Consider the following 114,383-nt stretch of genomic DNA (forward strand, 5'->3'; position numbering starts at 1 on the left):
GGGCGTGTTCGGCATCGACGAATGCGCAGGTCGCGCCGGCTTTTTGAGCCTGGGCGATCACCGACAGTGTCAGCGTGGTTTTACCGGAGGATTCAGGACCGTAGATTTCAACGATACGGCCTTTTGGCAGACCGCCAATGCCGAGCGCAATGTCCAGACCCAGAGAGCCAGTGGAGATAGCCGGGATCGCCTGACGGTCCTGATCGCCCATACGCATTACGGCACCCTTGCCGAATTGACGTTCGATCTGACCCAGGGCCGCAGCCAAGGCTTTCTTCTTGTTGTCGTCCATTAAAGTCCTCACGTAATCAATAAGGCCTGACGGCCAACACCTGTATAAGTAGCCAGTATTATTCCACAGCGTTTCAGGATCGCCTACCCCTGATTTGAGATTTCTTCAGCGGTATGGCGCAGCAGCCCCTCTAGCGCGGCCTTCACCGTTTGTCGGCGGACCTCGTCACGGTTACCGGGAAAGTGCTGCACCTCGCTGAACACCTGCTCACCAACGCCCCAGGCCAGCCACACGGTGCCCACCGGCTTGCTCGGCGAACCGCCATCCGGCCCCGCCACACCGCTGACCGCCACGGCAAAACGCGCCTGGCATTTTTCCTGCGCGCCTCGGACCATGGCCTCGACCACCTCGCGACTGACCGCCCCCACCGTCGCAAACAACTCGACCGGGACATTCAATTGCTCGGTTTTCTGGGGGTTGGAGTAAGTGACATAACCGGCCTCAAACCATGCCGAACTCCCCGGAATCCGGGTGATCGCCTCGCTGATCCCGCCGCCGGTACAGGACTCGGCGGCGGTGACATGGGCATTGAGAACCTGCAAACGCCTGCCAAGTTCAGCGGCCAGTTGGGTGATTTCTTTCACGGTCATCTCCTGAGCAAGCGGAATGAGAACTACCGTACACGAGCGGATAACGCTTGCAAGGCGCAGGATCGATCAAAATGTTAGCGAGCGAGGGCTCTGATATAAGCCTGACAGGCCTGCAGGGCAATCAGAGCGCTGTCACCGGCGTCGGTGATGGTGATAATTCGTTGAGCATGCGTCGGGTCAAGTCGGGCACGCGCGGCTCCATGATCCACGCCGCCGGTGCTGAAGGCGGTTGGCACTCCACAGGCCGAGGCGGCGTCATTGGCATCGAGGAGGACTGACAGGCGCAGATCAGCAGTGGCAAGACGATCGCGCAGGCGACCTTGATCACGTTGGGCATCGCTAAGCGCTCGGTAATGGGTTTGTTCGCTGGTCGAAAGACGCTGCTCCAGTGCTAGACGCTTGCCCTGCTCGGTCTGTTGCTGCGTCGCGGCTGCCTGGGTCAGCAGATTCAGCGCCTCGGCATGCAACCTGGCCTGTTCCGCCAGTTGCCGGCCATACCGCCAATCCTGAAACTGCCAGGCCAGCGCCGCCGAGCCACCGGCCAACACAGCCAGAAACACAACAACGCCAATGACGCGGTAAGACATCGGCATCAAACCGAAGGCGGGCATAACACCGCCCTCGCCCGTGCCCAGAGTTGCAAACGGTCTTGCAGCCCGTTCAGGCCGCCGTTGATGCGGCGGGTGATGCTGTTGAACTGGTCGCGGTCGGCCAGTTCGTTGAAGCCATTTTGCTCCCAGAACCACGCGGCCGACTCGGCGGCCCATTGCGGTTGCTCCAGTAGTTCTGGCAAAAACAGTAAACGATCATCACCGAAGAGTCCGAGACTGCACTGAAGGTAATTGTCGCGACCAGTGATCTGAATCAGGCCTCGGCCACGGTACTTTTGACCGTCGCCGTCCGGCTCTAGCGTATTGCCAAGGCGCACAGCCAGTGCGCCAGTGTCGTACTTGCTCATGTATTGAGCGCTGCCCAACTCACGCACGTACTGCAACTGCCCCGACTCGTGACCGACTTGCGCAAGGAACGCTGCGATGCGTTTCGGGGTGTTGATGTTGCGGTGGGACATGGCTGTGTTTAGGACGGAAATGAAAACGCCCGCTTGGGAGCGGGCGCTGGGCATAATTTCTTTAAGTTGAATATCCGAGATATACATCCTTGGGTCTCTAATGAAACATCATGGGCCTTTAGTGAATACATCGTAAAACTGCAAAAAATTTAGCGGCCTGACGACACAAGCCATGCAGGAATTACCGGACGATGCTGCAAAACCGGGAACAACTCAGACTGCGGCCAGTCCCGTAGAGACTGTATATAAGAAAGCAGCTCAATAAAGCCATTCGAGTCCAACGTGTGCATCCTCCCCATTCCACTCTCATCACGATGACGTTCAAGTAACCACTGAACACGTCCAATTTCAGTGTTACGCCATGCCCTCTCAGCCTTGCAACGCTCAGCCAACTTGAAAGCATCGTTTTTAACCCACGCCTTACCACCCCAGGTATGGAACTCTGTCGGTCGAGGCTCAAGGGTAAACTCGGAAGGCAGGTCGCCCAGCAGATCAAGTTCGACAGCTTCTCCATCTTCAGTTCGATAGGCGATGCAGTGATATTCAGGAACAATTTTCCATTGACCATTTTCTCGAATAACGCCTTCGCCTGCTCTGACAACAGGTGGAGGGTCAAGATAGGCATCTGCCGGAATCAACCAGATGCCCTCTTCCATAGGAGACGGGTCAGCCTGACTTGAGAATAAAAACTTCCCCGAGATCGGATCGCAGTTATAAATAGTTCTCATAAATACTCCTTAATACTTAATACATGCGAGCAGCGCTATGTTACGGGGACGGGTTTCCGTGCCTCCCACACTGGATGTCGAAAAGTTATAGGGCCCACTATAAAAATCATCCGTAGAGGTAATCCCACCTCCCGCATTGAAATCGTTTGCCTGGTAGGCCGCGACAGTGTGCGCATGGCTTTGAATGGCATGACTCTGAGAACTCCCGAATAGCCGGCCACTGTCCACAGCACGACCATCGTCCCAGCAGCGTAGAAATTCACCGCGCAAATCTGGAAGTTTGAAGGTACTTGTTCCGTCCCCTGCGCCATGAGTTGTACCAATAGCAGCGAATAAAGAGGCATAGGCGACTCGACTGACCAGGGCACCATTTGCTTTCAACCAACCGCCAGGAGGCCCAGGCATTGCGAAATAGGCAACCATACCGGGAGGAGCCAATATGGCTGCCTGACCGGCCTCAAGCGCGTCAGTGATTCCATAACCATTCAATGTGGTCGGCTTGTTTTTCATTTTTTTGAAATCAACAAGTACGCCAACAGCCGAAATTAACTGATTTTCTTTCGTCTCGTCAGGTGTTAATCCTGCCGCTTTAACGACGTTCAAGATTTCCTGCGTAACCCCATTCCCCCAACTGGCTGGGACCAATGATCCCGGCGTACCGCTTTCCGGGTTTTCATCCACAAACCGTCCATTAACCAAGCCAACACTGGGCACACTGTTCGGATAATCCATTACTCACCCTATGATATTAATTACCCACCACGCGATTCCGCCCTTGTCATTTAGAAATAAAAACGGATAAATATTTAGCTTGGAGGGTGTTGATAATTTGAACTGATCAATCAGATATAAATGACTGATAATAATGCGATGACATTCCGCTAAGAGAAAACACTGCGCAAAAAGCTCTTGCTCTTTACCTCCGCCACCAAAACTTCAGAAGGGGAAAACTTCCACTCGACTCCGTCATAGTTTGCGACACATCCGCATGCAACTATCGAACTATCGCCCTCAACTTCCACCCATATCATTTCAGGATGAAAAATCCCATCAATATCGCGATCGGCAAAAACAAGTTCCACCACAACTGCGTCGTACACCAGTGCATATGTTTTCATATCATGCGTACTCATAAACAATAACGATACCTAGACAGCCATTAACAGCCGCCCCCGCAGCATTACCAGGTGGGGTGTTCGATCCACTCGAACCTGCGCCATAGCCGGAACCGGCACGCCCCCCTCCAGCAACAGGGGAATGACCACCGCTGCCAAAAGGCCCCGATCCTCCGGCACCGGCACAGCCGCCAGCCAGAGCAACACCGTACCCGCCCGGTTCACCAGCAAACCCGATGATGTTTGCACCGAACGGCGGGACGCCGGGTCCCACGTTGGAGGATGCTCCTAACCAAGGAGTTGTGACGGGGGTTGCGCCGATACCTCCCACACCACCTGGCGCACTCATTAAAGAACCGAAACTAGAAGTCCCGCCGGTACCGCCCGACACTGCCCCCGCACTCGCCGCCGCTCCACCCGCACCGACGGTGACTGCAACGCTATTGAAGCCACTGGTGAACCGCCCTTTCGCATAGGAACCTGCGAACCCACCTGAAGCACTCGCCACTTGGGTTGACGAGGTTGCGGCACTTGAACCACCGGCGCCTCCCCCCCCTACCATTTCCACAACGACAGACCGGGTACCTTTTGTTGCGCTATAAGTGCCGTTAGCGGTGAATACCCGGACACCAATCAAGCGCCCCGGGGTAATCCCGTCCGAAGCAGCAACGGTCTTGATGGCCGCTAGTAGCTGAGTGTTGTCTTCCTCATTTGGAGTCAACTCCCCCGCCTTGATGACGTTCAAGATTTCCTCCGTCACCCCATTCCCCCAGTCCGCCGGAATCAACGACCCCGGCGTCCCCATCAACGGGTTCTCATCCACAAACTTCCCATTCACCAACCCGGCGCTGGGCACACTTTTCGGATAGTCCATCCACCTCTACTCCTTAGTCATAATTGATGTGCACCTTGGTATGCGCCGGTGCGCTGCGATGGATCTGGCATTCCAGTGCAGAACCCGGGTTCATACCGAAGCGTTCGCCCCAGTAACTGGCGCCGAAACGTCGGCCCAGCAGCAGGCGACCACCGGTGTTCAGCGTCCACATGAAATGCGCCTGCCATGTTCCGAAATGCGCCTGGCCAAACCGGGCCCGTCCCATTCGCGGGACTTCAAGCTCGGTGATGGTGGCGTTCGGGTACCCCTGACTCTTGGCGATCTCGACGTAGTAGCTGATGGCCTGGCTGCCAACAGCGAGCAGTCGACGGCGTACGGCGAGGCGGCGGTCGTCGAACAGTGGCGTCGCGCCCAGGCACGGGTCGGGCAGGTTCATCACCCGCTCCCAGTCCGGCACCAGTTCGCTGACGCCGGCGGGGTCCATTTCGTTGAGCAGGTCGGCGGCGCGAGCGTCGAGGCGGGCCAGTTCCTGGGCGACGCCTTCAAGGACTTCTTCAAGTTCCGGGACCCGCTCGGGGTCCCACGCGGGACCGCTGGGTAGCAGGCTGCGCAGTTGGGCCTGGTATTGTGCGGCGGTTCTGATCACTGCCATACGCAACCTCCGAAGGTCAGCAACTGGTTGCTCTCGGCTTCGACGTCGGCGGTAGGTGACTTGAGATCGTGATCACTTTCGCCGGTTGCGCTGCTGATGGCTTCACGGATGTGACTTACCAGCAAAGTGTCGCCCAGGCCTCCTTCGCGGTTATGCAGATCGCGCAGTTGCGCTTCAACAGCGGCGCGTACGGCCGTGGTGTCGGGCTTCAGGTTCAGTCGGTAGGTCACCGGCACTTGTACCGGTGGCAGCACACGCAACTCGGCGGTGACCGGGCGCAGAGGTTCGATGTAGGCCTTGACTTCAGCCAGTTGCTCGGGATTGGGGACGGGTTTCGCATCGTCGTCCCGCATGATGTACAGACTGACAATGCCGGGGCCGGGATAGCTGCCGCGACACCAGGCACGGGTCACCCCCGGACATTCAAGCGCCCAGGTTTCGTAGTCTTGCGCCGAACCGCCGTGAGGAATGATCCGGTAAGAACGAATCACCCGGGACCGCAGGGATTCCAGACTTTCCCGAGCGATTCCGCCGGTCAACCCCGGCGCCAGCACCGTGAAGCTGTTGCCGATAATGCCCAGAATCGGCTGCACCGGAATCAGCGTCATGCCGGCGTCGGCATTCCCGAGACTGCCGGCGTCGAGGGCGGCGATGGTGGTGCTGTTCAAGCCATTGCTGGTGGTGCGGGCGGAAGTGACTTTGTAAATGCGACCGTCGTTCGATTGCAGCAGAGTATCGACGTCCAGCACAGCGCCAGCGCTGGCGGTAAAGCTGACGCTGCCACTGGCCGATTGTGCGGCTTTGCGCGGCTGGTTAAGACGCAGTGCGGCGATCCGTTCCAGGGTCGACTCATCGGCCTTGTCCGGAAGGATCTGCTCGGCGATCCAGTTCAGATAGCCATACAGACCATAGGCGGCGCCACCGAGGGTGCGGGCCAGCACTTGCGCATCGGACTGGCGCAGCGAATCGCTGGCCAGGTCGCTTTGGGTGCGCTTGATCAGCACCGGCAGCGAAGGGGTTTCAAACGGCATAGATCACCTGCCAACTGTTATCAGGGTTGATGTCCAGGCGCTCGCCGTCGGCCAGGGTCAGGACCGTGCGCAGGTTCAGGCGCTGAGCGTCGAGGCGTTCGCTGATGATGTCGATGGCGCTGCAGTGGCCGTCGTCGATCAGCCATTGCAAGGCTTCGCGGGCATAGAACTCGGCGTCCATCTGGGTCTGTCGGGTCAGCTTGACCCGCCGCAGCAGCCACAGGCGTGAGCCGATACGGTCGTCCGCGACCGTAGGAAAGGTGTCGCCCCACCAGCCGAAACGTTCTTCGTCATCGAGGGCATCGTCATCGGCGGCGCGGCGCCAGGTGAACAGGCTGATCAGCACTGAACGGGTCAGTGCGGCGTGGAGGTTTTGGCTGATAAACATCACTGGCCTCCCGCCGGCACGCCGGTCTGGCCGTTGCCCGCCTGCACGCCGACGTGCACGTGCTTGATCTGGCTGATGCCACCGGCAATCTGATCGCCCTGAGAGACGATCTTGCCGGTCTGGTTCAGGGTCGGTGTGTCGATATTTACGGCAGTGCTGGCGCGGATGTTCAGGGTGGTGGTTTCGATGTCGATGATCCGTCCACGCTTGAAGTGGATCTTGTCGCCTTCGTCGGTGTAGATCGCTACTTCGCCCTGGGCCAGTGCCTTGAGGCGATAGCGGCGGTCGGCGACCACCAGCACGATGGCGTGAGAACGATCGCCACCCAAAAACGTGGCGATACCTTCAGCACCGGCCAGCGGATTGCTGGTGAAACCGTAGGGTTCGAAGTGTTCCATGTCGTCGTTCACTTCACCGGCGGTGAGGCGCATTTGCAGGGATTGAAGCTTGGTAGCCGAGTTGGCGAGCACGACAGTGCCGCGCGCCAGGAGGCGTGTCAGTAGGCTCATGTGGATTACCTTGTAGGAGCGAGGCATAGCGGGGTGTCAGGTTTTTGGAGGCACCGGGTTCGCATCGAAGGTGTAAGGCGGCGCCACTAGAAGTGTGGTGACCGAGCCCTGTTCGGACAGCGAGTAAGTCACCTTGGAGATCAGCATGTCGTGGTCAAAACCCAATACCTTGTCGATCACCCGCACCAAGGTATTGTGCTTCCACAAATCACCGTTGGATTGCCGCCAACCTTGTACCCGATAGGTCGTGGTGCCAGCCTTGCCGACGCGAACACCGCTTTCCCAATCGGCACGTTGCTGCGCCAGTTCCGGGGTCAATTGCGCGCTTTCGTTGATCACGGTGATCCGCTTGCGCCCGATAATCGGGTCGGTGGAAACCCCGGACACTTCGCTCACGGCCGCACCGCTCTTCTCGTCGCCGCCCTTGTGCTGACCGATCACCCGGTACTCGGAGAACACCTGGCTGAAGTCCATCGGCGCGTTGGCCGACAGAATATTCTTGCCCAGCTCAAGCACATCACTGGCTCGCCCACCGCTACCCGGCCGGGCCAGTACCACCCGACCTTCGGCGTCATCGGTGGAAAACACCCGAAACAGCGTGAGCAAACGGTCGATCGACTGAAAGACCGTTTCCCCCGGCACGATGGTGTGGCTGCCGAGCCGCGTGGTTTCCGGGATTTCGCTGACCACTTTCCCGGCATAGGGCGCGGCCAGCGCTTCGACGATGCTGAGTAACGATTGCTGATGCCATTGGTTGGGCGTGTTGATCGCCGCACAGTCCACCAGGTCCTGAGTCTTTGAACTGCCTTCGATACTCAGGCTGATCTGCCGCCCGTCATAGCTGATCGGCGCCTTGAACACATACCCGCTGAGCACCAGATCGCAACCGATTCGCACTTGGCAGGGCGCACCCGGACGAATGGGTCGGTCGACCGTCTGCCCCGGCCATTGCCAGGTGATATCGAGCTTGAAAGTGCGGAACTGGCGCTCTAGGTCCGCGGTGATTTCAACGCTTTTCCAGCCGCCATACTCCAGACCGTCAACGGTCAGCAACACGCTGTTGTCGAGTTCATTCATGGTCTATTTCCCCAGGACTTTTACGTCGTCCAGCGGGAGAAAACCCGGATGAATAATGCCGTTGCGCTGTAGTACTTCAGCGATTCGCGTGGCGTCTCCACTTTGCTGATAGATCACGACCAGCCCCGGAAGGCTTTGCTTGAAAGACTTGCTGACCAGTCGAACGCCGGACGACGCGACCGCTTTCAAATGCGCCCGGAGCGCCTGGCGCAGATTGCTCATCGCCAGATAGTGCGCAGGATCCGCCTTGGCCTCGGGCAGCTTGAACACTTCCTCAAGTGCCACACGCAAGGCCTCTAAATCGTCGACCACCGGAACGTCCTGGTGCGTGGTCGGTTGCACAGCCTGATGCCCGACCGGCAGGTTGGTGACCCGCTTGACTGCCTGCGAAGCCACCGGCATCGACGCGACCCACTGGGCCACTTGCACAATCAAAGTGTCCTGCACCAGATTGGTCAGCGCCTGGGCCGCAGCGGTGGTGTCCTTGCCGGTGGTGAGCTTCGGCGCATCGGCCTTCTTGATGGCTTCGACCTGTTGGGAGACGTTGGCAATCACGCCACGATAACCTTCACGGGCGAAGTCCTTCAGTTCGTTGATGTCGCCGATCAATCCCTTGAATTCCGCCGCCACGTCCTTGGGCAGTTCCTTGACGGCTTTGACCAGATCGCTGATCTGCTGGTACTCATCGATCAACGGCTGAAGGTGCTGCTGAATCACCTCGTAAGCCTCCTTGATGCTGTTGCGCAGGTTGGCAATGCCGATCCGCGCAGCCTTGATCAAAGTCATCGCGTCTTCGAAACGCTTCACTGCGGAGCCCAGCAAGCTGTCGGCCGACACCAGCAATAGCTTCTGCGTACTGACCGCCGCCGTCGGAAACGGCACCGGTTGATCGGGGTAAAACTTCAGGGTAAAGGTCACCAGCCCGCCGTCCTGGCGGGTGTGAGTCATGTCGCATTCGCCGACCTTGACCTGCAGACGTCCCAGCCACGGGTGAACCAGCTCACCACTGCCCTGCTCCAGCGCCTTGAGCAGTTTGTCGCGCTGCTCCAGGCAATCGGGGCCGACGATAAATGCGGTCAGATCGTGAATCTTCGCCTGCAGGCCAAGGCCCTCGAAATACGGCAGATCGCGCTGCGGGTACTCGTGCAACTGGCCCTTTTGGCCGACCGAGTTTTTCGCCTGATCGACCCAGAACTGGACGCCGCGAAACGACGCCGGCATCAAACGATCACGCCAGCTCATTGGAACCTCCAAGGGACAGTGTGCGGTAGCCGATGCGCGAATTGAGCGCCAGCGCCGGTTGATTGGTTTGCGGCTGATCGGTGCGCATGCCGGCCGGCGCATTTTCGAAGCGCACGGTCAGGCCGCCTTCGAGTTGTGTGCGGCTGTTGGCGGCGCTTTGCTGAATCAGGGCGTTGGAGTTTTGTGTCAGGGATCCAGGCTGCATCGAGGGTTTGTGCGGCAGATTACCGGGCAGCACCGACAGGCTTTGTGGTTGCTCGGTATCGGTGCCAAAAAACGCCGGCGCAAACTTACCGTTGCCTTCGGCATTGGTTTTTTCTTGAGCCTCGGTCAGGCCTTCGACCTTGCCGGTCACACTGGCGACAAGACTGCCGAAACCACCGGCAAAGAATTCCTTGATCGGCGCGACGACGCCTTGCAGCTTGTCCCACCATTGGCTGAACCATTCGGTGATCGGCTCCCAACGCTTTTTGATCTCCTCCAACGGAAACCAGTCAAACAGGCTGCGCAGCGTGCCGTACATCACCAGCGCCGGGACCTTGATGCTGTCCCAGATACCGGAAAACAATTCGGTGACCGCGCCCCAGCCAGCGATGATCAACTCCCGCGGCGACCAGTCGAACAGGCCGTGCAGAAAGTCCATGACCGGCACCGACAGCGCTCTGAGCAAGTCCCAGATGGCCGAGAACAGGCCCGTCAACGGAGTCCAGTTGCTGATGATCAAACCCAGTGGTGACCAGGAAAAAAGCGTCTGAAAAAATCCGATTACCGGCGTGGCCGCCGCTTTGATGACGTCCCAGATCGCCGCGAACACGGCGGTGATCGGTCCCCAATGGCTGATGATTTGTCCCAGCGGCGTGAACGCAAACATCGTCCTGAAGAACTCGACCATGGGCATCACGACCGGAGAAATCTTTTGCCAAAGCCCGGCGAAGAACGCCGAAATGGGTTTCCAGTTGGCCACAATCAAACCGGCTGCCAAGGCGATGCCCGTGGCAATCAACACGATGGGATGGGTCTTGAGCACCCTGTTCATCAGATCGAACACTTGGGTCGCGCCGGTCACGGCGGTTTGCATCGCCGAAAACGCAATGGCACCGGCCGCAAGTCCCTCGACCAGCTTCGGGTTGTCATTGAGCAGACTGCCAAAGCCAATGAGCAGCGGCTGAAGCCCTGCCGTGACGGTCGCGACGGCAGGTTGTAACGCGGTATTAGCGGCAGCCGACACCTGCTCCATCGACCGACTGAACACATTCATGGTTTGCGCGGCGCTGGTCGGTACGCTCGGCACATCGACACCTTTGGCGGCCTCATTGACCTCGGTCAATTGGCCCTTGAACGCAGCGGAGGCCTTGATCCCGTCCACGAAGGGCGTGATCACGCTGCCACCCTTGAACAGACCGCTGATATCCAGCTTGCCCAGCCCGGTTTGTTCAAGATGTGTTCTGAAGCCCTCGACCTTCGCTCGAAGGCCGGCGAGCCTGGGGGTCAGTTCATCGATCCCGGTCAGCCGGACCGACTTTTCATCTTCCTTTTCTATGTCTGCCATCACTGCACCTGCTGCATCGCATTGATCCGTTGCGCGTGCTCCAGCGATTCGCGGAGCACATCCAGTGGCCTGGCCATCATCTGTTCGGGGTCAACCTTCCAGAACCAGGCCAGGTCATAGGCGACTGAAATCAGGTCGGTGATGGCTCCGACGCCGCACTCATGAAAAAACTCGCGACAGCCCAGCTCAGCGCGTTGAGGTCAGCCAGGTCCAACTGATTGACCGACGACGGCGGGATGCCGGCGCAGACCGCGATGTATTTGGCCGCGACGTCCATGTCGAGGCTGACTTCTTCGCTCTTGTCGATCTTGTACGGCAGCGCCTTGATCGCTCGAACTTCCTGCACCGTTGGACGGCGCAGGTTGAGTTCGGTCAAGGGCTCGCCGTGAGCTTCGATCGCAACCTGAAGCTTCACGGCGCCAGTCATTGCCAGGTCCCCTTGATGCCTTCGAATTTCAGTTCGATGGTGGCGTCGTCGCCTTTGGAGACAGGCTCTTCCACCAGGTAGGCGCCAGCCAGTACGTAGACTTTGCCGTTGCTGAATTCGCAAGTGACGGTCATGTCAGTGCCTGCGATCAGTTGCTTGAGCGGGAAGTCCGCGGTGTGCAGCGCCGTCACTTTGAACGACGGGGAAATGTCGGTTTCCTTGTAGAAACCCGGTACGACGGTTTCCCGTTTCACAGCCATCAACGGCGCTTCGCAGCCGCCATTGATAGTCAGTTGAGCGCCGTCCACTTTGACGTAGCAGGTGCCCGCAATCAGTTGACCCATGGTGTTTCTCCCTTCAAATAAAAAGCCCACGCGAGGTGGGCTGAAATCACACAGTCAAAGGCAGCGATCAGGCTGCGTCGTCGTACTGCAGACGGAATTGGTTAAGCAGCGCGAACACGCGCAGGCCATTGATGTAATCCGGCGGGAACAGCACGTTGACCCGGCTCGGGTCCTGCACGTCGCGCTCGACGATCAGGTGCTCGGCGAACAGCTCGGCGTTTTCTACGTGGCCTTCCAGTTCGAGCTTGGCGTACTGGGCGATCAGCTCGCCGCGAATCGTGCTCGGGGTAACGATCGGCTGGCCGGCGCCGAAACGGGTGCCGTCAGAGGCCAGTTTGTGGCGACCGTATTTGCTGGTGATCACGCTTTGCAGACGACGCACGATGAAGGCCGACTGGTGCATGGTTTCGCTGTCCAGGTAGGAATTGTCTGCCTGGCCGTAGGCGTTCTTCTGATAGGTGGTAATCGAACGCTGAATGCGCACGTAGCCGCCTTCGTAGTAAGCGGTGGCGATACCGTAATTGAGCAGCGACTGACGCTCGGTCAGGGTGAAACGCTCACTGGCCGGTGCCGGGTCGAGACCTGGCAGGCTGCCGCTTTGGGTCGGGCGGCTGGCGTCGGCAGAGATGAACACTGAGGTGCGCGCAGCCAATGCCGCAGCCTGCACCCAGAACGGTTGCGGGACGCCCGGTTCCAGCGCCTGAAGGGTCATGTGCTGGTCATTACGCGCTTGGCCGGCAGCGACCAAAGTACCAATGGTGCCGCGCTTGGCGCTGTAGACATGACCGAACAATTGCTTGGCCCACGACCAACGACCGGTGCTGTCATCCATGACGGCTTGCCAGGTGTTGAGGGTCGACAGGTCCGAGAATGGCATGCAGATGAACTCGAACGGTTCATCGCCCAGCGCCGCTACCGCAGCGACCTGATCCGGCACACCGGCGCCGCCGGTCATGGCGGCGATGGCCGTGGTGAGGCCGGCCGGGGTTTCTTCGCCGTTGCTCTTGCCTAGGCGATTGAATTGCAGGCTGATGTCGTTACCGCTGTCGCCAGTCCATTTGGCGCTCAGGGTCACGATGCCTTCAACGGCAGCAGCGCTGACCGGCAGATCTGCCGAGGCGTTGATTTTCAGCGCCAGCGTGGTAGCGGCCTGAGCTGCCGTAGCGCCGTTGACGATGGCCGCTTGAACGCGAACGCCGCCGACGTACAGGTTGAGCACACCGCTTTGAGTGGCCGCGCCGGTCAGGGTCAACACGCCTTTGGCGATGCTGCCTTCAGTGTTGTGCAGCGGCAGGCACCAGATCTCGCCGATCGGGTCGGTCTTGCGCCAGGTTTCATACATCGAGGCGAGCATCGAGCCTTGGCCGCCAATGCTTTTGGCTAGCGCCACGCTGGACACCAACACCAGTTTGCCAACCTCGGCCGGCGCAATGTTGTCGTTGACCTGAGCGACGATCAAACGGCGCATGGCCGACGACGCGCTATTGGCGGCCGAATTGTCCATCTCGGCGTAAAACAGCGGAACACGAATGTCCGCGGGGATGTTGCTGAATCCGATCGCCATTATTTGGCTCCCTGTGGTTTTGCCGCTTTCACGGCTTTGGTAGTGATATCGCCATCGGCCAGACGTCGACGCCACCAGGCGTTGTCCGGCACTTCACGGCCCTCGAGGGGCAACAGATCGCCCGCGTCCGGGTCGGGCACGGCACGGCCTGGGGCCGGCAGCACGGTGATGCGTTTGCTCATGGGGTTACGTCTCCAGAGAAAGTCAGTTCCAGGCGTCCGTCGGGGCCTGGGCGTTTCAGATTGGGGTCCGCTGGATCAATCGCATCGACCCGCACGGTAACCCCGGTAAAGGACGACAAACCGTCCAGTTCACGTTCGTGCCAGCTCTCCGCAGGCTGACCAGGTAGATTGCGGCCGAGCTGGAACTCGGCAAAAAAGCGCAGGCGATACAGCACGCGGTTGCTGTTGATGGAAACCTGTTCGCCGCCGTCATAGGCGATGGCGTCGTAATCACTGCCGGGCTTGAAACCCACCAGCGCCCGCCACAGTTCGGCCCGCAGGTCGTGCAACAGATCCAGCGCTTTTGTAGCGTCGGTGGTGTCAAGCACCAGGGTCACTTCGAAGCGGTCGCGAATGGTCTGCCACGTAGCGTTTTGCGCCGCGTTTGCGCCCGCCAGATCGGTAATCGGCACCACGTAGGCGCAAGGAGTTGAAAGCGGGGTACTGGCTTTCAGCGTTTCGAGGTCGATGCCGGCAGCCACGCGATTGGCGAGGGTTGGGCAGTGATCACGCAGTTGGGTGATCAGTGGGGTGATCTTCATGGTGTTTTCACCGGGCAATAAAAAACCCGCTTGTTGGCGGGTTTGAGTGAAAGGTACTGGCCTTGAGAAACCCGCGTCCTTGCGGGTCGGATGCCGGTCGGCACCGCTGCTCGCCATTCCATTGGGCTTTGTGTTCATTGGTCCTGGCGGGTATCTCGCGGCGGCACTTCGCAAACGCCAATCCGCTTGGCCGCCCAGCGCTCATAAAGACCAATGGCAACGTCTGCTCCGGCCATCGCCGTAAGGCAACCGAACGCGCAAGCCGTCCAGATCGACACGCCGGCGGCATACAACAACATGATTGCCGAGACCCCGCAGACCATGCAGGCCCCGGATCGCAAGGCCAGACGCCGCAGTAATGACCAGCCGCGGGCGCCCTCCTTGTCGGCACGCCACATTTCGCCGGACACCCCGCCCACCAGGGCGAGGACGATGACGAGCCAGATCGGCATGTCCAGCAACGCTTGTTGCTCGTTTGTCATGTCACGCCTCCTGGGGGGTGATTAATGAGTGATGTGTGTGTCTTTCAAACGGTGTCTCTTGAGTTGCCTGACGGTAGGTAGGCATTCCAAAAAGCCCGGCGCTTGCCGGGCTTTTCAGTAATGCGGTCCTTCGCGTTGACCTTTCGGCGCTACTGGCGCGGTACGGATCGATTCACATTGTTCTTCCGACCGCGGTCCCTGCCCGCCGGATAACTGCTTGTGGTGCTTTACGCTGCACACCCGGGTCAGTTGCCAACCCTCTGAACCGTTGAGGCCGGTTCATCGCTGCCTTTGTGGTGGAACTAAAGAGCTTCGTCTCGAGCTGCTTTGTTGAGCGGCTTGAGACAAAGAATATGCATTAATGCATACACAGTCAATGCATAAATGCATTTATTTATGCGCAGCAAATGCATTGACGCATGAACGCCCCGTAGGCAATGGCGCTTGCGATTTTCGGCAGGCGAAAAAAAACCCGCTCGGTGGCGGGTTTTATCTGACAACGTTGAGGTTAACGGGCGTACATGCCCCACCAGAAGACGTGACCGAGGATGACAATCTGCTCTTCCTGGATTTCCTGGAAGGTGTAGTCCTCGTCCGGATGCTCATCGCGATTGAAGCTGCGCAGGCGAATCCCTGTCGGCAGGCGATAAAGCTGTTTCACCCGCAACTGACCATTGTGGTTGATGGCGTACAGGTCACCGTCGACGATGTCGCCAATTCCGCATTTGCCGGCGTTCACGCCAACCGTGGCGCCGTCGCGCAGGACCGGCAACATACTGTTGCCGCGCACCGTCACGCATTTGGCCTGGTCGAACTGAACGCCGTTGTGGCGCAGACTCCGCTTACCGAAGCGCAGACTAGAGCGCTCGCTCTCTTCGATGACGAATCTTCCTGATCCTGCAGCCAATTCAACCTCGCGAAGAAAGGGGACGGATACCTCGTCATCATCGACAGGCGTATCGTCGTCCCACAGACTTATGTCCTTGAGTTCCGAATGCAATTGATCGCGCCCAGTGTTGGCTGCCGGCGCGACATCCGCACGGCCCCGCAACTGGTCGGTGCTCACGGCGAAGTACTCGGCGATCTTCGAGATGTGTTTATCCGAGGGATCGACGATCTTTCCGCTGAGAATCCGCGAGAGTGTGGATTGAGGCACGCCGGTGCGACGGTGAAGCTCCGTGGGGGAGATCCCGTGCTGATCGAGCAGCGCTCTTAAGACGGTAGAAACATTGCGTTTTTGCATAACGCGCATAGTGCTTGTTCTTTCTGCAGAAGACAAATGCCAAACTGCATAGATAATGCATAGGCGTGCATACTCAGAAGAAATGTACCGCGGGGCTTTCATGCCTGCGTCGGGTGGACCGCCCATGTTAACCTTGCGCCCATCGCGGAAAAGCCGGGCCGATGCCCCTCCTTTGCCCTACACCTTTCAACGAATTTGCCTGATTATCCGATGAATAAAGCGCTCTCTGATCTGTCCAGCCACACGCCAATGATGCAGCAGTACTGGCGCCTGAAAAACCAGCACCCTGACCAGCTGATGTTCTACCGCATGGGCGACTTCTACGAGATCTTCTATGAAGACGCGAAGAAGGCCTCCAAGTTGCTGGACATCACCCTGACTGCCCGCGGGCAGTCGGCGGGTCAGGCGATTCCGATGTGTGGGATTCCTTACCACGCCGCGGAAGGCTACCTGGCGAAACTGGTGAAGCTCGGCGAGTCGGTAGTGATCTGTGAGCAAGTCGGCGACCCGGCCACCAGCAAAGGGCCGGTGGATCGTCAGGTCGTGCGGATCATCACGCCCGGCACGGTCAGTGATGAAGCCCTGCTGGATGAGCGTCGGGATAACCTGATCGCTGCCGTTCTGGGTGACGAGCGCCTGTTCGGTCTCGCCGTGCTGGACATCACCAGCGGCAACTTCACCGTGCTGGAGATCAAGGGCTGGGAAAACCTGCTGGCAGAACTGGAGCGGGTCAATCCGGTAGAGCTGATGATCCCGGACGACTGGCCGAAGGATCTGCCGGCGGAGAAACGTCGTGGGGTTCATCGCCGTGCGCCGTGGGATTTCGAGCGCGATTCGGCGCTGAAAAGTCTTTGCCAGCAATTTTCCACCCAAGACCTGAAAGGTTTCGGCTGCGAAAACCTGACCCTGGCCATCGGCGCCGCCGGTTGCCTGCTCAGCTACGCCAAGGAAACCCAGCGCACCGCCCTGCCCCATCTGCGCAGCCTGCGTCATGAACGCCTGGACGACACCGTGGTGCTGGACGGCGCGAGCCGCCGCAACCTCGAACTGGACACTAACCTGGCTGGCGGTCGCGACAACACGTTGCAATCGGTGGTCGATCGCTGTCAGACCGCCATGGGCAGTCGTCTTCTGACCCGCTGGCTGAACCGCCCGCTGCGGGATCTGACCGTATTGCTGGCACGCCAGACCTCGATTACCTGCCTGCTCGACGCCTACCGTTTCGAAAAGCTGCAACCGCAGCTCAAGGAAATCGGCGACATCGAGCGGATCCTGGCGCGGATTGGCCTGCGCAATGCCCGTCCTCGTGACTTGGCTCGCCTACGCGATGCGCTCGGTGCACTGCCTGAATTGCAAGTGGCGATGACTGAGCTGGAAGCTCCGCACATCATTCAACTGGCGACAACCACCAACACCTACCCGGAGCTGGCGGCACTGCTGGAAAAAGCCATCATCGACAACCCGCCCGCAGTGATCCGGGACGGTGGTGTGTTGAAAACCGGTTACGACGCCGAGTTGGACGACTTGCAATCGCTCAGCGAAAATGCCGGGCAGTTCCTGATTGACCTCGAAGCCCGTGAGAAGGCCCGCACCGGCCTGTCTCATCTGAAAGTCGGTTACAACCGCATTCACGGCTACTTCATCGAGTTGCCGAGCAAGCAGGCCGAATCAGCGCCGGCAGACTATATCCGTCGCCAGACGCTGAAAGGTGCCGAGCGCTTCATTACGCCGGAACTGAAGGCGTTCGAAGACAAGGCGCTGTCGGCGAAGAGCCGCGCCCTCGCCCGCGAGAAGATGCTCTACGAAGCGCTGCTCGAAGACCTGATCGCCCAGTTGCCACCGCTGCAGGACACCGCTGCTGCCTTGGCCGAACTGGACGTGTTGAGCAACCTCGCCGAACGCGCATTGAATCTCGACCTGAATTGCCCGCGCTTCGTCGATGAGCCGTGCATGCGCATCAGCCAGGGTCGTCACCCGGTGGTCGAGCAAGTACTGACCACGCCGTTCGTGGCCAACGATCTGAGCCTCGACGACAACACCCGCATGCTGGTGATCACCGGTCCGAACATGGGCGGTAAATCCACCTACATGCGCCAGACCGCTCTGATCGTGCTGCTGGCGCACATCGGCAGCTTCGTGCCAGCGGCCAGTTGTGAGTTGTCTCTGGTGGACCGGATCTTTACCCGGATCGGTTCCAGCGATGACCTTGCAGGCGGGCGCTCGACCTTCATGGTCGAAATGAGTGAAACAGCGAACATTTTGCACAACGCCACCGAACGCAGCCTGGTGCTGATGGACGAAGTCGGTCGCGGCACCAGCACCTTTGATGGCTTGTCCCTGGCGTGGGCCGCGGCTGAACGCCTCGCACACCTGCGGGCTTACACGCTGTTCGCCACCCACTACTTTGAGCTGACCGTGTTGCCGGAAGCCGAGCCGTTGGTGGCCAACGTGCACCTCAACGCCACTGAGCACAATGAGCGGATCGTGTTCCTGCACCACGTGCTACCCGGACCTGCAAGCCAGAGCTATGGCCTGGCGGTTGCACAGTTGGCCGGTGTGCCGAGCGAAGTGATCGTGCGCGCTCGCGAACACCTGGGCCGGCTGGAAGCTACCGCGCTGCCCCATGAAGTGCCGAAGCCAACCAAGGGAAAACCCGCTGCGCCGCAGCAAAGCGACATGTTCGCCAGCCTGCCGCATCCGGTACTGGATGATCTGGCCAAACTTGATCTGGACGACATGACCCCGCGTCGTGCGCTCGAAATGCTCTATACACTTAAGACACGGATCTAACGCACTTGCCTGCAAGCTGTTAGAATCTCGCGCGGTTTGGGATGCTGCTGGCTAATAGCCTGACCAGCAGACTATCGCTCCCAAACCTGGCGACCCCAACGTGAAGGGGCTCCGCTGCCGCCGCCTGAGGAGAAAATTAGAAATGACCTTCGTCGTCACCGACAACTGCATCAAGTGCAAGTACACCGACTGCGTAGAAGTCTGTCCGGTGGACTGCTTTTACGAAGGCCCGAACTTCCTGGTGATTCACCCGGATGAGTGCATCGACTGCGCACTGTGCGAACCAGAATGCCCTGCCGTGGCCATCTTCTCCGAAGATGAAGTCCCGGAAGACATGCAGGAGTTTATTCAGCTGAACGTTGAGCTGGCGGAAATCTGGCCCAACATCACCGAGAAGAAAGAATCGTTGCCCGATGCCGAAGAGTGGGATGGCGTCAAAGGCAAGCTCAAAAACCTCGAACGCTGATTATCCCCGCGTTCTCGAAAAGGCCCCTTGCGGGCCTTTTTGCTTTTCTGCAGGCAAAAAAAGGGGCGGTTTGACCCGCCCACATTTTTTCCCTATTCCCTGTATTCCTTTTCATCGTCCTGATGAATCGATTCCTGCGATGTCCTTTCCCCTCATCCTTGAAGGGAGTGTCTGTCCGTTGACACGGTTCAGATACTAGAGAGTTCCCTACCAAGAGCAATGGCCCCGGACAATTGAAACTGCCCGTTACAGGCTATTCATATAAAAAAATAAGCATATAAATCAACTGGTTAATCTTATCTCACGTAAAAATATGTACGACTGCTACTCATGGAGTTAGCGAACACTTACGAAAGAGTAAGCAAACACTTACAGCGAGGGACTACAAACCAGAGATGATTACGGAGGGAACTCAAAACCTGCCTTTCAGGTAATAAAAAACCCCGAACCAGTCGCAATGCTGTTCACTTAAGCGGAGCAGCTTTGCGGTTAACCGGATACCGGTTTTTTGACATCTTCACCGCCCTGGGCCTCGCCGGTCTGGGGCGTTTTGTTATGAAAAGCACACCGATGCTGCCGCGAAGCTCCTCCAGGCGTCTGGGTGTGTGTGACGGCGACACTGCTCCAGCCATGACGACGAGATGGCTGGCGATGTGCCGACAGGCAAACTTAAGGCCGTCGGCACAGATATTGAGTCGGCGAGCGACCTCAACTATTGGCTCGCCTCTGAAAAGCGCCATCCCCACTACCAGCTAAAGGACCATGTCCGAAGGCAGGCGTCGACGTCGGATAGTCGCTTTGTCCGCCAGAGCGGCCGCAGCGGTGATCCAATCCTGAGGAATGTGATCGGTGAACACCCCAAGGTGTGAGAGTGGCTGTTCAGCGAAGTCCAGAACAGCGCTTAAATCTTGAGCAACAGACATAAAAAATCCGGATTCCTTATCAGATTCCGGATTTTCCTGCTGTCTGAGAATTAGTCAACAATCCTTAAGTGAACAGCATTACGAACCAGTCGGGGCTTTTAATGCCAGCCAGCAAATGACTTATTGAAACAGCGACTCGCTCGACAGGCCATTCTTCTCGAGAATCTCCCGAAGACGCTTCAGGCCTTCAACCTGAATCTGTCTGACCCGCTCCCGGGTCAGGCCAATTTCCAGGCCTACATCTTCAAGCGTGCTGCTCTCATGACCGCGCAGCCCGAAGCGGCGTATCACCACTTCACGTTGCTTGTCGGTCAGCTCCGAGAGCCATTGATCGATGCTCTGAGACAGGTCGTCATCCTGCAACAGTTCACATGGATCGGTTGGACGGTCATCGGTAAGGGTGTCCAGCAGGGTTTTATCCGAATCCGGACCCAGCGAGACGTCGACCGAAGAAACCCGCTCGTTCAGGCCGAGCATGCGCTTGACCTCTCCCACTGGCTTTTCCAGCAGGTTGGCGATTTCTTCGGGTGAGGGTTCGTGATCGAGTTTTTGCGTTAGCTCCCGTGCGGCCCGCAGGTACACGTTGAGCTCTTTGACCACATGAATCGGCAACCGGATGGTCCGGGTCTGATTCATGATCGCGCGCTCGATGGTCTGACGAATCCACCAGGTCGCGTAGGTCGAGAAGCGGAAGCCACGTTCAGGATCGAACTTCTCTACTGCCCGGATAAGCCCGAGGTTGCCCTCTTCGATCAGGTCCAGCAGCGACAGACCACGATTGACGTAACGCCGGGCGATTTTCACCACCAGCCGCAAGTTACTTTCAATCATGCGTTTACGCCCGGCCGGATCTCCACTTTGCGACAAGCGCGCAAAATGAACTTCTTCTTCGGGGGACAGCAGAGGGGAAAAACCAATCTCATTGAGGTACAGCTGCGTGGCATCGAGTGCACGCGTGTAGTCAATGTACTTGTGTTGCTTTAACGAGGCGGAGTGTTTGGATTTGGCACGAACGGAAGGTGGAGCAGCCCCTTCATCATTCGACATCGAATCCGTACCGATGCCGGTCTCCATCAGGAGAACCTCATCGTCGATGTCAAACTCCGGCACTTCTTTACTGAGAGCCATTGTTATAGTCCTTTGGTGAGTTCGACCTCAAGCTCAAGCGGCGCCTCTATCCTTGGCAACGCTGGAGCCTGTTCCCTCTACGCGACGGAACAGGCTGGAAAGCGATCAACGACGTGGCAGGAATTGCAGCGGATCTACGGGTTTACCTTGACGGCGAATCTCAAAATGCAGCTTCACCCGGTCTGTTCCCGTTGACCCCATTTCGGCAATTGTCTGTCCGACCTTGACCTGCTGCCCCTCCCGAACCAACAGCCTGCGGTTATGTCCGTAGGCACTGACGTAGGTATCGCTGTGTTTGATGATGACTAATTCGCCGTAGCCCCTTAAGCCACTCCCGGCGTATACCACCGTCCCATCAGACGCAGCTAAAACAGGCTGTCCCAAATCCCCGGCGATATCAATTCCTTTATTCAAACTCCCGTTTGAAGAGAATTTACCAATGAGAATGCCATTAGATGGCCATCCCCAGCCGGTCGGGGCCGGGCCTGCCGGAGGCAGTGGAGCGGGTGCCGGTTTGTTCGCGACGGACGGTACAACCCCCCCTGTGCCCGTGGTCACACCTGTTACCGGACGACGGAAGACCGTGGTTTTACTCGACGACGAAGGCGTTGAATTCGACGAACTGACCACTGCTGGCGGTGTTGAACCGGTACGGCCGTCAAAGCGAATCGTCTGACCCGGATGGATCGTATAAGGCGTAGGAATGTTGTTGCGTGCCGCGAGGGCTTTGTAGTCCCAGCCGTAGCGAAAGGCAATGGAGAACAAGGTGTCTTTAGGTCGGACGACGTATTGACCCGTGGTCACTGCCGGACGCTGGGCGACGCCGTTGTTGCGATCGACGACGCGTACATCACTCGACTTGTTGCTGGAGCAACCTACCAGCAAGGTGCTCAAAACAAGGCCAGTCACCAGGCGCTGAAAGCTCGTTTTACCCATTCGCTGCGCAATGACTGTGAGACTCACCCGCCGCTCCCTTTGTGGTGGCTGAAAATGTGGATTGCCGTGTTCCGGCATGAAATGTCGCCAGTATAACGAGCCGTGCAGGCTTTACCTTTAATGAAGCGAAAGGGCTTCGCGCACACGTTTGCTGCCTGACGATGAATCCCGTTTAACTGATCGGTGCCGCTGTAAGACAGGAGCAATCGAAGAGAATTCAGCGCGCTGAAACAAATGCTCAGGCGAGCGGCCCATTGAGTAACGGGACGAAGCGAACAGCCCCCAGAACACGCCTGGAAAAGCCCTGCTCTTCCCGGATGATCAGCATCAATTGTTGAACCTCACCCGATCCGACCGGGATCACCAGCCGCCCTCCCGGCGCCAATTGATCAAGCAGCGCCTGAGGTACATCCGTCGCCACTGCGGTCACGATAATGCCGTTGTACGGCGCCAGTGCCGGCCAGCCTTCCCAACCATCGCCCCAGCGGAACACCACGTTGCGCAGGTTCAGTTCCACCAGGCGCTCCTTGGCCCGATCCTGCAAAACCTTGATGCGCTCGACCGAAAATACCCGTTCGACCAGTTGCGACAGCACCGCCGTCTGGTAGCCCGAACCGGTGCCGATTTCCATCACCTTGTCGAGAGGACCTGCCTCCAGCAGCAACTCGCTCATGCGGGCCACCATATAAGGCTGGGAGATGGTCTGGTTATGCCCAATCGGCAGCGCAGTATCTTCGTAAGCGCGATGGGCCAGCGCCTCGTCGACGAACAGGTGACGCGGCGTACGGCGGATGACTTCCAGCACCTTGGCGTTGGAAATCCCCTCCTCATAAAGCCGCTGAATAAGGCGCTCGCGAGTCCGCTGAGAGGTCATGCCGATGCCGCGACGCAGCATATCGTCTTGTTCACGACCCATTAGTGCAGCCCCTCCAGCCAGCCATCGAGACTTCTGAAGGCATCATTGAAGGTGCGATCCAGTTGTAGTGGAGTGATTGAAACATAGCCCTGCATCACCGCATGGAAATCGGTGCCCGGGCCGCCGTCTTCAGCATCGCCTGCCGCCGCAATCCAGTAACCGGATTTACCGCGCGGATCGACCACTTTCATCGGCGCCGCAGCACGTGCGCGATGCCCGAGACGGGTCAGCTGAATACCCCGGATGTGGTCCAGCGGCAAATTGGGAATGTTCACGTTCAGTACCGTACGCGGTGGCAGTTCAAGGTCCGCGTGAGCCTCTACCAGTTTGCGCGCAAAGTACGCGGCTGTGGGAAGGTTCTCCACTTGCCGTGAGACCAACGAAAAGGCAAACGAAGGGCGCGCCAGGAAACGTCCCTCAAGGGCCGCCGCCACGGTGCCGGAATACAACACGTCATCACCCAGGTTGGCGCCCAGGTTGATGCCCGAAACCACCATGTCCGGTTCGCGTTCCAGCAAGCCGTTAAGGCCCAGGTGCACGCAATCGGTGGGTGTGCCATTCAGGCTGATAAAGCCATTGGCCAGCGTTTGCGGGTGCAACGGACGGTCGAGCGTCAGCGAGCTGCTGGCGCCGCTTTTGTCCTGGTCCGGGGCGATAACCACGCATTCGGTGTAATCCGCCAGCGCAGCATAAAGCGCGGCGAGACCGGGTGCGGTTACCCCATCGTCGTTAGAAATCAGAATACGCATGGGCTGTCCGTCTGCCCCACCGGCACCAGATCAACGAGCTCGCGCACCAATACAGTGGCGAAGCATCCGGCCGGGAGGACGAATTCCAGTTGCAGAATGTCAGGCTCGGGATAATGCCACGTCAACCCACCAATGGGCAGCCGCAGGATGCGACGTTCGTGGCTCATACCGGCGTTAATCAACCAATCACGCAAGTCCGCTTCGCGCGTGGCGATTGCCTGCTCCAGTTCATGGACAGCGCCAGTCGCCGGCGAGTCACCTTCGCCCCACTGCGGACCAGTCGGGTGCAGATCGAGAATCGTCAGACGCGGGTCGCTGCACTCGGCAACACCTGCCGGAAAGAAGCTGCGGCTGTCGGTGAAGGCCAGCAGATCACCCACCAGGGCACGCTGCCAGGTGCCATCGGCGACGCGCGCCGCCAGCACCTGATTGAATAGAAAACTGCGCGCGGTGGAGAGCAGCCGCGAACGCACGTTGCGTTGTTCTGGCAAGGCTTTGCGAGCAGCCCACGCACGGGCATCGACCACGTTACCGCCGTCAAACCCAAAACGCTGAGCGCCGAAATAATTGGGAATACCTTGCTTGGCGATCAGTTGCAGACGCTCCTCGATCGCCGCTTTGTCGCCAGCGAATTGCGTCAGTCGCAACGTGAAGCCATTGGCCGAGTGAGCACCGCGTTGCAGCTTGCGTTTGTGCCGACCGGTCTTGAGGATTTTCAGCGTATCGTTTTCCGCCGCCGACAGATCAGGATCGGCCTTGCCCGGCAGCTGCACGCTGAACCACTGGCGAGTCAGCGCCTGACGATCCTTGAGGCCCGCGTAACTGACGGTGCGCAATGGCACGCCTGCCGCCTTGGCGATCCGCCGTGCCGCTTCTTCGGTATTCAGACCGCGTTTTTCCACCCAGATCCACAGGTGCTCGCCATCGCCACTGAGGGGAATATTGAGCACTTCGTCGACCTGAAAATCTTCCGCCGTCGCTTTCAGTACCGCGGTGCCGAGGACTTGGCCATAGGCCCGCGGGCCGAGCAATTGCGCCTCGTTCATGCGCGCAACAACAAGGCAACGGAGTGCACGGCAATGCCTTCTTCGCGCCCGACAAAGCCGAGCTTTTCGGTGGTGGTAGCTTTTACGTTCACTTGATCCAACTCAACTTGAAGATCCGCGGCAATCAGCGCGCGCATCGATTCGATATGCGGGGCCATTTTCGGGGCCTGGGCGACGATGGTGTTATCGACGTTACCGACTTTCCAGCCCTTGGCGTGGATCAGTGCGACGACGTGACGCAACAGCACACGGCTGTCGGCGCCCTTGAATGTTGGGTCGGTGTCCGGGAAATGTTTGCCGATATCACCCAACGCAGCGGCGCCGAGCAAGGCATCGCTCAAGGCGTGCAGCAGGACGTCACCGTCGGAGTGAGCGAGCAGCCCGAAGCCGTGCGCAATCCGCACGCCGCCCAGAGTAATGAAATCGCCTTCAGCGAAACGGTGCACATCATAGCCGTGGCCAATACGCATAAAAAAACGCCCCGATTTTTGTCAGGGCGTGATTCTACCTGCTTTGTCGGACATTAGGCGCTTAGAGCGCGCCCATGATGTTGCAAGTGGTCGGCGATGAAGCTGGCGATGAAGAAATAGCTATGGTCATAGCCGGGTTGCAAGCGCAACGTCAGCGGATGACCCGCCAGTTTGGCTGCCTGTTGCAAGGCTTCAGGCTTGAGCTGGGTGGCGAGGAAATCGTCGCGATCACCTTGGTCGACCAGCAATGGCAGCTTCTCGTTTGCCTCGGCGATCAAGGCACAGGCATCCCACTCGCGCCATTTCGATCGGTCTTCACCCAAGTAGCGGGAAAAGGCCTTCTGACCCCACGGGCAATCCATCGGATTGTTGATCGGCGAGAACGCCGACACCGACTGATAACGCCCCGGGTTACGCAACGCGCAGACCAGCGCACCGTGGCCACCCATGGAGTGACCGCTGATGCCGCGCTTGTCCGAAGCCGGGAAATGGGCTTCGACCAATGCGGGCAATTCCTGCACGACATAGTCATGCATCCGATAGTGCCTGGACCAGGGTTCCTGCGTGGCATTCAGATAAAACCCGGCACCGAGACCGAAGTCCCAGGCGCCATCCGGATCACCCGGCACATCGGCACCGCGAGGACTGGTGTCCGGTGCAACGATGATCAGCCCCAGCTCGGCGGCCATGCGCATCGCACCGGCCTTTTGCATGAAGTTCTCGTCGGTGCAGGTCAGGCCGGACAACCAGTACAGCACGGGCAATTTGCCGCCCTGCTCCGCTTGCGGCGGCAGGTACACGGCAAACACCATGTCGCAGCCGAGTACATCGGAGCGGTGCCGGTAGCGCTTGTGCCAACCGCCAAAGCTTTTCTGACAGGAGATATTTTCCAGGCTCATGACCGACCTCAGAAATGGATGACGCTACGGATGCTTTTGCCTTCATGCATCAGGTCGAAAGCCTTGTTGATATCTTCCAGGCCCATGGTGTGGGTGATGAAAGTATCCAGCGGGATCTCGCCGGTTTCGGCCATTTCGACATAGCTCGGCAGCTCGGTACGACCACGCACGCCGCCGAACGCCGAACCGCGCCAGACGCGACCGGTCACCAGCTGGAATGGACGAGTGGCGATTTCCTGGCCGGCACCGGCAACACCGACGATCACCGACTCGCCCCAACCCTTGTGGCAGCACTCAAGTGCAGCACGCATCAATTGGACGTTGCCGATGCATTCAAAGGAAAAGTCGACGCCGCCGTCGGTCATGTCGACGATGACTTCCTGGATCGGACGATCGAAGTCTTTCGGGTTCACACAATCGGTTGCACCCAACTGCGTGGCGATCGCGAACTTGGTCGGGTTGATGTCGATGGCAATGATCCGCGCAGCCTTGGCTTTGACGGCGCCGATTACGGCCGACAGACCGATGCCGCCGAGGCCGAAAATGGCGACGGTATCACCTGGTTTCACCTTGGCGGTATTGAGGACGGCACCGATGCCGGTAGTGACGCCGCAACCCAGCAGGCAGACTTTTTCCAAGGGCGCTTCTTTAGGAATCTTGGCGACGGAGATTTCCGGCAGCACGGTGTACTCGGAGAATGTCGAAGTACCCATGTAGTGGAAAATTGGTTGGCCCTTGTAGGAAAAGCGCGAAGTGCCATCTGGCATCAGGCCTTTACCCTGAGTCGCGCGAATGGCCTGACACAGGTTGGTTTTTCCCGACAGACAGAATTTGCACTGGCGGCATTCCGGGGTGTACAGCGGGATCACATGATCGCCGACGGCGACGGAGGTCACGCCCTCGCCGATTGCTTCAACCACTGCACCACCTTCATGACCAAGGATCGACGGGAAGATGCCTTCCGGGTCCGCGCCCGACAGCGTGTAGGCGTCGGTATGGCAGACACCGGAGGCAACCACGCGCAGCAGGACTTCACCGGCCTTGGGCATGGAGACATCGACTTCAACGATCTCGAGGGGTTTCTTGGCCTCGAAGGCAACGGCAGCGCGCGACTTGATCATGTGGATTCTCCAGTGAATAAAAACGAGACCGGGAGTGTAATACAACGCTCCACGGTGAATAATCCGGACAAAAGCAAAACATTATTGCCATACAGGGATAATCCTAATGTCCGAAAACCGCTGGGAAGGTATCGACGAGTTCGTCGCTGTCGCCGAATGCAGCCAGTTCACGGCTGCCGCGGAACGCCTTGGGGTTTCGTCCTCCCACATCAGTCGACAAATTGTACGCCTTGAAGAGCGGCTGCAAACGCGCCTGCTTTACCGCAGCACCCGCCGGGTCACTTTGACCGAGGCCGGGCAAACCTTTCTGCAACATTGCCAGCGTTTACAGGATGGTCGAGAAGAAGCACTGCGAGCGGTGGGTGACCTGACCAGCGAACCCAAAGGCATGCTGCGCATGACCTGCGCCGTGGCGTATGGCGAACGCTTCATCGTGCCGCTGGTGACCCGTTTCATGGGGCTCTATCCGCAACTGCGAATCGACATCGAACTGAGCAATCGTCCACTCGACCTCGTGCATGAAGGCCTGGACCTGGCAATCCGCCTCGGTCGCCTGCAGGACTCGCGGCTGGTGGCGGCACGCCTGGCGCCACGGCGCATGTACCTGTGCGCATCGCCGTCTTACCTGGAACGGTATGGTCGCCCGCACAGCTTGTCGGAACTGAGCCGCCACAACTGCCTCATCGGCAGCTCGGACCTCTGGCAACTGGAACAGAACGGGCGGGAGTTTTCTCAGCGAGTACAGGGAAACTGGCGCTGCAACAGTGGGCAAGCGGTTTTGGATGCGGCGTTGCAAGGGGTTGGATTGTGCCAGCTGCCGGACTACTACGTGCTGGAGCATTTTAAAAGTGGTGAGTTGGTTTCGCTGCTGGAAGCCCACCAACCGCCGAACACTGCCGTGTGGGCGCTTTATCCACAACAGCGGCATTTGTCGCCGAAGGTGCGCAAGTTGGTGGATTACTTGAAGGAAGGATTGGCCGAGCGGCCGGAGTACGCTGCCTAGCGACGGTTAGTCCAACGTTGGCGCAACCATTCGAGGTCTTCAGGGCGAGTGACCTTGAGGTTGTCGGATCGGCCTTCGATCAACCGCGGAGCCATACCTGCCCACTCCATCGCCGAAGCTTCGTCAGTGATGACCGCGTCTGCCACCAGACTGTCGGCCAATGCCCGATGCAGCGCACCAAGGCGAAACATCTGTGGTGTATAGGCCTGCCAGATCACATTGCGATCCACGGTTTCCAGCACACGCCCGTGCTTGTCGACGCGCTTGAGGGTATCCCGTGCAGGAACACCCAACAAACCACCGACCGGATCGTCAGCCAGTTCGCTCAGTAACTTATCGAGATCATCCCGGGCCAGATTCGGCCGTGCGGCATCGTGAACCAACACCCAATCCTCATCATCAGCGCCCAGCGCATGCAAATGCAGCAACGCACTGAGCACCGACCCGGAGCGCTCGGAGCCGCCTTCAACCCGCTGAATACGCGGATCGCAAGCACACGCCAAATTCGGCCAGTAAGGATCATCAACAGCAAGACTGACCACCAACCCCTTCAGGGAAGGATGATCAAGGAAACAGCCGAGGCTGTGTTCGAGAATAGTGCGCCCGCCCAGTTGCAAGTATTGCTTGGGACGGTCCGCGGCCATACGGGCACCGACGCCCGCGGCAGGAATCACGGCCCAGAAGGCCGGTAACGAGGGGTTCATTGAGCCAACTGGTAAAGGGTTTCACCGTCCTTGACCATGCCCAACTCATGGCGGGCCCGTTCTTCAACGGTCTCCATGCCCTTTTTCAACTCACTGACTTCAGCGTCCATCACCCGATTGCGCTCGAGCAGCCCCTCGTTCTCCGCGTGTTGATCTGCGATCTGCTGAGTCAGTTCGGCCACTTGCGCCAGACTGCCATTACCCACCCACAGGCGGTATTGCAGGCCAGCCAGCAGCAGGAGCAAGACGAGGAACAACCAATTGGGACTGCGCATCGAATATCAGGTATCCAGTGAAAAAAGACAGCCATGCCAAAACTTTGAAGCATCTGATAGCACGAAGCCTGGAAAAACCAGGCTTGTGCTAATAAGGCATCAGATTAGTGGCAAATCCATCGCTGGAGCGATTTTTCCGACACAATCCGGTGTCTTTTTTACTATCCAGCAATCAGCCGCGGAATTCGCTGCGACCGTTGTACTTGGCTTTGCCATTCAACTGCTCTTCGATACGCAGCAGTTGGTTGTACTTGGAAACGCGGTCGGAACGGCACAGGGAACCGGTTTTGATCTGGCCAGCCGCAGTGCCCACAGCCAGGTCGGCAATGGTCGAATCTTCGGTTTCGCCGGAGCGGTGCGAGATGACGGCAGTGTAACCAGCAGCCTTGGCCATCTGGATGGCTTCCAGGGTTTCGGTCAGGGTGCCGATCTGGTTGAACTTGATCAGAATCGAGTTGGCGATCTTTTTATCGATGCCTTCTTTCAGGATCTTGGTGTTGGTGACGAACAGGTCGTCGCCTACCAGCTGAACCTTCTCGCCGATTTTGTCGGTGAGAATTTTCCAGCCAGCCCAGTCGGACTCGTCCAGGCCATCTTCGATGGAGATGATAGGGTAACGCTCGGTCAGACCTTTGAGGTAGTCGGCGAAACCTTCAGCGGTGAACACCTGGCCTTCGCCGGACAGGTTGTATTGACCGTCTTCGTAGAATTCGCTGGCCGCGCAGTCCAGTGCCAGGGTCACGTCGGTGCCCAGCTTGTAACCGGCGTTGGCCACGGCTTCGGAGATCACTTTCAAAGCGTCTTCGTTGGAAGCCAGGTTAGGTGCGAAACCACCCTCGTCACCCACAGCAGTGCTCAGGCCACGGGCCTTCAGAACAGCTTTCAGGTGATGAAAAATCTCGGTGCCCATGCGCAGACCTTCCGAGAAAGACTTGGCGCCAACCGGCTGAACCATGAATTCCTGGATGTCGACGTTGTTATCGGCGTGCTCGCCACCGTTGATGATGTTCATCATCGGAACCGGCATCGAGTAAACACCCGGGGTGCCGTTCAGGTTGGCGATGTGAGCGTACAGCGGCAGGTCCTGGTCCTGTGCTGCTGCCTTGGCGGCTGCCAGGGAAACGGCGAGGATCGCGTTGGCGCCCAGGGAACCTTTGTTTTCAGTACCGTCGAGCTTGATCATCGCGTGATCCAGCGCTTTCTGGTCGCTTGGGTCTGCACCTTTCAACAGGTCACGGATCGGACCGTTGATGTTGGCGACGGCTTTGAGTACGCCCTTGCCCAGGTAACGGCTCTTGTCGCCATCACGCAGCTCGAGCGCTTCACGCGAGCCAGTGGAAGCACCGGACGGCGCGCAAGCGCTACCGATGATGCCGTTATCGAGAAGCACGTCCGCTTCCACGGTGGGGTTGCCACGGGAGTCGAGAACTTCACGACCTTTGATGTCGACGATTTTTGCCATTGTTGTAAACACTCCAAAGTTGACGAAAACGCTGTAGGAGCACGGCTTGCCGGCGATGGAGCCCTCAAGGGCGCCATCGCTGGCAAGCCATGCTCCTACAAGAGCAGTGCGGCCAGCGGGCCTGAGCATTAATTCGTGCGGTACTTTACCGGAGAAATGAGGATTACGCGGTTTCTACCGTCGGAAAACTCTTCACCAGTTCGTCCAAAGCTTTGAGCTGGGCCAGGAATGGCTCCAGTTTGTCCAGACGCAAGGCGCAAGGGCCGTCGCATTTGGCGTTGTCCGGGTCCGGGTGTGCTTCGAGGAACAGGCCGGCCAACGACTGGCTGATACCGGCTTTCGCCAGATCGGTGACCTGGGCGCGGCGACCGCCGGCGGAATCGGAGCGACCGCCGGGCATTTGCAGCGCGTGGGTCACATCGAAGAACACCGGGTATTCGAACTGCTTCATGATGCCAAAGCCGAGCATGTCGACGACCAGGTTGTTGTAGCCGAAGCTCGAACCGCGCTCGCAGAGGATCAACTGATCGTTACCCGCTTCCACGCATTTGCTCAGGATGTGTTTCATTTCCTGAGGTGCGAGGAACTGGGCTTTCTTGATGTTGATCACCGCACCGGTCTTGGCCATCGCGACCACAAGGTCGGTCTGGCGCGACAAGAAGGCCGGCAGCTGGATGATATCGCAGACTTCAGCCACGACCGCGGCCTGATCAGGCTCGTGGACGTCGGTGATGATCGGCACGCCGAAAGCTTGCTTGATGTCCTGGAAAATCCGCATGCCCTCTTCCAGGCCGGGGCCACGGTAAGAGGTCACGGAGGAACGGTTGGCCTTGTCGAAGCTGGCCTTGAACACATAAGGGATCCCGAGTTTCTCGGTAACTTTTACGTATTCTTCACAGACCTGCATCGCCATGTCGCGGCTTTCCAACACGTTCATGCCACCGAAAAGCACCATTGGCTTGTCGTTGGCAATCTCGATATCGCCTACGCGAATGATCTTCTGCGCCATCAGAATTGCGCCTTCTTCTGGTGTTGAATCAAAGCTGCTTTAACGAAACCGCTGAACAAGGGGTGGCCGTCGCGTGGTGTCGAGGTGAACTCAGGGTGGAACTGGCAAGCGACGAACCATGGATGATCCGGGGCTTCAACCACTTCAACCAGCGCGCCATCACCGGAACGACCGGAGATTTTCAGACCGGCAGCCATGATTTGCGGCAGCAGATTGTTGTTCACTTCGTAGCGGTGACGGTGACGCTCGACGATCACGTCCTTGGCGTAGCAATCGTGCACCAGGGAACCCGGTTCCAGCAGGCAATCCTGTGCCCCGAGGCGCATGGTGCCGCCCAGGTCGGACGTTTCGGTACGGGTTTCGACCGCGCCGGTGGCATCTTCCCACTCGGTGATCAGACCCACAACCGGGTGACCGCTTGCACGGTCGAACTCGGTGGAGTTGGCGTCTTTCCAGCCCATGACGTTACGAGCAAACTCGATCACGGCCACTTGCATGCCCAGGCAGATGCCCAGGTACGGGACCTTGTTTTCACGAGCGTATTGAACGGCAGTGATCTTGCCTTCCACGCCACGCAGACCGAAGCCGCCAGGGACCAGAATCGCGTCGACACCTTCCAGCAGCGCGGTGCCCTGGTTTTCGATGTCTTCGGAGTCGATGTAGCGCAGGTTGACCTTGGTGCGGTTGCTGATGCCGGCGTGACTCATCGCTTCGATCAGCGACTTGTAGGCGTCCAGCAGCTCCATGTACTTACCGACCATGGCGATGGTGACTTCATGCTCAGGGTTGAGCTTGGCGTCGACCACGGCTTCCCACTCGGACAGATCGGCGCCGCCACATTGCAGGCCGAAACGCTCGACAACGAAATCATCCAGGCCCTGGGCGTGCAGAATGCCCGGGATCCTGTAGATGGTGTCGGCGTCTTCCAGCGCGATCACTGCACGTTCTTCAACGTTGGTGAATTGCGCGATCTTGCGACGCGAAGAGATATCGATTGGGTGATCGGAACGGCAGACCAGCACGTCTGGTTGCAGGCCGATGGAACGCAGTTCCTTGACCGAGTGCTGAGTAGGCTTGGTTTTGGTTTCACCGGCAGTGGCGATGTACGGCACCAGTGTCAGGTGCATCAGCATCGCGCGCTTGGCGCCGACTTCGAAACGCAATTGACGGATTGCTTCGAGGAACGGCTGGGATTCGATGTCACCCACGGTGCCACCGATCTCGACCATCGCCACGTCGGCATCGCCGGCGCCCTTGATGATCCGGCGCTTGATTTCGTCGGTGATGTGCGGGATCACCTGAATGGTGGCGCCCAGGTAATCACCACGGCGCTCTTTGCGCAGGACGTGTTCGTAGACACGGCCGGTGGTGAAGTTGTTGTTCTGGGTCATGGTCGTGCGGATGAACCGCTCGTAGTGGCCCAGGTCCAGGTCGGTCTCGGCGCCGTCGTGGGTGACGAACACTTCACCGTGCTGGAACGGGCTCATGGTGCCCGGGTCAACGTTGATGTACGGGTCCAGCTTCAGCATGGTGACCTTAAGTCCCCGCGCCTCCAGGATGGCCGCCAATGAAGCCGATGCGATGCCTTTCCCCAATGAAGAAACAACACCGCCCGTGACGAATATGTAGCGCGTCATGAAAAACCCTAGAAGTCTGCGTTAAAGCGGTCCGAGCCGCCGGGGAAAGCGAAGGAAGGCCGAAGCCCCCGATCACCTGCATTAATCACAGCGCACCTTTCAAAAAAACCGCCGCGTTGGGACAGACCGGAAAATGAAACACCGGTACGTTGCTCGCTACACATTTTTTGGAATCGCCCAGCAAAGACTGCTTGGTAATCGGCAACTGCTGCAATTCAGGCGAATCCACAGAAGTTGTATCAAGAAGGGAGCGTAGTCTACCGGAAAGCCCCTTTCAGCTCAAACCTTGATCTTCGTTCGGTGGCTGCCAATGCAAATTCCAATGCTCCTTTGCACTGCCGTCCAAGCCCCGCAGGTTGGCCACCGCCAGCAATTGCTCGCCTCGGTAGAGCAGCGGCAATCTGCCACGGGCGAAACCCGGCACGCCGCTTTCGTTGAGCAATCGCTTCAGATCGCGGTGGCCGCGACCGGGCAGACTCATGACCTCGCCTCCCTCACGATAGCGGATATGCAGCGGACCATCGGGGATTTGGCCGGTGAGTGTGATCACTCCGTTGTCCGGCAACACCAGCGATAGCGAGGGATCAGGCCAAGTTCCAACGGCTGGCGGCGTGCGCAACCAGCTATCGGACAACCACCAGATACGCCCTCCCGCGCGATGCAGTTCGCCATTCGCCAGCCGCCAGATCGGGCGGGCATCGCCGGTGGCATCGCGTAAATCCTCCCAACCCGACCAATGGTCACTGTCTGGCAGTCGCGTCAGCGGCTCGAGCCAATGACTTAACGCATTACGCTGACGAGCAGCGGACAGCTTTTCCAATGCCGCCAGCTCCAGCGACGGCAACCCCAGCCAATCAAAATCATTGGCCGTGCTGGCGTCGGTCAGGTCGATTTGCGCAAGCTCATCGAGCAATCCCTGCGCTTCACTCAGATGTGCAGCACTGCGGACCATGGTCGCCAACGCTTGCGGCCAGCGCTCGGTCAATACAGGGAAAACCTGATGCCGCAGGTAATTACGCGAGAACTGTCGGTTTTGGTTCGAAGGGTCTTCGATCCAGTTCAGCCGATGCTCGGACGCATAGGCTTCAAGTTCAGCCCGCGTGACATCGAGCAATGGCCGAAGCAACTGCCCTTTACCGAGCGGGCGCTGGCGTGGCATCCCCGACAATCCCCTCACCCCCGCCCCACGCAACATCCGAAACAACAGGGTTTCCGCCTGATCGTCACGGTGCTGGGCGGTCATCAACACTTCATTGGCCTGAGTCGCCTCGATGAACGCGGCATATCGCGCTTCCCGAGCTGCACGCTCAAGGCTGGCGCCGGGTTGAACCTGCACGCGAACCACCTGCAGCGGCACACCCAGAGCATCGCAGACCGACTGACAATGATCCGGCCACGCATCAGCCACAGCCTGAAGGCCGTGATGGACGTGGATGGCGTTGAGCGCCGGCAAGGATTCGGTTTTTGCGAGGTGGGCTAGAAGGTGCAGCAGAACGGTGGAGTCGAGACCACCGGAGAAGGCAATGCGCCAGGTTGTAGCGTTGCGCCAAGGGGCGAGTTGCTTGAGAAGTACTGCGCAGAGAGTCATGAACGCACCAAAACCTGTAGGAGCCGAGCTTGCTCGCGATAAACGATAACGCGGTCGGCCTGTTAAACCGAGGCGTCCCGATCGCGGGCAAGCCTTGCTCCTACATGATGCAGGAGCGATCGATCAGAGACCGTAGCTCATCAGACGCTCGTAACGACGGGCCAACAGCGCCTCGTTATCGAACTTCTTCAACATCGCCAGCTGCGAGCTCAGCTCGGCACGGATCGATGCCGCCGCAGCGGCTGGATTACGGTGCGCGCCACCCAAAGGCTCGCCGATCACTTTATCCACAATACCCAGGCCTTTGAGACGCTCGGCAGTGATGCCCATGGCTTCAGCGGCGTCCGGTGCTTTCTCGGCGGTCTTCCACAGAATCGAGGCGCAACCTTCCGGCGAAATGACCGCGTAGGTCGAGTACTGCAGCATGTTCAGTTGATCGCAAACACCGATTGCCAGAGCGCCACCGGAACCACCTTCACCGATTACGGTGGCGATGATTGGGGTTTTCAGGCGTGCCATGACGCGCAGGTTCCAGGCAATCGCTTCGCTCTGGTTGCGCTCTTCAGCGTCGATACCCGGGTAGGCGCCCGGGGTGTCGATGAAGGTCAGGATCGGCATTTTGAAACGTTCTGCCATTTCCATCAGACGGCACGCCTTGCGGTAGCCTTCCGGACGCGGCATGCCAAAGTTGCGACGAACTTTCTCGCGCACTTCGCGGCCTTTCTGGTGACCGATGATCATCACCGGCTGGTCGTCCAGACGGGCAACGCCGCCCACGATGGCGGCGTCGTCAGAGAAGTGACGGTCGCCGTGCAATTCGTCGAACTCGGTGAAGATGTGTTCGATGTAGTCCAGGGTGTACGGGCGACGCGGGTGACGCGCCAGACGCGCGATCTGCCAGCTGGTCAGCTTGCCGAAAATGTCTTCGGTCAGCGTGCTGCTTTTGTCCTGCAGGCGGGAGATCTCATCGCCGATATTCAGCGAATTGTCATTACCGACCAAGCGCAACTCTTCGATCTTGGCTTGCAGGTCGGCGATCGGCTGTTCGAAATCTAGAAAATTCGGGTTCATAGGCGTCCGTCTTGGGTCGACCTCCAAGAGAGCTTGGGTCGGCCGGTTGTCTATTCGCGCCCTACCTTAAGGGAGAGGCGCGTTCAGGTCGAGATTAAAAATTGGGTCGAGATCAGAGCCGCACCCATTCACAAGAGCAGCACCTGACCGTCAACGGTATTGGAGGAAGACGTTGTCTCGCCCGAACTGGTCACGCAGGGCTTGAATCAAAGCATCCGCCGGGTCGATTCGCCAGGTCTCGCCGAACTGCAGCAAGGCTTTCGCATCGGGATTCGTATATTCCATGGTGATCGGGCACGCACCACGGTGACGCTTGAACAGTTCACCCAGCCAGCGTAGCTGATCGCCCTTGAGGTCCTTGGTCTGCAGCTTCAAGCGCAGGCTTTCGGCCAGATTGGTGCGCGCATCTTCCATGCTCATCACCCGCTTGACCCGCAGCCGCAGCCCGCCGGAGAAATCGTCGTTACTGACTTCGCCTTCGACCACCACCATCGCGTCGGTCTGCAACAGCGATTGCGCCGAATGGAATGCTTCGGCGAACAACGAGGCTTCGATCCGCCCAGAGCGGTCGTCGAGGGTAATGAAACCCATCTTGTCGCCCTTTTTGTTCTTCATGACTCGCAGGGCGATGATCATGCCCGCGACGGTCTGGGTATCACGAGCCGGTTTCAGGTCGATGATGCGCTGACGGGCGAAGCGGCGGATCTCGCCTTCGTATTCGTCGATCGGGTGACCGGTCAGGTACAGGCCCAAGGTATCTTTCTCCCCTTTCAGGCGTTCCTTGAGGGTCAGTTCCTTGGCCTTGCGGTGATTGGCGTAGACATCGGCGTCTTCTTCGACGAACAGCCCGCCAAACAGGTCGGCATGGCCACTGTCGTGGGTGCGAGCGGTTTGCTCGGCGGCCTTGATCGCCCCTTCCATCGCTGTCAGCAACACCGCGCGGTTTTGGTCGATGTTGGCTTGATAGGCTTTCGGTTCGTCATGGAAAAACGGCCCTAGACGATCCAGTGCACCGCTGCGGATCAAACCGTCCAGGGTGCGTTTGTTGATACGCTTGAGATCGACACGGGCGCAGAAATCGAACAGATCCGTGAACGGACCGTCCCGACGCGCCTCGGTGATCGCTTCCACCGGACCTTCGCCCACACCCTTGATCGCGCCGAGGCCGTAAATAATGCGGCCTTCGTCATTTACCGTGAACTTGAACTCCGAAGTATTCACATCCGGCGCGTCGAGACGCAGCTTCATGGTGCGAATTTCTTCGATCAAGGTCACGACCTTGTCGGTGTTGTGCATGTCCGCCGACAGCACCGCGGCCATGAACGGCGCCGGGTAGTGAGTCTTCAGCCACGCCGTTTGGTAAGACACCAGACCGTAAGCAGCCGAGTGAGATTTGTTGAAGCCATAACCGGCGAATTTTTCCACCAGGTCGAAAATGTTACCGGCCAGGTCCGCGTCGATATTGTTAGCGGTGCAACCTTCAATGAAACCGCCGCGCTGCTTGGCCATTTCTTCGGGCTTTTTCTTACCCATGGCCCGGCGCAGCATGTCCGCGCCACCCAGCGTGTAGCCGGCCATGACCTGGGCAATCTGCATCACCTGTTCCTGATACAGGATGATGCCGTAAGTCGGCGCCAATACGGGTTTAAGGCCTTCGTACTGGTAGTCCGAGTGCGGGTACGCCAGTTCGGCGCGACCGTGCTTACGGTTGATAAAGTCGTCCACCATGCCCGACTGCAACGGACCCGGACGGAACAGGGCCACCAGTGCGATCAAGTCTTCCAGGCAGTCAGGCTTGAGCTTTTTGATCAGCTCTTTCATGCCTCGAGATTCAAGCTGGAACACCGCGGTGGTTTCAGCTTTTTGCAGCAACTGGTAGGTCGGCTTGTCATCCAGCGGGATGAAAGCGATGTCCAGCGGCGGCTCATCAACCTTGGCGCGGTCGCGGTTAATCGTTTTCAGCGCCCAGTCGATGACCGTCAGGGTCCGTAGACCGAGGAAGTCGAACTTCACCAGACCGGCAGCCTCAACGTCGTCCTTGTCGAACTGGGTTACCAGACCATCACCGGCCTCGTCGCAATAGATCGGCGAAAAGTCCGTCAGTTTGGTCGGCGCAATAACCACACCACCGGCGTGCTTGCCGACGTTACGCACAACGCCTTCAAGCTTGCGGGCCATTTCCCAGATTTCTGCGGCCTCTTCATCGACCTTGATGAAGTCACGCAGGATTTCTTCCTGTTCGTAGGCTTTTTCCAGGGTCATGCCGACTTCGAACGGGATCATCTTCGACAGACGATCCGCCAGTCCGTAGGACTTGCCCTGCACCCGCGCCACGTCACGGACCACCGCTTTTGCCGCCATGGAACCGAAGGTGATGATCTGGCTTACGGCGTTGCGGCCGTATTTCTCGGCCACGTATTCGATGACCCGGTCGCGACCATCCATGCAGAAGTCGACGTCGAAGTCGGGCATCGATACCCGTTCCGGGTTAAGGAAACGTTCGAACAGCAGGTCATATTCCAGTGGATCGAGGTCGGTGATCTTCTGCACATAGGCCACCAGCGACCCGGCACCCGACCCACGACCAGGACCTACCGGCACGCCGTTGCTCTTGGCCCACTGGATAAAGTCCATAACGATCAGAAAGTAACCGGGGAAGCCCATCTGGATGATGATATCCAGCTCGAAATTCAGCCGGTCGATATAGACCTGACGCTTGGCTTCGTAGTCTTCGGTGGTGTCCTTGGGCAACAGAACACTGAGACGTTCTTCCAGACCGTCGAAGGAAACCTTGCGGAAGTATTCATCGATGGTCATGCCATCGGGAATCGGGAAGTTGGGCAGGAAGTGCTTGCCCAGCTTCACTTCGATGTTGCAGCGCTTGGCAATTTCGACGGTGTTTTCCAGCGCCTCGGGCAAGTCACTGAACAGCTCGGCCATTTCCTCGGTGCTTTTGAGGTATTGCTGATCGCTGTAATTCTTCGAACGCCGCGGATCGTCGAGGGCACGGCCCTCACCGATGCAAACGCGGGTTTCGTGAGCCGCAAAATCTTCCTGCTTGATGAAGCGCACGTCGTTGGTCGCCACCAGTGGCGCACCGATTTTCTCGGCCAGGGCCACGGCTCCGTGCAATTGTTCTTCATCGTAGGGGCGGTTGGTGCGCTGGATCTCCAGATAGAAACGGTCAGGGAACACCGCCATCCATTCGCGGGCCAGGGTTTCGGCTTCGGCCGGGTTGCCGCCGAGCATAGCCAGGCCGATCTCGCCTTCTTTCGCCGCCGACAGCATGATCAAGCCTTCGCTGGCTTCAGCCACCCACTCGCGCTCGATGATGACCGAGCCGTTGCGCTGGCCGTCGATGAAGCCGCGGGAGATCAGTTCGGTGAGGTTGCGATAGCCCACGGCGTTCATCGCCAGCAGGCTGATCCGGCTCAACGGGCTGTCCGGGTCCTTGTTCGACAGCCACAGGTCGGCGCCGCAGATCGGCTTGATCCCGGCGCCCATGGCCGCTTTGTAGAATTTGACCAGGGAACACATATTGTTCTGATCGGTGACCGCTACGGCAGGCATGTTCATGCCGACCAGGGTCTTGACCAGCGGTTTGATCCGCACCAGACCGTCGACCAGGGAATACTCAGTGTGCAGGCGTAGATGAACGAATGAAGCCGGCATAGTGATCCTGTCTAGAAACGTGAAGACAACAAGGCCCGGATTGTACCGGGCCTTGGCAAAAACATCAGCCTTGCGACTAACTCTCGATCAGGTTTTCCCGAGCCTCGTACGCCAGACGTACGGGGGCGAAGGAGCGGCGGTGAATCGGCGTTGGCCCCAAGCGGGCCAGCGCCTCCAGATGAACGGGCGTCGGGTAGCCTTTATGGCCGCCGATGCCGTAACCCGGGTAAATCAGCTCGAACGCTGCCATCTCGCGGTCGCGGCTGACCTTGGCCAGAATCGACGCGGCTGCGATGGCCGGTACCTTACCGTCGCCCTGCACCACCGCTTCGGCGCGCATGGACAGTTTCGGGCAACGGTTGCCGTCGATCATCGCCAGTTTCGGTGTGATGTGCAGGCCTTCGACTGCGCGCTGCATGGCCAGCATCGTGGCGTGAAGGATGTTCAGCTCGTCGATTTCTTCGACTTCGGCCCGGGCGATGCACCAGCTCAGGGCCTTTTCGCAGATCTCGTCGTAGAGCTTTTCGCGGCGGGCTTCGGTGAGCTTCTTCGAGTCGTTCAGACCCAGGATCGGACGGTTCGGATCGAGGATCACCGCGGCGGTCACCACCGCACCGCAGAGCGGGCCGCGACCGACTTCGTCGACGCCTGCGACCAGATCTTCAACTTCGGCGACCAGGGTGAAGTCCAGGCCCATCTGAGTGCTTGCTTTGCTCATTGTGTTTTGCCGATCAGGTTCAGTACCGCGTCCGCCGCCTGATTGGAGGCGTCCAGACGTAAGGTACGGTGAATTTCATCGAAGCCGCGGGTCTGTTCTTCACCGCCTTCGATCAGTGGCGACAGCGTCTGGGCCAAGGCCTCAACTGTCGCGTCGTCCTGCAGCAACTCGGGCACCAACAGGCGCTGTGCCAGCAGGTTCGGCAACGAGATATAGGGGCTTTTCACCATGCGCTTGAGAATCCAGAACGTCAGCGGCGCCAAGCGGTAAGCGACCACCATCGGCCGTTTGTACAACAACGCTTCAAGCGTAGCGGTCCCGGAAGCGATCAGCACAGCGTCACAGGCCGCCAGGGCCAGATGGGAGTTGCCATTGAGCAAGGTCAATGGCAAATCGCGACCGGCCAGCAATTCTTCCAGCTGCGCTCGGCGCTCAGGGCTGGCGCACGGCATGACGAAACGTACGCCGGGGCGCAAGGCCCGCAGGCGCTGGGCGGTATCGAGGAACAGCGCACCGAGACGGCCGACTTCGCCACCACGACTGCCCGGCATCAGCGCAACCAGCGGCCCGTCAGGCAAGCCGAGTTCAGCCCGCGCTGCAGCGCGATCCGCTTCAAGCGGGATAGCATCAGCCAGGGAGTGCCCGACAAACCGCACCGGCACGCCCTTCTCTTCATAAAATTTCGCTTCGAACGGGAACAACGTCAGCATCAGGTCGCAGCCTTCGCGAATCTTCAGCACCCGCTTCTGCCGCCACGCCCAAACCGACGGGCTGACGTAATGCACGGTCTTGATCCCGGCCTGACGCAGCTTCAGTTCGATAGTGAGGTTGAAGTCCGGGGCATCGATGCCGATGAACACATCCGGCTTCTGGGCGATGAGGTCGGTGATCAACTTCCTGCGACGAGCCATCAGCTCGCGCAATCGGCCCAACACTTCCACCAGACCCATGACAGAGAGACGCTCCATCGGGAAATACGAGGTCAGGCCTTCAGCCTGCATCAGCGGACCGCCGACACCCATGAACTCGACAGCCGGATGCTGAGCCTTGAGTGCGCGCATGAGACCCGCGCCCAGAATGTCACCGGAAGCCTCACCCGCCACCAGCGCAATACGCAGATTAGCCATGATTAACGAGTGATGCCGCGGGTCGAAGACTGGATGGAATCACGGAATACCGCGACTTCCGGGAACTGGGCCGACGGTTCGGCCAGTTCGGCGAGCGCCTGTTCGACCGTCAGCCCCTGGCGGTAAACCACCTTGTAGGCACGACGCAGCGCGTGGATCGCATCTTCGCTGAAACCACGACGACGCATGCCTTCGAAGTTCATGCTGCGGGCTTCGGCCGGGTTGCCAAACACAGTGACGTAGGCCGGGACATCCTTGCCGATGGCGGTGCCCATACCGGAAAAGCTGTGGGCGCCGATATGGCAGTACTGGTGAACCAGGGTAAAACCGGACAGGATCGCCCAGTCTTCAACGTGCACATGGCCCGCCAGCGCGGTGTTGTTGACCAGGATGCAGTGGTTGCCGATGACACTGTCGTGGCCGATGTGGGCATAGGCCATGATCAGATTGTGATCGCCCAGGGTCGTTTCAGAACGGTCCTGAATGGTCCCACGGTGAATGGTCACGCCTTCACGGATGACGTTGTGGTCACCGATGACCAGACGGGTTTCTTCACCCTTGTATTTCAGATCGGGCGTGTCCTCGCCTACCGAAGAAAACTGGTAGATGCGATTGTGCTTACCGATTCGGGTCGGGCCTTTGAGAATCACATGCGGCCCGATCACTGTCCCCTCGCCGATTTCCACACCTGCGCCGATGATCGACCAAGGGCCGACCTCGACGCCGTCAGCCAGGATGGCCGTCGGATCGATGATTGCGCGAGGGTCAATCAAACTCATAGTTTGCGTTCCGCGCAGATAATTTCAGCGGAGCAGACTGGCTTGCCATCGACCGAAGCCTGGCACTCAAACTTCCAGATCTGACGCTTGCAGCTGATGAAGCGGGCTTCGAGGATCAACTGATCGCCTGGGGTGACGGGCTGGCGAAAACGCAGCTTGTCGGAGCCGACGAAGTAGTAAAGCGTGCCGTCGGCGGGCTTCACGTCGAGCATTTTGAAGCCAAGGATACCGGCAGCCTGAGCCATCGCTTCGATGATCAATACGCCCGGCATGATTGGATGCGCAGGGAAGTGACCATTGAAGAACGGCTCGTTGATGCTGACATTCTTGTAGGCGCGAATGCGCTTGCCTTCCACATCCAGTTCCACGACTCGGTCCACCAGCAGGAACGGGTAACGGTGAGGCAGGTATTCGCGAATCTCGTTGATGTCCATCATTTCGGGGGGAAGCCTATGTAAAGATTGGGAGCGCGCGACTGACGCGCACCCCTCTAGCAAATCAAGGAGGCAGTCTAGCGGCTGTGCACACTTGATATGGAAATGGTATCAGCCATCTGATGAAGCATTACCGTCAGGGGTCACTTCCCCTACACGCTTTTCCAGCTGTCGCAGACGTCGCGCGATGTCATCGAGCTGACGGATACGGGCCGCGCTTTTGCGCCATTCGGCTGCTGGTTGCATCGCCGTACCGGAAGAATAGGAACCCTTTTCGGTAATCGAGTGGGTCACCATGGTCATCCCGGTGATAAAAACGTTGTCGCAAATTTCGATATGCCCCACCAGCCCTACACCACCGGCGAGCATGCAATGCTTGCCGATTTTGGTGCTGCCGGAGATCCCCACGCACGCGGCCATGGCGGTGTGATCACCGACCTGCACGTTGTGAGCGATCTGAATCTGGTTGTCGAGCTTCACACCGTTACCCAGCACGGTATCGGCCAGCGCACCGCGATCGATAGCGGTATTCACGCCAATCTCCACATCATCACCGACCAATACACCACCGATCTGGGCGATTTTCTGCCAGACACCTTTTTCGTTGGCAAAACCGAAACCTTCACCACCGAGTACGGCACCCGATTGAATCACCACCCGTTTACCGACGCGAACATCGTGGTACAGCGTGACTCGCGGCGCCAGCCAACCGCCTTCGCCAATCTCGCAGCGGGCACCGATGAAGCAGTGCGCACCAACGGTCACTCCCGCAGCAATACGCGCGCAGCTTTCGATCACCGCAAAGGCACCAATGCTCGCCGCCGGATCGACCACTGCATCCGCTGCCACAACGGCTGTCGGATGAATACCGGCAGCGGCCTTTGGCTTGGGATCAAACAGATGGGAAACCCGCGCGTAGGCCAGATACGGATCAGGCACCACCAGCGCATTACCTGCAAAACCTTCAGCATCAGCGGCCTTCAGCAACAGGGCTGCGGCCCGGCTGTCAGCCAGGTACTTACGGTATTGGGGGTTTGCGAGAAAGCTCAACTGAGCTGGGCCAGCCTCTTGCAAAGTGGCTAGCCCAGTAATTTCTTTCTCCGGGTCGCCACGCAATGTGGCCCCGAGGAACTCGGCCAATTGGCCGAGCTTTATAGTCGCTGTCATGGTTACTTCAGCTGATTCATGCGCTCGATAACCTGGCGAGTGATGTCGTACTGAGGTTTGACATCAATCACTGCGCCACGCTCGAAGACCAGGTCAAAAGCACCTTTCTTGATGACTTCTTCCACAGCGCTGTCCAGTTTCGGCTTGAGTTGCTTCAGCATTTCACGGTCGGCAACGGCTTTGGCTTCGTTCAGTTCCTTGGACTGGAACTGGAAGTCACGGGCCTTTTGCTTGAACTCGAGTTCCAGGCGCTCACGCTCGCCTTGCTGCATCTTGTCGCCGCCAGCCATCAGACGGTCCTGGATGCCTTTGGCACTGCTTTCCAGAGTCTTGAGTTTGGTCAGCTGAGGGCCGAACTTCTTCTCGGCATCCACAGCGTATTTCTTGGCCGCGTCGGACTCCAGCAGAGCCATCTGATAGTTCAGAACGGCGATTTTCATGTCGGCAAAAGCCGGACCTGCTACCAGTACGGTCGCCAGGAGAACCAATTGAGTCAACTTACGCACGATGCACTCCTACAAAATCCATTGTCGTTATCTTGGGTCAAACGCTTAGAACGTCTGGCCGAGGGAGAATTGGAACACTTGAGTCTCAGCTTCATCCGGTTTCTTGATCGGCATGGCCAACGCGAAGCTCAGAGGACCCAGTGCGGTAACCCAGGTCACGCCTACACCGACTGAGCTGGCCACGTTGCTCAGGCTGATGTCGTTGCACGCTGTTTGAGCGGTTGAACCGACATTCGCGTTCGTGGTTTTTTCGCACTTGGAGTCGAAGACGTTACCCACATCCCAGAATACCGAAGTACGCAGCGAACGCTGATCCTTGACGAATGGCAGCGGGAACAACACCTCGACACCCCCCTGGATCAGAACGTTACCACCAAACGGCAGCGGGTCCTGGTCCGGGTCAGCGAGCGTACCGGTGTTACCCGTCACAGCCGCACCGCGACTTGGGGTACTGCGAGGACCGAGGGTGCTGTCCTTGAAGCCACGAACCGAGTTGAAACCACCAGCATAGTAGTTTTCATAGAACGGCAAGCCATCGGTAGAACCGTAACCATCGCCGTAGCCCAGCTCGGTGTGCAGGCGCATGGTGTAGTTCTCAGACAATGGCTGGAACAACTGGCCACGGTAATCAAGTTTGAAGAACGACAGGTCACTGCCAGGCGTGGTGGTTTCCAGTGTCAGGCTTTGGGAATGACCACGGGTCGCCAATACGCCTTTGTTCAGTGTGGACTCGGACCAGCCGGCCGAAGCCTTGAAGTTCAGGTAGTTGTCGCCTTCCTTGTTAACGAAGTCGAAGATCTCGTCAACGGTGTATTGACCGGTCTTGATCTTGTCTTGTTGCGCAGTCAGGCCGAAGGTCAGACGCGAAGTCTCGCTAATCGGGTAACCGACGCTCACGCCCGCACCCAGGCTGTCCACGGCATAGCTGGCTACGTCGACGTCGAGGTCTTTGTAGTCAGTGGTGCGATAGAACGCGTTGTAACCCAGGCTTACGCCATCAGCAGTCCAGTACGGGTCGACATAACCGAAGTTATAGCGGCTCTGGTACTCACTGCGGGTCAAGCCGATGCTGACCTTGTTACCCGTACCCAGGAAGTTGTTCTGGGTGATCGAACCACCGAGGATCAGACCGGCGCTCTGGGCAAAACCGACGCTGGCGGTAATCGAACCGGAGGCCTGCTCTTCAACGCTGTAGTTCACGTCAACCTGATCGTCGACGCCCGGCACAGCCGGCGTTTCGACGTTGACTTCCTTGAAGAAGCCCAGACGCTCAAGACGAGTCTTGGATTGGTCGATCAGGTAGGTCGAAGCCCAGCCGCCTTCCATTTGACGCATTTCACGTCGCAGCACTTCGTCTTCGGACTTGGTGTTGCCGCGGAAGTTGATGCGGTTCACGTAAGCACGCTTGCCTGGATCAACGGCGAAAGTGATGTCGACCGTGTGGTCTTCATCGTGAGGCTGAGGCACGCCATTGACGTTGGCGAAGGTGTAACCCTCGTTACCCAGACGGCGGGTGATCAGCTCGGAAGTGGTGGTCATCAGCTTGCGCGAGAACACCTGGCCTTTCTGCACCAGCAGCAGGGACTTGACCTGGTCTTCAGGGACTTTCAGGTCGCCGCTCAGCTTGACGTCACGGACGGTGTACTTCTCGCCTTCATTGACGTTGACGGTGATGTAGACGTGCTTCTTGTCCGGGGTAATAGACACCTGGGTCGAAGCGATATCCATATTGATATAGCCACGGTCCAGGTAATAGGAACGCAGGCGCTCCAGGTCACCGGAGAGTTTTTCACGAGCGTACTTGTCATCGTTCTTGAAGAACGACAGCCAGTTGGTGGTCTTGAGTTCGAACAGGTCGATCAGGTCTTCATCAGGGAAGACGGTGTTACCCACCACGTTGATGTGCTGGATGGCAGCAACCGTGCCTTCGTTGATATTGACCTTCAGCGCAACGCGGTTACGCGGCTGCGGCACCACTTCGGTGTCGACGGTGGCCGAGTAGCGACCCTGAGCGACGTATTGGCGCTGCAGTTCGTTACGCACACCTTCGAGGGTGGCGCGCTGGAAGATCTCGCCTTCGGACAGACCGGATTGTTTGAGGCCTTTCATCAGGTCTTCAGTGGAGATCGCCTTGTTACCCTCGATCTCGATACTGGCGACCGACGGGCGCTCGACTACCGTGATGACCAGGACGTTGCCATCTCGGCCCAGCTGGATATCTTGAAAGAAACCGGTTTTGAACAACGCACGAGTGGATTCCACCAGGCGACGATCATCCGCCTGTTCACCGACGTTCAACGGCAAAGCACCAAAGACGCTACCCGCGGAGACCCGCTGGAGGCCATTGACGCGAATATCAGAGATAGTGAAGGACTCGGCGTGAACTTCGGCGATCATCAATACGGTGAGAACCGCAGTTAGCAGCAGACGTTTCATGAAGTCCTTTCTTATTCCAACTGGCAATAAACAAACTGCCGCAAAATGCGGCAGATTCGCAATTCAGCGAAGCGTTACAGTCGACCCAGATCATTGACCAGAGCAAGCAACATCACCCCGACCACCAAACTGATACCGATCTGTATCCCCCAACCCTGCACCCGATCCGACAAGGGGCGACCACGCGCCCACTCGATCAGATAAAACAACAAATGCCCCCCATCCAGTACAGGAATGGGCAACAAATTCAGAACCCCCAAGCTAATACTCAGATAAGCAAGGAAATTCAGGAAATCAGCGACACCCGACTGGGCAGAAGCGCCCGCCACTTTAGCAATGGTTATCGGTCCACTCAAGTTTTTTACCGAGAGCTCGCCGAACAACATTTTCTTGAGCGAATCGAGGGTCAGTACACTCATGGTCCAGGTGCGTCGAGCACCCTCCCCAATCGCGGCCACAGGACCGTAACTGACCTCGCGAATCATCTCTGGCGGCCAATCGACTGCTTTCACCCCCGCACCCAGATAACCACTGGGTGCCTTCTTCTCGCCGCGAGCGGCCAGCGTCACAGGGATGTCGATTTGAGCACCATCACGCTCGACGCGCAGCATGATTTTGGTATCAGGGCGCATACGGACCGTGTCCACCACCTGCTGCCAGTCATCGACCGCCTTGCCATCCAGAGCCAACAGTCGGTCACCGGCCTTCAGGCCTGCAGCCTGTGCCGGGCCTTTCGGGTCAAGTTCAGCGAGGACCGGTGGCAGCGCCGGACGCCAAGGGCGTATGCCCAGCGAGCGAATCGGGTCCGGCTCATCGGCACCCTTGAGCCATTTATCCAACGCCAGCTCATGAGGCGAGTCCGCCGTGGAACCCTGATCACGGACCAGCAACTGCAGGGAACCGCTCTCCCCGAGACGACGGACCAGTTGCAGGTTCACCGCAGCCCAGCCGGACGTTGGCTCGCCATCGATGGCGATGATCTCCTGGCCCGGGTTTAAACCCGCCTTGGCGGCGATACTGCCGGATTCGACTGCACCGATGATCGGGCGCACTTGCTCGCTGCCGAGCATTGCGAGCACCCAGAAAAAAATCATCGCCAATAAAAAGTTGGCAATCGGGCCAGCAGCAACGATAGCGATGCGTTGACGGACGGTTTTTCGATTAAAGGATTGATCAAGCTGATCGGCAGGCACGTCGCCTTCGCGCTCATCGAGCATTTTTACGTAACCGCCCAACGGGATCGCGGCGACGACGAACTCAGTGCCTTTCTTGTCGTGCCAGCGCAGCAACGGCATACCGAAGCCCACGGAGAAACGCAGCACTTTGACCCCACAGCGACGCGCGACCCAAAAATGGCCGAATTCGTGGAAGGTGACCAGCACACCCAAAGCCACCAAGGTGCCGACAATCATATAGAGCGCGCTCATCTACTTTCTCCGCAATCCTATCCAGTGCTGCATGGGCCAACGTATTGCAGCACTTAACGCCCGTGACGGCTCAACCATTGTTCGGCCAGAACTCGCGCTTTCGCGTCGGCCGTGAACACTGCCTCGAGATCATCAACCGTAACGACAGGTTCAAGATTCAAGACTTCTTCGATGATACTCGCGATTTCCGGGTAGCGAACCCGCCCGTCGAGAAAGGCCGCGACAGCCACTTCATTCGCCGCATTAAGCATGGCCGGCGCACTATTGCCGGATTCGGCTGCCTGACGCGCAAGGCGCAGACACGGAAATCGCTCTTCATCAGGCGCCTGGAAGTCCAGCCGCGCAATTGTAAACAGGTCCAGCGGCGCAACACCCGAGTCGATTCGCTCCGGCCAGGCCAGCGCGTTGGCGATCGGCGTGCGCATGTCAGGGTTACCTAACTGGGCCAATACCGAACCGTCGATGTAATCGACCAGCGAATGAATCACGCTTTGAGGATGAATCACCACTTCGACCTGGGACGGCTTGGCATCAAACAGCCAGCAAGCTTCGATTAACTCAAGCCCCTTGTTCATCATGCTGGCCGAATCCACCGAAATCTTGCGCCCCATGGACCAATTCGGGTGGGCACACGCTTGCTCAGGGGAAACATGCGCCAGTTCAGCCATAGGTGTCTGTCGGAACGGACCGCCAGAGGCTGTGAGTAAAATCCGACGGACCCCGACGGCACCCAGCCCACGAGCGAAATCCTGTGGCATGCACTGGAAAATTGCGTTGTGCTCGCTGTCGATCGGCAGCAACACCGAACCACTCTTGCGCACCGCCTGCATGAACAGTGCACCGGACATCACCAGTGCTTCTTTGTTGGCCAGGAGGATTTTCTTGCCGGCTTCGACCGCCGCCAGGGTCGGTCGCAAGCCCGCCGCGCCAACGATGGCGGCCATGACCGCATCGACTTCAGGATCGGAGGCAATCTGACACAACCCCTCCTCACCCACCAGCACGCGAGTCGGTAGACCTGCGGCGCGCAAGTCGTCCTGCAAGCCCCGGGCAGCACCGGCCTCAGGCACCACGGCGAACCGCGGCGTATGGCGAACACACAGCGCCAGCAGCTCGCTCAGACGAGTGAAACCGCTCAAGGCGAAAACCTGATAACGCTCGGGATGACGAGCGATGACATCGAGAGTGCTCAGACCAATCGAGCCGGTCGCCCCCAGGACAGTAATCTGCTGAGGGCGGCTCACGGTGCCGCCATCCACAGCAGCACAGCAAACACCGGAATCGCTGCCGTCAGGCTGTCGATACGGTCCAGCACGCCGCCGTGACCCGGCAGCAGATTGCTGCTGTCCTTGATCCCGGACTGACGCTTGAACATGCTTTCGGTGAGATCACCTACCACCGAGATGAACACAATGATGGCAGCACCTATCAGACCTTTAAATAGCTGAGCCACCGTCCAGTCGCGGACCAGACCGACAACGACAGTGATAACCAGACTTAGCGCCAGGCCGCCGTAGACACCCTCCCAGCTTTTGCCGGGACTGACCTGCGGCGCCAACTTGCGTTTGCCAAAGGCCCGACCGGAAAAATAGGCACCGATATCAGCGCCCCAGACCAGCACCATCACCGCCATGATCAGCCAGTTACCCAACGGTTCCTGTTTGATCTGAATCAGACCTTGCCAGGCCGGCAACAGGATCAGCAGACCGATCACCAGCTTGCAGGCAGCGCTGGCCCAATATTCGCTGGTGCGCGGATAAGTCAGCACCAGGTAGGTTGCAACGCCCCACCAAAGCACTGAAGCGCCCAACACCCAAGGCGCAAGCCCGGGCAGGATATGCATGAAAAACAGCATCAACGCGACAACAACCGCATAGGCAACACGGATCGGCTGTTCTGTGAAGCCTGCCAGGCGAGCCCACTCCCATGCACCGAGGGTCACGACCAGCCCGATGAACAGCGCAAAACCGGCGCCCTCGAGCAGGAAAAACCCGCACAGGGCAATCGGCAGCAGGATCAGCGCGGTGATGATTCGTTGTTTAAGCATTAAACCCGGGCCCCAGCCTCGACCTGCTCGCTCGTTTTACCGAAGCGGCGCTGGCGAGAAGCAAAATCGGCCAGCGCATTACGCATGGCATCGTGTTTGAAGTCCGGCCAGAACAGGTCGGAGAAGTACAACTCGGCGTAAGCCAGTTGCCACAGCAGAAAGTTACTGATGCGGTGCTCGCCACCGGTACGGATGCACAAGTCCGGCAACGGCAAATCGCCGGTCGCCAGACAGGTTTGCAACAGTTCCGGTGTGATGTCTTCCGGACGCAGGTGTCCGGCCTGAACTTCCCGCGCCAGACGCTGTGCGGCCTGCGCGATGTCCCACTGACCGCCGTAGTTGGCGGCGATCTGTAGAACGAAGCGATTGGCGCCCGCCGTCATTGCTTCAGCTTCACGCATGGCAGCTTGAAGCTCTGGATGAAAGCGCGAACGGTCGCCAATGATGCGCAAACTGATGTTGTTTTCGTTCAGGCGCTTGGCTTCGCGGCGCAATGCCTTGAAGAACAGATCCATCAAGGCACTGACCTCGTCAGCCGGGCGCTGCCAGTTCTCGCTGGAGAAGGCGAACAGGGTCAATACTTCGACCTTGGCCTCGAAACACACCTCGATCACCGCACGAACTGCATCCACACCCGCTTTATGACCGGCGACACCCGGCATAAAGCGCTTTTTCGCCCAGCGATTATTACCATCCATGATGATCGCGACATGGCGCGGCACCGCGGACGGCGCAACCTGCTTGGTCTTTTCCATGAAACGCGACCCTTATACGGCCATCAGGTCCGCTTCTTTTGCCTTGGTGGCGGTGTCGATATCCGCCTCGGCCTTGTCGGTCAGCTTCTGGATATCCGCAGCGGCACGACGCTCTTCGTCTTCGCTGATTTCCTTGTCCTTGACCAGTTTCTTCAGCTCGCCCAAGGCATCGCGGCGGATGTTACGCACGGCCACGCGAGCGTCTTCAGCGGCGCTACGCGCCTGCTTGGTGAAGCCTTTGCGGGTTTCTTCGGTCAGCGCCGGCATGGAAATCAGCAGCAACTCACCCAGGTTGGTCGGGTTGAGGTTCAGACCAGCGCTCTGGATCGCCTTGTCGACCGCGGCGAGCATGTTGCGCTCGAACGCCACGACTTGCAGGGTGCGGGAGTCTTTTACGGTGATGTTTGCAACCTGGGTGATGGAGGTGTCGGCGCCGTAATACGGCACCATCACGCTGCCCAAAATGCTCGGGTGCGCCTTGCCAGTGCGAATCTGGCCAAATGCATGGTTCAGAGAATCCAGGGATTTCTGCATGCGCTCTTGAGCGTCTTTCTTGATTTCGTTGATCATTGTTGGCCTTCCTCGATCAGGGTCCCTTCAGCGCCGCCATGCACGATGTTCAGCAGGGCGCCGGGCTTGTTCATGTTAAATACGCGCAACGGCATCTTGTGGTCGCGGCACAGGCAAATGGCGGTCAGATCCATCACGCCCAACTTGCGATCCAGCACTTCATCGTAAGTCAGATGATCGAACTTCTCGGCATGCGGGTCTTTGAATGGGTCAGCGGTGTAGACGCCATCGACCTTGGTCGCCTTGAGCACGACATCGGCATCGATTTCGATTGCACGCAGACACGCTGCCGAATCCGTGGTGAAGAACGGATTGCCAGTACCGGCCGCGAAAATCACGACTTCCTTGGCGTTCAGGTGGCGCATGGCTTTGCGGCGATCATAGTGATCCGTCACGCCAACCATGGAAATGGCCGACATCACGATGGCCGAGATATTGGCACGCTCCAGCGCATCGCGCATGGCCAGGGCGTTCATCACAGTGGCCAGCATGCCCATGTGATCGCCAGTGACGCGATCCATGCCGGCCGCGCTCAGTGCCGCACCGCGGAACAGGTTACCGCCACCGATCACCAGACCGACCTGAACACCGATGCCGACCAATTGACCGACTTCCAGCGCCATGCGATCCAGAACTTTCGGATCGATCCCGAACTCTTCCGAGCCCATCAGGGCCTCGCCGCTAAGCTTGAGTAGAATGCGTTTATAGCGAGCCTGATAACCACTGCCCTGCTGAGCCATTGCGAATCTCTCCTGCGGCGTATTTTAAAAATTCTGCGAGCTGTTTACAGCTGGCGTTCACTCTAGCTTGGCACTGCTTCAGCGCCATCGGAACATGGCTTTGTAAGCCAGTTCCAAAAGGAAACCAATTAAAAATTGGTACCCCATCTGAAAAGAGGCTGCGCGCGTAAGCGGGCAGCCTCTTCAGGGCGACAGTTAAAAAACCGTCTTACTTCTTGCTGGCAGCCAGCTGAGCCGCAACTTCTTCAGCGAAGTTGTCTACTGGCTTCTCGATGCCTTCGCCCACTTGGAAACGGGTGAAGGAAACGATTTCAGCGCCGCCTTTCTTGGCCAGGTCACCAACGGTCACTTCAGGGTTCTTGACGAACTGCTGGTTGACCAGGCTGGCTTCGGCCAGGAACTTGCTGATACGACCGGCAACCATTTTTTCAACGATTTCGGCTGGTTTGCCTTTGATCTTGTCTTCGTTGAGGCTCATGAACACAGCTTTTTCGCGTTCGATGGCTTCAGCGGAAACTTGCGATGGCAGCAGGAACTCAGGGTTGCTGGCGGCTACGTGCATCGCGATGTCTTTGGCCAGTTCAACGTCGCCGCCTTTGAGGGCTACAACAACGCCGATCTTGTTGCCGTGCAGATAAGAACCTACAACGTCGCCTTCGATACGAGCCAGGCGGCGAATGTTGACGTTCTCGCCTACTTTACCAACCAGTGTTTCGCGAGCCGGTTCTTGAGCGGCGATCAGCGGAGCTGCGTCGGTCAGTTTGTCGGCGAAGGCTTTTTCTACGCTGGCAGCAACGAAGGCTTTAAAGTCGTCTTGCAGAGCCAGGAAGTCGGTTTGCGAGTTAACTTCAATGATGACAGCAGCTTTGCCGTCTTCCTTGATGCTGATCGCGCCTTCAGCGGCAACGTTGCCAGCTTTCTTGGCAGCTTTGATGGCGCCGGAAGCACGCATGTCATCAATGGCTTTCTCGATGTCGCCGCCAGCCTTGGTTAAGGCTTTTTTGCAATCCATCATGCCTTCGCCAGTACGCTCACGCAGTTCTTTGACCAACGCTGCAGTAATCTCTGCCATTTCAAAAATCCTCTTGGATAGGTTTTCAACCATTCCACCCGATCGAACGGGCGATCAATTCTTCCCGAACCACCCTTGCTGGCTGCTGCAGGCTACAAAGGCTGTAACTGCGCCGCCGACAAACGGTTTTCGAGGTGGCAAAAAGGGGGCCAAGCCCCCTTTTTGCTTACTGAGTTAACGCCAGGGCGTCAATTACTCAGCGGCTGCTACCGGAGCTTCTTCAATGAACTGCTCGGTGCCGCCAGCAACGTGGTTGCGACCGCGGATTACAGCGTCAGCCATCGAACCCATGTACAGCTGGATAGCGCGGATTGCGTCATCGTTGCCTGGGATGATGTAGTCAACGCCTTCCGGGCTGCTGTTGGTATCGACTACGCCGATAACCGGGATGCCCAGCTTGTTGGCTTCGGTGATCGCGATGCGCTCGTGATCAACGTCGATAACGAACAGTGCGTCTGGCAGACCGCCCATGTCCTTGATACCACCCAGGGAACGATCGAGCTTCTCAAGATCGCGAGTGCGCATCAGCGCTTCTTTCTTGGTCAGCTTGGTGAAAGTACCGTCTTCGGCTTGCACTTCAAGGTCACGCAGACGCTTGATGGAAGCACGGATGGTTTTGAAGTTGGTCAGCATGCCGCCCAACCAGCGGTGATCGACGTACGGCGAACCGCAACGTGCTGCTTCTTCAGCAACGATCTTGCCAGCGGAACGCTTGGTGCCGACGAACAGAATCTTGTTTTTGCCCTGGGCCAGACGCTCTACGAAAGTCAGCGCTTCGTTGAACATTGGCAGGGTTTTTTCAAGGTTGATGATGTGAATCTTGTTACGCGCGCCGAAAATGTATTTACCCATTTTCGGGTTCCAGTAACGGGTCTGGTGACCGAAGTGCACACCGGCCTTCAGCATATCGCGCATGTTGACTTGGGACATGATAGTTCCTTAATTAAGTCGGGTTTGGCCTCCACGTATCCCAATGACCAACCAGCAGCATCAGCTGAAGGCACCCAGGTCATCGTGTCGACACGTGTGTGGATTTAGGCTTTTCAGGGGATCCCCGGAAAGCGGCGCATTTTATATCACAAGGCTGAAAAAAACGGAACCCGGATTGTTAAATCCTGGCGCCTGCCTTGGTTCCGCCCCTTGGAATCCTCCAAGGATGCGCCATTCTATAAGGAGAAGCGATGCACAGAGGCTCAGATTTACGCTGCTCGTCTGTTAGAATCGCGTTTTTCAGGGCCGTGAAGACCGATCGCGAAACGCCCATTTCGTTTTAGAAAGCGCCATCGAGCGCAGAGAGAGCCTGTATGACCGTCACCCTCAAAACCCCCGAGGACATCGCAAAAATGCGTATCGCCGGCAAACTGGCCGCCGATGTGCTGGAAATGATTGCCGAACATGTCAAGCCGGGCATCACCACCGAAGAACTGGACCGCCTCTGCCACGACTACATCGTCAACGAGCAGAAAGCCATCCCTGCCCCGCTCAACTACAAGGGCTTCCCGAAGTCGATCTGCACCTCGATCAATCACGTGGTCTGCCACGGTATTCCGAACGAGAAGCCATTGAAGGATGGCGATACGCTGAACATCGACGTCACCGTCATCAAGGACGGCTACCACGGCGACACCAGCCGCATGTTCCACGTCGGCACCGTCCCGGTCTGGGCCGAGCGCCTGTCGCATGTGACTCAGGAATGCATGTACAAGGCCATCGAAATCGTCAAACCCGGCTGCCGCTTGGGCGACATCGGTGAAGTCATTCAGAAGCACGCTGAAAAGAACGGTTTTTCCGTGGTTCGCGAATTCTGCGGTCATGGCATCGGCAAGGTGTTCCACGAAGAGCCGCAGATCCTGCACTACGGACGCGCCGGCACCGGCATGGAACTGAAAGCCGGCATGACGTTCACCATCGAGCCGATGATCAACCAGGGCAAGGCCGACACTAAGGTCTTGGGCGACGGCTGGACCGCGATCACCAAGGACCGCAAGCTGTCGGCACAGTGGGAGCACACCCTGCTGGTGACCGACACCGGTTACGAGATCTTCACCCTGCGCGCCGACGACACCATCGCGCGCGTTTCGGCCTGATCCGAGCCGCGCAGCTCCTCAGCCTTATAGACAGGAAAGCCAATCGATGCCGCAGGTGGATCCCGAACTCTTCGACCGAGGCCAGTTCCAGGCTGAACTGGCCCTGAAGGCTAGCCCGATCGCGGCCTTCAAGAAGGCGATTCGCCAGGCCCGCGAGGTGCTCGACGAGCGCTTCCGCAGCGGCCGCGACATTCGCCGGTTGATCGAGGATCGCGCCTGGTTCGTCGATAACATCCTGCAAAAAGCCTGGGAACAGTTTAACTGGAGCGAAGACGCCGACATTGCACTGGTCGCGGTCGGCGGCTACGGTCGCGGTGAGTTGCACCCTTATTCCGACATCGACTTGCTGATCCTGCTGGACAGCGCCGATCACGAAATTTTCCGTGATTCCATCGAGCGTTTTCTGACGCTGTTGTGGGACATCGGCCTTGAAGTAGGTCAGAGCGTTCGCTCGGTGGACGAATGCGTCCAGGAGGCCCGCGCCGACCTGACGGTAGTCACTAACCTGATGGAAAGCCGCACCATCTGCGGCCCCGAGCGCCTGCGCCAACGTATGCTCGACGTCACTAGCACCGCGCACATGTGGCCGAGCAAGGACTTCTTCCTGGCCAAACGCGCCGAACAGAAGGCCCGTCACCACAAGTACAACGACACCGAATACAACCTGGAACCCAACGTCAAAGGCTCGCCTGGCGGCCTACGGGATATTCAGACGATTCTCTGGGTGGCCCGTCGTGAATACGGCACCCTGAACCTGCGGGCCCTGGCCGGCGAAGGTTTCCTGGTCGAGAGCGAAAACGCCCTCCTGGCCTCCTCCCAGGAATTCCTTTGGAAGGTTCGTTACGCCCTGCACATGCTCGCCGGCCGTTCCGAAGACCGCTTGCTGTTTGATCACCAGCGCACCATTGCCGGGCTGCTGGGTTTCAAAGGCGATGACGCCAAGCAAGCCATCGAAAACTTCATGCAGCAGTATTACCGGGTGGTCATGAGCATTGCCCAGCTCAGCGACCTGATCATCCAGCATTTCGAGGAAGTCATCCTCGCGCCGGAGGACGAAGCGCCGCCGCAGCCGATCAACTCGCGATTCCAACTGCACGACGGTTACATCGAGGCACGCAACGACAATGTGTTCCGACGCACACCGTTCGCCATGCTGGAAATCTTCGTACTGATGGCCCAGCAGCCGGAAATCAAAGGCGTGCGCGCCGATACCATTCGCCTGCTGCGAGAAAATCGCCACCTGATCGATGACGACTTCCGCAACGACATCCGCAATACCAGCCTGTTTATCGAGCTGTTCAAGTGCAAGATCGGCATCCACCGCAACCTGCGACGAATGAACCGTTACGGCATCCTTGGGCGCTACTTGCCGGAGTTTGGCTTTATTGTCGGGCAGATGCAGCACGATCTGTTTCACATCTATACGGTCGATGCTCACACCCTGAACCTGATCAAACATCTGCGTAAGTTGCAGTACACCCAGGTGTCGGAAAAATTCCCGCTGGCCAGCAAGCTCATGGGCAAACTGCCCAAACCCGAGCTGATCTACCTGGCCGGCCTGTACCACGACATCGGCAAGGGCCGGCATGGTGATCACTCGGAAATCGGTGCAGTGGATGCCGAAGCCTTTTGCCAGCGCCATCAGTTGCCGGTGTGGGACAGCCGCCTGATCGTCTGGCTGGTGCAGAACCATTTGGTGATGTCGACCACTGCCCAGCGCAAGGACTTGTCCGACCCGCAGGTGATCCACGATTTCGCGCAGATCGTCGGCGACGAAACCCACCTCGATTATCTGTACGTGCTGACCGTCGCCGACATCAACGCCACCAACCCGACGCTGTGGAACTCCTGGCGGGCCAGTCTTTTGCGCCAGCTCTACACCGAGACCAAGCGTGCCTTGCGCCGAGGCCTGGAAAACCCGGTGGACCGCGAAGAGCAGATTCGCCAGACCCAGAGCGCCGCACTGGACATTCTGGTGCGCGGCGGTACCGATCCGGACGACGTCGAGCAGTTGTGGGCGCAATTGGGCGATGACTACTTCCTGCGCCACACTGCCGGCGACGTGGCCTGGCACAGTGACGCGATCCTCCAGCAGCCGGCCGACGGCGGGCCGCTGGTGCTGATCAAGGAAACCACCCAGCGCGAATTCGAAGGCGGCACCCAGATCTTCATTTACGCACCGGACCAGCACGACTTCTTCGCTGTGACCGTGGCCGCGATGGACCAGCTCAACCTGAACATTCACGACGCCCGGGTCATCACCTCCAGCAGCCAGTTCACCCTCGACACGTACATCGTGCTCGACACCGACGGCGACTCGATTGGGGACAACCCGGCACGGGTCAAGCAAATCCGCGAAGGCCTGACCGATGCCCTGCGCAACCCGGACGATTACCCGACGATCATCCAGCGTCGGGTGCCGCGCCAGCTCAAGCATTTCGCGTTTGCGCCACAGGTGACGATCCACAACGACGCCCAGCGCCAGGTGACGGTGCTGGAGCTCAGCGCCCCGGATCGCCCCGGCCTGTTGGCGCGGATCGGCACAATCTTCCTGGAGTTCGACCTGTCGCTGCAAAACGCCAAGATCGCGACCCTCGGCGAACGCGTGGAAGACGTGTTCTTTATTACCGACGCGAACAACCAGCCGCTGTCCGACCCGCTGCTGTGCAGCCGCTTGCAGGATGCGATCGTCAAACAGCTCAGCGTCAGCCACGAACCCGATATCAAACTGTCGCACATCAGCATCTAGCCGAGCGCCAGGATTCAGCCGCTTTGAACGAGACCCCGTACCGATGAACAACGCTCTGACCCAATTGCAGCCCTACCCGTTCGAGAAACTTCGCGCCCTGCTCGGCAGCGTCACGCCAAACCCGGACAAACGCGCCATCGCACTGTCCATCGGCGAGCCGAAACACCGTTCGCCAAGCTTTGTCGCCGAAGCCCTGGCCAGCAATCTGGATCAGATGGCCGTGTACCCGACCACCCTCGGCATCCCGGCCCTGCGTGAAGCCATCGCTGCATGGTGCGAACGTCGTTTCAGCGTTCCGAAGGGCTGGCTCGACCCGGCGCGTCATGTGCTGCCGGTCAACGGCACCCGTGAAGCGCTGTTCGCCTTTACCCAGACCGTGGTCAACCGTGGCGACGACGCCCTGGTGGTCAGCCCGAACCCGTTCTATCAGATCTACGAAGGCGCGGCATTCCTTGCCGGGGCCAAGCCGCATTACCTGCCGTGCCTGGATGAAAACGGCTTCAACCCGGATTTCGATGCGGTTTCGCCAGACATCTGGAAACGCTGCCAGATCCTGTTCCTGTGCTCGCCGGGCAATCCGACCGGCGCCTTGATCCCGGTTGAAACCCTGAAAAAGCTGATCGCCCTGGCCGACGAATACGACTTCGTGATCGCCGCCGACGAGTGCTACAGCGAACTGTACTTCGACGAACAAACCCCGCCGGCCGGCTTGCTCAGCGCTTGCGTGGAACTGGGCCGCAAAGACTTCAAGCGTTGCGTGGTGTTCCACAGCCTGTCCAAGCGCTCCAACCTGCCGGGCCTGCGCTCAGGCTTCGTGGCCGGTGATGCGGACATTCTCAAAGGCTTCCTGCTGTATCGCACTTATCACGGCTGCGCGATGCCGGTTCAGACTCAACTGGCCAGCATTGCTGCGTGGAATGACGAAGTGCACGTGCGCGCCAACCGTGCGTTGTATCGCGAGAAATACGATGCGGTGCTGGAAATCCTCAGCCCGGTGATGGATGTGCAGCGCCCTGACGGTGGTTTCTACTTATGGCCGAGCATTGGCGGTGATGATGAAGCGTTTTGCCGCGACCTGTTTGTCGAAGAGCATGTGACGGTGGTGCCAGGATCTTATTTGTCCCGTGACGTCGACGGTGCCAACCCGGGTGCCGGTCGAGTACGCATGGCGCTGGTTGCGCCGCTGGCCGAATGTGTTGAAGCCGCAGAGCGAATTCGCGCATTCATACAGCGCCGCAATTAACGCGGACCTGTAGATACTCTGTTCACGGTCAAGCATTCGCGAGATGTTTTTCGCTCAAAAGCTTGGCCGTATTAAATTCTTCTCCAGAGCGCATGAATAGCCGCTTCGCCGGTTTGCGCCAGGCGTCACGCACTTCATTGCGACGCTTGTCGTCCGGGCTTTTCTCATGACCACGCAGCATCAACGGCAAGGCACAAGGCCCGAACCCGCGGCATTAAGATGAATCATCAATCAACCTCTGCGCCGCGAACCCATAAAGTAGAAAATACTCGCCAACACAATGCAAAAAGACAAAACATAGAACATTACCTGAGGTGCATATAACGATAGCGCGACACCACACAATATGGGTCCGAGCGCAGCTCCAAGATTGGACAAGTTCTGCGCCCCGTAATAAACGCCTCGCATGTCCTCCGGTGCAATGAAATCAATAAATAGGTATTCCGCTGGAATAATGATGATTTCGCCCACGGTAAAAACAATCATGGCTACTATCCAGACGGCCTGCATCTGTGCATAGCAAAAGCCCATGAGTCCAACCACAAAGAACAACATCCCCAACATCAACATGCGGAACAGGTTGTTCTGGTTAATCCGAGAGCCGATCAGGTATTGAAGACTGATGACCACACAGGCGTTGGTGGTCACCAGGTAGTTGATAATGCGATAGGTGTTTTCCGGGTCACTCGTCACGATCAGGTATTGCGACAGATAGGCAGTGAACTGCCCGAACACGATTGCACTGAGAATTCCCCCAATCGTAAAGCAGACCAACCGGTAGTTACTCAACAAATGGACCAGCACACTGGCAAAACCGTTACCCGAACTCTCAACGCCCACAGGGCGGGGGATCCGCCCACCCAACACCCCATACAGCACTACAAAAGCAACCCCGATCAAGGCCGCCGCCGCAAAGGGCAGACCGGGGCTGATTTTCGCGAGCAGCATGCCGAGAAAAGGGCCGATGGCGTAACCGACGTTGGTCAGCGTGTACTTGATAGAGAACACGCCTCCCCTCTTGTCCGGCGCCACCAAGAAACCTATTCCAGATTTCACTGCGATATCGATCACCGCATAGGACAGGTTCACCACCACGATAGCAATGATGAACGGCACCAGGCTGGTTACCTGAAAGGCCAACGCGAAGGCCAGTGCGAACACCGTGGCTGCGCCGAGCATGATCCGATAATTGGAGAACCTGTCCACCAGGAAGCCGCCATATACCCCAAGAATCGAACTGACGATTAGCGACCCGCCAACCGCGAGACCAATATCCGCTACTCCCAGACCGAAGGCCTGGGAGAAGTACACGACCAGATAGGGCAAAGCCAGTGCCCGTGCAATGGTCAAGATAAAGGTCGCCAACAGAAGCAGAATCACAGGTCTCTCATAGACCTTGGCCCCGCCTTGAATCGCCAGCCCCCCCGAGACATCTTTCATTCCAGCATTTCCTTGTAGACGTATGGCTCGTGCTCACGCAGCAACTGAATACTGGTCTGAATGGCTAAACGGTCGTTATTCAGAATGAAAACGTGGCCGGGGCAGTTTTCCAGAGAGATAGTTTTCTTGAGGATCCCTTCATCCTGGATTTTTATACTGTGCACGCCGGGGATCGCCTTCCAGGGCGTAATGTCCGGCGTACGCTTGATCGGCCCAGCTTGACGAGCGATCAGGAACACACAACTGGATTGAAAGTAGAGTGTGTTTCTTGGCCGCTGCCGGTATTCGAGAAACACTTGCGGGTTAATCAGCGAGTCAATCCAAAGACTCAGCTGGTTATGCCCAAGAGCTTCGCTGACATAGTGCAGACCGTCGACACTCACAGTGTTGACGCAGTATTCGATGTCCACATCCTTAGACTTGCTAAGCAACAACTCGGATTTGAAATCTGAATCGTCCAGGTATTGCCTCGTGCATCTCGAACTTAACGTCGTCAGCATCCTTGCCTCATCGTTCATTAGGTCATTTATATGGAGTTTGCTAATGGCGTATCGCTGACTGATGCTCGAGTACCAAGCTTACTGTGGAATGGCGTTCTGATTTATGATGATTTTTACCAGATTGGTGGAACTGAATTCATGAATACAGGATGTCTATGTTTTCCTCCGAACGCTTGAAAGGTATCGATGTGTTTGTCTGCGTCGCGGAATCCGGCAGCTTCAAGGCCGCCGCCGAGAAAATGAATTTGACGGGCTCTGCAATCAGTAAAAGCATTGCTCGGCTGGAGAGCAGGCTGGGGACTCGGCTGTTCCATCGCACGACGCGACGCTTGTCGCTGACCGATGCAGGGACTGCCTTCTATCGCACCTGCACCAGTGTGCTTGCAGACCTCGAAGAGGCCGAGCTTTCGCTACAGGCCGAAAATACCGAGCCGTGTGGCAGGATTCGAATTGACCTTCCAGGTGCTTTCGGTCGTGCGCAAGTGCTTCCAATCATCCTGCGGTTTGTTCAGGATCATCCGTTGCTGGTACCGCACATTTCCTTCTCGGACGGTTTGATCGACCCGTTCCAGCAAGGTGTGGACGTTGTGGTACGCATTGGTGGTTCGGATGTCTGGCCCGATACAGTGGAGCATCGTTACTTGGCCAGTGAGTGGCATACCTTCTGTGCATCGCCCGCGTATTTGGCCAAGCATGGCATCCCCCTCACTGATGGTGATCTGGAGCATCACCAGTGCATCGCGTATGGCTGGGTGGACGGAAACGTGACCCCATGGAACTTCGCAGGAGACCACCGCGGCGCAACGAAACGCAGGCAGGTACCCGCTCAGTTCGTGGTGGGCAATGGAGAGGGTTTGCTGATGGCGGTAACGGCGGGCAGCGGTATCGCGCAGTTGCCGTCGTGGTTGATTAAGCAACAACTGGAAGAGGGGACATTGGTGGAAGTGCTTCCCCATCTAGCAACCGAAGGAATGGCGATCAATCTGGCCTGGATGAAAAGTCGTCAAGCACTTCCCAAGGTCAGTGCTTTGCTAGAGGTGCTTACTGCCAGCTTGACGCCGACGGGAGGAATATCGGGTAGTCCTGGGCTGACCGTTACACCAATGTCGCAGGCAACAGCTGATCGCCATGACCCACAGACAAACCCGACCACGGCCGACGCGAAACCGTCCGGTCATGGCATAATCCGTCACCTTTAATTTCCAGCACCTGCAAAGGGGGCAATTCCTTGACCGTTTCAAGCAAAACGTTGCACCTTTTCGGCATCAAAGCCTGCGACACCATGAAAAAGGCGCGCACCTGGCTCGATGAACACGCTGTCAGGTATGACTTTCATGATTACAAAACGGTCGGAATCGACCGTGAACACCTGACCCAATGGTGCGACGAGCACGGCTGGCAAGTGGTGTTGAACCGTGCAGGCACGACCTTTCGCAAGCTCGACGACGAACGCAAAGCCGATCTCGACCAGCCGAAAGCCATCGAGCTGATGCTCGCGCAACCCTCGATGATCAAACGCCCGGTGCTTGATCTCGGTGACCGAACCCTGATTGGCTTCAAGCCAGATATCTACGCGGCAGCGCTCAAGTAAGGCAGCCCGTTCCATTTTGTTAGAGGTATCAACATGTCCACTACTCTGTTCAGCCTGGCCTTTGGTGTCGGCACTCAAAACCGTCAAGGCGCATGGCTGGAAGTGTTTTACGCGCAGCCACTGCTCAACCCGTCGGCCGAACTGGTCGCAGCTATCGCACCTGTTCTGGGCTACACCGAAGGCAATCAGGCCATCGCGTTCAGCACCGCTCAAGCTTCGCAACTGGCCGACGCCCTGAAAAGCGTCGACGCTGCCCAGGCTGCCTTGCTGACTCGTCTGGCCGAGAGCCACAAGCCGCTGGTCGCGACCCTTCTGGCCGAAGACGCTCAGTTGACCTCCACCCCAGAGGCTTACCTGAAGCTGCACCTGTTGTCCCATCGCCTGGTCAAGCCGCATGGCCTGAACCTGGCCGGCGTGTTCCCTCTGCTGCCGAACGTGGCGTGGACCAGCCAGGGCGCGATCGACCTGGCCGAACTGGCGGAGCATCAACTCGAAGCTCGTCTGCGCGGCGAGTTGCTGGAAGTGTTCTCGGTGGACAAGTTCCCGAAAATGACCGACTACGTGGTACCGGCTGGCGTGCGTATTGCTGATGCGGCGCGTATCCGTCTGGGCGCTTACGTGGGCGAAGGCACCACCGTCATGCACGAAGGTTTCGTCAACTTCAACGCCGGCACCGAAGGCCCTGGCATGATCGAAGGTCGTGTGTCGGCGGGCGTGTTCGTCGGCAAGGGTTCGGACCTGGGCGGCGGTTGCTCGACCATGGGCACCCTGTCGGGTGGCGGCAACATCGTGATCAAGGTCGGCGAAGGCTGCCTGATCGGCGCCAACGCCGGTATCGGCATCCCGTTGGGCGACCGCAACACTGTTGAGTCGGGCCTGTACGTGACGGCCGGCACCAAGGTTGCGCTGCTGGACGAGCACAACAAACTGGTCAAAGTCGTTAAGGCCCGTGAACTGGCCGGTCAACCTGACCTGCTGTTCCGCCGCAATTCGGAGACCGGTGCTGTGGAGTGCAAAACCCACAAATCGGCCATCGAACTGAACGAAGCGCTGCACGCTCACAACTAAGCAGCGACTCGATGTTAGTCGAGCGGCCGGGCGCGTATCATCAGCGCCCGGCCTGCTCAAACGAGTCTTGACCACCATGCTTGTGCCCTCCCCCTGGCGCGCCGATTTTCCGGCCATCGCCGCATTGCAACGGCAAGACCAGACGTATCTGGACAACGCCGCCACCACGCAAAAACCTCAAGCCCTGCTGGATGCCCTGGCGCATTACTACGCCAACGGCGCGGCCAACGTGCATCGGGCGCAACATTTGCCCGGCGCCCACGCCACCCAGGCGTTCGAGGCCAGCCGCAGCAAAGTCGCCCATTGGCTCAATGCCGGCGATTGCGGGCAGATCATCTTTACCCATGGCACAACGTCTGCGCTGAACCTCCTGGCTTATGGCCTGGAGCATCTTTTCAATCCGGGCGATGAAATTGTCATCAGCGCCCTGGAGCATCACGCCAATCTGTTGCCGTGGCAGCAGCTTGCCCTCCGTTGCGAGCTGAAACTGGTGATCCTGCCGCTGGATGCCGACGGTTTGATCGACCTTGATGCCGCCGCGCAGTTGATTGGTCCGCAAACTCGTTTGCTGGCGGTCAGTCAGCTGTCCAACGTCCTCGGTGCCTGGCAGCCATTGCCCGCGCTGTTGGCGATGGCCCAGGCGCACAACGCGCTGACCGTGGTCGATGGCGCTCAAGGCGTGGTCCATGGTCGGCATGACGTGCAGGCGCTGGGTTGCGATTTTTATGTGTTTTCCAGCCACAAGCTCTATGGCCCCGATGGCCTGGGCGTACTGTTCGGGCGCAATGAAGCGCTTAAGCAACTGCGTCATTGGCAATTCGGCGGTGAAATGGTGCTGGACGCGGATTACCACAGCGCTCGCTTTCGCCCAGCGCCACTGGGGTTCGAGGCGGGAACGCCGCCGATCGCCAGTGTGATCGGTCTGGGCGCGACCCTGGATTATCTGGCAGGGCTCAATCAGGACGCCGTGACTGCCCATGAAGCAGCGCTGCATGACTATTTGCTCAAAGGCCTTGAAGCGCGCAACGGCATTCGCTTGCTGGGCAAGCCGCAGCTGGCGCTGGCCAGTTTCGTCGTCGAGGGTGTGCATAACTCTGATTTGGCGCACCTGCTAACGGAACAGGGGATCGCGGTGCGCGCCGGTCATCATTGCGCCATGCCGTTGCTCAAGCGTTTTGAGCTGGCCGGGGCGATTCGGGTGTCGTTGGCGCTGTACAACGACTCCGAAGACCTGGAGCGATTCTTTGAAGCGCTGGATCAGGCGTTGGAGCTGCTGCGATGAGCTTGCCCGCCGATGCCGCTACGGCACTGGAAACCTTTCAAAATGCCGCTGGCTGGGAACAGCGGGCGCGTCTGCTGATGCAATGGGGCGATCGCCTGCCGGTGTTGAGCGATGTGGATAAGGTCGACGCCAACCGTGTACATGGCTGTGAAAGCCAAGTGTGGCTGGTGGGCGAGTTGCAGGATGGCCACTGGCTGTTTGCCGCGAGCAGTGATGCGCGGTTGATTCGCGGGTTGGTGGCGTTGTTGCTGGCGCGGGTTAACGGGTTGTCGGCTGTCGAGTTGCAGCAGGTGGATTTGCCGGAGTGGTTTAATCAGCTGGGCTTGTCGCGGCAGCTGTCGCCGTCGCGCAGTAACGGCCTGAATGCCGTATTACAGCGAATGCGTGAACTCGCCGCCGACTGATCGTTCCCACGCTCTGCGTGGGAATGCCTCCACGGACGCTCCGCGTTCGGCTTTTGAAGGGACGCGGAGCGTCCCGGGCTGCATTCCCACGCGGAGCGTGGGAACGATCACGGCTCAGACAGGTTTGACCCTATCAGCTGGCCGCCGCACGCCGGCCACTATCTTATCCACAGCCTTGGTCGCCGCGACCATGCCAAATGTCGCCGTCACCATCATCACCGCACCAAACCCTCCAGCACAGTCAAGCTTCACACCGTCACCGACAAAACTCTTCTGCAAACAAATGCTGCCATCCGGTTTCGGGTAGCGCAGTTGTTCAGTGGAAAACACGCATGGCACGCTGTAATGACGGGTCACGGTACGGGAGAAGTTGTAGTCGCGGCGCAATGTGGAGCGCACTTTCGAGGCCAATGGATCATTGAATGTCCGATTCAAGTCGCAGACCTGAATCAGTGTCGGATCAATCTGCCCGCCTGCACCGCCGGTGGTGATGATCTGGATCTTGCGGCGCTTGCACCAGGCGATCAGTGCAGCCTTGGCATTCACACTGTCGATGCAGTCGATCACGCAGTCGATGTTCGGCGTGATGTACTCGGCCATGGTCTCGCGGGTCACGAAATCCGCCACGGCGTGCACCGTGCAGTCCGGGTTGATCCCGCGCAGACGCTCGGCCATCACGTCGACCTTGGGTTTGCCGACGGTGCTGTCCAGCGCGTGCAACTGACGGTTGGCGTTGCTGACGCAGACGTCATCCAGGTCGAACAGCGAAATCTCGCCCACGCCACAACGGGCGACAGCTTCCGCCGCCCAGGAACCGACGCCACCGACGCCGACGATCGCCACGTGGGCCGCGCGCAGGCGCTCCAGGCCGTCGATGCCATACAAACGGGCGATACCTGCAAACCGCGGATCTTCTGTACTCATGACCATTACCCCAAAAACCGGCGCGCATTATAGGGCTACAGTGCGAGAACTTTTAACCTTCCAGCGACAAGTGTAAGAACTTATGTGAAACCAGAGTGCCCAATGTCGGGCGTTTCCCTGTTCGCTGTACGGTCAGAGAACCTCCAGTGTAGGATGCGCGCGCCTGCCCCCTGGCAGCCAGCCGCCAACCGTTCCTTCGTTCCACAGCCTTTGGAACCCGAAAAAGCTATGTCATCGCGTAAATTTGGACTCAACCTGGTCGTGGTGCTCGCCATCGCTGCTTTGTTTACCGGCTTCTGGGCATTGATTAACCGCCCGGTCACCGCCCCCAACTGGCCTGAACAGATCTCTGGCTTTTCGTACTCGCCGTTCCAGCAAGGCCAGTACCCACAAAAAGAACAGTATCCGACCGACGATGAAATGCGTCGCGATCTGGAGATCATGAGCAAGCTGACGGACAACATCCGTACTTACTCGGTCGACGGCACGCTGGGCGATATTCCCAAGCTCGCCGAAGAGTTCGGTGTGCGCGTGACGCTGGGTATCTGGATCAGCCCGGATCTTGCGCGCAACGAGCGTGAAATTCTGCGCGCCATCGACCTGGCTAATACCTCCCGCAGCGTGGTTCGCGTGGTGGTGGGCAACGAGGCGATCTTCCGTAAGGAAATTACCGCCGCGGAGCTCAGCATTATTCTGGATCGCGTCCGCGCGGCAGTGAAAGTGCCGGTGACCACGTCCGAGCAATGGCACGTCTGGGAAGAAAACCCGAGCCTGGCCAAGCACGTCGACCTGATCGCTGCCCACGTCCTACCGTACTGGGAACATGTTCCGATGGAGCAATCCGGGCAGTTCGTACTCGACCGTGCCCGCGACCTGAAAAAGATGTTCCCGAAAAAACCGCTGCTGCTGTCGGAAGTCGGCTGGCCAAGCAACGGTCGCATGCGCGGCGGTGCCGATGCGTCGCCGGCAGACCAGGCGATTTACCTGCGCACACTGGTCAACAAGCTCAACCGCCAGGGTTTCAACTACTTCGTGATCGAAGCGTTTGACCAACCCTGGAAAGCCAGCGACGAAGGCTCGGTAGGCGCCTATTGGGGCGTGTTCAACGCCGCTCGTCAGCAGAAATTCAACTTCGAAGGCCCGGTCGTCGCCATACCGCAATGGCGCGTGCTCGCTGTCGGTTCGGTGGTGTTGGCCCTGCTCTCCCTGACCTTGCTGATGATCGACGGTTCGGCCCTGCGTCAACGCGGCCGCACCTTCCTGACCTTCATCGCGTTCCTTTGCGGTTCGGTGCTGGTGTGGATCGGTTACGACTACAGCCTGCAATACAGCACCTGGTTCAGCCTGACGGTGGGCTTCCTCCTTGCCCTCGGCGCGCTCGGGGTGTTTATCGTGCTGCTGACCGAGGCCCACGAACTGGCCGAAGCAGTCTGGACCCACAAACGCCGGCGCGAATTCCTGCCGGTGGTGGGTGATTCGGACTACCGACCAAAAGTCTCGATTCACGTCCCTTGCTACAACGAGCCGCCAGAGATGGTCAAACAGACCCTCAATGCGCTGGCCAACCTCGATTATCCGGACTTTGAAGTCTTGATCATCGACAACAACACCAAGGACCCGGCGGTCTGGGAACCGGTGCAGGCCTACTGCGAAACCCTCGGCCCGCGCTTCAAGTTCTTCCACGTTGCGCCGTTGGCTGGTTTCAAGGGCGGCGCGCTGAATTACCTGATTCCGCACACCGCCAAGGATGCCGAAGTGATTGCGGTCATCGACTCGGACTACTGCGTCGACCCGAACTGGCTCAAGCACATGGTGCCGCACTTCGCCGATCCGAAAATCGCCGTGGTGCAGTCGCCACAGGATTACCGCGACCAGAACGAAAGCACCTTCAAGAAGCTCTGCTACGCGGAATACAAAGGTTTCTTCCACATCGGCATGGTCACCCGTAACGACCGTGACGCGATCATCCAGCACGGCACCATGACCATGACCCGGCGTTCGGTGCTCGAGGAGCTCGGCTGGGCTGACTGGTGCATCTGTGAAGATGCCGAGTTGGGTCTGCGCGTGTTCGAAAAAGGTCTGTCGGCGGCGTATTACCACACCAGCTACGGCAAAGGCCTGATGCCCGATACCTTTATCGACTTCAAGAAACAGCGCTTCCGCTGGGCCTATGGCGCGATTCAGATCATCAAGCGTCACACCACCAGCCTGTTGCGCGGCAAGGGTACCGAGCTGACCCGTGGCCAGCGTTACCACTTCCTCGCGGGCTGGTTGCCGTGGGTGGCGGACGGCATGAACATCTTCTTCACCGTGGGCGCCTTGTTGTGGTCGGCGGCGATGATCATCGTGCCGCAGCGGGTCGATCCGCCGTTGTTGATTTTCGCGATCCCGCCGCTGGCGCTGTTCGTGTTCAAGGTTGGCAAGATCATCTTCCTCTACCGCCGTGCGGTGGGGGTCAACCTCAAGGATGCATTCTGCGCGGCTTTGGCCGGGTTGGCGTTGTCGCACACCATCGCCAAAGCGGTGTTGTACGGCTTCTTCACCAGCAGCATTCCGTTTTTCCGTACACCGAAGAACGCCGATAATCACGGCTTCTGGGTGGCGATTTCGGAGGCTCGCGAAGAAGTGTTCATCATGCTGCTGTTGTGGGGCGCGGCGCTGGGGATATACCTGGTGAACGGCATGCCGAGCAACGACATGCGTTTCTGGGTGACCATGTTGCTGGTGCAGTCGCTGCCATACCTGGCGGCGCTGATCATGGCGTTCTTGTCCTCTCTGCCAAAACCGGCAGCCGAGGTCGAGACTCTACCAGCGGTCTAAATCGTGACAGATGCACTAAACGGCGGCCAATGGCCGCCGTTTTGCTTTAAGATAACCGCCATTTTGCGCGCCCAGCCCAATCCCTGTAGGAGCGAGGCTTGCCCGCGAATGAAGCGACTCGGTGTAACAGATACACCGCATTATCGTTCTTCGCGGGCAAGCCTCGCTCCTACACAAGATCTTTCGGAGTTCCCCATGACGGCCCACGCCGACCTTTCGCCGACCCTTCAACTCGCCATCGACCTGATCCGCCGTCCGTCCGTGACGCCGGTCGACGCCGATTGCCAGAAGCAGATGATGCAGCGCCTGGGCGATGCCGGTTTTGCGCTTGAGCCCATGCGTATCGAAGATGTGGATAACTTTTGGGCGATCCACGGCAAACACGACGGTCCGGTGCTGTGCTTTGCCGGCCACACCGACGTAGTGCCGACCGGCCCGGTGACCGCCTGGCAGATCGACCCGTTCAACGCGGTGATCGACGAACACGGCATGCTCTGCGGCCGTGGTGCGGCGGACATGAAAGGGAGCCTCGCGTCCATGACCGTGGCGGCCGAGCGTTTCGTCACCGACTACCCGGATCACAAGGGTAAGGTGGCATTCCTGATCACCAGCGACGAAGAAGGTCCGGCGCACCACGGCACCAAGGCTGTGGTTGAACGCCTTGCCGCTCGTAAGGAGCGTCTGGACTGGTGCATTGTTGGCGAACCGTCGAGCACCACGTTGGTGGGTGATGTGGTGAAGAACGGCCGTCGCGGCTCCCTCGGCGCCAAGCTGACCGTGCGCGGGGTGCAGGGCCACGTGGCGTATCCGCACCTGGCGAAGAACCCCATCCACCTCGTCGCCCCGGCGCTGGCCGAACTGGCCGCCGAGCATTGGGACCACGGCAACGACTTCTTCCCGCCGACCAGCTTCCAGATTTCCAACGTGAACTCCGGCACTGGCGCGACCAACGTGATCCCGGGTGATTTGGTGGCGGTGTTCAACTTCCGCTTCTCCACTGAATCCACCGTCGAAGGCCTGCAAAAGCGCGTTGCCGACATCCTCGACAAACATGGCCTGGACTGGCACATCGACTGGGCGCTGTCCGGTCTGCCGTTCCTGACCGAGCCGGGCGCATTGCTCGATGCCGTTGCGTCGAGCATCAAGGACATCACCGGCCGCGAAACCCGCGCATCCACCAGTGGTGGCACCTCCGACGGGCGCTTCATCGCGACCATGGGCACTCAGGTGGTTGAACTGGGCCCGGTCAACGCGACGATCCACCAGGTCAACGAGCGTGTGCTGGCTGCCGACCTCGATGTGCTGACCGAAATCTACTACCAGACCCTGATCAAGTTGCTCGCCTGATGCTCGCCTGCCCAATCTGCAGCGAACCGCTGAACGCGGTGGACAACGGCGTGGCCTGCCCCGCCGGGCATCGTTTCGACCGCGCTCGTCAGGGTTACCTGAACCTGTTGCCGGTGCAGCACAAAAACAGCCGCGACCCTGGGGATAACCTGGCGATGGTCGAAGCCCGGCGAGATTTTTTGAACGCCGGTCATTACGCACCGGTGGCCAAGCGTCTGGCCGAACTGGCTGCGCAATACGCACCCCAGCGCTGGCTGGACATCGGTTGTGGCGAGGGTTACTACACCGCGCAAATCGCCGAGGCCGTGCCGAACGCCGACGGTTACGCGCTGGATATTTCCCGGGAAGCCGTCAAACGCGCCTGCAAACGCAACCCGCAGCTGACCTGGTTGATCGCCAGCATGGCGCGGGTGCCGTTGGCCTCGGGCAGCTGCCAGTTTCTCGCCAGCGTCTTCAGCCCACTGGACTGGGAGGAAGCCAAACGTCTGCTCAGCCCCGGCGGCGGTCTGATGAAAGTCGGGCCGACCAGCGGCCATCTGATGGAATTGCGCGAGCGGCTGTACGACGAAGTGCGTGAGTACACCGACGACAAGCACCTGGCTCTGGTGCCGGAAGGCATGACGCTGCAACACAGTGAAACCCTGGAGTTCAAGCTGACGCTGGAAAAGGGTCAGGATCGCGCCAACCTGCTGGCCATGACGCCTCACGGCTGGCGCGCCAGTGCTGAACGCCGGACGGCGGTGATCGAACAGGCCGAGCCGTTCGAAGTCACCGTATCGATGCGCTACGATTATTTCGTACTTCAATAATTTTTGGTCTTGAGCAACGGCTCAAGGCCGGCTAAATCCGCGAATGGATTTTTCAGACCCGCAGTGAGGACATCCATGCGCCAACCCGATATCGAGATTTACCTGAAAGACGCCGACGTCGACTACAAGGCCATCGCGGCGTGGCTCGGCGCTGCTTTGGGCCCCTGCACCGACTGGGTCCAGAAAGGCCAGACCTACAAGTGCAAGGCCGGCAACGTGCCCGTGACCTGGCTACCGAAAGCCGTGGGCAAATGGAACAGCCTGTACCTGGAAAGCGACCAGACCCCGTGGGAAGACGACATCGCCTGCGCCCGCGCTGCGTTTGCCGCGCTGAACGTCGAAGTGCGCTGTGCACCGGGTAGCTGGGTCGAGGAAGAAGGTGAGGAATCGGCCGATCGCTGGATGCGCATCAGCGCGGATGGTGAAGAAGAAATCACCTGGAAAACTGCCTGACACTGATCGTTCCCACGCTCTGCGTGGGAATGCAGCCCGGGACGCTCCGCGTCCCAGAAGCGGACGCAGAGCGTCCACGCGGAGCGTGGGAACGATCTCTAGAGGCCTACAACATCCTCAGCCTGCAAGCCCTTCTCGCCGGTCACCACGGCATATTCAACCTGCTGACCTTCAGCCAACGAGCGGTGACCTTCGCCGCGGATCGCGCGGTAGTGCACGAACACGTCCACCCCGTCTTCGCGCTGAATGAAGCCATAACCCTTGGCGTCGTTGAACCACTTCACGTTGCCGGTTTCGCGCGTAGCCATGTATCAGTCCCTCTTCTTTTTATTTTGAACGGCCGAGTATATGACAGCCGTCGAAACTCTCAACTCAAGTTTACTTAACCGCTTTTTTGCCGATTTTCGACGAATACGGCACACTAGGGGGCTTTCTCAATTAGTTTCCGCGCCGTGCCGGGCCTGCTGTTGTGCAGGGCAAGGCGCGAGAAACGTGGTTTGGTCATTCCAAATAAGTTTCGAGCAACACAGCCCTGCACAACAGCAGGCCCGGCCCTTCGGGTTGTGCCTTAAGGCGGGCCAGGCTGCGTTGCAGGCCTTGGAAAGGGAACAACCATTCCCAGCGGCCCGCGCCTTGCCTGGCCCGCTTTAAGGCGACAACGCGGCGTGGAAACTAATTGAGAAAGCCCCCTACGCCCGCCCAAGCAAACGCTCGGTTTTATTCACTCACGCAGAAGCCGTATGACCCGTTCCCCGCTCCGCCGTCTTGTGTTTGGCACTCTGCGCCGACTGTTGTATCTCTGGGTACGCTCGGAGACGATCAATCAGTCTTCGTTCACCCTCAACCTCGACCGCAGTCGTCCGGTGTTCTACGTCCTGCAAAACCCTTCGCTGACCGACCTTGCCGTGGTCGATACCGAGTGCAGCAAGGCCGGCCTGCCGCGCTCGGTGTTGCCGGTATCGGTAGGTACGTTGGTGGAACCCGCCGCGTTCTTTTACCTGACGCCGGAGCCCGACTGGCTCGGCCGCCAGGACAAACGTGGCGCGCCGCCGACCCTGACTCGCCTGGTCAGTGCCCTGAGCCAGAACGCCGCTGAAGATGCGCAGATCATTCCGGTCAGCGTGTTCTGGGGTCAGTCGCCGGACAGCGAATCGAGCCCGTGGAAACTGCTCTTCGCCGACAGCTGGGCGGTCACCGGGCGTCTGCGCCGGTTGCTGAGCATCATTGTGCTGGGGCGCAAGACCCGGGTGCAGTTCTCCGCGCCGATTCACCTGCGTGAGCTGATCGACCACAACAAAGGCCACGAGCGCACCGTGCGCATGGCCCAGCGAATTCTGCGGGTGCATTTCCGTAATCTGAAAGCCGCCGTGATCGGCCCGGACATTTCCCACCGTCGCAACCTGGTCAAGGGCCTGCTCAACCAGCCTCTGGTCAAGCAAGCGATCCTCGACGAAGCCGAGCGCGAGAACATCTCCGCGGAGAAAGCCAAGGCCCAGGCCCTGCGCTACGGCAACGAGATCGCCTCTGACTACACCTACACCGCGATCCGCTTCCTCGAAGTGGTGCTGAGCTGGTTCTGGAACAAGATCTACGACGGGATCAAGGTCAACCACATCGAAGGCGTGCAGAAGGTCGCTCAGGGGCACGAAGTGATCTACGTGCCGTGCCATCGCAGCCACATTGACTACCTGCTGCTGTCCTACTTGCTGTTCCGCAACGGTCTGACCCCACCGCACATTGCCGCCGGGATCAACCTCAACATGCCGGTGATCGGCAGCTTGCTGCGGCGCGGCGGTGCGTTCTTCATGCGCCGCACCTTCAAGGGCAACCCGCTCTACACCTCGGTGTTCAACGAATACCTGCACACCCTGTTCACCAAAGGCTTCCCGGTGGAGTACTTCGTCGAGGGTGGCCGTTCGCGCACCGGGCGCATGCTGCAACCGAAAACCGGGATGCTCGCAATCACCCTGCGCAGCTTCTTGCGTTCGTCGCGGATGCCGATCGTCTTCATCCCGGTCTACATCGGCTACGAGCGCGTGCTGGAAGGCCGGACCTACCTCGGTGAACTGCGTGGCGCGAGCAAGAAGAAAGAATCGATCTTCGACATTTTCAAAGTCATCGGTGCCCTCAAGCAGCGCTTCGGCCAAGTGGCGGTGAACTTCGGCGAGCCGATCAAACTGGCAGAATTCCTCGACAGCGAACAGCCGGACTGGCGTAAACAGGAACTCGGCCCGCAGTTCAAACCGGCCTGGCTCAACGAAACCACCCACCGCCTCGGCGAGAAAGTCGCGCAGCATTTGAACGAAGCGGCGGCGATCAACCCGGTCAATCTGGTGGCGCTGGCGTTGCTGTCCACCAGCCGCCTGGCCCTGGATGATCGCGCCATGGCGCGGGTACTTGATCTATATTTGGCGCTGTTGCGCAAAGTCCCGTATTCGCCGCACACCACGTTGCCGGAAGGCGATGGCCGGGCGCTGATCGAGCACGTGAAGGACATGGATTTGTTGTCCGAGCAGAGCGATGCACTGGGCAAGATTCTGTATCTGGACGAGCAGAACGCCGTCCTGATGACCTACTACCGCAACAATGTGCTGCACATCTTCGCCCTGCCCGCGCTGCTGGCCAGTTTCTTCCAGAGCGCCTCGCGCATGAGCCGCGAACAGATCCTGCGCTACACCCGCGCGCTGTACCCGTACCTGCAATCGGAGCTGTTCATTCGCTGGTCGCTGGACGAGCTGGATGCGGTGATCGATCAATGGCTCGAAGCGTTCGTCGATCAAGGTCTGCTGCGTTTTGAGAATGACGTCTACCTGCGTCCGGCGCCGAGTTCGCGGCATTTCGTGCTGCTGACGCTGCTGTCGAAAAGCATCGCCCAGACCCTGCAACGCTTCTACATGACGGTCTCGCTGCTGCTCAACAGCGGCCAGAACAGCATCAGCGCCGAAGAACTGGAAGACTTGTGCACCGTCATGGCCCAGCGCCTGTCGATCCTCCATGGCCTGAACGCCCCGGAGTTCTTCGACAAGAGCCTGTTCCGCCACTTCATTCAGACAATGCTCGACCTCGACGTGCTCAAGCGCGATGAGGCCGGCAAGCTGAGTTATCACGAACTGCTGGGAGAACTGGCGGAAGGTGCGGCCAAACGGGTGTTGCCGGCGGAGATTCGCTTGTCGATTCGTCAGGTTGCGCTGCATCGCAGTGAAGATGCGGCGGAGCTGGTAAAGCCTCTCTGATCCATCGAGGGAACTACGCGGCACCATTGTTCAGAAGCAAGGATGCTTCTGATCTATCCCGCTATAAATTCGCCCCCAAGCGCAGGAATACTCCTACACACGGTTCGGTGCCCCCGGCGATATGCTGACGGCTCGTCATTTCCGACGATTAATTTGATAAGGAGATCAAATGAGCAACGAACATGTAATGAGCATCAGCGGTACCGTGCACTATCTGATAAAGATTCTGCTGTCGCCGAACTCGACACTTCACGTCAGCCTGCAAGATGTCACTCCGGCTGCGCCTGTCAAAGAACTTGCCCAGCAAGTTATCCCTCATGCAGAAACCGCAGGCCTGGACTTTAATCTGACTTACGCGGCCGCTGATGTGCTGCCCGGCCACAGCTATGGAATCACCGCACGCATCGAAACCAACGGCGAGGTGATCTTTGCAACAACCAAACCTCACCGAGTGGAGTTGGGTGTCAACCATCTGCGCCCTGAGGACGTCGTGGTCCGCAACGTCCGTAAAAATCCGGACAACAACGCCTAAGCCCAACTGCCCGACATCACATGGGGCGAAATCACCTTGAAAATCCGTTAAATTGTCGTTGGCGCTGTTTTTCTCCGGGCGCCAAGGACAGGGATTTAACTCATGAAAAAACTCTCGCTACTGGGGCTTACTGCATTGCTCGGAGCCTGCCACACCCTACAACCGGCCGCTAAAACCAGCCTTGATGGCGAAGTATTTTACCTCCAACGCATTGCCCTCCCGCCAAGCGCCACCTTGAGCGTCAGCTTGCAGGACGTGTCTCTTGCCGATGCACCCGCCGTGATCCTCGACGAACAGAAAGGCCCGGTCAAAGGCCAGGTGCCGCTGCCGTTTCATCTGAGTTACGATCCGGTGCAGGTCAAGCCGGGTCATCGCTATTCAGTCAGCGCACGCATCGAAGTCGACGGAAAACTGATGTTCATCACCACCGAACATCACGCCGTACAGCTTGATGGCAGCGACCCGCAGCCACTGAAAATCCGCGTCGACGCCGTCCGCTAATCCTCTTTTCTGAACAAGGAAGCAGCCATGCTCCGCCCTACCCTTCGCTTCGCCAGCCTGTGCGCAGGCTTGATGATCTCCGCGAGTGCCCTAGCGCTGTCGCTCAACGACCTGTCGCAACAAGACGCCACCGGCGGCCTCAAGGATGCCCTGACCCAAGGCGCGCAACTGGCCGTGAAACAACTCGGCACGCCGGGCGGCTTCAGTAACAACCCGGACGTGAAGATCGAATTGCCGGGCAAGCTCGGCAAGGTCGCCAGCAAGATGAAGGCCTTCGGCATGGGCGCTCAGGTCGACCAGCTGGAAACCAGCATGAACAAAGCGGCTGAAACCGCCGTGACCCAGGCCCAGCCGATCCTGGTGGAGGCGGTGAAGAAAATGAGCGTGGAGGATGCCAAGGGCATTCTCAGCGGCGGTAAGGACTCCGCCACTCAATACCTGAGCAAAACCAGCCGCGAACAGATCCGCGTGAAATTCCTGCCAATCGTCAAGCAAGCCACCGATCAGGTGGGCCTGGCCAAACAGTACAACTCGTTCGCAGGGCAAGCCGCAACGCTGGGTGTGTTGGACGCGAAGAACGCCAACATCGAAAGCTACGTGACCGAGCAGGCGTTGAACGGTTTGTTCGAGATGATTGGTAAACAAGAAGAAACCATCCGCCAGAATCCTGCGGCGGCAGCGACCAGTCTGGCGAAGAAGGTGTTTGGTACGTTGTAATTATTGAGTGACTAAAACTCACAAAAAGCCCGCTGACCTTTATAGGTTCAGCGGGCTTTTTCGTTTGTGATATTGCTGCGGATCGAGGTGTTCCAGGACGCGATATACCAACAACGCTAACAACGAAATCATCTGTTGAATCGTCCCAAACCACTCAACAGGCCGAGCGTTAGCTCGCCTGCAGCTCTTGACCTTGACCCTCCCGCCCCTTCGGGAGGCTGAGTGGAGGTGTTCATCTGGGGGGAGGCGCGCAGCGCCGTTCGACGCAGTCGAACACATCGAGAGGAGGTCGAAGCGAAGCCGACCGGAGGCGATGCCCCCAGATGGACACCGGAGCGAAGGAACGCCGAGCCTAAGCGAGGGGCCGGACGCTTGGGGCGAGACCTTTGCTTCCTTTGGGGCGTTTGCCAAAGGGAGTCGCCGTAAGGGCGAAACCATTAGTGGCCATTACCGCAGCAACGGATATGTACTCAATCAACAAGCGCATGGTCGGCCCGAAGGCCGCCAAGATCAAAAGATCAAACGGCCTCTTTCTTGACCCTGAACCAAGCCGCATACAGCGCCGGCAAAAACAGCAACGTCAACGCCGTCGCCACAATCAACCCACCCATGATCGCCACCGCCATCGGCCCGAAGAACACACTGCGCGACAGCGGAATCATCGCCAGCACCGCCGCGAGCGCAGTCAACACAATCGGCCGGAAACGCCGCACCGTAGCTTCGATAATCGCTTGCCACGGTTTGAGCCCGGCGGCGATGTCCTGCTCGATCTGGTCCACCAGAATCACCGAGTTACGCATGATCATCCCCGACAACGCGATGGTCCCGAGCATGGCAACGAAACCGAATGGCTGACGGAACACTATCAAAAACAGTGTTACACCGATCAACCCCAGCGGCGCTGTCAGAAACACCATCACGGTGCGTGAGAAACTGCGCAGTTGCAGCATCAGTAACGTCAGCACCACCACGATGAAAAGCGGCACACCGGCCTTCACCGAGTTTTGCCCACGGGCCGAGTCTTCTACCGTGCCGCCGACCTCCAGCAGATACCCGTCCGGTAGCTCGGCACGAACCGGATCGAGAGTTGGCATGATCTGCTGCACCAGCGTCGCCGGTTGTTCCTTGCCGTAAATGTCGGCGCGCACCGTCACGTTAGGCAAGCGGCTGCGGTGCCAGATGATGCCTTCTTCGAAACCGTATTCCAGCGTCGCGATTTGCGACAGCGCTACGCTGCGGCCGTTGTCAGTTGGTACGGCCAGACTCGGCAGCAACGACAGCTCGGTGCGCTCATGCAACGTGCCGCGCAACAGAATCTCGATCAATTCGTTGTCTTCACGGTACTGGCTGACGCTGGAACCGGTCAGTGAGCTTTGCAGGAACTTCGACAGGTTCGCAGTGCTCACGCCAAGCGCCCGGGCACGGTCCTGATCAACGTTCAGATAAACAACTTTGCTCGGTTCCTCCCAGTCCAGATGGACGTTGGCCACGTGCGGGTTCTCGCGAACCTTGGCCGCGACTTTACGAGCCAGCGCGCGGACTTCCTCGATGTGCTCACCGGTGACCCGGAACTGCACCGGATAGCCAACCGGCGGCCCGTTCTCCAGACGCGTAACCCGCGAACGCAGGGCCGGGAATTGTTCATTGAGGGTTTCGATCAGCCAGGTGCGCAGGGTTTCGCGCTCCTCGATGGTCTTGGCCAGGACTACAAACTGCGCGAAGCTCGCCGCAGGAAGTTGTTGATCCAGCGGTAGGTAAAAACGCGGCGAACCGGTGCCAACGTAAGCGACATAGTTGTCGATACCGGCGTGATCCTTCAGCAGTGCTTCGAGGCGTTTGACCTCATCGCTGGTGTTGCTTAGTGATGCACCCTCGGCCAGTTTCAGATCGACCATCAATTCCAGACGACCCGATGCCGGGAAAAACTGCTGTGGCACAAAGCGAAACAGGACGACAGAGCCGATAAACAACACGACCGTCAGGACAATGACCGTCTTGCGCCGCTGCACGCACCACTCCACCAGGCGCCTGACGTGCTGATAGAACGGCGTGCCGTAAGGGTCGGACTGGCCGTCGCCGGTGCCGTGTTTGGCTGCATGAATTTTCGCCAGATCCGGCAGGAGTTTCTCCCCCAGATACGGCACAAACACCACGGCGGCCACCCACGAGGCCAGCAGCGCGATGGTCACCACCTGGAAGATCGAACGGGTGTATTCGCCGGTACCCGATTGCGCAGTGGCTATCGGCAGGAAGCCGGCAGCGGTGATCAGTGTCCCGGTGAGCATCGGGAATGCGGTGCTGGTCCAGGCGTAACTGGCCGCCTTGATCCGGTCGAAGCCCTGCTCCATTTTGATCGCCATCATCTCCACGGCGATGATCGCGTCGTCCACCAACAATCCCAGCGCCAGCACCAACGCCCCGAGGGAAATCTTGTGCAGGCCAATGCCGAGGTAATACATGCAGGCGAAGGTCATCGCCAATACCAAAGGAATCGCCAGCGCTACCACCATGCCGGTGCGCACACCGAGGGAGAAAAAGCTCACCAGCAGGACGATTGCCAGCGCTTCCACCAGCACCTGAACAAATTCGCCGACGCTGCTTTTCACTGCGGCTGGCTGGTCGGAGACCTTGCGCAGCTGCATACCGGCAGGGAGATTTTTCTGGATCCGGTCGAACTCGATTTCCAGCGCCTTGCCCAGCACCAGAATGTCGCCACCGTCCTTCATCGCCACGGCCAGACCGATGGCATTTTCCGCCATGAAGCGCATACGCGGCGCCGGCGGATCATTAAAACCGCGATGCACATCCGCCACATCGGAGATGCGGAAGCTGCGATCTCCTACGCGAATCGGGAAGCTCTTGATCTCTTCGACTGTCTGAAAATTCCCCGAGACGCGTAGCTGCAAGCGTTCGCTGGTGGTCTCGAAGAACCCGGCGGTGGACACCGCGTTCTGTTCTTCAAGGGCCTGCTGCACCGCCGCCAAAGGGAGGCCCAGGGTGGCGAGTTTGACGTTGGAGAGTTCGATCCAGATCTTCTCGTCCTGTAATCCGAGCAGATCGACCTTGCCCACATCCTTGACCCGTTGCAGCTGAATCTGGACGCGGTCGGCGTAGTCCTTAAGCACCGCGTAATCAAAACCGTCGCCGGTCAGCGCGTAGATATTGCCAAACGTTGTGCCGAACTCATCGTTGAAGAATGGCCCCTGGATGCCCGGTGGCAGGGTCTGGCGGATGTCGCTGATTTTCTTGCGAACCTGGTACCAGAGGGCCGGGATTTCCACCGAGTGCATGGAATCACGGGCGACGAACGTCACCTGGGACTCACCCGGACGGGAGAACGAAACGATGCGCTCGTACTCGCCGGTTTCCATCAGTTTCTTTTCAATGCGCTCGGTGACCTGGCGCGACACTTCCTGCGCCGTGGCCCCCGGCCAAATGGTACGAATCACCATGGCCTTGAAGGTGAACGGCGGGTCTTCACTTTGGCCGAGTTTGGTGTAGGACAGTGCGCCGACAACTGCCAGCAAGAGCATCAGGAACAGTACGATCTGGCGATTACGCAGCGCCCATTCGGAAAGATTGAAACCCATCGGGGATTACTCCTTGTCCGCCAGATTGACCACGCGGTTGGAGCGATCCACCGGGCGCACTTGCTGCCCGTCATGAAGCACATGAACACCCGCCGCCACCACCCAATCGCTGGCGTTCAGGCCCTCGAGCACCGGCACGGTTTTCTCGCCGAAGGCACCGACCCGGACCGGGGCTTTTTTCAAGGTGTTGTTGGCGCCAAGCACCCAAACGTAGGTGGCACCGTTTTCCGCGGTGACGGCCGACAGTGGTACCGACAGCGACACCACGTCGGCGGTCTGGATGAACACTCGGGCGCTCTGGCCGAGTTCTGCGGGGACCTTGCCGGCGGTGAAGGCGATGCGGGCGGCAAAGGTGCGCGATTTTGGATCGGCAGCAGGCGACAGTTCACGGATGCGCCCGGCGAAACGTTGGTCGGGTTGGGTCCAGAGTTCTACCGAGACTGGCTGAGCGACCTTGAAACGGCCGAAGCTTTGTTCCGGCAGGCTGATCGACACTTCGCGCTCGCCATCGGTGGCGAGGGTAAACACCGTTTGCCCGGCCGCCACGACTTGCCCGACTTCGACCGCACGTTTGGCCACCACGCCATCCTGAGGCGCACGCAGCACGGCGTAACTGGCCTGATTGGTCGAGACGTTGAATTCGGCTTTGATTTGCTTGAGGCGTGCTTCACCCGATCGGTAAAGGTTTTCAGAATTGTCGTACTGCGAACGGCTGACCATCTGACGGTCCATCAAGGTCTTGTAGCGATCACGCTCGGCGCGCACCAGGCTCAAATTGGCCTCGGCAGCGGCGACTTGGGCGCGGGTGGCTTCCAGTTGCAGGCGTACATCCTGAGGATCGAGCTCCGCCAACGGTTGGTCGGCCTTGACCCGCTGTCCCTCTTCGACCAGTCGTCGACTGACTTTGCCGCCAATGCGAAACGCCAGGTCCGGCTCATACCGTGCGCGGACTTCACCGGGAAAACTTTCCATCGCCTGAGCCGAAGGCTCTGGCTGCACGACCATGGCCGGGCGAATGGTGACTTGAGGCGCCTCTTCGTGACCACACGCAGACAATAAAAACACCAGACTGACTGGCAACGCGAGAGGCAAGGCATAGCGGAACATGGTGAAGGACCTTTCGCTAATGGTGCTTGGAATAATTATACTGGGCAGTATGTTATTAATAGCAAACTCACCAGTCCAGTAATAAAAGCGCATATGCCTAACAATCTTTCAGCACCCAACGGCCCAGGCCGTCCCAAGGATTTGGCCAAGCGCCGAGCGATCCTTGATGCGGCGAAAATTCTGTTTCTGAGCAAGGGTTATGCGAATACCAGCATGGACGCCGTGGCGGCCGAGGCCGGTGTGTCGAAGCTGACGGTCTACAGCCATTTCGACGACAAGGAGACGCTGTTCTCCGCCGCCGTCATGGCCAAGTGCGAAGAACAGTTGCCGACGCTGTTTTTTGAATTGCCGGACGGCATTGCCGTTGAAACGGTGCTGTTGAACATCGCGCGCGGTTTTCATCAGCTGATCAACAGCGACGAATCGGTCAACCTGCATCGACTGATGATGACGCTGGGCAGCCAAGACCCGAAACTTTCGCTGATCTTCTTCGAGGCTGGGCCTGAGCGCATGCTGCATGGCATGGAGCGGTTGCTGATCAAGGTTGATCAGAGCGGTACCTTGAGCATCGACAAACCGCGCAATGCGGCCGAGCATTTCTTCTGCTTGCTCAAGGGTGCGGGGAATTTCAGGCTGCTTTACGGATGTGGCGAGCCGTTGACCGGGGAGGCGGCCGAGAGCCATGTGCAGGAAGTGGTGAGGTTGTTTATGCGGGCTTATCGGCCAGAGACAGCCTGATAGATAGTGGGTGTCTGGTCCGGCGCCTTCGCGGGCAAGTCGGATCGCCGCACCGCTCGCTCCTACAGGATCTCCACTAACCCGTAGGAGCGAGGCTTGCCCGCGAATGGTTCTACGCGGTCTTAAGGCTTCAGCGCTTTCTTCGGATAAATGTCATACCGACTGGATTTACCATCCAGTGCATGGCTCGGCTTCGGCCCTTCAATGCACGGTGCCTTGCGCGGCCGCTTGACCACCACCCGGTGGCTGGCCAGGGCCAACGCGGCTTCGAGCAATGCAGGGGCATCCGGATCATCGCCGACCAGCGGCCGAAACAGGCGCATCTCCTTCTTCACCAAGGCAGTTTTCTCACGATGGGGAAACATCGGGTCGAGGTAAATCACCTGCGGCGGCTCGCCTTCCCAATTGCGCATCACCTCGATCGAATTGCCCTTGAGCAAGCGCATCCGCGCCACGATCGGCGCCACATCAAAGTCTTCCGCGCCGCGCGCCAGGCCATCTTCAAGCAAAGCGCCAATCAGCGGCTGACGCTCGATCAGGCTCATCTCGCAGCCCAGGCTCGCCAGCACGAACGCATCTTTGCCCAACCCCGCCGTGGCATCCAGTACGCGTGGACGCACGCCTTGGGCAACCCCGACAGCCTTGGCGATCATCTGACCGCTACCGCCGCCGTACAAGCGGCGATGGGCCGCACCGCCCTCGACGAAGTCCACCCGCACCGGCCCCGGCGCATCCGGCCCCAGTTGTTGCAGTTGTAAACCCTGTTCGCCCACCTGCAAGACAAACTCGCCGTCATCCACCTGCATGGGCAAGCCCAGGCGCTCGGCCCATTGTTCGGCCTGTGGCTGATAAGTCTCGGCCAGGGCCTCGACATGGATGCGGCAGGCCGCAGGTTGCTCAATCATGGGAAAAGGTGCTCAAAAAATTAATGATCGGCAAAAACGGCCGATAACAAAACTATCGAGCATTTTGCCAGAGCTGAGCGTCGACCGAGAGAAATGTCAGACATTCAAACCACATCCGTAGGCTACATCTCGCGTCATGGCGATTATGGCCTGCGAAACTCCCAAGCACTGAGCGGCGTCAGTCATCTGTGGCAAGATTTCTTTGCCCAGGCCCTGGCCGAACAGTCGAGTGATGTGGTGCCTGCATGCGGGACTTTCCCACCGGTTGATCTCGAGAGCCCGGTCGAGCCGACCGTCGGCAGCGAACTCTACGCACACATCATTTCCCAGCGTGAATGCGATGTGAAAGAAACCGAGGTCCGCCCGCCGGAGCCACTGTTCCTGCCGATTGCCGAGTTCGACATGGACCTGGCCGACAAACCGTTCCCACCGTTCCCGGTACAAGAAATCGTCGCTCAACAGAAACAACAGGACTTCGAAAGCAGCTGGGTTCGCCCGATCGTGCTCACAGCCGGTCAACCACTGCCAGCGCCTGACGCCGCACCGCAACCGCGTCCGCTGCACCTGCCGATCGCCGAATTCGAACTCGATCTGCTGGACAAGCCATTCCCGCCATTCTCGCCCGAAGCGCTGGTGGAGCAACAGAAACAACTCGATTTCGACAACGGCTGGGCTCGCCCGATCGTCCTGCAGAACCTGCGCATCGCCGCCTGACCTTCAATAACAGGCCCTCAGCGACACACCCACCATGGCCCGACATCCACATGAAAGTGATTGCGATGGGCGGCGTTGTAATCCGGGCTTAATACCACACTGAACATGTCGCAGGCGCCATCGCGGACCTGGCGTAAAAACTGTGCGTCCTGATTATCCTTCGGCCAATCCTTGAGCACGTTGATGGATCGGCCATCGGCCAACCGAAACCCGGCGATATCCAGTGCGTTGGCGCTGGCATGCTGGCTGCGTCTGCCGTTTTCGCGGCTGTAGACGTTGCGGCAGGCAAAGCTGCCAAGATGGTCGACACGCGTAACCGCTTGGCCGTACACCGCCTGTGCCGCCGGTTGCAGGGCGTGGTGTTCGAACAGGGCGAACGACACCGCCAGGCGACAACTGGCGAGGAAACTGCTGCTCAGGGCCACCTCGCCGCCTTGCACACGCAACGTGTTGATCAACGGGCACGTTGCGTCGGGGCTGTCGGCCCGACGGGTCACGCGCAATCCAGAGCTGCTCAGGGCTAGATCGCACAACTGCGGATCATCGCGCAGGCGCATCAGTTTGTAGCGGGTCAGAAAGTTGGGCGCGGCCTTTACGTCCAGCGGTGCCCAGGGATCCCACTGCGGCGGCAGTGAGATCCAGCCGCGCCAGACGCTCACGGCCGCCGCACCAATGATTAACAGCATCAAAAGCGACCACCACCGAAACCGCATCGTCAGCCCTTGAACAATTGATTGGCCTGGGCGTACGGCATGGATCGCGACGTGAACCCGAACGTGCCCGACTTCTGGATCTCCTCGGCTGCGCGGAAAAACTCGCCATACGCGGCCAGGGCCAGCGCCGAACCGACGCTGATGCGTTTGACGCCCATTTCGCTCAACTGCTCGACCGTCAATTTCAGTCCGCCAGACATCAACACATTGACCGGTTTCGGCGCCACGGCACGGACCACCGCCAACACATCCTCAGCACTGCGCAGACCCGGCGCATAAAGTACGTCGGCGCCCGCCTCGGCAAACGCCTGCAAGCGGCGGAGGGTATCGGCGAGATCAGGATTGCCGTGCAGAAAGTTCTCGGCCCGGGCTGTCAGCACGAAAGGAAACGGCAAGCTGCGAGCTGCTGCCACGGCAGCCTTGATGCGTGCCACGGCATGCTCGAAGCAGTAAATCGGCGTTTCTTCACGACCCGTGGCATCTTCGATCGAGCCGCCGACCGCACCGGCCTCTGCTGCACGCAAAATACTCTGTGCGCATTCGGCTGGATCGTCAGAGAAGCCGTTTTCCAGATCGACGGCGACGGGCAGATCAGTTGCCGCGACAATCGCCCGAACGTTTGCCAGGGTGTCGTCCAGCGTCAACGCGCCATCGGGGCGGGCGTTGGAAAAGGCGTAACCGGCACTGGTGGTCGCCAGCGCCTCGAAACCAAGGCTGGCGAGCATCTTTGCCGAGCCGGCATCCCACGGGTTGGGAATGACAAAAGCACCCTCGCGTTCGTGCAGTGCTTTGAACGCTTGGGCTCGAAGGGTTTGCGCATCCATTGGCAGGCTCCTGAAAAAGGCAAGGAAACCGCTTCAGAGCAGGCCAAGTTGCTCGGCAGCGGGCTCTCTGTATAGCTCAGGCAGCGGCGGCAGGCCAGGCAAACGCAGCATCAGTTTTACGTGAAAACGTTGCGCCAGTTTGGCGGCCAGCAGGTTGTCGGCGGTGTGCAGGAAGATATAGGGCGTGCGGCCCTCTTCGATCCACACGGCGATTTTCTCGACCCACGGCACCAGGAACGGGTCGTTGGCCTCAAGCTGCGGATGGCCGACGAAGCGTACCTGCGGACATTGCGTGAAGGCGGCCGGACGGGTCGGCACCCTGGGCTTTTTCGATTGGGCGTGAAGTACCGAGGGATCGGTCGATGTGCAGCTGAACAGCGCTCGGGGATCAAGGCAGATACGCTCGACACCGCGATCAAGCAGCAGACGATTGAGCCTTCTCTCGGCATCGCCCTTGGCGAAGAATTCGTTATGCCGTACTTCAACTGCCAGAGGCCGCTCAAGCGCATCGATGAATCCGGCCAGTTCGGGCAATCGTTGCGGCGTGAAGCTTTTGGACAGTTGCAGCCACAGCGGTGAAACCCGTTCACCGAGGGGGCTGAGCAATTGCAGGAAGGTGTCGGCATCGGTCAATTGTTCGCGCAGGTCACCGCTGTGGCTGATGTCACCTGGGAACTTGGCAGTGAAGCGAAAGTGTTCGGGCATGGTCTCGGCCCAACGCTGCACGGTGGACGCAGCCGGGCTTGCGTAGAAGGTCGTATTGCCTTCCACGGCGTTGAACACTTGGGAATAAAGATTCAGAAACTCAGCGGGTTTAGCGTCCGGCGGATAAAGATAATCGCGCCAGGCGTTTTCACTCCAGGACGGACAGCCAAGGAAGTAAGGCAGCCGCATCAGATGTACAGGTCGAGACCCAGCACATCCGGATCCCAATCGACAAAACCGGCGGTGCTCAGGTAGCTGGCCAGGGCCTTCGCGACACTGTTGCTCATGGCTCGGTGATAAAGCATGTCTTGTTGACGGGCGGGGAGATTACTCAAGCGTTGCGCAGAGGCTTTGGCAGCGCGGGCGGCCATTTGCTCTTCGGACGGAATTTCCAGCTCGCCGTCGATATCGACGTAGTCGTCATCCGCCACAGGCCCTTTGCGAGGCTTGCGTTTGATGGGGTAGGACTGAGAGGGAACGCCGTCTATACGCATGAGTACATGTCCGGGATCAATGATGGCAGTTTAGTGGCGCATAGCCCGCTTCGCAAACCGCCGAGTGATAACTAGAACACAGAAAATGGAAAAGGTTTAAAAGCCAGGGATTAGAAACTACGATTGGCTAAATCTCGGAGATTGCTTTCGCGGGCAAGCCGCGCTCCTACAGGGGTTAGCGCAGATCGTGTGGGAGCGAGCTTGCTCGCGATGAAGCCAACTCGTTCTCGGAAATTAACGTGCTTTCGGCGTCGCGACTTTATCGCGCAGGTACACCGGCTGAGCCTCATCAGCCACGATCGCTTCGCCACGCGCCCAAGCAAAACGTGCCAGGGTCAGCAGGTCTTCAGCGTGAGGCAGCATGCCCGCATCCTGCCCGGTCAGCTTGACGGCGATACGTTCGGCATAACCCCAGCCAGTGCCGGCGCCAAACCACTCACCGCTGGCATCAGTTGGCAACGCTGCCACTTCCGGCGGCAACACCGCTTCATTGCCAACCAGCCGCATCTCCCCCGCCGTTTCGCGGTAGCAACCCCAATACACCTCATCCATCCGCGCATCGATGGCGGCCGCGACCTGGCTCACGCCGTGTTCGCGAAAGGCGCGCTGGGCCAGCACCGCCAGATTCGACACCGGCAACACCGGACGCTCCAGCGCAAACGCCAGCCCCTGCACCACACCGATAGCGATCCGCACGCCGGTAAATGCCCCCGGCCCACGGCCAAACGCAATGGCATCGACCGCTTGCAGGGTGGTGCCAGCGTCGGCCAGCAATTGCTGAATCATCGGCAGCAACTTCTGCGCATGCAGGCGCGGGATCACCTCGTAATGGCTCGTAACCTTGCCGTCATGCAGCAAGGCAACGGAGCAAGCTTCAGTCGCGGTGTCCAGGGCCAGCAAGGTGCTCATCGATGTTTCCGTAAGAGAGTTCAGAAAAAGTGCGCCAGTATAAACAACTACGGCCCGCAAGCGGGCCGTAGAAGATGAAGCGATTCAGACTTTTCAGCTCAGTGCTTCAAGCACCTTGCCGGTGATCGCTTCAACCGAGCCGACGCCAGCGATGTGGCTGTACTTCGGTTTGCCCTGATCAGCGGCCAGGTTCTGGTAGAACGCTACCAGTGGCTTGGTCTGGGAATGGTAGACCGACAGGCGATGACGCACGGTTTCTTCGGTATCGTCCTTGCGCTGCACCAGTGCTTCACCGGTGATGTCGTCTTTACCGGCGATTTTCGGCGGGTTGTAGACGGTGTGGTACACGCGGCCGCTGGCTTCGTGAACACGACGACCGGCGATACGCTGAACGATTTCTTCGTCATCGACGGCGATTTCAACCACGTGATCCAGTTCCACGTCGGCTTTCACCAGGGCTTCAGCCTGAGGAATGGTGCGCGGGAAACCGTCGAACAGGAAACCGTTCTCGCAATCAGCCTGGCTGATGCGTTCCTTGACCAGGTTGATGATCAGGTCATCGGAAACCAGACCACCGCTGTCCATGACGCTCTTGGCGATCAGGCCCAGTTCGGTGCCGGCCTTGACCGCGGCACGCAGCATATCGCCGGTGGAAATTTGCGGGATACCGAATTTTTCGGTGATGAATTTAGCCTGAGTACCTTTACCGGCCCCGGGAGCTCCCAGCAGAATGACGCGCATCGATGTGCTCCTCAATTTTTATATAGATAACGTCAGATTCGCCTCGTGGGGCCAATCTCAAAAAAGGGTCGTGACCGCCCAAACGGCCAAAGGCTGATCAAGATACACAGCAGGCCCAGACCACACAAGCCGCCGAAAGTCGGAGAAACCCGCGCCTGATGAGACCTTTCGTCGGGGTACCCCAAGTCGCAACCCCATCACTAACTGTCGCCTGCCAGCACTTTTCAACCCCTCGCCCAGAGGCACTCGACGCTCGCGCCGAGTGCCTTGCCCCACGACGAAAACCTTAGCCGGTATTACGCAAACCGGCGGCAATCCCCGCCACAGACACCAGCAGCGCCTGTTCTACCGGGCTGCCCTGTTCCACTTCCTGTTGTCGCGAACGCGCCAACAACTCGGCCTGCAATAGATGAAGAGGGTCGAGGTAAGTGTTGCGCAAGCGGATGAATTCAAGCGTGGCTGGGCTATGTGCCAGTAGCTGCGACTGACCGGTCAGCCCAAGGACCACCGAGCAAGCCTGCGACAATAGGTCGCGTAAATGCGCACCCAAAGGGAGCAGATCTGGCTCGACCAAGCGCTCATCGTAGGACCGGGCGATATCGGTATCGGCCTTGGCCAGCACCATTTCCAGCATATCGATGCGCGTGCGGAAGAACGGCCACTGCTCGCGCATCTGCCCCAGCAGCTCGCCTTCGCCGCGCTCTAGCGCCTTGCTCAACGCCGCTTCCCAGCCGAGCCAGGCCGGTAGCATCAGACGCGTCTGAGTCCAGCCGAAGATCCACGGGATAGCCCGCAGGCTTTCAATCCCGCCGGCGCGGCGCTTGGCCGGGCGACTGCCCAGTGGCAAGCGTCCCAGTTCCTGTTCCGGGGTGGACTGGCGGAAATACTCAACAAACTGCGGGTTTTCCCGCACCACGGCGCGATAAGCGCTGACACCATCCGCAGCCAATTCGTCCATCAAATGACGCCAGGCAGGCTCCGGTGGAGGCGGCGGCAGCAAGGTCGCTTCCAATACCGCCGCCAGGTACAGATTGAGATTCTGCTCGGCGATGTCCGGCAGACCGAATTTGAAACGAATCATTTCCCCCTGCTCGGTGGTACGGAAACGCCCCGCCACCGAACCCGGCGGCTGCGACAGAATCGCCGCGTGCGCCGGACCGCCACCGCGACCCACGGTGCCGCCGCGACCGTGGAACAACAGCAGTTCCACTTGCTGCTCGCGACAGATGTCTACCAAGCGCTCCTGCGCCCGATACTGTGCCCAGGCCGCCGCCGTCGTGCCGGCGTCCTTGGCCGAGTCGGAGTAGCCGATCATCACTTCCTGTGGCCCTTGCAGGCGCGCGCGATAACCCGGCAACAGCAACAGCTTTTCGATCACCGGGCCGGCGTTGTCGAGGTCGGCAAGGGTTTCGAACAACGGCACCACGCGCATCGGCCGCAACACGCCAGCTTCTTTGAGCAGCAGTTGCACGGCCAGCACGTCGGAAGCAGCGCCGGCCATGGAGATCACATAAGAACCGAGCGATGCGCCCGGTGCCGCGGCGATTTCCCGGCAGGTCGCCAGTACCTCGGCAGTGTCGGCCGACGGCTTGAAGTACGCCGGCAGCAGCGGCCGACGGTTGTTCAGTTCGCGCATCAAGAAAGTGATGCGCTCCTCCTCACTCCAGTCTTCGTAACGACCGAGGCCGAGGTAGTCAGTGACTTCGGTCATGGCCGCGGTATGCCGCGACGAGTCCTGTCGCACATCGAGCCGCACCAGGAACAGCCCGAACGTCACCGCCCGGCGCAGGCAATCGAGCAGCGGCCCATCGGCGATCACGCCCATGCCGCACTCATGCAGCGAGTGGTAGCAGAGCTCCAGCGGATCGAGCAGCTCGCGGTTGTTTTGCAACACATCGGCGGGGGGCGGCGTGGTCTTCGTCAAGGAGGCGTGAGCCCAGTTACGCGTCGCGCGCAGGCGCTCACGCAACTGTTTAAGGACCGCGCGGTAGGGTTCCGCGCTGTCCCCGGCCTTGGCCTTCAAATCGTCGCTGGCCTGCTGCATCGACAACTCGGCCGCCAGGTGATCGACATCACGCACGTACAAATCGGCGGCCATCCAACGCGCCAGCAGCAAGACTTCACGGGTGACGGCAGCCGTCACGTTCGGGTTGCCGTCCCGGTCGCCGCCCATCCACGAGGCAAAGCGAATCGGTGCCGCTTCCAGCGGCAAATGCAGGCCGGTGGCGTCATGCAGCGCTTTATCGGCCTTGCGCAAATAGTTGGGGATCGCCTGCCACAGCGAATGCTCGATCACCGCGAAGCCCCATTTGGCTTCATCAACAGGCGTCGGACGGGTGCGGCGGATTTCTTCGGTGTGCCAGGCTTCGGCGATCAGGCGCTGCAACTTCGTGTGGATCTGCTCGCGTTCAGCAGTGGTCAGGTCGCGATGGTCCTGGGCGGCCAGCTGCGCGGCAATGGCGTCGTACTTCTGGATCAGCGTGCGGCGCGCCACTTCGGTCGGGTGTGCGGTGAGGACCAGTTCAATCTCCAGCCGCCCCAGTTGCCGGGCCAGGGATTCAGCACCATGGCCTTCGGCAAGCAGGCGGGCCAGCAATTCCGGCAGTACTCGCGCTTCGAACGGTGCAGGCTGCGACTCTTCGCGACGGTGAATCAGCTGATATTGCTCGGCGATATTGGCCAGGTTGAGAAACTGGTTGAACGCCCGCGCCACCGGCAGCAACTCTTCTTCGCTCAATTGGTTGAGGCTGGCGCTCAATTCGGCGTCCATCGAACCGCGACGGTCGGCCTTGGCGCCTTTGCGGATCTGCTCGATCTTGTCGAGAAAGCCGTCCCCGTACTGTTCACGAATGGTGTTGCCCAACAGCTCACCCAACAGGTGAACATCCTCGCGCAAGCGTGCATCAATATCGGTCATCAGCAGTTCTCCAGCGAAAATCCGGGTGTGCTTCGTCGTTAGAGAGTGCCGCTGTAAAGCGGTTCTTACAAGCAGACGAGGAAGGGAATGCTGTTTACCTGGGAAAGTTTTGGGATGGGGATGGGGATGGGGATGGGGATGGGGATGGGGATGGGGATGGGGATTGGGATTGGTGGGGTACATATCCGTTTCTGCGGTGATGGCGGCTATTGGTTTCGCTTTTACAGCGAGTCACTTGGAAAAGCCCCAAGTAACCAAAGGCTTTTGCCCCGCCATTCGGTGCCTCGCCTAGGCTCGGCATGCCGTAACGAAGGCATTGCTCCGGGGGCCCGCCGCCAACGGCCCGCCCTGGCCGGGGGCGGCGGGCCCACGGAGCAGGACCGGAGCGAGGGCATGCCGAGCCCAGGCGAGGCACCGAACGTCAGGGGCAAGAGACCTTGGTTACTTGGGGCTTTTCCAAGTGACTCGCTGTAAAAGCGAAACCAATAGCCGCCGCTACCGCAAAAACGGATATACACCCAATCCCCCCAATGACCCCCCACCATTAGACGACGAAGGGACTTTAAACCTTGGGCGTTAAAGCTAGTCTGAAGAGTAAGCCGTACAACGGCTGCAACCGGCATTTGTCGGACACTGACACTGCCTGCCACGAGCAGGTGCGCAATGAGGTCACTATGAAAATCCGCGAGCTTGCCCATCACTGGGAAGAAAACGCCAAGGGTCGCCTGACCGATACCGGATACACGATTCATCTGGACGTGGAAGCCGCCGCTCGGCTGGCGGCGATTATCGAGATGTACCCCAAACGACACCCCGAAGAACTGCTCGGCGAGCTGATCGGCGCCGCGCTTGAAGAGCTCGAAAAGAGCTTCCCGTATGTGAAGGGCTCTACGGTCGTGGCCACCGACGAAGAAGGTGATCCGCTGTACGAAGACGTCGGTCCGACTCCGCGCTTTCTCGCGTTGTCCCGTCGTCATTTACACGATTTGTCGGCCGTTGACGACAAACAGAAACACTGATTACCACGCTTCTTTCCCCCTCAAAAATTGCGCATTCCTGGCCCTATACAGGGCTGGGAATACGGCTATGTGCTGTGAAAATTCCCGGTCTAGAGCCTTGTCCGTTCGGTCAAAGTTTTTTCAGGCAATGGGCCATATTCTCTGAACTTTTGAAAAACGCCTCGGGTCACACCCATTAACCACGCCTGGGACGGCCGTTTCATAACACCCCGGAAATTGAAGGTTGCGGCTCCTTGCCCAGGATGGATTTTTAAGTTTTTCAGGAGTTATTCCAATGGAGTTGAAGACCATGAAAACCCGAACTGCCAAATCCTCGTTCCCCCCTCTGCGTAGTCTGAAACTGGCTGCACTGGCAATCGGCAGCAGCTTCGTTCTAGCCGGTTGTGCCGGCAACCCGCCAAGCGAGCAATTCGCCGTAACGGAATCGGCGGTCAACAGTGCCGTCAGTGCCGGCGGTACCGAATTCGCGGCAGTGGAGATGAAGTCCGCCCAGGACAAGCTCAAACAAGCCGAAATCGCCCTGCACGACAAGAAGTATGACGAAGCCAAGATTCTGGCCGAACAGGCCGAGTGGGACGCTCGAGTGGCTGAACGCAAAGCCCAGGCGATTAAAGCCGAACTGGCGGTGAAGGACTCTCAGAAAGGGGTTCAGGAACTGCGTCAGGAAAGCCAGCGCACTGTGCAATAAGCGGCGCGGCACGACGCACTTCTTACTCGACTAAAAGGACGAAACCATGATGCGCAAACAATTGATGATCCCTGCCCTGCTGGCCGCAAGCGTTGCACTGGCCGCCTGCTCCACGCCGCCTAACGCGAACCTCGAACAGGCCCGTACCAACTACACCGGCCTGCAAACCAACCCGCAAGCCAGCAAAGTCGCGGCGCTGGAAACCAAAGAAGCCAGCGATTACCTGGACAAGGCCGACAAGGCTTACATGGACAAAGAGAACCAGGCCAAGGTCGATCAACTGGCTTACCTGACCAATCAACGTGTTGAAGTTGCCAAGCAGACCATCGCGCTGCGCACCGCAGAAGCCAATCTGAAAAATGCCTCTGCGCAACGTGCCCAGGCCCGTCTGGACGCACGCGACGCGCAGATCAAGCAGTTGCAGGACAGCCTGAACGCCAAGCAGACCGATCGCGGCACGCTGGTGACGTTCGGTGACGTGCTGTTCGCCACCAACAAGGCCGAGCTGAAGTCCAGCGGTCTGGTGAATATCAACAAACTGGCCCAGTTCCTTCAGGAAAACCCGGACCGTAAAGTGATTATCGAAGGCTACACCGACAGCACGGGTGCGCCGAACTACAACCAGTCGCTGTCCGAACGCCGTGCGACTTCCGTGCAAGTGGCCTTGATCAAGATGGGTGTAGATCCAGCGCGCATCGTGGCCCAGGGTTATGGCAAGGAATACCCGGTGGCCGAGAACACCAGCGTTTCGGGTCGTGCAATGAACCGTAGGGTGGAAGTGACCATTTCCAATGACAACCAGCCGGTGATCCCGCGTTCGGCAGTTAGCTCGAACTAAGCATCGTCTGCTGAAACACAAAAGCCCCGCCTGATCTGATCAGGCGGGGCTTTTGTTTTTAAGATCAAAAGGCGCGTTACGGTTGCAGCTTCTGCGGCGTTTCCTGACCTATGCAACGCACGGCTTTTTTCTTGTTGTTGACCAATACGCCACTCAGGCCTTTCTGTTCGGTGTCGAACATCACCAGCACGCCATCGATGCACTGGGCTACTTGCGGGGCCGGCTCCAGGGAGACTTTGTAGTCTTCGCCCGGCACAGTCTTGAGCAGGGTGAAGTCGCTGAGCAGCAGCGCATCTTCGGGTTTGGCGAAGTGCAGGTAGCCGTAGAACCACAGGGCCCCGACAGTGCCGAGGATGCTGCAGATACCGGTGATGATCAGCGGGATGGCGTTACGTTCTTCACTCATTGCGGACTCTCTGGTGGTTCATCTTCAGAATTTTTCGGCGCCGGGTAATTCGGGACTTCACCCAGTCGGCGCAAACCGTTGAAATGTTGCGGGTCTTCGAGATAACGCAGCATGACTTTGCGCCAGACCGGGTCGGCGAACGTCTGCACATGACCCCCACGGGTCAGTTGCAGCACTCGCGGCGGCGGCGCAGCTTGATACAGACGGATGCCGTTGGAAAGGGGCACGATCGGATCGTCGATGCTGTGGTAGATCAGTTTCGGTACGCCGCCCAGCTGCGCCATGGAATTGACCGCGCTGTCGCCGTCCGGTACCAGCCACGACAACGGCACCTGAAACATCCAGGTCAGCCAGGAATGGCTCAGGGCAAATTGACCGATACTGCGGTAACTGGCGGGCACGCCATCGAGGACGAAGGCCTTGAGTAGTTTTTGGCGCTCGGGGTGTTGAACCAGGTAATGCACGGCCATCGAACCGCCGAGGCTTTGCCCCAGGAGGATCAACGGCTTGCCCTTGACCTCGGGCGCCTGATCGAGCCATTTGAACGCGGCGTCGATGTCCTGATAGATCGCCGGCAGCGTCGGTTCACCCTCGGACAAACCGTAACCGCGATAGTCCACCAGCAGCACTTGATAGCCTTCTTTGGGCAACCACCAACTCCCACCCAGATGCATGGGCAGATTGCCGCCGTTGCCGTGCAGATGTAGCACGGTGCCTTTGACCTCGACACCTTTTTTCGCCGGCAACCACCAGCCGTGCAGCTTGAGGCCGTCGGCCGTGGTGAGGGTAACATCGCGGAATTCGAGTTTGGCTTTTTCCGGAGTGAACAACTGGCCGGGCTCGGGGTAGAACAACAAAGAGCTGCAACCGCCGAGGGTCAGAAGCAGGCAGAAAATGCCGAGGATTCTCATCCGTTGAAACCTCATATTTATTGATGATCGTTCCCACGCTCTGCGTGGGAATGCATTCCGTGACGCTCTGCGTCACAGTGGACGCGGAGCGTCCATGGCGGCATCCCCACGCGGAGCGCGGGAACGATCTATATCAAAGGATGTTTGAGTAATCCGCTTCGATCCGGTCCAGGCTCAGGTGATTGAGGAAGTTGGAGAAGCACATCCACGCCGACAGCGCGTTCAGGTCACGGAACTGATCCGGAAGATACTTCGGTGCCACCACCAGTCCTTCATCCACCAACTGGCGCAAGGTCCGCATGTCTTCCAGCGTGGTCTTGCCACAAAACAGCAGCGGGATCTGCTCGAGTTTGCCTTTACGCACGGCCAACTGAATGTAGTTGTAAACCATGATAAAGCCCTTGAGGTAGGACAAGTCTTTGGTAAATGGCAGCCCATTGGGCACCGAGCCGCGGAAAACCCGGCTGGCATTGCCGTAGCTTTCAGCCATTTCGAAACCCTGCTCGCGGAAGAACTCGAAGATCTGCATAAAGTCCGCGCCCTCTTCCACCATGTGGATGGCGCGGGTGCGGTTGGTCAGTTTACGCAGACGACTCGGGTAAGAGGCGAAGGTGATGATTTCCATCAGGATCGCCAGGCCTTCCTGAGTCACCGTCGACGACGGCGGACCTTTGGAGAGGAAGGTGCAGATCGGCTGGTTCAGACCATTGAGCGTGGTGCCCACATGCACCAGCCCTTCGTGGACTTCCAGAGCGCGCACGTCACGCTCGTTGAACATCGCGTCGGCGCGAATCTTGATGTAGTCGGCGCCGGCCGCCGCATCGGCGACGATCCCGTCGGACTCGAACACCCGAATGGTTTCTTCGGCCTCGCCAAACACCTTGTTCAATCGATGTTGCAGCTGGCTGACGGCTTCCTTGGCGGTGAGTGTTTTCGGTTCGTCCTTCAGATCGCCACGGCCGTCGATGTTGTTCAGGTAATCGGAGAGCATCAGCCCCAAGTCGGCCAGGGTCGGGTCGCCGGCGTGAAACGCGTCGGACGCGGCGCCGTACAACTCTTGGGAAATCAGCCCGAAATCCTCGGTGCCGCGCGCTTCGAGCATGCGCACCACCATCCGGTATTCCTTGCACATGCGGCGCATGATCTGGCCGACCGGGTTGAACTGACCCAACTGACGGGTGATGTCGCGCTCGATGTTCTGGAATTCCAGTTTCACTTTGCTGGAGTCAAAAGACAGCGGGCGACTGAGGTAATAGTCACGGTCCACTGCCGGCATTTCCTTGCCCTTGCCCTTGAGGAAACCCTTGCGGATGCTGTCGTCCCACTTGACCGCATCGAGGACGCGAATCGGCGTCTGCGCCAGCACAATGCGATCGGACAAAATGCGTATCGTCTGCTGGTAATCGTCCACCCGAAACTCCTGTAGAAAAACCGTTAGGTGCTGGCTTTATTTAACTTTAGCTTTGGCTTTGGCCAGACGCTGATAGCGCACCGCCTCAACGAAGACATCGGAATTGGCGGGGTCGTCGAGGTAGGCAAACACCTGGTCCAGGCTGTTGTTGATCAATACGCCGTCGCCCTCGTCGGTCTGAAAGCCTTTGCCACTCAGGACTTTCTGCCCCAGGGCCTGGTTGATCTGCTCGAGATCGAGGTTGTAGACCACCAGTTCGTGCTTATCGGTGAGTTCGAAACCAGCGATGGTGTAATGCCCACCGAACTGCGCTGGTACCTTCGCCGACAAGTACCAGCGACTGCCATGGCGGGTCACCGTGAAGGGATAGGCTTCGCGTTCCTTGGGTTTAGCCTTGAAGTAGCTGACCGCCTGATAGTGATTATCGCCCAGGCGCGTCAGCTCCAGGTTAAGCGGCTCACCCCAGGCATTGGTGCTGGTCCATTTGCCGAGCAACCCTTTGGGCGCGAGTTCACTCGAGGCCAGCGGCTCCTTGAAGGTCACCAGACAGCCACTGAGCAGCAGGAACGACAAGGCGATCACAACGACACGCCAGGCTTTCATTCAACACTCCCTATCGATACACCATGACTTTTGCGCGCTGATCGAGCGTCAGACCGACGCCAATACCAAATGCATGTAGCGGGTCAGGATGCCGAGCATTTCTGCTTCGGCCCCAGGCTCGGCTTCGTTGAGCAGGCCCTGATATTCCATCCGTCCGATAATCGCCGTCAACACTTTGGCATCCTGTTGGGGTTCAGGGGAACCCAATACCTCGAAAAGCTGGCAGGTGCCCTGGAGCAAAATCTGCTGATGTGAACGCACCAACAACGCCAGGCGCGGATTGAGCAACGCCTCCTGGCGGAAGGCTTGCTCGGCCATCAAGTGCTCGCGGCGATTGATCAATTGCCGATGAACATAGTCCGCCATCAGCCGCGCAATATCGTCCGCCAGCTGTGAACGGGACTCGGGAGTGCCATCGCCGCTGACAACCATCTCGCGCAACAGGCCTTCATTGCTGGCCCACAGCTTGCCCATGAACGCCGCGCTGCGTTCCACGTATTGGGCAAAGGTATCGGTGAGCAGGTCATCGATATCCTTGAAATAGTAAGTGGTGGCCGAGAGCGGCACACCGGCCTCGGCAGCCACCGCGCGATGACGCACGGCCCGCACGCCATCGCGCACGACAATGCGCATCGCCGCATCGAGAATGTCCTGCCGACGCTGCTCGCTGCCCTGTCGGCTGGCCTTGCGACCCTGGTACTGAACACTTTCAGCGACCGCAGTGGCGACGTCCGCTGCACCCTCTTGAGCAATTGCACGGTTCACGACAGGTATTCCTCTCTACTTCAAAAGTAACCAATTGATACGTTTGTACCAGACAGGCAATAAAAAGCCGCCTGTTTTAGGCGGCTTTTTAGTTGAAACACTTACGCTTGCGGCCGCATGTGCGGGAACAGGATCACGTCACGGATCGACGGGGAGTTGGTCAGCAGCATCACCAGACGGTCGATGCCGATACCTTCACCGGCCGTTGGCGGCATGCCGTACTCCAGCGCGCGAACGAAGTCGGCGTCGTAGTGCATGGCTTCGTCGTCGCCAGCATCCTTGTCGGCCACCTGAGCCATGAAGCGCTCGGCCTGGTCTTCCGCGTCGTTCAACTCGGAGTAGGCGTTGGCGATTTCGCGGCCACCGATGAACAGTTCGAAACGGTCGGTGACGTTCGGGTTCTCGTCGTTACGACGGGCCAGCGGCGACACTTCGAACGGGTACTGAGTGATGAAGTGCGGCTGCTCCAGCTTGTGCTCGACCAGCTCTTCGAAAATCATCACCTGCAGTTTGCCCAGACCTTCAAAGCCCAGCACCTTGGCGCCGGCCTTCTTGGCGATGGCGCGGGCCTTGTCGATGTCGGTCAGGTCGTCAGCGGTCAGCTCAGGGTTGTACTTGAGGATCGAGTCGAACACCGACAGACGCACGAACGGTTCGCCGAAGTGGAACACCTTGTCGCCGTAAGGCACGTCGGTAGTCCCGAGAACAAGCTGAGCCAGCTCGCGGAACAGTTCTTCGGTCAGGTCCATGTTGTCTTCATAGTCGGCGTAAGCCTGGTAGAACTCCAACATGGTGAATTCAGGGTTGTGACGCGTCGAAACGCCTTCGTTACGGAAGTTGCGGTTGATCTCGAACACTTTCTCGAAGCCGCCAACAACGAGGCGCTTGAGGTACAGCTCCGGCGCGATACGCAGGAACATTTCCATGTCCAGCGCATTGTGGTGAGTCTCGAACGGCTTGGCTGCAGCACCGCCGGGGATGGTTTGCAGCATCGGCGTTTCGACTTCAAGGAAGTCACGCTGCATCAGGAAGCTGCGGATGTGCGCAATCACTTGCGAACGAACGCGGAAGGTCTGGCGCACGTCTTCGTTGACGATCAGGTCAACGTAACGCTGGCGATAGCGCTGCTCGGTGTCGGACAGGCCGTGGTGCTTGTCCGGCAGTGGGCGCAGGGACTTGGTCAGCAGGCGCACGTGGGTCATTTCGACGTACAGGTCGCCCTTGCCGGAACGCGCCAGGGTACCTTCGGCGGCAATGATGTCGCCCAGGTCCCAGGTTTTCACCGCGGCCAGGGTTTCTTCGGACAGGGTTTTACGGTTGACGTAAACCTGAATGCGCCCGGACATGTCCTGGATCACCATGAACGAACCACGGTTGAGCATGAGACGACCGGCAACCTTGACCGGGATTGCAGCCTCTGCGAGCTCTTCCTTGGTCTTGTCCGCGTACTGTTTCTGCAAGTCTTCGCAGTAGTTGTCGCGGCGGAAGTCGTTCGGGAAGGCATTGCCCTTGGCGCGCTCGGCAGCCAGCTTTTCCTTGCGCAGGGCGATCAGGGAGTTTTCTTCCTGTTGCAGGGCTTGCGGGTCGAGTTCTAGGTCGCTCATGTCTTTAAAAATTCCATCACAGGTTCGTTGCCCCCGGCTGTCGCCGGGGTTCGCGGGCAAGCCTCGCTCCTACAGGGGCATGACACCCCTGTAGCGCGTGCCTTAAAGCCCTTGTTTCAGGCTGGCCACCAGGTATTCGTCGATGTCGCCGTCGAGCACCTTGTCGCAGTCACTGCGTTCGACGTTAGTACGCAAATCCTTGATTCGCGACTGGTCGAGCACGTAGGAGCGAATCTGGTGACCCCAGCCGATGTCCGACTTGGTGTCTTCCAGGGCCTGGGAGGCGGCGTTGCGTTTCTGCACTTCCTGCTCGTACAAGCGCGCCCGCAACATTTTCATCGCGGTGTCTTTGTTGGCGTGCTGGGAGCGTTCGTTCTGGCAGCAGACCACGGTGTTGGTCGGTACGTGCGTAATACGTACGGCCGAGTCGGTGGTGTTTACGTGCTGACCACCGGCACCGGAGGAACGGTAGGTGTCGATGCGCAGGTCCGACGGGTTGATGTCGATTTCGATGTTGTCATCGATTTCCGGCGACACGAACACGGCCGAGAACGAGGTGTGGCGACGGTTACCGGAGTCGTACGGGCTCTTGCGCACCAGACGGTGCACGCCGATTTCGGTACGCAACCAGCCAAAGGCGTATTCGCCCTTGATGTGGATCGTGGCGCCCTTGATCCCGGCGACTTCACCGGCCGACAGCTCCATGATGGTCGCGTCGAAACCGCGTTTGTCGGCCCAGCGCAGGTACATGCGCAGCAGGATGTTGGCCCAGTCCTGAGCCTCGGTACCGCCGGAGCCGGCCTGGATGTCGAGGTAGGCGTTGTTGGCGTCCATCTCACCGCTGAACATGCGACGGAATTCGAGTTTTTCCAGGGACTCACGCAGACGCTCGACTTCGGCAGCGACGTCATCGACGGCGGCCTGGTCTTCTTCTTCGGCGGACATCAGCAGCAGGTCTTTGGCGTCGGCCAGGCCTGTGTGCATTTCGTCGAGGGTTTCGACGATCTGAGCCAGCAGGGACCGCTCGCGGCCCAGCTCCTGAGCGTACGTCGGGTTGTTCCAGACATTCGGATCTTCAAGCTCGCGATTGACTTCAGTCAGACGCTCATGCTTTTGATCGTAGTCAAAGATACCCCCGAATAGTTTCGGAGCGCTCGGACAGGTCCTTGATACTGTTAAGGATCGGGTTGATTTCCATGGCGGGCAGCACTCGTTGGCGAACTTTTGAAAGCCGGCGAGTATAACGTAATCAGGCTGTCACGGCAGCCCGCCTGGCGGCTTTAGGGCGAATGGTTTTGGCTAAACGGCGAACACCTGTAGCCGCGGTCGAGCCCCGCGAGGCCGCGTTCGGCGGCGAAGCCGTCGTAAACTATACAACACGGCCTTTCAGACAAACCGCGCACACAGGATTGGCGAGGACTTCGTCCTCGGACGCGGCCTCGCGGGGCTAGACCGCTGCTACATGGGATCGTATTTCAATAGCGGATTACTCAATCCCAACCTGATTACGCCCGTTGTTCTTCGCCAGGTACAGCCCCTTGTCCGCCGCCGAAATCAATTGCCGGCAATCGCCACCCGGTTGCGGGGTCATGGTCGACAGGCCGATGCTGATGGTCAGGCTCGAACCTTCTGCCGGAAAAACGTGCGGAATCTTCAACGCCGCAACGGTCTGGCGGAGCTTTTCCGCGACCAGTCGCGCGCCGCCCGGCGAAGTATTGGGCAGCACCAGAACGAACTCTTCGCCGCCATAACGGGCCGGCAGGTCCGAAGGCCGCGAACTGGCATCACGAATCGCCGTGGCCACTTTGCGCAAGGCTTCATCGCCTTCAAGGTGGCCGAAGCTGTCGTTGAAGGACTTGAAGTAGTCGACATCGATCATCAGCAGCGACAGTTGGGTCTGGTCACGCAGCGAGCGGCGCCACTCCAGCGCCAGGTATTCGTCGAAATGCCGGCGGTTCGACAGCCCGGTCAGGCCGTCGGAGTTCATCAAGCGTTGCAGCACCAGATTGGTGTCTAGCAACTGCTGCTGGCTGACCCGCAACGCGCGGTAAGCCGCGTCACGCTGCAGCAAAGTCATGTAGGAGCGCGAGTGGTAGCGAATGCGCGCCACCAGTTCGATGTTGTCCGGCAACTTGACCAGGTAATCATTGGCCCCGGCCGCAAACGCCGCGCTCTTGATCAGCGGATCTTCCTTGGTCGACAGGACAATGATCGGGATGTCCCTGGTCGCCGGATGGTTGCGGTACTCGCGCACCAGGCTCAAGCCGTCAAGTCCAGGCATCACCAGATCCTGAAGGATCACCGTCGGCTTGATGCGGATCGCCTGGGCGATGGCCTGGTGCGGGTCGGCGCAGAAGTGGAAGTCGATATTTTGTTCGTTCGACAACCCGCGGCGCACCGCCTCGCCGATCATCGCCTGATCGTCCACCAACAACACCATGGCGGCGTTTTCATCGGTTTTGAAGTCGTCGAGCTGTAAATCATTCATGGGCAGTCACCTGAGTACTACTTGGGCCAGGACTGCTGTGAAAATTCTTCATTTGGGGAATATCTCCAGCAATCGTGGCGCTATCTTGTCCAGTGGGCGAATTTCCATCGCGGCATCGATGGCCGCTGCCGCCTTCGGCATTCCGTACACCGCACTGCTGTTTTGATCCTGAGCGATGGTCAGGTAGCCCTGTTGGCGCATGAGTTTAAGCCCCTGCGCGCCATCGCGTCCCATGCCGGTGAGCAAAACACCCACGGCATCGCCGTTCCAGTAATTGGCCACGCTCTCGAAAAACACATCGATCGAGGGCCGATAGATCTCGTTGACCGGTTCGGCCGTGTAGGCCAGCGAACCGTTTTTCAACAAGCGAATATGGTGGTTGGTACCCGCCAGCAGCACCGTGCCGCTTTGCGGCGGCTCGCCTTCCTGGGCCAGGCGCACGTTCAGGCCGCTGGCGCTGCCGAGCCATTCGGCCATGCCGGCGGCGAACACCTGGTCAACATGCTGCACCAGCACGATGGCCGTCGAAAAATCTCGCGGCAGCCCCTTGAGCAAGACTTCCAGCGCGGCCGGCCCACCTGCCGATGAGCCGATCGCTACCAGACGCTGGCGCGAGGCCGAACTGCGCAGCGGGCTCGGAGCCGATCGCTCCCGATTGCCCCGGTCACCGATCAGCCAACCGATGTTCATGATCTTGCGCAGTAACGGGGCCGCCGCCTCCTGGGCATTGCCGGCACCGAGCGCCGGCGTATCGACCACATCCAGCGCGCCGTGGCCCATGGCCTCGAACACCCGATGCACGTTTTGCTCGCGGTCGACTGTGACGATAACGATCGCGCACGGCGTATCGGCCATGATCCGCCGGGTCGCCTCCACGCCATCCATCACCGGCATGATCAGGTCCATCAGGATCAGATCCGGCGTATGTTCGGCACAACGTTGCACCGCCTCGGCCCCATTGCTGGCGACCCAAACCAGCTCGTGCGCCGGCTCGAATGCCAGGGCGCGGCGCAGAGCCTCCACTGCCATGGGCATGTCGTTGACGATTGCGATTTTCATGCCCGCGCTCCTCCAATGAGCTCAACCACCGCGTCAAGCAGGGCGTCGTCATGAAAACTGGCTTTGGCTAGGTAATAGTCGGCTCCAGCGTCCAGTCCACGACGACGGTCCTCTTCACGATCTTTGTAAGACACCACCATAACCGGAAGCGATTGCAGGCGATTGTCCCGGCGCAGTAAAGACACCAGTTCGATGCCATCCATACGCGGCATATCAATGTCGGTGATCAACAGATCGAAATCCTCCGAGCGCAAGGCGTTCCAGCCATCCATACCGTCCACCGCCACCGCCACGTCGTAGCCGCGATTGAGTAACAACTTGCGTTGCAGCTCGCGCACGGTCAGCGAATCGTCGACCACCAAAATCCGTTTTCGAGCGGCTTCAACCGCCTGGCTGCCCTGACGGGCAATGCGCTCAAGACGCCCGGTATTGAGCAGTTTGTCCACCGAACGCAGCATGTCTTCGACGTCGATGATCAGCACCACCGAACCGTCGTCGAGCAAAGCCCCGGCGGAGATGTCCTGCACCTTGCCCAGACGCTCGTCCAGCGGTAGTACGACCAAGGTCCGCTCGCCGATAAAACGCTCGACCGCCACGCCGTAAATCGCCTCGCGCTCGCGAATCACCACGACCTTGAGGGTTTGCTGACTGTTCTGGCTCGCCGGACGCTGCAACAGTTGACTGGCCGCGACCAACCCGACATGTCGGCCTTCGTGCCAGAAATGCTGACGGCCTTCGACCTGGACGATGTCCGCCGGCTGCAGATCGCACATCCGTTCGATGTGGGCCAGCGGGAAGGCATACGCCTCCTCACCGACGTCCACCACCAGACTGCGCACCACCGACAGGGTCAGCGGCACTTCGAGATGGAAGCGACTGCCCTCGCCCGCCGCCTGCTCCAGCACGACCGCGCCCCGCAACTGGCGAACCATGTGCTGAACCGCATCCAGACCGACACCGCGCCCGGAGACCTCGGTGACCGTGTCGCGCAGGCTGAAACCCGGTAGAAACAGAAAGGTCAGTAGCTCTTCTTCACTTAACTGCGCGGCGGTTTCGGCCGGGGACAATTGGCGTTCGATGATGCTGCGGCGGACCTTTTCCAGATCGACGCCATTACCGTCATCGCTCAGCTCCAGCACCAACAGACCGGCCTGATGGGAGGCGCGCAAACGAATCAGGCCTTCAGCGGGTTTGCCCGCCAAGAGCCGTAGCTCCGGGGATTCGATGCCGTGATCAACGGCATTGCGCAGCAGGTGGGTCAGCGGCGCTTCAAGCTTCTCCAGCACGTCACGGTCGACCTGGGTTTTCTCGCCCTCGATCTCCAATCGCACCTGTTTGCCAAGGCTGCGGCCGAGGTCGCGGACCATGCGCTCTTGCCCGGTCAACACATCGGCAAACGGCCGCATGCGGCAGGCCAGCGCGGTGTCGTACAACACTTGCGCCCGTTGACTGGCCTGCCAGGCGAACTCATCCAGCTCGGCGTTTTTCTCGATCAGCAATTGCTGGGATTCAGCCAGCAATCGGCGGGCATCGTCTAGAGCCTCCTGGGCCTCCAGGCTCAAGGCGTGGTCCTTGAGGTGGACGTTGAGGTTTTCCAGTGCCCGCAGGCCGTTGTTCTGCATGCGCTTGAGGCGTTGCATGGTGGCCAGGTGCGGTTTGAGCCGCAGGGTTTCCACCAGGGATTTGCTCGACAGATCGAGCAGACTGTTCAGGCGTTCGGCCGTGACGCGCAGCACCCGTTCGCCGTTTTCGGTGGTGCGCCTGGTCTTGCGCGGCGGCTCTGCGCAGTGCAGTTCGGCGACCGGGATTGGCGTCTCGACCTTGGGCGCCGGTGGTTGGAGCTGAAGCTGCGCCATCACTGGGACGACGGGTGCAGCGACCGGTGCGGGTGCCGCCATCGGATCAAGCAACCGCGCCATCAAGGCCACATAGGCCTCGATATTCGCACGTTCAGGATTGTTGTTCGGCGTCGCGATGCGCATCAGCAAATCGGTGCCTTGCAACAACGCATCGATGTGCTCGGGCCGCAGGTACAGGCGCCCTTCCTGGGCGCTGACCAGACAATCCTCCATCACATGCGCAACGCTGACCCCGGCATCGACGCCGACGATGCGCGCCGCGCCCTTGAGCGAGTGCGCCGCGCGCATGCACGATTCGAGGTGATCGGCTTGGGTCGGGTCGCGTTCCAGCGCCAAAAGACCTGCGTTTAGCACCAGGGTCTGGGCCTCGGCTTCCAGGCTGAACAGCTCCAGCAAAGAGGCGTCACGCATTTGCTCGGGGGTCATGTAAGGCTCCGGGTCACGGCGGACAGCAACTGTTCTTCATCCAGCCAACGCAGGCTGCGACCTTTGAATTGCAACACGCCACGGGTGTATTTGCCGCTGGCCTGAGTGCCGGAGCGGGACGCCGCCTCGAGGAGGTGTTCGTCGATGGCGTGAATCCCGTCCACTTCATCCACCGGCACCACCACCGGCCCGCCGTGGGCGGCGATGATCAGCATCCGCGGCATGACCCGCGCGCCGGACGCCACGCTGCTGGCGCCGTCGAGCCCCAGCAGCTCCACCAGCGACAGGCACGCCACCAGAGCGCCGCGCACATTCGCCACGCCGAGCAAGGCCCGGGAGCGCTGGTGCGGCAAGGAGTGAATCGCTTGCAACGGCGCCACTTCCACCAGGCTGCGGGTGGCCAGGCCCAGCCATTCTTCGCCGAGACGGAACATCAACAGCGAACGGGTTTTCACCTCGCTCTTGACCGCGCTGGAGACTTGCCCGCGGTCTTCCTGCTGCAACGCGTAGCGGTCGAGCAAGCGCGTCGCGGCGGCCGAATACACCGCGCAATTGCGACAGTGAATGTGATCGCTCAGCAGTGGGCAGGACTTGTCGCCATGGATACCGATGCGGTTCCAGCAGTCGTCGATGGCCTGGGCATCTTCATGGGTGAGGCTAAAGGTGTCGGCGGCGTTCATCGTTTACGCTCACTGTCAGCGGCGCGCTCACTGCGGGCGGCACGGTCCTGCAATCGCCTGGCACCCGCCGTGTCGCCCAAAGATTGCAGCAACGCCGCCAGGTGCATCAACGCGTCGGGATGTTGCGGTTCGAGGTACAACGCTTTGCGATAAAACCCCTGGGCCTCCAGGACTCTGCCGGCGACATCGCTGAGCAAGCCCAGCCAGTAAAAGACCTGGGCTACTGGCTCGTGACTGCGCAAATAGCTTTCGCACGCGGCACGGGCTTCGGCGCTTTTGCCTTCGTTGGCCAGCGCGGCAATGTTCGCCAGCAGCGCGACGGTGTCCGGGTTGGCGGTTGTCGTCACGACAGGTAGCGGCGCCACCGTTGCGAAGGGCCGGCTGCGAACGGGCGGCGATGTCACGCTGCTCGCCGGTTGGCGCACGGGCAGAGGCGTCGGAACGAAAGTCGGAAGGGGCGCAGGCTCAGGTGCGCTCTGACGATTGAACGCAAAGGACTGCGGGATGCCGATCGAACGCATGCCGAAACGGCCGAGCAAACTGCCCTCGGCCGGGCCGATAAACAGCACGCCGTCGACATGGGTCAGGCGCTTGAGCACTTCGAACACTTGCTCCTGGGTCGGTTGATCGAAATAGATCAGCAGGTTGCGGCAAAACACAAAGTCATAAGGCGGCTCGTTGGCCAGCAACATCGGATCCACCAGATTGCCGACCTGCAAACGCACTTGTTCAAGCACCCGCCCGCTGAGGCGATAGCCCTCGTCTTCGGCGGTGAAATGCCGATCGCGAAACGCGATGTCCTGACCACGAAACGAATTCTTGCCGTACAGCGCTCGCCGGGCTTTTTCCACCGACAACGGGCTGACGTCCATGCCTTCGACCTTGAACTGGTGCGGCTGGAACCCGGCATCAAGCAACGCCATGGCGATGGAATACGGTTCTTCACCGGTGGAACACGGCAGGCTGAGAATCCGCAGCGCGCGCATGTTGTTGATGTCGCTCAGACGTTTGGCAGCCAGTTTCGCCAGGGTGGCGAAGGATTCCGGGTAACGGAAAAACCAGGTCTCGGGGACGATCACCGCTTCGATCAGCGCGTGTTGCTCGTCCCGCGAACCCTGCAAAGCTTGCCAATACTCATCGGCCGTCAGCGCGTTGGACGCCGTGCTGCGCTGACGCACCGCACGCTCGATGATCGCCGGCCCCACCGAGGTCACGTCGAGACCGATGCGCTCTTTGAGGAAATCGAAAAACCGCTGATCGCTGCTCATGGCCGCTCCTCAAACAGCGCCAAGTCCAGTGGCGTCGACGGAAACAGCAGCGCGCGAACCTGCTCATCGAGCAAGTCGGCGACCCGCACCCATTGCAGCAAACCCTGAGCATCTTCGCGCACCGGCCCGAGGTACGGCGCCTGGCGATTGTCCAGGCCATAAGGCTGAAAATCCGCCGGGTTGCAACGCAAGGTATCGGTGGCCTGTTCCAGAATCAGCCCGAGCAATTGCGCCTCGCTGGTTTCATCCGGGCGGTAATTGACCAGCACCAAGCGCGTGCTGGTGCGGGCCTGGGCCGGTTGGCCGAAGGTCAGCGCACTGAGGTCGATCACCGGCACCACCGCGCCGCGATAGGCGAACACCCCCACGACCCAGTCCGGCGCGCGGGGAATCGGCTTCAACGGCAGGCGCGGCAGCACTTCCGCCACCTCGATGGCCTGCAAGGCATAGCGCTCGTTGCCGATGCGGAACACCAGAAACAATGATTGCAGCACCGGCTTCACGGCGATGCGTTTGGCCGTGAGTTCGCTCATCAGACTTTGAATCGCGAAACGCCGCTGCGCAGCCCTACGGCCACCTGGCTCAGTTCATCGATGGCGAAACTGGCCTGGCGCAGGGACTCGACGGTCTGGCTGCTGGCATCGCCCAATTGCACCAGCGCGTGGTTGATCTGTTCGGCGCCCGTGGCCTGGGCCTGCATGCCTTCGTTGACCATCAACACTCGCGGCGCCAGCGCCTGAACCTGATGAATGATCTGTGACAGTTGCTCGCCGACCTGCTGCACCTCGGACATGCCGCGGCGCACTGCTTCGGAGAACTTGTCCATGCCCATGACCCCGGCCGACACCGCCGACTGGATCTCGCGCACCATCTGCTCGATGTCGTACGTGGCGACGGCGGTCTGGTCCGCCAGACGCCGCACTTCGGTGGCGACCACGGCAAACCCGCGGCCGTATTCACCGGCCTTTTCGGCCTCGATGGCAGCGTTGAGGGACAGGAGATTGGTCTGGTCGGCGACCTTGACGATGGTCACCACCACCTGGTTGATGTTGCCGGCCTTCTCATTGAGGATTGCCAGTTTGGCGTTGACCAGATCGGCCGCGCCCATCACCGAATGCATGGTCTCTTCCATACGCGCCAAGCCTTGCTGCCCGGAGCCGGCGAGCACCGAGGCCTGATCGGCAGCGGTGGACACTTCAGTCATCGTGCGCACGAGGTCTCGCGAAGTGGCGGCGATTTCACGGGACGTCGCGCCGATTTCGGTGGTGGTGGCAGCAGTTTCGGTGGCCGTAGCCTGCTGTTGCTTGGAGGTAGCGGCGATCTCAGTGACCGAGGTGGTGACCTGCACTGAGGAGCGCTGAGCCTGAGACACCAAGGACGTCAGCTCGGCCATCATGTCGTTGAAGCCGGTTTCCACGGCGCCGAATTCGTCCTTGCGCGCAAGGTTCAAGCGGCCGCTCAAATCACCCGTGCGCATGATTTCGAGGATCTGCACGATACGGTTCATGGGCGCCATGATCGCGCGCATCAGCAACAGGCCGCAGAGACCAGCGGCCAAAACCGCCACCAGCAGGGAAATGCCCATGATGACTTGAGCGGTGAGCACGGCGTCATGGATGTCCGCCATGGCCTGATCTGCCCTGGCTTTGTTGTACACAAGAATGTCATTTAGTTTCAGACGCCCCGCGGTCCATGTCGGGGTCAGCTGTTCGTTGAACAACTTGATGGCGTCGGCTCGCTGGTTGCGCTGATGCAAGTCGAACACCGCGGCCAGCATCTTGCCGTAATCTTGATGGATTTTTTGGAAAACCGCGAACTCGGCTTTGTCTTCTTCGGTAGTCACAGTGCCGCGATAGTTGTTGATCGCTTCCTGCACTTGCGCTTCATAGCGCTTGAGGTCGGCGACATCTTTGGTACTGATACCCTGCCCTTCCTTCAGACCCAGCATCTCCTCGATGTGGAGGAAGCTGTCGACCCAAGCGCCACGAATCATCGAACTGTAATAGACCCCGGGAAGCGCGTCGTCACGTACGCTGTCTTCGCTGACCTCGATCTTCAACAACCGCGAATACGAGACGACGACCATCAGCAACATGATGGCGATAATCACCGCAAAGCTCGCCAAAATGCGTTGGCGCAACGTCCAGTTCTTCACAGTCAGTCCTCGGGGTGCAGTTCAAATGTTGCGGAGTATAGCTGAGGGCGGTGTTTCATTTGTAAGACGGGTGCGCACCACGTCTCATCCCTGTGCAAATCGCTGAAATACCTGTGCGGCGAGGGGCTTGTGTCGTTTCGGAGCGCGCTTTTGTGATGCAAAAAAAATCGCAGGCTCCGCCAGTGCCTACGGTCGATGTAGGCATTGGCGAAACCTGCGATTTTTTAAGACAACGCTTAAATAGAAGCCTGACGCACCTGCTTCTCCAACTCAGCCTTCAACCCCGGCTCAAGCTTCAGTTGCCGCGCCAGTTCATCGAGGTAGGACTTCTCCATGAAGCTCTCCTCGTCCACCAGCATCACACTGGCGATGTACATCTCAGCGGCCATTTCCGGCGTACTGGCAGCGCGGGCAACGTCGGCCGGGTCCAGCGGTTTGTTGAGTTCGGCGTGCAGCCAGTGCTGCAACTCCTGATCGTTATCGAGCTTGGTGAATTCACCTTCAATCAGCGCACGCTCGCGATCGTCGACATGACCATCAGCTTTAGCCGCAGCCACTAACGCTTGGAGAATCGCCTGGCTGTGCTGTTCAACTTGCGCCGCCGGTAAGCGGTCGATGGTTTGCGGTTCAGTCTTCGGCGCAGTGCCCTGCTGGGCCTGCCAGTTGCCATACGCCTTGTAGGCAATCACGCCCAATGCGGCGAGGCCACCATAAGTCAGGACCTTACCGCCGACATTGCGCCCTTTCTTGCTGCCCAGCAGCAAACCCATGGCACCCGCCGCCAACGCTCCGCCGCCCGCGCCAGAGAGCAGGCTGCCAAGGCCGCCCGAACCACCGCTGCCGCCGAGCAATCCGCCCAAGCCACCCCCAGCGGTCTTGTTTTGTGAGCCGCCGGCCTTGTTCTGCAACATGTCCTGACCGGACTTGAGTAGCTGATCGAGCAATCCACGGGTGTTCATTTGCTGCCTCCACGCATTCGGGTTAACTAGATCTTTAAGGCCACCAGCCTAGATCGAAAGTGCCCGGTGTCCGGGAGCGAGAGTGCTTCGAGATGTTGCGCAGCGCTCTTTAGCTCACCGCAGCCCTTCAGAAAAAAAGATATACACTCAGAAAAATCGATAAAAACCGTCCACCGGGTACTTCCCCATGATGACCCTGCGTCAGATCCGCCATTTCATCGCCGTGGCTGAGACCGGTTCAATCTCCGCCGCCGCGCAAACCGCATTCATTTCCCAGTCCACCCTGACCCTGGCGATCCAGCAACTGGAGCAGGAAATCGGCGTTGGCCTGTTCAATCGTCACGCCAAGGGCATGACGCTGACCCACCAAGGCCACCAATTCCTACGCCAAGCGCACCTGATTCTGGCGACGGTGGACGACGCCAAACGCAGCCTGCAACAGAGCACCGACCAGGTCGCCGGGCAGTTGATCATTGGCGTAACCAGCCTGGTGGCCGGTTACTACCTCGCGGACTTGCTCACCCGTTTCCAGCGCGCCTACCCCAACGTCGAGATCCGCGTGATGGAGGACGAGCGCCCTTACATCGAGCATTTGCTGGTCAGCGGTGAAATCGATGTCGGCGTGCTGATTCTCTCCAACCTCGAAGACCGCCATGCCTTGCAGACCGAAGTGTTGACCCACTCGCCGCACCGGCTATGGCTGCCGGCCCAGCATCCGCTGCTGGAACACGACAGCATCAACCTCGCCGATGTGGCCCGCGAACCGTTGATTCAGCTGAACGTCGATGAAATGGATCGCAATGCGCAACGCATGTGGTCGGCGGCCTCCCTGCAACCGCGCATCACATTAAGAACCGCCTCAACGGAAGCCGTGCGAAGCCTGGTCGCCGCAGGATTAGGCGTTTCGATCCAGCCCGACATGACTTACCGCCCGTGGTCATTGGAAGGCGACATCATCGAAGCCCGCACAATCGCGGACCTGAGCCAGACCCTCGACGTCGGCCTGGCCTGGCGTCGCGGCACCGCGCGCCCAGCGTTGGTGGACCCGTTCCTGACCGTTGCCCGTGAGCAACCCCACGGCGGGCGCAAGCCATCTATTTAATCGAATGCCACCTTCAGTATTTAGAATTTGTCGACCTCGGGCCTGAGCACTAGTCTTGCTGCATCTATAAGACGGCCGGGCCCCAGTCACAGGGAGCACCATGGCCACACAAGAAAAGAGAACTCGAAAAATGGCTGGCGCGCAGACCCCGTTGTTCACCGCGTTGTTGATCGATGGCGAATTGGTCGCGGGCCAGGGGGTTGTCGAACCGATTCTCAACCCGGCCACCGGTGAAGTGCTGACGCACATTGCCGAAGCGAGCACCGAGCAGGTCGAAGCCGCGATCCTCGCCGCCCACCGCGCCTTTGCCGGTTGGGCGCGGACCACGCCGCAACAGCGCTCAAATTTACTGTTAGACATTGCCAACGCCATCGAAAAACAAGCTGACCTCCTCGCCCGCCTCGAATCGCTGAACTGTGGTAAGCCATTGCACCTGGCCCGTCAGGACGACTTGAGCGCCACAGTCGATGTGTTCCGCTTCTTCGCCGGCGCCGTGCGCTGCCAGACCGGTCAGCTCAGCGGCGAATACCTGCCGGGCTACACCAGCATGGTTCGTCGCGATCCGATTGGCGTGGTCGCGTCGATTGCGCCGTGGAACTACCCGATCATGATGGCCGCGTGGAAAATCGCTCCGGCCCTGGCCGCTGGCAACACGCTGGTGTTCAAGCCGTCGGAACACACGCCGCTGTCGATTCTGGCACTGGCGCCGGCGCTGGCCGAGATCCTGCCGCGCGGCGTGATCAACATCGTTTGCGGCGGTGGTGAAGGCGTTGGCAGCCATTTGGTCAGCCATCCTAAAGTGCGCATGGTGTCGCTGACCGGCGATATCGTCACCGGGCAAAAAATCCTCCAGGCCGCCGCGAAAACCCTGAAGCGCACCCACCTTGAGCTCGGCGGCAAAGCGCCGGTGATCGTTTGTAACGATGCGGACATTCAAGCCGTGGTCGAAGGCGTGCGCACTTACGGCTATTACAACGCCGGTCAGGATTGCACCGCAGCGTGTCGCATTTATGCACAGGCCGGGATTCATGATCGCTTGGTGGCCGAACTCGGCGCGGCAGTCAGCAGCCTGCGCTTCGCCGGTAAACGCGACGCCGACAACGAGATCGGCCCGCTGATCAGCACTCGCCAACGCGACCGCGTGGCCAGCTTCGTCGAGCGTGCCCTCGGTCAGCCGCACATCGAGCGGGTAACCGGCGCGGCGGTGCATTCCGGCGCCGGATTCTATTACCAGCCGACCTTGCTGGCCGGTTGCAAGCAGAGCGATGAAATCGTCCAGCGCGAAGTCTTCGGGCCAGTGGTTACCGTGACCCGTTTCGATCAGCTCGAACAAGCCGTGGACTGGGCCAACGACTCGGAATATGGCCTCGCCTCCTCGGTCTGGACCCAGAACCTGGACAAAGCCATGCAGGTTGCGGCGCGGTTGCAGTACGGCTGCACCTGGATCAACAGCCATTTCATGCTGGTCAGCGAAATGCCCCACGGCGGCCTGAAGCGTTCGGGCTACGGCAAAGACTTATCCAGCGATTCGCTCCAGGACTACAGCGTGGTGCGGCACATCATGGCGCGCCACGGACAGCATCTCTGACTACGCTAATAACAAGCCACTAACGGCATGCTTCACCACGTTCACAACTGCCCCGACCATAATTAAATAAGAGGGAATTCCCATGTTCGTGCACAAGACCGCATTGCTCAGTGCCATCACAACAGCGCTGTTGTCCAGCGCCAGTATCCAGGCCGCCGAACCGCTGAAAGCCGTCGGTGCCGGCGAAGGTCAGCTGGATATTGTGGCCTGGCCCGGCTACATCGAACGTGGCGAAAGCGACAAGACCTACGACTGGGTGACCGGTTTCGAGAAGGAAACCGGCTGCAAGATCAATGTGAAAACCGCCGCCACTTCCGATGAAATGGTCAGCCTGATGGCCAAGGGTGGTTACGACCTGGTGACCGCGTCTGGCGATGCGTCCCTGCGACTGATCGCCGGCCAGCGTGTGCAGCCGATCAACACGGCGTTGATCCCGAACTGGAAGAACATTGACCCTCGTCTCAAGGACGGGCCTTGGTACGTCGTCAATCAGCAAACCTACGGCACCCCGTACCAATGGGGCCCGAACGTGTTGATGTACAACACCAATATCTTCAAAACAGCGCCGGACAGCTGGAGCGTGGTGTTCGAAGAACAGACCCTGCCGGACGGCAAGTCCAACAAGGGCCGAGTTCAAGCCTACGACGGCCCGATCTATATCGCCGATGCGGCGCTGTATCTCAAATCGAAACAGCCGGAACTGGGCATCAAGGACCCGTACCAACTCAACGAAGCGCAATACAAAGCGGCGCTGGACCTGCTTCGCAAGCAACAGCCCTTGATCCACCGCTACTGGCACGACGCAACGGTTCAGATGAGTGACGTCAAAAACGAAGGCGTGGCGGCGTCCAGCACCTGGGGCTACATGGTCAATGGCCTGGTGGCGGACAAGCAGCCGGTTGCCTCGGTCATTCCAAAAGAAGGTGCAACGGGTTGGGCCGACACCACCATGCT

At 59.1% G+C, this 114,383-nt stretch carries 110 protein-coding genes and 2 pseudogenes (2 of these 112 only partly in view); 27 read left to right on the forward strand and 85 right to left on the reverse strand.

What is annotated here, in order from left to right:
- From recA to ACYZT3_RS23380, 22 genes are all read right to left on the reverse strand, one after another.
- Window positions 1-292: the start of a recombinase RecA gene (gene recA / locus ACYZT3_RS23275; protein WP_150709927.1), read on the reverse strand. 761 nt of this gene lie to the left of the window's left edge; 292 of the gene's 1,053 nt are visible here — the first part of the coding sequence; its start codon is at window positions 290-292; its stop codon lies beyond the left edge, outside the window.
- 83 nt (window positions 293-375) lie between these two features.
- Window positions 376-876 (reverse strand): CinA family protein, encoded by a 501-nt coding sequence (locus tag ACYZT3_RS23280; RefSeq protein ID WP_462030856.1) that lies wholly within the window; start codon window positions 874-876, stop codon window positions 376-378.
- A gap of 80 nt (window positions 877-956) precedes the next feature.
- The gene (locus tag ACYZT3_RS23285; RefSeq protein ID WP_462030857.1) at window positions 957-1,493 is read right to left on the reverse strand and encodes a lysis system i-spanin subunit Rz; all 537 of its coding nucleotides are present in this window, start codon (window positions 1,491-1,493) and stop codon (window positions 957-959) included.
- On the reverse strand, window positions 1,475-2,038 hold the full coding sequence (locus ACYZT3_RS23290) for a glycoside hydrolase family 19 protein (RefSeq protein ID WP_462030858.1): 564 nt from the start codon (window positions 2,036-2,038) through the stop codon (window positions 1,475-1,477). The genes ACYZT3_RS23285 and ACYZT3_RS23290 overlap by 19 nt, the downstream gene beginning before the upstream one ends.
- Before the next feature lie 62 nt (window positions 2,039-2,100).
- Entirely contained in the window at window positions 2,101-2,679 is a 579-nt protein-coding gene (locus ACYZT3_RS23295) for a hypothetical protein (RefSeq protein ID WP_462030859.1), read from the reverse strand.
- A 9-nt stretch (window positions 2,680-2,688) separates the two neighbouring features.
- Window positions 2,689-3,411 carry a phage tail protein gene (locus ACYZT3_RS23300; RefSeq protein WP_462030860.1) on the reverse strand — a complete coding sequence of 241 codons (723 nt, stop codon included), beginning with the start codon at window positions 3,409-3,411 and terminating at the stop codon, window positions 2,689-2,691.
- A 149-nt stretch (window positions 3,412-3,560) separates the two neighbouring features.
- Window positions 3,561-3,812 (reverse strand): hypothetical protein, encoded by a 252-nt coding sequence (locus ACYZT3_RS23305; protein ID WP_462030861.1) that lies wholly within the window; start codon window positions 3,810-3,812, stop codon window positions 3,561-3,563.
- A complete protein-coding gene (locus tag ACYZT3_RS23310) occupies window positions 3,799-4,668 on the reverse strand; it encodes a glycine-rich domain-containing protein (protein ID WP_462030862.1) in 870 nt (289 codons plus the stop codon). The genes ACYZT3_RS23305 and ACYZT3_RS23310 overlap by 14 nt, the downstream gene beginning before the upstream one ends.
- 13 nt (window positions 4,669-4,681) lie before the next feature.
- On the reverse strand, window positions 4,682-5,281 hold the full coding sequence (locus ACYZT3_RS23315; RefSeq protein ID WP_134418769.1) for a YmfQ family protein: 600 nt from the start codon (window positions 5,279-5,281) through the stop codon (window positions 4,682-4,684).
- A complete protein-coding gene (locus tag ACYZT3_RS23320; RefSeq protein WP_462030863.1) occupies window positions 5,272-6,312 on the reverse strand; it encodes a baseplate J/gp47 family protein in 1,041 nt (346 codons plus the stop codon). Before ACYZT3_RS23320 ends, ACYZT3_RS23315 begins: the two co-directional genes overlap by 10 nt.
- Window positions 6,302-6,700: a phage GP46 family protein gene (locus ACYZT3_RS23325; RefSeq protein WP_038979177.1), complete on the reverse strand. Its 399-nt coding sequence runs from the start codon at window positions 6,698-6,700 to the stop codon at window positions 6,302-6,304. Before ACYZT3_RS23325 ends, ACYZT3_RS23320 begins: the two co-directional genes overlap by 11 nt.
- Window positions 6,700-7,209, reverse strand: coding sequence for a phage baseplate assembly protein V (locus ACYZT3_RS23330; RefSeq protein WP_282376937.1), 510 nt, complete (start codon window positions 7,207-7,209; stop codon window positions 6,700-6,702). The genes ACYZT3_RS23325 and ACYZT3_RS23330 overlap by 1 nt, the downstream gene beginning before the upstream one ends.
- A gap of 36 nt (window positions 7,210-7,245) precedes the next feature.
- The gene (locus ACYZT3_RS23335) at window positions 7,246-8,286 is read right to left on the reverse strand and encodes a phage baseplate assembly protein (protein WP_282376938.1); all 1,041 of its coding nucleotides are present in this window, start codon (window positions 8,284-8,286) and stop codon (window positions 7,246-7,248) included.
- A 3-nt stretch (window positions 8,287-8,289) separates the two neighbouring features.
- Window positions 8,290-9,528, reverse strand: coding sequence for a DNA circularization protein (locus tag ACYZT3_RS23340; protein ID WP_462030864.1), 1,239 nt, complete (start codon window positions 9,526-9,528; stop codon window positions 8,290-8,292).
- Window positions 9,515-11,077 (reverse strand): phage tail protein, encoded by a 1,563-nt coding sequence (locus tag ACYZT3_RS23345; RefSeq protein WP_462030865.1) that lies wholly within the window; start codon window positions 11,075-11,077, stop codon window positions 9,515-9,517. The genes ACYZT3_RS23340 and ACYZT3_RS23345 overlap by 14 nt, the downstream gene beginning before the upstream one ends.
- Before the next feature lie 130 nt (window positions 11,078-11,207).
- Window positions 11,208-11,504, reverse strand: coding sequence for a phage tail assembly protein (locus tag ACYZT3_RS23350; RefSeq protein WP_046054588.1), 297 nt, complete (start codon window positions 11,502-11,504; stop codon window positions 11,208-11,210).
- Window positions 11,501-11,848, reverse strand: coding sequence for a phage tail tube protein (locus tag ACYZT3_RS23355; RefSeq protein ID WP_282376942.1), 348 nt, complete (start codon window positions 11,846-11,848; stop codon window positions 11,501-11,503). The genes ACYZT3_RS23350 and ACYZT3_RS23355 overlap by 4 nt, the downstream gene beginning before the upstream one ends.
- A gap of 67 nt (window positions 11,849-11,915) precedes the next feature.
- Window positions 11,916-13,412, reverse strand: coding sequence for a phage tail sheath subtilisin-like domain-containing protein (locus tag ACYZT3_RS23360; protein WP_282376943.1), 1,497 nt, complete (start codon window positions 13,410-13,412; stop codon window positions 11,916-11,918).
- Window positions 13,412-13,594 carry a DUF2635 domain-containing protein gene (locus ACYZT3_RS23365; protein WP_462030866.1) on the reverse strand — a complete coding sequence of 61 codons (183 nt, stop codon included), beginning with the start codon at window positions 13,592-13,594 and terminating at the stop codon, window positions 13,412-13,414. Before ACYZT3_RS23365 ends, ACYZT3_RS23360 begins: the two co-directional genes overlap by 1 nt.
- Window positions 13,591-14,175, reverse strand: a complete 585-nt coding sequence (locus ACYZT3_RS23370) for a phage tail terminator protein (RefSeq protein ID WP_462030867.1) — start codon at window positions 14,173-14,175, stop codon at window positions 13,591-13,593. Before ACYZT3_RS23370 ends, ACYZT3_RS23365 begins: the two co-directional genes overlap by 4 nt.
- Before the next feature lie 134 nt (window positions 14,176-14,309).
- A complete protein-coding gene (locus ACYZT3_RS23375; protein WP_282376945.1) occupies window positions 14,310-14,657 on the reverse strand; it encodes a phage holin family protein in 348 nt (115 codons plus the stop codon).
- 508 nt (window positions 14,658-15,165) lie between these two features.
- Complete coding sequence (locus ACYZT3_RS23380; protein ID WP_282377059.1) at window positions 15,166-15,900, reverse strand: LexA family transcriptional regulator; 735 nt, start codon at window positions 15,898-15,900, stop codon at window positions 15,166-15,168.
- Window positions 15,901-16,110: 210 nt separating this feature from the next.
- On the opposite strand from ACYZT3_RS23380, the gene mutS reads away from it, so the two are divergent.
- A complete protein-coding gene (mutS, locus tag ACYZT3_RS23385; protein WP_462030868.1) occupies window positions 16,111-18,690 on the forward strand; it encodes a DNA mismatch repair protein MutS in 2,580 nt (859 codons plus the stop codon).
- Between the two features lie 142 nt (window positions 18,691-18,832).
- Window positions 18,833-19,156 (forward strand): ferredoxin FdxA, encoded by a 324-nt coding sequence (fdxA, locus tag ACYZT3_RS23390; protein WP_282376947.1) that lies wholly within the window; start codon window positions 18,833-18,835, stop codon window positions 19,154-19,156.
- A 464-nt stretch (window positions 19,157-19,620) separates the two neighbouring features.
- On the opposite strand, the pseudogene ACYZT3_RS23395 reads toward fdxA, so the two are convergent.
- From ACYZT3_RS23395 to ACYZT3_RS23440, 10 genes and pseudogenes are all read right to left on the reverse strand, one after another.
- A pseudogene (locus tag ACYZT3_RS23395) lies at window positions 19,621-19,827 on the reverse strand (IS4 family transposase); the annotation flags it as partial.
- A pseudogene (locus ACYZT3_RS23400) lies at window positions 19,828-20,079 on the reverse strand (transposase domain-containing protein); the annotation flags it as partial. It lies immediately after the preceding pseudogene.
- Between the two features lie 120 nt (window positions 20,080-20,199).
- A complete protein-coding gene (gene rpoS, locus ACYZT3_RS23405; RefSeq protein WP_008154012.1) occupies window positions 20,200-21,207 on the reverse strand; it encodes an RNA polymerase sigma factor RpoS in 1,008 nt (335 codons plus the stop codon).
- Window positions 21,208-21,312: 105 nt separating this feature from the next.
- Complete coding sequence (locus ACYZT3_RS23410; RefSeq protein WP_462032416.1) at window positions 21,313-22,170, reverse strand: peptidoglycan DD-metalloendopeptidase family protein; 858 nt, start codon at window positions 22,168-22,170, stop codon at window positions 21,313-21,315.
- 211 nt (window positions 22,171-22,381) lie between these two features.
- Window positions 22,382-23,017, reverse strand: coding sequence for a protein-L-isoaspartate(D-aspartate) O-methyltransferase (locus ACYZT3_RS23415; RefSeq protein WP_177318845.1), 636 nt, complete (start codon window positions 23,015-23,017; stop codon window positions 22,382-22,384).
- A 41-nt stretch (window positions 23,018-23,058) separates the two neighbouring features.
- Entirely contained in the window at window positions 23,059-23,808 is a 750-nt protein-coding gene (gene surE / locus ACYZT3_RS23420) for a 5'/3'-nucleotidase SurE (protein ID WP_149419682.1), read from the reverse strand.
- Complete coding sequence (gene truD / locus ACYZT3_RS23425) at window positions 23,796-24,854, reverse strand: tRNA pseudouridine(13) synthase TruD (RefSeq protein ID WP_282376948.1); 1,059 nt, start codon at window positions 24,852-24,854, stop codon at window positions 23,796-23,798. The genes surE and truD overlap by 13 nt, the downstream gene beginning before the upstream one ends.
- Entirely contained in the window at window positions 24,851-25,324 is a 474-nt protein-coding gene (gene ispF / locus ACYZT3_RS23430; RefSeq protein ID WP_010462780.1) for a 2-C-methyl-D-erythritol 2,4-cyclodiphosphate synthase, read from the reverse strand. The genes truD and ispF overlap by 4 nt, the downstream gene beginning before the upstream one ends.
- A 53-nt stretch (window positions 25,325-25,377) precedes the next feature.
- Window positions 25,378-26,223, reverse strand: coding sequence for an S-formylglutathione hydrolase (fghA, locus tag ACYZT3_RS23435; protein WP_282376949.1), 846 nt, complete (start codon window positions 26,221-26,223; stop codon window positions 25,378-25,380).
- An 8-nt stretch (window positions 26,224-26,231) separates the two neighbouring features.
- Window positions 26,232-27,344: an S-(hydroxymethyl)glutathione dehydrogenase/class III alcohol dehydrogenase gene (locus ACYZT3_RS23440; RefSeq protein ID WP_462030869.1), complete on the reverse strand. Its 1,113-nt coding sequence runs from the start codon at window positions 27,342-27,344 to the stop codon at window positions 26,232-26,234.
- Between the two features lie 106 nt (window positions 27,345-27,450).
- Here ACYZT3_RS23440 and ACYZT3_RS23445 point away from each other — a divergent pair, with 106 nt between their 5' ends.
- Window positions 27,451-28,347, forward strand: coding sequence for a LysR substrate-binding domain-containing protein (locus ACYZT3_RS23445; protein WP_462030870.1), 897 nt, complete (start codon window positions 27,451-27,453; stop codon window positions 28,345-28,347).
- Here the strand turns inward: ACYZT3_RS23445 and ispD are convergent.
- From ispD to rpsB, 23 genes are all read right to left on the reverse strand, one after another.
- Complete coding sequence (gene ispD / locus ACYZT3_RS23450; protein ID WP_282376952.1) at window positions 28,344-29,051, reverse strand: 2-C-methyl-D-erythritol 4-phosphate cytidylyltransferase; 708 nt, start codon at window positions 29,049-29,051, stop codon at window positions 28,344-28,346. The genes ACYZT3_RS23445 and ispD overlap by 4 nt on opposite strands.
- Window positions 29,048-29,326, reverse strand: a complete 279-nt coding sequence (gene ftsB / locus ACYZT3_RS23455) for a cell division protein FtsB (protein ID WP_008028992.1) — start codon at window positions 29,324-29,326, stop codon at window positions 29,048-29,050. The genes ispD and ftsB overlap by 4 nt, the downstream gene beginning before the upstream one ends.
- 172 nt (window positions 29,327-29,498) lie before the next feature.
- Window positions 29,499-30,788 carry a phosphopyruvate hydratase gene (gene eno / locus ACYZT3_RS23460; protein WP_282376953.1) on the reverse strand — a complete coding sequence of 430 codons (1,290 nt, stop codon included), beginning with the start codon at window positions 30,786-30,788 and terminating at the stop codon, window positions 29,499-29,501.
- A gap of 163 nt (window positions 30,789-30,951) precedes the next feature.
- A complete protein-coding gene (gene kdsA, locus ACYZT3_RS23465) occupies window positions 30,952-31,797 on the reverse strand; it encodes a 3-deoxy-8-phosphooctulonate synthase (protein WP_282376954.1) in 846 nt (281 codons plus the stop codon).
- Window positions 31,797-33,434, reverse strand: a complete 1,638-nt coding sequence (locus ACYZT3_RS23470) for a CTP synthase (protein ID WP_282376955.1) — start codon at window positions 33,432-33,434, stop codon at window positions 31,797-31,799. Before ACYZT3_RS23470 ends, kdsA begins: the two co-directional genes overlap by 1 nt.
- A gap of 274 nt (window positions 33,435-33,708) precedes the next feature.
- Window positions 33,709-35,022 carry a tRNA lysidine(34) synthetase TilS gene (gene tilS, locus ACYZT3_RS23475; RefSeq protein ID WP_282376956.1) on the reverse strand — a complete coding sequence of 438 codons (1,314 nt, stop codon included), beginning with the start codon at window positions 35,020-35,022 and terminating at the stop codon, window positions 33,709-33,711.
- A 123-nt stretch (window positions 35,023-35,145) separates the two neighbouring features.
- Entirely contained in the window at window positions 35,146-36,093 is a 948-nt protein-coding gene (locus tag ACYZT3_RS23480) for an acetyl-CoA carboxylase carboxyltransferase subunit alpha (RefSeq protein WP_282376957.1), read from the reverse strand.
- Between the two features lie 150 nt (window positions 36,094-36,243).
- Window positions 36,244-39,765, reverse strand: coding sequence for a DNA polymerase III subunit alpha (gene dnaE, locus ACYZT3_RS23485; protein WP_462030871.1), 3,522 nt, complete (start codon window positions 39,763-39,765; stop codon window positions 36,244-36,246).
- 76 nt (window positions 39,766-39,841) lie between these two features.
- The gene (rnhB, locus tag ACYZT3_RS23490; protein ID WP_282376959.1) at window positions 39,842-40,483 is read right to left on the reverse strand and encodes a ribonuclease HII; all 642 of its coding nucleotides are present in this window, start codon (window positions 40,481-40,483) and stop codon (window positions 39,842-39,844) included.
- On the reverse strand, window positions 40,480-41,610 hold the full coding sequence (lpxB, locus tag ACYZT3_RS23495) for a lipid-A-disaccharide synthase (protein ID WP_282376961.1): 1,131 nt from the start codon (window positions 41,608-41,610) through the stop codon (window positions 40,480-40,482). The genes rnhB and lpxB overlap by 4 nt, the downstream gene beginning before the upstream one ends.
- Before the next feature lie 2 nt (window positions 41,611-41,612).
- A complete protein-coding gene (gene lpxA, locus ACYZT3_RS23500) occupies window positions 41,613-42,389 on the reverse strand; it encodes an acyl-ACP--UDP-N-acetylglucosamine O-acyltransferase (protein WP_262165811.1) in 777 nt (258 codons plus the stop codon).
- Window positions 42,386-42,826 carry a 3-hydroxyacyl-ACP dehydratase FabZ gene (gene fabZ, locus ACYZT3_RS23505; RefSeq protein WP_017336708.1) on the reverse strand — a complete coding sequence of 147 codons (441 nt, stop codon included), beginning with the start codon at window positions 42,824-42,826 and terminating at the stop codon, window positions 42,386-42,388. The genes lpxA and fabZ overlap by 4 nt, the downstream gene beginning before the upstream one ends.
- A gap of 108 nt (window positions 42,827-42,934) precedes the next feature.
- Window positions 42,935-43,990 carry a UDP-3-O-(3-hydroxymyristoyl)glucosamine N-acyltransferase gene (lpxD, locus tag ACYZT3_RS23510; RefSeq protein ID WP_462030872.1) on the reverse strand — a complete coding sequence of 352 codons (1,056 nt, stop codon included), beginning with the start codon at window positions 43,988-43,990 and terminating at the stop codon, window positions 42,935-42,937.
- 2 nt (window positions 43,991-43,992) lie between these two features.
- Window positions 43,993-44,496, reverse strand: coding sequence for an OmpH/Skp family outer membrane protein (locus ACYZT3_RS23515; RefSeq protein ID WP_008028980.1), 504 nt, complete (start codon window positions 44,494-44,496; stop codon window positions 43,993-43,995).
- A gap of 45 nt (window positions 44,497-44,541) precedes the next feature.
- Window positions 44,542-46,932 (reverse strand): outer membrane protein assembly factor BamA, encoded by a 2,391-nt coding sequence (bamA, locus tag ACYZT3_RS23520; RefSeq protein WP_282376966.1) that lies wholly within the window; start codon window positions 46,930-46,932, stop codon window positions 44,542-44,544.
- Between the two features lie 74 nt (window positions 46,933-47,006).
- Entirely contained in the window at window positions 47,007-48,359 is a 1,353-nt protein-coding gene (rseP, locus tag ACYZT3_RS23525) for a sigma E protease regulator RseP (protein WP_462030873.1), read from the reverse strand.
- Between the two features lie 53 nt (window positions 48,360-48,412).
- Window positions 48,413-49,603: a 1-deoxy-D-xylulose-5-phosphate reductoisomerase gene (ispC, locus tag ACYZT3_RS23530; RefSeq protein WP_282376968.1), complete on the reverse strand. Its 1,191-nt coding sequence runs from the start codon at window positions 49,601-49,603 to the stop codon at window positions 48,413-48,415.
- On the reverse strand, window positions 49,600-50,406 hold the full coding sequence (locus ACYZT3_RS23535; protein ID WP_282376969.1) for a phosphatidate cytidylyltransferase: 807 nt from the start codon (window positions 50,404-50,406) through the stop codon (window positions 49,600-49,602). Before ACYZT3_RS23535 ends, ispC begins: the two co-directional genes overlap by 4 nt.
- Complete coding sequence (gene uppS / locus ACYZT3_RS23540) at window positions 50,406-51,161, reverse strand: polyprenyl diphosphate synthase (RefSeq protein WP_282376970.1); 756 nt, start codon at window positions 51,159-51,161, stop codon at window positions 50,406-50,408. Before uppS ends, ACYZT3_RS23535 begins: the two co-directional genes overlap by 1 nt.
- A 12-nt stretch (window positions 51,162-51,173) precedes the next feature.
- Window positions 51,174-51,731: a ribosome recycling factor gene (gene frr / locus ACYZT3_RS23545; protein WP_282376971.1), complete on the reverse strand. Its 558-nt coding sequence runs from the start codon at window positions 51,729-51,731 to the stop codon at window positions 51,174-51,176.
- The gene (pyrH, locus tag ACYZT3_RS23550) at window positions 51,728-52,471 is read right to left on the reverse strand and encodes a UMP kinase (protein ID WP_003172271.1); all 744 of its coding nucleotides are present in this window, start codon (window positions 52,469-52,471) and stop codon (window positions 51,728-51,730) included. The genes frr and pyrH overlap by 4 nt, the downstream gene beginning before the upstream one ends.
- A gap of 208 nt (window positions 52,472-52,679) precedes the next feature.
- Window positions 52,680-53,543, reverse strand: a complete 864-nt coding sequence (gene tsf / locus ACYZT3_RS23555) for a translation elongation factor Ts (protein WP_282376972.1) — start codon at window positions 53,541-53,543, stop codon at window positions 52,680-52,682.
- 192 nt (window positions 53,544-53,735) lie between these two features.
- Entirely contained in the window at window positions 53,736-54,473 is a 738-nt protein-coding gene (rpsB, locus tag ACYZT3_RS23560) for a 30S ribosomal protein S2 (protein WP_282376973.1), read from the reverse strand.
- Between the two features lie 374 nt (window positions 54,474-54,847).
- Between rpsB and map the strand changes: the two genes are divergently transcribed.
- Genes map through dapC form a run of 3 tightly spaced genes read left to right on the forward strand, consistent with a single transcriptional unit; the run spans window position 54,848 to window position 59,622 of the window.
- A complete protein-coding gene (map, locus tag ACYZT3_RS23565; protein ID WP_282376974.1) occupies window positions 54,848-55,630 on the forward strand; it encodes a type I methionyl aminopeptidase in 783 nt (260 codons plus the stop codon).
- Between the two features lie 46 nt (window positions 55,631-55,676).
- Window positions 55,677-58,379 (forward strand): [protein-PII] uridylyltransferase, encoded by a 2,703-nt coding sequence (locus tag ACYZT3_RS23570; protein WP_282376975.1) that lies wholly within the window; start codon window positions 55,677-55,679, stop codon window positions 58,377-58,379.
- Between the two features lie 43 nt (window positions 58,380-58,422).
- A complete protein-coding gene (dapC, locus tag ACYZT3_RS23575) occupies window positions 58,423-59,622 on the forward strand; it encodes a succinyldiaminopimelate transaminase (protein ID WP_462030874.1) in 1,200 nt (399 codons plus the stop codon).
- Window positions 59,623-59,650: 28 nt separating this feature from the next.
- Here dapC and ACYZT3_RS23580 read toward each other — a convergent pair whose 3' ends face one another.
- The 3 genes from ACYZT3_RS23580 to ACYZT3_RS23590 are packed head-to-tail and all read right to left on the reverse strand — an operon-like array spanning window position 59,651 to window position 61,562.
- On the reverse strand, window positions 59,651-59,812 hold the full coding sequence (locus ACYZT3_RS23580) for a hypothetical protein (RefSeq protein WP_282376977.1): 162 nt from the start codon (window positions 59,810-59,812) through the stop codon (window positions 59,651-59,653).
- 41 nt (window positions 59,813-59,853) lie between these two features.
- Window positions 59,854-61,062 (reverse strand): MFS transporter, encoded by a 1,209-nt coding sequence (locus ACYZT3_RS23585; RefSeq protein WP_282376978.1) that lies wholly within the window; start codon window positions 61,060-61,062, stop codon window positions 59,854-59,856.
- Window positions 61,059-61,562: a hypothetical protein gene (locus ACYZT3_RS23590; RefSeq protein WP_282376979.1), complete on the reverse strand. Its 504-nt coding sequence runs from the start codon at window positions 61,560-61,562 to the stop codon at window positions 61,059-61,061. Before ACYZT3_RS23590 ends, ACYZT3_RS23585 begins: the two co-directional genes overlap by 4 nt.
- A gap of 155 nt (window positions 61,563-61,717) precedes the next feature.
- Between ACYZT3_RS23590 and ACYZT3_RS23595 the strand changes: the two genes are divergently transcribed.
- The 5 genes from ACYZT3_RS23595 to ACYZT3_RS23615 all read left to right on the forward strand — a co-directional run bounded on the left by ACYZT3_RS23595 (window position 61,718) and on the right by ACYZT3_RS23615 (window position 65,907).
- A complete protein-coding gene (locus tag ACYZT3_RS23595) occupies window positions 61,718-62,761 on the forward strand; it encodes a LysR family transcriptional regulator (protein WP_282376980.1) in 1,044 nt (347 codons plus the stop codon).
- Window positions 62,762-62,790: 29 nt separating this feature from the next.
- Window positions 62,791-63,153: an ArsC family reductase gene (locus ACYZT3_RS23600; protein WP_214380952.1), complete on the forward strand. Its 363-nt coding sequence runs from the start codon at window positions 62,791-62,793 to the stop codon at window positions 63,151-63,153.
- Window positions 63,154-63,186: 33 nt separating this feature from the next.
- Window positions 63,187-64,221 carry a 2,3,4,5-tetrahydropyridine-2,6-dicarboxylate N-succinyltransferase gene (gene dapD / locus ACYZT3_RS23605; protein ID WP_282376981.1) on the forward strand — a complete coding sequence of 345 codons (1,035 nt, stop codon included), beginning with the start codon at window positions 63,187-63,189 and terminating at the stop codon, window positions 64,219-64,221.
- A 76-nt stretch (window positions 64,222-64,297) separates the two neighbouring features.
- Window positions 64,298-65,503: an aminotransferase class V-fold PLP-dependent enzyme gene (locus ACYZT3_RS23610; protein WP_282376982.1), complete on the forward strand. Its 1,206-nt coding sequence runs from the start codon at window positions 64,298-64,300 to the stop codon at window positions 65,501-65,503.
- Window positions 65,500-65,907: a SufE family protein gene (locus ACYZT3_RS23615; protein WP_282376983.1), complete on the forward strand. Its 408-nt coding sequence runs from the start codon at window positions 65,500-65,502 to the stop codon at window positions 65,905-65,907. The genes ACYZT3_RS23610 and ACYZT3_RS23615 overlap by 4 nt, the downstream gene beginning before the upstream one ends.
- A gap of 114 nt (window positions 65,908-66,021) precedes the next feature.
- On the opposite strand, the gene tcdA is transcribed toward ACYZT3_RS23615, so the two are convergent.
- Window positions 66,022-66,831 (reverse strand): tRNA cyclic N6-threonylcarbamoyladenosine(37) synthase TcdA, encoded by an 810-nt coding sequence (tcdA, locus tag ACYZT3_RS23620; protein WP_449644908.1) that lies wholly within the window; start codon window positions 66,829-66,831, stop codon window positions 66,022-66,024.
- A 228-nt stretch (window positions 66,832-67,059) separates the two neighbouring features.
- Between tcdA and ACYZT3_RS23625 the strand changes: the two genes are divergently transcribed.
- The 4 genes from ACYZT3_RS23625 to ACYZT3_RS23640 all read left to right on the forward strand — a co-directional run bounded on the left by ACYZT3_RS23625 (window position 67,060) and on the right by ACYZT3_RS23640 (window position 72,260).
- Window positions 67,060-69,651: a glycosyltransferase gene (locus ACYZT3_RS23625; protein WP_282376985.1), complete on the forward strand. Its 2,592-nt coding sequence runs from the start codon at window positions 67,060-67,062 to the stop codon at window positions 69,649-69,651.
- Window positions 69,652-69,846: 195 nt separating this feature from the next.
- Window positions 69,847-70,998: a succinyl-diaminopimelate desuccinylase gene (gene dapE, locus ACYZT3_RS23630; RefSeq protein ID WP_282376986.1), complete on the forward strand. Its 1,152-nt coding sequence runs from the start codon at window positions 69,847-69,849 to the stop codon at window positions 70,996-70,998.
- On the forward strand, window positions 70,998-71,807 hold the full coding sequence (locus ACYZT3_RS23635) for a putative RNA methyltransferase (protein WP_282376987.1): 810 nt from the start codon (window positions 70,998-71,000) through the stop codon (window positions 71,805-71,807). The genes dapE and ACYZT3_RS23635 overlap by 1 nt, the downstream gene beginning before the upstream one ends.
- A gap of 75 nt (window positions 71,808-71,882) precedes the next feature.
- Window positions 71,883-72,260, forward strand: coding sequence for a hypothetical protein (locus ACYZT3_RS23640; protein WP_282376988.1), 378 nt, complete (start codon window positions 71,883-71,885; stop codon window positions 72,258-72,260).
- A gap of 98 nt (window positions 72,261-72,358) precedes the next feature.
- Here the strand turns inward: ACYZT3_RS23640 and ACYZT3_RS23645 are convergent, their stop codons facing one another.
- Window positions 72,359-72,568 carry a cold-shock protein gene (locus ACYZT3_RS23645; RefSeq protein WP_010462862.1) on the reverse strand — a complete coding sequence of 70 codons (210 nt, stop codon included), beginning with the start codon at window positions 72,566-72,568 and terminating at the stop codon, window positions 72,359-72,361.
- Window positions 72,569-73,000: 432 nt separating this feature from the next.
- On the opposite strand from ACYZT3_RS23645, the gene plsB reads away from it, so the two are divergent.
- From plsB to ACYZT3_RS23665, 4 genes are all read left to right on the forward strand, one after another.
- Window positions 73,001-75,493 carry a glycerol-3-phosphate 1-O-acyltransferase PlsB gene (plsB, locus tag ACYZT3_RS23650; RefSeq protein WP_462030875.1) on the forward strand — a complete coding sequence of 831 codons (2,493 nt, stop codon included), beginning with the start codon at window positions 73,001-73,003 and terminating at the stop codon, window positions 75,491-75,493.
- Window positions 75,494-75,662: 169 nt separating this feature from the next.
- Window positions 75,663-76,025 carry a YbaY family lipoprotein gene (locus tag ACYZT3_RS23655; protein WP_461965802.1) on the forward strand — a complete coding sequence of 121 codons (363 nt, stop codon included), beginning with the start codon at window positions 75,663-75,665 and terminating at the stop codon, window positions 76,023-76,025.
- Between the two features lie 102 nt (window positions 76,026-76,127).
- The gene (locus ACYZT3_RS23660) at window positions 76,128-76,526 is read left to right on the forward strand and encodes a YbaY family lipoprotein (RefSeq protein ID WP_462030876.1); all 399 of its coding nucleotides are present in this window, start codon (window positions 76,128-76,130) and stop codon (window positions 76,524-76,526) included.
- Between the two features lie 27 nt (window positions 76,527-76,553).
- A complete protein-coding gene (locus ACYZT3_RS23665; protein WP_282376993.1) occupies window positions 76,554-77,243 on the forward strand; it encodes a DUF4197 domain-containing protein in 690 nt (229 codons plus the stop codon).
- Between the two features lie 518 nt (window positions 77,244-77,761).
- Here ACYZT3_RS23665 and ACYZT3_RS23670 read toward each other — a convergent pair.
- Both ACYZT3_RS23670 and ACYZT3_RS23675 read right to left on the reverse strand, forming a co-directional pair.
- The gene (locus ACYZT3_RS23670; RefSeq protein ID WP_462030877.1) at window positions 77,762-80,833 is read right to left on the reverse strand and encodes an efflux RND transporter permease subunit; all 3,072 of its coding nucleotides are present in this window, start codon (window positions 80,831-80,833) and stop codon (window positions 77,762-77,764) included.
- Window positions 80,834-80,839: 6 nt separating this feature from the next.
- A complete protein-coding gene (locus ACYZT3_RS23675) occupies window positions 80,840-81,940 on the reverse strand; it encodes an efflux RND transporter periplasmic adaptor subunit (RefSeq protein ID WP_282376995.1) in 1,101 nt (366 codons plus the stop codon).
- 93 nt (window positions 81,941-82,033) lie between these two features.
- Here ACYZT3_RS23675 and ACYZT3_RS23680 point away from each other — a divergent pair, with 93 nt between their 5' ends.
- Complete coding sequence (locus ACYZT3_RS23680) at window positions 82,034-82,678, forward strand: TetR/AcrR family transcriptional regulator (protein ID WP_282376996.1); 645 nt, start codon at window positions 82,034-82,036, stop codon at window positions 82,676-82,678.
- 122 nt (window positions 82,679-82,800) lie between these two features.
- Here ACYZT3_RS23680 and ACYZT3_RS23685 read toward each other — a convergent pair whose 3' ends face one another.
- Window positions 82,801-83,583, reverse strand: a complete 783-nt coding sequence (locus ACYZT3_RS23685; RefSeq protein ID WP_462030878.1) for a class I SAM-dependent methyltransferase — start codon at window positions 83,581-83,583, stop codon at window positions 82,801-82,803.
- Window positions 83,584-83,676: 93 nt separating this feature from the next.
- Between ACYZT3_RS23685 and ACYZT3_RS23690 the strand changes: the two genes are divergently transcribed.
- Window positions 83,677-84,297, forward strand: a complete 621-nt coding sequence (locus ACYZT3_RS23690) for an energy transducer TonB (protein ID WP_282376997.1) — start codon at window positions 83,677-83,679, stop codon at window positions 84,295-84,297.
- 17 nt (window positions 84,298-84,314) lie between these two features.
- Here ACYZT3_RS23690 and ACYZT3_RS23695 read toward each other — a convergent pair whose 3' ends face one another.
- The 7 genes from ACYZT3_RS23695 to ppc form a co-directional block, all read right to left on the reverse strand.
- A complete protein-coding gene (locus ACYZT3_RS23695) occupies window positions 84,315-85,010 on the reverse strand; it encodes an extensin-like domain-containing protein (RefSeq protein ID WP_282376998.1) in 696 nt (231 codons plus the stop codon).
- A gap of 2 nt (window positions 85,011-85,012) precedes the next feature.
- The gene (locus ACYZT3_RS23700) at window positions 85,013-85,834 is read right to left on the reverse strand and encodes an isocitrate lyase/PEP mutase family protein (RefSeq protein ID WP_282376999.1); all 822 of its coding nucleotides are present in this window, start codon (window positions 85,832-85,834) and stop codon (window positions 85,013-85,015) included.
- Between the two features lie 33 nt (window positions 85,835-85,867).
- Entirely contained in the window at window positions 85,868-86,728 is an 861-nt protein-coding gene (locus ACYZT3_RS23705) for a DUF72 domain-containing protein (protein WP_462030879.1), read from the reverse strand.
- Window positions 86,728-87,033, reverse strand: coding sequence for a hypothetical protein (locus ACYZT3_RS23710; protein WP_282377001.1), 306 nt, complete (start codon window positions 87,031-87,033; stop codon window positions 86,728-86,730). Before ACYZT3_RS23710 ends, ACYZT3_RS23705 begins: the two co-directional genes overlap by 1 nt.
- Window positions 87,034-87,267: 234 nt before the next feature.
- Entirely contained in the window at window positions 87,268-87,942 is a 675-nt protein-coding gene (gene tsaB / locus ACYZT3_RS23715; RefSeq protein WP_282377002.1) for a tRNA (adenosine(37)-N6)-threonylcarbamoyltransferase complex dimerization subunit type 1 TsaB, read from the reverse strand.
- 93 nt (window positions 87,943-88,035) lie between these two features.
- Complete coding sequence (gene adk / locus ACYZT3_RS23720) at window positions 88,036-88,683, reverse strand: adenylate kinase (protein WP_282377003.1); 648 nt, start codon at window positions 88,681-88,683, stop codon at window positions 88,036-88,038.
- Window positions 88,684-88,969: 286 nt separating this feature from the next.
- Window positions 88,970-91,600 carry a phosphoenolpyruvate carboxylase gene (gene ppc, locus ACYZT3_RS23725; protein WP_462030880.1) on the reverse strand — a complete coding sequence of 877 codons (2,631 nt, stop codon included), beginning with the start codon at window positions 91,598-91,600 and terminating at the stop codon, window positions 88,970-88,972.
- A gap of 674 nt (window positions 91,601-92,274) precedes the next feature.
- On the opposite strand from ppc, the gene ACYZT3_RS23730 reads away from it, so the two are divergent.
- The 3 genes from ACYZT3_RS23730 to ACYZT3_RS23740 all read left to right on the forward strand — a co-directional run bounded on the left by ACYZT3_RS23730 (window position 92,275) and on the right by ACYZT3_RS23740 (window position 94,145).
- Window positions 92,275-92,619, forward strand: coding sequence for a pilin assembly protein (locus ACYZT3_RS23730; protein WP_282377062.1), 345 nt, complete (start codon window positions 92,275-92,277; stop codon window positions 92,617-92,619).
- A 274-nt stretch (window positions 92,620-92,893) separates the two neighbouring features.
- Window positions 92,894-93,307 (forward strand): DUF4398 domain-containing protein, encoded by a 414-nt coding sequence (locus ACYZT3_RS23735; RefSeq protein ID WP_282377005.1) that lies wholly within the window; start codon window positions 92,894-92,896, stop codon window positions 93,305-93,307.
- 49 nt (window positions 93,308-93,356) lie between these two features.
- Window positions 93,357-94,145 (forward strand): OmpA family protein, encoded by a 789-nt coding sequence (locus tag ACYZT3_RS23740; protein WP_462032417.1) that lies wholly within the window; start codon window positions 93,357-93,359, stop codon window positions 94,143-94,145.
- A 76-nt stretch (window positions 94,146-94,221) separates the two neighbouring features.
- Here the strand turns inward: ACYZT3_RS23740 and ACYZT3_RS23745 are convergent, their stop codons facing one another.
- From ACYZT3_RS23745 to ACYZT3_RS23815, 15 genes are all read right to left on the reverse strand, one after another.
- A complete protein-coding gene (locus ACYZT3_RS23745) occupies window positions 94,222-94,551 on the reverse strand; it encodes a hypothetical protein (protein WP_282377007.1) in 330 nt (109 codons plus the stop codon).
- Window positions 94,548-95,462, reverse strand: coding sequence for an alpha/beta hydrolase (locus ACYZT3_RS23750; protein ID WP_282377008.1), 915 nt, complete (start codon window positions 95,460-95,462; stop codon window positions 94,548-94,550). The genes ACYZT3_RS23745 and ACYZT3_RS23750 overlap by 4 nt, the downstream gene beginning before the upstream one ends.
- A 133-nt stretch (window positions 95,463-95,595) precedes the next feature.
- Window positions 95,596-96,873: a flavohemoglobin expression-modulating QEGLA motif protein gene (locus ACYZT3_RS23755; protein ID WP_282377009.1), complete on the reverse strand. Its 1,278-nt coding sequence runs from the start codon at window positions 96,871-96,873 to the stop codon at window positions 95,596-95,598.
- A 36-nt stretch (window positions 96,874-96,909) separates the two neighbouring features.
- A complete protein-coding gene (locus ACYZT3_RS23760; RefSeq protein ID WP_462030881.1) occupies window positions 96,910-97,476 on the reverse strand; it encodes a hypothetical protein in 567 nt (188 codons plus the stop codon).
- 48 nt (window positions 97,477-97,524) lie between these two features.
- Window positions 97,525-98,241, reverse strand: coding sequence for a TetR/AcrR family transcriptional regulator (locus tag ACYZT3_RS23765; RefSeq protein ID WP_282377011.1), 717 nt, complete (start codon window positions 98,239-98,241; stop codon window positions 97,525-97,527).
- Window positions 98,242-98,342: 101 nt separating this feature from the next.
- Window positions 98,343-99,845: a lysine--tRNA ligase gene (lysS, locus tag ACYZT3_RS23770; RefSeq protein ID WP_461973980.1), complete on the reverse strand. Its 1,503-nt coding sequence runs from the start codon at window positions 99,843-99,845 to the stop codon at window positions 98,343-98,345.
- Between the two features lie 102 nt (window positions 99,846-99,947).
- A protein-coding gene (gene prfB, locus ACYZT3_RS23775; RefSeq protein ID WP_282377013.1) for a peptide chain release factor 2 occupies window positions 99,948-101,043 on the reverse strand; the annotation gives its coding sequence in 2 pieces (ribosomal slippage) (window positions 99,948-100,970 and window positions 100,972-101,043; 1,095 coding nt in all).
- A 288-nt stretch (window positions 101,044-101,331) separates the two neighbouring features.
- Window positions 101,332-102,333, reverse strand: coding sequence for a response regulator (locus ACYZT3_RS23780; protein ID WP_282377014.1), 1,002 nt, complete (start codon window positions 102,331-102,333; stop codon window positions 101,332-101,334).
- 48 nt (window positions 102,334-102,381) lie between these two features.
- Window positions 102,382-103,392 (reverse strand): chemotaxis response regulator protein-glutamate methylesterase, encoded by a 1,011-nt coding sequence (gene cheB, locus ACYZT3_RS23785; RefSeq protein WP_282377015.1) that lies wholly within the window; start codon window positions 103,390-103,392, stop codon window positions 102,382-102,384.
- Complete coding sequence (locus ACYZT3_RS23790; RefSeq protein WP_462030882.1) at window positions 103,389-105,677, reverse strand: response regulator; 2,289 nt, start codon at window positions 105,675-105,677, stop codon at window positions 103,389-103,391. The genes cheB and ACYZT3_RS23790 overlap by 4 nt, the downstream gene beginning before the upstream one ends.
- Window positions 105,674-106,357: a chemotaxis protein CheW gene (locus tag ACYZT3_RS23795; protein ID WP_282377017.1), complete on the reverse strand. Its 684-nt coding sequence runs from the start codon at window positions 106,355-106,357 to the stop codon at window positions 105,674-105,676. Before ACYZT3_RS23795 ends, ACYZT3_RS23790 begins: the two co-directional genes overlap by 4 nt.
- Window positions 106,354-107,625 (reverse strand): CheR family methyltransferase, encoded by a 1,272-nt coding sequence (locus ACYZT3_RS23800; protein ID WP_462030883.1) that lies wholly within the window; start codon window positions 107,623-107,625, stop codon window positions 106,354-106,356. The genes ACYZT3_RS23795 and ACYZT3_RS23800 overlap by 4 nt, the downstream gene beginning before the upstream one ends.
- Window positions 107,622-108,158 (reverse strand): chemotaxis protein CheW, encoded by a 537-nt coding sequence (locus ACYZT3_RS23805; RefSeq protein ID WP_462030884.1) that lies wholly within the window; start codon window positions 108,156-108,158, stop codon window positions 107,622-107,624. The genes ACYZT3_RS23800 and ACYZT3_RS23805 overlap by 4 nt, the downstream gene beginning before the upstream one ends.
- Window positions 108,158-109,780, reverse strand: coding sequence for a methyl-accepting chemotaxis protein (locus ACYZT3_RS23810; protein ID WP_282377020.1), 1,623 nt, complete (start codon window positions 109,778-109,780; stop codon window positions 108,158-108,160). The genes ACYZT3_RS23805 and ACYZT3_RS23810 overlap by 1 nt, the downstream gene beginning before the upstream one ends.
- 236 nt (window positions 109,781-110,016) lie before the next feature.
- Window positions 110,017-110,739 carry a tellurite resistance TerB family protein gene (locus ACYZT3_RS23815; RefSeq protein ID WP_461974008.1) on the reverse strand — a complete coding sequence of 241 codons (723 nt, stop codon included), beginning with the start codon at window positions 110,737-110,739 and terminating at the stop codon, window positions 110,017-110,019.
- A 187-nt stretch (window positions 110,740-110,926) separates the two neighbouring features.
- Here ACYZT3_RS23815 and ACYZT3_RS23820 point away from each other — a divergent pair, with 187 nt between their 5' ends.
- From ACYZT3_RS23820 to ydcS, 3 genes are all read left to right on the forward strand, one after another.
- The gene (locus tag ACYZT3_RS23820) at window positions 110,927-111,841 is read left to right on the forward strand and encodes a LysR family transcriptional regulator (protein WP_462030885.1); all 915 of its coding nucleotides are present in this window, start codon (window positions 110,927-110,929) and stop codon (window positions 111,839-111,841) included.
- A 130-nt stretch (window positions 111,842-111,971) separates the two neighbouring features.
- Window positions 111,972-113,429 (forward strand): gamma-aminobutyraldehyde dehydrogenase, encoded by a 1,458-nt coding sequence (locus tag ACYZT3_RS23825; protein WP_462032418.1) that lies wholly within the window; start codon window positions 111,972-111,974, stop codon window positions 113,427-113,429.
- 82 nt (window positions 113,430-113,511) lie between these two features.
- Window positions 113,512-114,383: the 5' portion of a putative ABC transporter substrate-binding protein YdcS gene (gene ydcS / locus ACYZT3_RS23830; protein ID WP_282377022.1), read on the forward strand. The gene runs 280 nt beyond the window's last position; only the first 872 of its 1,152 coding nucleotides appear in the window; its start codon is at window positions 113,512-113,514; its stop codon lies off the right edge, out of view.

The organism is Pseudomonas sp. MDT1-16, from assembly GCF_054898115.1.

Coding starts and splice junctions, on each gene's coding strand:
- ACYZT3_RS23285 (WP_462030857.1), bottom strand. CDS start 1,493: ATGCCCGCCTTCGGTTTGATGCCGATGTCTTACCGCGTCATTGGCGTT.
- ACYZT3_RS23290 (WP_462030858.1), bottom strand. CDS start 2,038: ATGTATATCTCGGATATTCAACTTAAAGAAATTATGCCCAGCGCCCGC.
- ACYZT3_RS23295 (WP_462030859.1), bottom strand. CDS start 2,679: ATGAGAACTATTTATAACTGCGATCCGATCTCGGGGAAGTTTTTATTC.
- ACYZT3_RS23300 (WP_462030860.1), bottom strand. CDS start 3,411: ATGGATTATCCGAACAGTGTGCCCAGTGTTGGCTTGGTTAATGGACGG.
- ACYZT3_RS23305 (WP_462030861.1), bottom strand. CDS start 3,812: ATGAGTACGCATGATATGAAAACATATGCACTGGTGTACGACGCAGTT.
- ACYZT3_RS23310 (WP_462030862.1), bottom strand. CDS start 4,668: ATGGACTATCCGAAAAGTGTGCCCAGCGCCGGGTTGGTGAATGGGAAG.
- ACYZT3_RS23315 (WP_134418769.1), bottom strand. CDS start 5,281: ATGGCAGTGATCAGAACCGCCGCACAATACCAGGCCCAACTGCGCAGC.
- ACYZT3_RS23320 (WP_462030863.1), bottom strand. CDS start 6,312: ATGCCGTTTGAAACCCCTTCGCTGCCGGTGCTGATCAAGCGCACCCAA.
- ACYZT3_RS23325 (WP_038979177.1), bottom strand. CDS start 6,700: ATGTTTATCAGCCAAAACCTCCACGCCGCACTGACCCGTTCAGTGCTG.
- ACYZT3_RS23330 (WP_282376937.1), bottom strand. CDS start 7,209: ATGAGCCTACTGACACGCCTCCTGGCGCGCGGCACTGTCGTGCTCGCC.
- ACYZT3_RS23335 (WP_282376938.1), bottom strand. CDS start 8,286: ATGAATGAACTCGACAACAGCGTGTTGCTGACCGTTGACGGTCTGGAG.
- ACYZT3_RS23340 (WP_462030864.1), bottom strand. CDS start 9,528: ATGAGCTGGCGTGATCGTTTGATGCCGGCGTCGTTTCGCGGCGTCCAG.
- ACYZT3_RS23345 (WP_462030865.1), bottom strand. CDS start 11,077: ATGGCAGACATAGAAAAGGAAGATGAAAAGTCGGTCCGGCTGACCGGG.
- ACYZT3_RS23350 (WP_046054588.1), bottom strand. CDS start 11,504: ATGACTGGCGCCGTGAAGCTTCAGGTTGCGATCGAAGCTCACGGCGAG.
- ACYZT3_RS23355 (WP_282376942.1), bottom strand. CDS start 11,848: ATGGGTCAACTGATTGCGGGCACCTGCTACGTCAAAGTGGACGGCGCT.
- ACYZT3_RS23360 (WP_282376943.1), bottom strand. CDS start 13,412: ATGGCGATCGGATTCAGCAACATCCCCGCGGACATTCGTGTTCCGCTG.
- ACYZT3_RS23365 (WP_462030866.1), bottom strand. CDS start 13,594: ATGAGCAAACGCATCACCGTGCTGCCGGCCCCAGGCCGTGCCGTGCCC.
- ACYZT3_RS23370 (WP_462030867.1), bottom strand. CDS start 14,175: ATGAAGATCACCCCACTGATCACCCAACTGCGTGATCACTGCCCAACC.
- ACYZT3_RS23375 (WP_282376945.1), bottom strand. CDS start 14,657: ATGACAAACGAGCAACAAGCGTTGCTGGACATGCCGATCTGGCTCGTC.
- ACYZT3_RS23380 (WP_282377059.1), bottom strand. CDS start 15,900: ATGCAAAAACGCAATGTTTCTACCGTCTTAAGAGCGCTGCTCGATCAG.
- mutS (WP_462030868.1), top strand. CDS start 16,111: ATGAATAAAGCGCTCTCTGATCTGTCCAGCCACACGCCAATGATGCAG.
- fdxA (WP_282376947.1), top strand. CDS start 18,833: ATGACCTTCGTCGTCACCGACAACTGCATCAAGTGCAAGTACACCGAC.
- rpoS (WP_008154012.1), bottom strand. CDS start 21,207: ATGGCTCTCAGTAAAGAAGTGCCGGAGTTTGACATCGACGATGAGGTT.
- ACYZT3_RS23415 (WP_177318845.1), bottom strand. CDS start 23,017: ATGACCTCTCAGCGGACTCGCGAGCGCCTTATTCAGCGGCTTTATGAG.
- surE (WP_149419682.1), bottom strand. CDS start 23,808: ATGCGTATTCTGATTTCTAACGACGATGGGGTAACCGCACCCGGTCTC.
- truD (WP_282376948.1), bottom strand. CDS start 24,854: ATGAACGAGGCGCAATTGCTCGGCCCGCGGGCCTATGGCCAAGTCCTC.
- ispF (WP_010462780.1), bottom strand. CDS start 25,324: ATGCGTATTGGCCACGGCTATGATGTGCACCGTTTCGCTGAAGGCGAT.
- fghA (WP_282376949.1), bottom strand. CDS start 26,223: ATGAGCCTGGAAAATATCTCCTGTCAGAAAAGCTTTGGCGGTTGGCAC.
- ACYZT3_RS23440 (WP_462030869.1), bottom strand. CDS start 27,344: ATGATCAAGTCGCGCGCTGCCGTTGCCTTCGAGGCCAAGAAACCCCTC.
- ACYZT3_RS23445 (WP_462030870.1), top strand. CDS start 27,451: ATGTCCGAAAACCGCTGGGAAGGTATCGACGAGTTCGTCGCTGTCGCC.
- ispD (WP_282376952.1), bottom strand. CDS start 29,051: ATGAACCCCTCGTTACCGGCCTTCTGGGCCGTGATTCCTGCCGCGGGC.
- ftsB (WP_008028992.1), bottom strand. CDS start 29,326: ATGCGCAGTCCCAATTGGTTGTTCCTCGTCTTGCTCCTGCTGCTGGCT.
- eno (WP_282376953.1), bottom strand. CDS start 30,788: ATGGCAAAAATCGTCGACATCAAAGGTCGTGAAGTTCTCGACTCCCGT.
- kdsA (WP_282376954.1), bottom strand. CDS start 31,797: ATGGCGCAGAAGATCATTCGCGTAGGCGATATCGAGATTGCCAACGAC.
- ACYZT3_RS23470 (WP_282376955.1), bottom strand. CDS start 33,434: ATGACGCGCTACATATTCGTCACGGGCGGTGTTGTTTCTTCATTGGGG.
- tilS (WP_282376956.1), bottom strand. CDS start 35,022: ATGACTCTCTGCGCAGTACTTCTCAAGCAACTCGCCCCTTGGCGCAAC.
- ACYZT3_RS23480 (WP_282376957.1), bottom strand. CDS start 36,093: ATGAACCCGAATTTTCTAGATTTCGAACAGCCGATCGCCGACCTGCAA.
- dnaE (WP_462030871.1), bottom strand. CDS start 39,765: ATGCCGGCTTCATTCGTTCATCTACGCCTGCACACTGAGTATTCCCTG.
- rnhB (WP_282376959.1), bottom strand. CDS start 40,483: ATGAGCAAAGCAAGCACTCAGATGGGCCTGGACTTCACCCTGGTCGCC.
- lpxB (WP_282376961.1), bottom strand. CDS start 41,610: ATGGCTAATCTGCGTATTGCGCTGGTGGCGGGTGAGGCTTCCGGTGAC.
- lpxA (WP_262165811.1), bottom strand. CDS start 42,389: ATGAGTTTGATTGACCCTCGCGCAATCATCGATCCGACGGCCATCCTG.
- fabZ (WP_017336708.1), bottom strand. CDS start 42,826: ATGATGGACATCAACGAGATTCGCGAATACCTGCCTCACCGTTACCCG.
- lpxD (WP_462030872.1), bottom strand. CDS start 43,990: ATGACAGCGACTATAAAGCTCGGCCAATTGGCCGAGTTCCTCGGGGCC.
- bamA (WP_282376966.1), bottom strand. CDS start 46,932: ATGAAACGTCTGCTGCTAACTGCGGTTCTCACCGTATTGATGATCGCC.
- rseP (WP_462030873.1), bottom strand. CDS start 48,359: ATGAGCGCGCTCTATATGATTGTCGGCACCTTGGTGGCTTTGGGTGTG.
- ACYZT3_RS23535 (WP_282376969.1), bottom strand. CDS start 50,406: ATGCTTAAACAACGAATCATCACCGCGCTGATCCTGCTGCCGATTGCC.
- uppS (WP_282376970.1), bottom strand. CDS start 51,161: ATGGAAAAGACCAAGCAGGTTGCGCCGTCCGCGGTGCCGCGCCATGTC.
- frr (WP_282376971.1), bottom strand. CDS start 51,731: ATGATCAACGAAATCAAGAAAGACGCTCAAGAGCGCATGCAGAAATCC.
- pyrH (WP_003172271.1), bottom strand. CDS start 52,471: ATGGCTCAGCAGGGCAGTGGTTATCAGGCTCGCTATAAACGCATTCTA.
- tsf (WP_282376972.1), bottom strand. CDS start 53,543: ATGGCAGAGATTACTGCAGCGTTGGTCAAAGAACTGCGTGAGCGTACT.
- rpsB (WP_282376973.1), bottom strand. CDS start 54,473: ATGTCCCAAGTCAACATGCGCGATATGCTGAAGGCCGGTGTGCACTTC.
- map (WP_282376974.1), top strand. CDS start 54,848: ATGACCGTCACCCTCAAAACCCCCGAGGACATCGCAAAAATGCGTATC.
- ACYZT3_RS23570 (WP_282376975.1), top strand. CDS start 55,677: ATGCCGCAGGTGGATCCCGAACTCTTCGACCGAGGCCAGTTCCAGGCT.
- dapC (WP_462030874.1), top strand. CDS start 58,423: ATGAACAACGCTCTGACCCAATTGCAGCCCTACCCGTTCGAGAAACTT.
- ACYZT3_RS23585 (WP_282376978.1), bottom strand. CDS start 61,062: ATGAAAGATGTCTCGGGGGGGCTGGCGATTCAAGGCGGGGCCAAGGTC.
- ACYZT3_RS23590 (WP_282376979.1), bottom strand. CDS start 61,562: ATGCTGACGACGTTAAGTTCGAGATGCACGAGGCAATACCTGGACGAT.
- ACYZT3_RS23595 (WP_282376980.1), top strand. CDS start 61,718: ATGTTTTCCTCCGAACGCTTGAAAGGTATCGATGTGTTTGTCTGCGTC.
- dapD (WP_282376981.1), top strand. CDS start 63,187: ATGTCCACTACTCTGTTCAGCCTGGCCTTTGGTGTCGGCACTCAAAAC.
- ACYZT3_RS23610 (WP_282376982.1), top strand. CDS start 64,298: ATGCTTGTGCCCTCCCCCTGGCGCGCCGATTTTCCGGCCATCGCCGCA.
- ACYZT3_RS23615 (WP_282376983.1), top strand. CDS start 65,500: ATGAGCTTGCCCGCCGATGCCGCTACGGCACTGGAAACCTTTCAAAAT.
- tcdA (WP_449644908.1), bottom strand. CDS start 66,831: ATGAGTACAGAAGATCCGCGGTTTGCAGGTATCGCCCGTTTGTATGGC.
- ACYZT3_RS23625 (WP_282376985.1), top strand. CDS start 67,060: ATGTCATCGCGTAAATTTGGACTCAACCTGGTCGTGGTGCTCGCCATC.
- dapE (WP_282376986.1), top strand. CDS start 69,847: ATGACGGCCCACGCCGACCTTTCGCCGACCCTTCAACTCGCCATCGAC.
- ACYZT3_RS23635 (WP_282376987.1), top strand. CDS start 70,998: ATGCTCGCCTGCCCAATCTGCAGCGAACCGCTGAACGCGGTGGACAAC.
- ACYZT3_RS23640 (WP_282376988.1), top strand. CDS start 71,883: ATGCGCCAACCCGATATCGAGATTTACCTGAAAGACGCCGACGTCGAC.
- ACYZT3_RS23645 (WP_010462862.1), bottom strand. CDS start 72,568: ATGGCTACGCGCGAAACCGGCAACGTGAAGTGGTTCAACGACGCCAAG.
- plsB (WP_462030875.1), top strand. CDS start 73,001: ATGACCCGTTCCCCGCTCCGCCGTCTTGTGTTTGGCACTCTGCGCCGA.
- ACYZT3_RS23655 (WP_461965802.1), top strand. CDS start 75,663: ATGAGCAACGAACATGTAATGAGCATCAGCGGTACCGTGCACTATCTG.
- ACYZT3_RS23660 (WP_462030876.1), top strand. CDS start 76,128: ATGAAAAAACTCTCGCTACTGGGGCTTACTGCATTGCTCGGAGCCTGC.
- ACYZT3_RS23665 (WP_282376993.1), top strand. CDS start 76,554: ATGCTCCGCCCTACCCTTCGCTTCGCCAGCCTGTGCGCAGGCTTGATG.
- ACYZT3_RS23670 (WP_462030877.1), bottom strand. CDS start 80,833: ATGGGTTTCAATCTTTCCGAATGGGCGCTGCGTAATCGCCAGATCGTA.
- ACYZT3_RS23675 (WP_282376995.1), bottom strand. CDS start 81,940: ATGTTCCGCTATGCCTTGCCTCTCGCGTTGCCAGTCAGTCTGGTGTTT.
- ACYZT3_RS23680 (WP_282376996.1), top strand. CDS start 82,034: ATGCCTAACAATCTTTCAGCACCCAACGGCCCAGGCCGTCCCAAGGAT.
- ACYZT3_RS23685 (WP_462030878.1), bottom strand. CDS start 83,583: ATGATTGAGCAACCTGCGGCCTGCCGCATCCATGTCGAGGCCCTGGCC.
- ACYZT3_RS23690 (WP_282376997.1), top strand. CDS start 83,677: ATGTCAGACATTCAAACCACATCCGTAGGCTACATCTCGCGTCATGGC.
- ACYZT3_RS23695 (WP_282376998.1), bottom strand. CDS start 85,010: ATGCGGTTTCGGTGGTGGTCGCTTTTGATGCTGTTAATCATTGGTGCG.
- ACYZT3_RS23700 (WP_282376999.1), bottom strand. CDS start 85,834: ATGGATGCGCAAACCCTTCGAGCCCAAGCGTTCAAAGCACTGCACGAA.
- ACYZT3_RS23705 (WP_462030879.1), bottom strand. CDS start 86,728: ATGCGGCTGCCTTACTTCCTTGGCTGTCCGTCCTGGAGTGAAAACGCC.
- ACYZT3_RS23710 (WP_282377001.1), bottom strand. CDS start 87,033: ATGCGTATAGACGGCGTTCCCTCTCAGTCCTACCCCATCAAACGCAAG.
- tsaB (WP_282377002.1), bottom strand. CDS start 87,942: ATGAGCACCTTGCTGGCCCTGGACACCGCGACTGAAGCTTGCTCCGTT.
- adk (WP_282377003.1), bottom strand. CDS start 88,683: ATGCGCGTCATTCTGCTGGGAGCTCCCGGGGCCGGTAAAGGTACTCAG.
- ppc (WP_462030880.1), bottom strand. CDS start 91,600: ATGACCGATATTGATGCACGCTTGCGCGAGGATGTTCACCTGTTGGGT.
- ACYZT3_RS23730 (WP_282377062.1), top strand. CDS start 92,275: ATGAAAATCCGCGAGCTTGCCCATCACTGGGAAGAAAACGCCAAGGGT.
- ACYZT3_RS23735 (WP_282377005.1), top strand. CDS start 92,894: ATGGAGTTGAAGACCATGAAAACCCGAACTGCCAAATCCTCGTTCCCC.
- ACYZT3_RS23740 (WP_462032417.1), top strand. CDS start 93,357: ATGCGCAAACAATTGATGATCCCTGCCCTGCTGGCCGCAAGCGTTGCA.
- ACYZT3_RS23745 (WP_282377007.1), bottom strand. CDS start 94,551: ATGAGTGAAGAACGTAACGCCATCCCGCTGATCATCACCGGTATCTGC.
- ACYZT3_RS23750 (WP_282377008.1), bottom strand. CDS start 95,462: ATGAGAATCCTCGGCATTTTCTGCCTGCTTCTGACCCTCGGCGGTTGC.
- ACYZT3_RS23760 (WP_462030881.1), bottom strand. CDS start 97,476: ATGAAAGCCTGGCGTGTCGTTGTGATCGCCTTGTCGTTCCTGCTGCTC.
- lysS (WP_461973980.1), bottom strand. CDS start 99,845: ATGAGCGACCTAGAACTCGACCCGCAAGCCCTGCAACAGGAAGAAAAC.
- ACYZT3_RS23780 (WP_282377014.1), bottom strand. CDS start 102,333: ATGAATGATTTACAGCTCGACGACTTCAAAACCGATGAAAACGCCGCC.
- cheB (WP_282377015.1), bottom strand. CDS start 103,392: ATGAAAATCGCAATCGTCAACGACATGCCCATGGCAGTGGAGGCTCTG.
- ACYZT3_RS23790 (WP_462030882.1), bottom strand. CDS start 105,677: ATGACCCCCGAGCAAATGCGTGACGCCTCTTTGCTGGAGCTGTTCAGC.
- ACYZT3_RS23795 (WP_282377017.1), bottom strand. CDS start 106,357: ATGAACGCCGCCGACACCTTTAGCCTCACCCATGAAGATGCCCAGGCC.
- ACYZT3_RS23800 (WP_462030883.1), bottom strand. CDS start 107,625: ATGAGCAGCGATCAGCGGTTTTTCGATTTCCTCAAAGAGCGCATCGGT.
- ACYZT3_RS23805 (WP_462030884.1), bottom strand. CDS start 108,158: ATGAGCGAACTCACGGCCAAACGCATCGCCGTGAAGCCGGTGCTGCAA.
- ACYZT3_RS23815 (WP_461974008.1), bottom strand. CDS start 110,739: ATGAACACCCGTGGATTGCTCGATCAGCTACTCAAGTCCGGTCAGGAC.
- ACYZT3_RS23820 (WP_462030885.1), top strand. CDS start 110,927: ATGATGACCCTGCGTCAGATCCGCCATTTCATCGCCGTGGCTGAGACC.
- ACYZT3_RS23825 (WP_462032418.1), top strand. CDS start 111,972: ATGGCTGGCGCGCAGACCCCGTTGTTCACCGCGTTGTTGATCGATGGC.